The sequence below is a fragment of the Trichlorobacter sp. genome (genome assembly GCF_034008105.1).
Taxonomy (GTDB): Bacteria; Desulfobacterota; Desulfuromonadia; order Geobacterales; family Pseudopelobacteraceae; genus Trichlorobacter.
On the sequence record NZ_JAVEPN010000012.1, the window covers coordinates 1 to 102,079 of the forward strand.

Genomic DNA, 102,079 nt, shown 5'->3' on the forward strand with positions numbered 1-102,079 from the left:
GGCGAGATCGCTTCGGAATTATAAACATGAGTAAAGATGTCTGCTTGCGGAAACAGTTCACATACAGCCTCTAAGACTTTTTCTCCACCTCTCATGCCAACTAACCAATAATGAATTATTGCAACTTTCATTTAATGCTCCCAGTACACGTCGCATCTACAAGCACATGTTTAACCTTATCGACAACATCATCCCATGTGAACTGACGAGCACGCGCAAGCCCTTTTTCCGTCAATTCTGCACGCAAAGCAGCATCGTTAACAATGCGCTCAAGTGCTTGTGTTATTTCATCTGTGTTTAGCGGATCAACGAGTAGTGCAGCATCACCAGCAACCTCAGGCAAAGAGGTTGTTTTTGACGTAACAACTGGCGTGCCACATGCCATTGCCTCTACGACAGGTAACCCAAACCCCTCATACAACGACGGAAAAAGTAGCGCCAAAGCACCTCGATAAAGGCCCGGCAAACAACTGTCTGGAATAAACCCCAAAAATACAACTCGATCCTTGATCTGTAGATTTTCACATAACTGCAGCAAGGACTCGGTAGCTTTTCCCGTAAAAACAATACGAATTGTCACATCAATGCTGGCTTGCGAAAAAGCCACCAGCAAGCGTTTCTCATTCTTGTGTGGCTTCCTATTGCTAACACACAACAAATATTCATAGCCTGGCGAAAACGGTGGTGTCGTAGGACTAAAACTATCATCAACCCCATTACCAATATTAACTACGTGGGACTCAGGAACATCAGCCCAATCAATAATTCGCTGTCTTGAAAATTCGGAAACAGTAAGAACTTTAAATGCACTTTTACAGGCTCTACGCATTACCAGACGATAATACAACTTTTTCAGAAAGTTACTGTTTTCTGGCCTGTCAATATGATTTAGATCATGGATTATAAAGATATACGGACGAACTAAAAAAAACGGCGCATTATATCCGGGGTTAAAGACTAGACATTTGCTTGGCAACTTGAGCATTGCGAGTAGTAGCCGCATGGGGTCGAACGGAGACGCTGGATTCCCGGAGACTTCAAGATACTCCAATTTTAGTCGCTCTTCGAGCACTCTGCTAACTCGTCCTATCCCGTGGTTTCCAGACCATCGGATGTCAAAATATATTTTCAAGCTGGCACCTGGCTTTTATGGTATGACTGAGCTACAGCATAGGTACAACAGAGTACCGCTATATGCATCCACAAGTATGGCCTTAGAATGTTCTGATTGAACTGAAGTATCAGTAATTCAAACCCAAGGGAAATTACCAGTGCTTTGACTAGCGGACGGAACACAGAATCGGCCGATTTCCTGACAAACTTGATCGGCAGGTAAAATAGTAAGGCGACGTAGGCCGCAAAAACCAGGCCCCCAATTATGCCGCTGGCGGCAAGCACTTCTGCAAAAACATTCATGCCTTCATGGCCCTTTGCGGTTTCAAGATCCGTGATATGAACTCCACGCAATGCACCGATTGCAGATGAAACACCTCCAAGGCTATATCCTATGAATGGGCTCTCAGCAAACACGGTCAAAGTATCGAGAAGTTCATTTATTCGTGTTGAAGAGGAATGACTTGATCCACCTAAAATCCCGAGCCCTTCGATTAGAAATTTAATCGCATCGATTCCTACGACGGACACAAAAATGTAACAAATAACGCAGATCACGATTAATAGCAGGGTTTTTCCAAGCAGCCTCCTATCAATACCACTGCAGAATAGTTTGAAAAGAAACTGAACTGGAAATTGAAGATACCACAGGATCATGACAAGCCAGCCCATGCGCGATGATGACAGAATCATGGCGACGGTAAGCAGTAAATATATGTTGAACAGGCTGCGTTTCGCAATGATGGTGGCTTTGTCCTTGTGGAGGCTGGCGACCATCACCCACCCTATGGTGAGATAGGTTGCAAAATAGGATGGCTCATAGGAAAACCCATTTATCCTTGCCAGCATTCCGGGTATCCACCACTGCTCCACCAACGGTGCCTCGAGCCCAAACAGCGGCAGAATAAATTGGGCCAGGCCAAAGGTCGCTACAAAGCTGAAGGAATAAATGTAGTAGCGGATCAGCTGGTTGATGCGCTGAGCTGTTCGGAATAATTGAACAAAAATGAATATAGTTGCAATATTGAACAGCAGCCAGAAAACATAGCCTGCGCTGCGAACCGGAAGCGATGTATTTGGCACGAACAAAAGAATAAAGGTTGACCAGACAAGCAAATAGCAGAATCCAACTGGTACTACGGTATGCTTAGACGTTAGCCGTGTCAGCGCAACATACAGCATAACCGGTATAAGAACTAGCTGAGAAATTCTGAAATTAAAGCCAATGTTAACAACTAGAAAAATGTCAAACGAAACCGTTGCTACAGAGACGTACAGCATCCAGTGCATAAGCTGGACGGTTGTATTAGGTCGAAGTTTGATAGTTCTTGACTTTTCCACAGCAGGTATGCACGTAAAATTGAACATATCTTAAACTATTTGACTGGGAAAATGTTCTTCTGATTACGAAGTACCGATATGTAGGAAAGATATTTCATTAACAATGTGTACCTGTTAGCTCCAAATATGCCCAGTAACAATTTCAAGCAATAATTAATAGCTCGCACTCTATAATCGTTCTTGTCATATGTCAGAGCATTGTATACGCCGCTTTGATCCTCTTTGCTGAAGAAGCCGTTGCGATTACACCATGCATAAACCTCTCCGTCAGAAGAAAATGGGTCTGCGTTACCTAGGGAATCTTTGTTGGCTGCATAGAGCCTTCGCGCAACATGCGTTATCCTCTTCCCGTTAGAAAATGTACCATAGCCGTATGCACATGTACGATAGTCTTCGTAACCGTTATTAAGCAGTAATGTCCTGTACTCGTCAAATATTTGCTTGAGGTCTGGCCGTATCTGAAGGTCATAACGGTTTTGATGCTTTGAAATCTGCTGCTGATTGTACACATCAATGCCGCTAAAATGGTAAAATACAAGTGGATAGCCGTTCACCGTCCAGTGTTCTTCCTGCTGATCTAGTATGCGCTCGTGCAAATTCCAATATGCCATATTATATCCGGGATGTTTTAGAATCAGCACCCTGTCAAAAAAACACGGAGCGAAATTTACCCATTTCTGGTCTACAAAAAGTCCTGTGCGTGTTTCTGAAAAACCTAACATCAAACAACGATTCCCCCACCAATCCAAGAATTTAAAAGCCTCATTCCCATTGCTAACGGCAATAAATCCAAGATTGAAGACGCCGTTTTGTAAAAAATCCTGTTCCGACGGTCGTAGGTTATCGTCTATTCGGCTATTGCAGTGCGGGGTAAGAATTATTTCATAGGAGTCAAGCAGTTCGATTAGGTGCTCCATGGAGCGGTAAACTAGGATGTCAGGATCTAGGTATATTAACTTTGAAATGTTACGTTCTTTTAAAATAAACTCCATGAAAGCTGGTTTTACGTTAGTGTTCAGTTCGACAATGTCAAATTGAAATGCCATTTGGGCAAAACTATCAATGGCAAGATCGGAAATCTCAATTACCTCAAATGGCTCAGAGGAAAATTCAACGTCAACTGGCTTTTTATCGACGAGCAGAACAAAAAACATCGCTCCAGGGTTATGCTGGTTGAATGAGGCATAAAGCGTCCTCGCATACGAATAATAATTCATTGAAACTATTGTGCAGGCGGCTACATCTGAATTGTTCATACTGCTTCCCATTTCTTTGTTATGGAATTGTACTGCTTCACAACTTTTGCGGGGGCGCCTACGGCAATCGAACGGGGGGGGATGCTTCGTGAAACTACTGAGTTGCTGCCAATGATAGTCCCCTTGCCAATCGTTACACCTGGTAGTACCGCCACAAATTCACCTAACCAAACATTGTCTTCGATGACTACTCGCTGATCGGAACTTACGGGACGCATATTAGGCGGCATCTCAGGGGCAGAATGCAGTTCACCGGAGTAGGAACCGTGGTTATGATCGGAAATATATATTTTGCTTGCCATTAGAACGTTATTACCGATCTCGATATAGTTGGTTGCGGCAATGTGCACAGAATCATTAACAGCGACATTATCCCCGATAATAATTCTTGGAGTATACGAAAGCGTGCCATGTGTGTAGACTGCCTCAAGCCAAAAATCCTTTCCTGCATAAAAGTTTGCGCCTATTGCAATGCCCGGCGTACCGATGATTTTAGCGGAAGGATGAACCCGCAAACGCTTTGCGCCAAGTACCCCTGATAGAATTAGACTGAACAGCCGCTGGTGTGTTTTCCGAAATACAACGACACATTTGAACAATAACGTAAAAAAAAGTTTCATAGATTTGCTCATCCGGTGGGGATCTTGGATTGTAAAACATCTATGCGTATTTTCTGCTTGAACTGTCGGTACAGCACAGCAGGATTTATCCAGACAGCAGTAAGCAGGAACGAAATGCCTATGCCGACAATGATTCCGTCAAGCCCATATCTGCTGCCGAGATAATATTGAAGCCCCAGACTGATCAAAGCCTGAAACGGCATATACATCCAGAAAATCTTCACGTTGTTGACACTCGCTAATACCACTGCAAACGCATCTCCCCACACGCGAAGCAGATAGTAACTCCCGAAACAGATGATTGTCTGTGTGGAAATCACAATTTTGTTATCCGACAGTACACCGGAGATGAAACTTCGAAAACAGAGGAACATAGCGGTGCTGAAAGATATAATCACGACACCCAGCAAAATCGATTTATAAATTCTAATTTTGACGGCTTGGTATTGTTCCCTGGTCATCAATTCCGTGAAAACAGGCCACATGGCAGTAAGTATCGAGTAGTATAAAAAATATATGAAGATAAATACCCGGCTGACTACATTATATGCCGCTATGTTATGCTGTTCCAGTATACGGGCCATAATCAGGTAATCAAAACCGGTAACGCAGGCGACTAACAGCGCAAACCCCAGAAAGCTCCAGGCACGTCTCATGACAATGTGCATCTGGGGCCAATCCAGACCTTTTACAGTCCACCTTAAATCTGTATTTATATGCATATTTGCGGCAAGTGAAACTAGTAACGGTGGAACACTGTAAGCTATGACCGCACCCAGCAATTTGTTGTCAAACCGGTTTAAGCCCGTAAGTGTAATGACTGCAAGCAAGGACAATATACTCCCAATTGCCGGATAAACATTTGCGAGATACCCTTTATGCATGGCGTACAATAACTTGTATGAAATACCGGCGACGGCGCTTGTCATCCAGATAACCATACCAGTAATCACCGTTGATACTATCGCCTTCGAAGCTGAATACATTTCCGGAAAAAGATATGCACAAAGTGGAAAGCTGAGCGCGCATACGATAGGTATCCATAACAGAGTCAGGCCGTATTGCACAAACCGTATCTGAGACACCAGTATTTCCGTGCTGACCGATTTTGCCCTGTTTTCTGAAAATGTATTCTGAAAGGCAGTACTGAATCCACAATCAGAAAGTGCGACCCATCCGGCCAGCGACAGGAGAATTGCAAAAGCACCGTACCCATCTACACCGAGATAAATTATCAGATAGCGCATGACAATCACCTGCGTTACAGCATTTATGATCTTGGAAAGCCAAGCAGTGATGGTCACTAAAAAGTGGGGTTTTGAAACGAAATTACGCAATTTTCATTTAACCGCTTCAGCATAAAGTGACAGTTCAGGGCATGTCGAGTCAAATAAATCGGTGTTTCTTAGGCGAGGATCTGCAGATTGTCCATAACCTGATTGATACACCGCCGCAAAGCCAGATTTTTTTAGCATCATCAAAACCTTTGATGGCGTAAACCAATTACAGTGCCCCTCGGGAAACCATGAGTTAGAGTCCGGGGGAATCCTCGAGATTATTGTATCAAAAAAATCTTCCATGGAATGTGTACTGAAAAGAGCTTCCAGTTCTTGAGGTGAAATCGGCGCAAACGGTGTCCCTTTAATTTTTACACAATGATGTGCCGTTAAAGCCGTAGCAAAGTGTTCTATGAACCGGTTTTCCAGTGCAGACAAATTTGTCAACCAAGGTGATGGTTGGGACCAGAAGTGCTCATCTCTGTTTTGGTATGCGCGATACTGAATTTCCATATCAGGGCAGGTTACGCGGAATATGCCTCCCACTTTCAGGCATCGGTGAATTTCAGCAAATAGATGTCTCACCTTGTCGTTAGGAAGATGCTCGATAGTATGCGACGTATAGAATATGGCAACACTTCCTGATTCAAATGGCAACGGTTGCAGGCTGCATAAATCATAAACCACATGAACGTTACCTTTTTGTAATTTTTGGTAGAATTCATTCGGCATATCCACATTGGTCCACATCGGATGATAGAATCCTCCCGCTCCTATGTTAACATACAAAGGATGTATCGTATGGTTCGACTTCGGATAGAGATACTGTTGCCAGTCTCGCGATTTATCCCTGCATACTTTGATGCCAAAACATACTAAATATCTTCTTATTAATTTAATAATATTCGTTATCATTCGTTCTAGCACCTTATATATAAGTTGTCCTGTTCCTGCTGTAGTAGAGCGTTCATTACCCCTGCATTTCAATCAGCGAGTGGTCGCCGATGTTCATCTTACGCGGTGAGCCGATCAGTTGCACCGCATCGCCCAGGATGGTGTCGGTCAGCAGCATGCTAGTTACCGTAGAGTCGCTATTAATAATGCTGTTGCGGATGATGCTGCGTTCAATGACGCTACCCTTGGCCACGGAGATGTTGGGGCCGAGAATGCTGTCTCGCACAAAAACTGAGCGACATCTCTCGTATTTCCAATTTGCTTTCTGTTTTCGCCTGCTCGTGCTGCACACAAACCGATGTGCCATGCGCTGCGATAAGGCTACAATTTGCTGCAGTAGTCAGTGGTGAGAGAGACGCTTTTAAGCAGTGTCGGCGTCAGTTCCATCACTTTTTTGAAAATATCCCGGATCGCTTCAGGTAGATATTCATGGGCGATGTCATTCCTTACAATACGGATTGCGACAAAATCTTCAGCTGTCTCGATCAGGTTCCACTTTTCAGCCCGGTTGATCCGGTCTCGTACGGTACCGGGCTGCTCAAGGGCTATCTCGGCCAGCAGCCTGAATATCTTTTGCGTCATGATGTCGCTCAGACGGGCGAAACGGCTGCAAAGTGATTCGAAACTCTCTAATTCTTCCGGCGTGTAGTCTGTTTTGATGCCGATTTTACTGCATTTGGCAAAGGAATACGCCAATATCTGGCGAGCATCTTCAAGCAGCTGCAGCTCTTTCTGCACTAGTTTATTCAGATATTCTGTCACGAAAGAAGCTCTCCGGTTTTATAGGCAAGCGCCACAAACGGATCCGCGGTATCCTTTGCAATAAGGATATCGATCTTCTGTTCGCCAAGCCTGCCACACAGTTCCCAGCTAATTTTGCCGCGATCTCCAAGTGACAGACTGTCTGACATGATGAGCAGGTCGATGTCGCCACCACGCTTGGTGTCGTCAACCCGTGAGCCGAACAGGTACACCCTGGCCTGCGGATCGAATATGGCGATTACTGAGGTGATGGCATCTTTTTCATATTTAGTCAGACGCATGCGATGTACCTGGTAGCTAACAGCTTTTAACCGCCGATAACGGCACGAAACACGCCTATAACGTCAATGGCCTGTTATTAGGATATCCCAGCAACCCAAAGGCTTTTGGTGTTTTTTGCTTTTTCTGCATTGCTCGGCGCCCATCTGCGGTTCCTCTGGGTTAACGGCTTTGTTTACCCCTGCATTTCAATCAGCGAGTGATCACCGATGTTCATCTTGCGGGGTGAGCCGATCAGCTGCACGGCATCACCCAGGATGGTGTCGGTCAGCAGCATGTCGCTGACGGTGCTATCGCTGTTGATAATGCTGTCGCGGATGATGCTGCGCTCGATGACGCTGCCCTTGGCCACCGAGACGTTGGGGCCGAGGATGCTGTCTCGCACCACAACACCCTTCTCAAGGTGCACCGGCTCGATGAAGACACAATTAACGGCCTCGCCGTGGATATGGTGGCGGCCCTTGAGCAGGTAGGCGTTGGTTGCCAGGATGGTCTCGGGCTTGCCGCAATCGAGCCAGGCGTCGATCTCGGGGGCTTTCAGCTTGCAGCCGTCGGCGATCATCCGCATGAAGACCGCCGGCAGGTAGTACTCGCCCTTGACCAGGTCGCCGGCCTCGATGGTGGCGGCCAGATAGGCCATGAAGCGCGGGGCGTCCTTCAGGTAATAGAGCCCGACCTGAGCCAGCCTGGAGACCGGTGTGTCCGGTTTCTCGACCATGGTGGTGATCAGGCCGTCGGTGACGACGTTGACCCCGAAGCGCTGGTAATCTTCGACCTCTTTGGAGTAGATCAGGCCATCGCAGTCGCTGCAGAGTTGTGGGATACGGGTCAGGTCGGTGTCGAAGATGGTGTCGTTGAAGACGATCAGCAGATCATCGCCGGGGTTGATGCGGGGGGCGGCCAGCCAGACCGCATGGGCCGGTCCTTTGCGTTCCTGCTGGGTGATGTAGCTGCAGCTGAGCTCAGGAAACTTCTTCTGCATGAACTCCTGAATCTGACTGCCGTTTTCATCGATGATGAAGATTAACTCCTGGGCTTTGAGCGGCAGCAGGCGGCTGATGATATGTTCCAGCACGGTCTTGCCGGCCACATGCACCAGGGATTTGGCCTTGGTATGGGTATGGGGTCGTAGTCGGGTGCCTTTGCCGGCCACCGGCAGGATGATCTTCATTGTTTTGGAACTCCTAGCTGGAATTCTTACAAAAAATTAAAGTTTTTATATACACCCCCCCCTTCGTTGTATACAAGACTATTTTTTGGGCAGGGCAAAAAAGGGAATCACGCGGCGGCGCAACGACGCGACGAAGATCAGTAGAAACAAAGTGGCACAGAGAACACAGGGAAAATCATATTTTCAGGGTTACTGCTTTACCCCTTACAATCCTACAGCATTCTTGGCGATCTTAGCGGCTTTGCGAGAGACAAAAGACTTCTGGTTTCTCGCCCGTTCGCTTCGCTCACTTAAGGCGCGGAGCACGCGAAGAAAGTCTACAGCACTTGAAACACAGAGGGCACAGGGAAAATCATATTTTCAGGGTTACTGCTTTACCCCTTACAATCCTACAGCATTCTTGGCGATCTTAGCGGCTTTGCGAGAGACAAAAGACTTCTGGTTTCTCGCCCGTTCGCTTCGCTCACTTAAGGCGCGGAGCACGCGAAGAAAGTCTACAGCACTTGAAACACAGAGGGCACAGGGAAAATCATATTTTCAGGGTTACTGCTTTACCCCTTACAATCCTACAGCATTCTTGGCGATCTTAGCGGCTTTGCGAGAGATAAAAGACTTCTGGTTTCTCGCCCGTTCGCTACGCTCACTCAAGGCGCGGAGTACGCGAAGAAATTCTACAGCATGTGAAACACGGAGCAACTGAGAAAATCAGGTCTAGCCGCCGATAAAGGCGGATGCACGCCGAGTAAACATACAACCTGTTTTTAGTGGTGCGGCTGTACCATCATCTTTCAGCAGCTATCTGTCTATTGGATGGTTGTTTCAGAGGATATGATTACCTCTTAATTCGATTTCGGCGAGCAGTCGTTGTTCTTTTTCAAGTTCCGCTCTCAGTTCATCCTCGGTTGGCAGAATCAGTTTGTATTTGCTGGCAAAGAGCTGTTGATTTTCGTGCAGTACGGAGTAGCGCACCACCGAATGATCTTTGGCTGCGCAGAGGATGATGCCAACCGTAGGGTTATCGTCAGGAGAACGCTTTAGGTCGTCGACCATGCGGACATACATGTCCATCTGGCCAATGTCCTGGTGAGCGAGTTCGCCGGTTTTGAGGTCAAACAGCACGAAACACTTGAGCAGGTAGTTATAGAAAACGAGATCTATATAGAAATCCTTGTTTTCCGTACTGATGCGCATTTGCCTGGCGACAAAGGCAAAACCCTTGCCGAGCTCAAGCAGAAAGGATTGCAGTTTGTCGATAAGTGCTTGTTCGAGGTCTGCCTCGAGCAGGCGTCCTGTTTCCGGCAGACCGAGAAATTCCAAAATCACCGGGTCGCGTACGAACTCACGAGGGTTGTGGTTTAAGGCGGCAATCTGATTGGCCGCCTCTTGGCGAACAGGGTCGCGATTTTTGCTGGCCAGCAAGCGCTCGTAATAGAGTGTGTTGATCTGCCGATCCAGTGCGCGGGTACTCCAGTTCTGCTCGGCAGCTTCGTTCATGTACCACTGTCGGGCCCGCTCGTCCTCCACCCGAAGCAGTGTGCGATAATGTGTCCAGCTCAATTCGTGACGCAGTGCGTCACGTTTCGGAAAGGCTTGATAAAATAGGCGCATGTAGCGAAGATTTGACGCATCAAATCCCCGACCGAATTCAGATGTCAGTGATTCGGCCAGCCTGGGAATCAAACGGCTCCCATATTCCGCACGGTCAAGCCCTTGTTGCTCAAACTCGACGATGTGGCGACCGATTTCCCAACAGGTGCGAACCTGTATAGTATCTACAGCGCGCAACGCCTGACGGCGCGCGGATTGGATCAACTCGCGAAGCTGATGTACCAGTGAAGGGAACTCGTCTCGCACTGGTGTTTGGTGGTGGCGTCCAGAGGACATCTACGTTCCTTAATTCAGGTTTCACGCTACGCTACGACGCGACGGAATTCTTTATAAACACAGAGGCCACAGAGAAAATCAGATGTGACCGCCGATACAGGCGGATGCACGCAGATAACTTCAAAGTCGCTTTTCAGGGGTACAACCAGGCGCCACCAAATCTTTTAAGCCTTTTGCTTGCTCTGCGTTGATCGGCGTCCATCTGCGGTTTCCGATAGATGTAGCATTTCTTGGCGATCTTAGCGGCTTTGCGAGAGATAATGTTTTCTGTTTCTCGTCCGTTCGCTACGCTTCATTTAGCGGTGTCATCAGGAAATCAGTGACGAATCGGTATTGTTTTTTGCCTACTAACTCAAGAACCCGCTGCATATCGATATTCATGTAGTCATGAACAATCCGGTTTCGGAGGCCAATGGCAGCATTCCACGCCTGCAAATCCTGTTCGTTAATATACCCGAGCTCTGACAGCCCCACAAAGCTGTCATATGCCGATAGCGGCACCTGTTTTTCTGCTGCCTTGATCAGTTGCTTTGATTTGCCGACCGCATTCTCAACCAGCACCTGAATGGCATGCAGTACTCCATTCTGCTCAAGCCGGGACAGGCTGCCGCCGGATTGTAGCCGTTCTGCGGCCTCATCAAGCAGTGAGGTCTGCTGTTGCGCAATCAGAGCTGTTTCGGTCTGGTAGAGATCAAGCCGCATAAAGTTGCTCCCAATACTGTTCTTCGAGTTCCCGCCAGGTCCTTTGCAGAAAGCGATGCCATGCCAGACTTTCTCCACCTTTGAGGACTATCCCTTCTTCAGCTACAACAGCGCGCATAGCCAGACGGGCGGTCGGCAGATCAATCAGATCAATTGACTGCTGCGGGGCCTGTAACTGCTTTGCCACCAGATTCCGGAGGCGTTCTGTTGCAGCAAGTTGCTCCGTAAATGTCAGGCTTCGTGACCACTGAAGAGCAATATCCCAATCACTGTCCGGACGGGCGGTGCCGTTTGTCTGGCTCCCGATGATGACAGCCAGCTCAAGATCGGCGAAGGTGGCTAGTATGGCGGCCAGCTGGTCTGTTGTCATGTTTTGTCTCTCGCCCGTTTGTGGCAAAATTGTTAATTAACCGCCGAGAAAGGCGGATGCACGCCGAGTAAATCTAACAACTGGTTTGGGGTAAACCTCTTAAATCAAGGAGCTTTTATTCGGTTTTCACGTTCTCCGTGTAACTCAGCGTCTCTGGGAGAGATAGTGCTCGCTTATTCGTTGTAATCAAAGGCCTGATAACCGTGTTTCTTGATCAACTCATCCCGTTCAGCGGCTTTTAAATCCTCCCGCACCATCTCGGTCACCAGTTCCTTGAAGGTGATCCTGGGTTTCCAACCCAGTTTCTGGTGTGCCTTGCTGGGGTCGCCCAGCAGGGTCTCTACCTCGGTGGGCCTGAAGTAGCGCGTGTCAACCCTGACGATCACCTTGCCGCTCTGGTCGCTGCCGGTTTCGTCAACACCGTTGCCCTGCCAGCTGATCTTCATGCCCAGCTCTTCGGCGGCGGCATTCACAAAATCGCGCACGCTGTGCTGGTGACCGGTAGCGATCACATAATCCTCCGGCTCCGGCTGCTGCAGCATCAGCCACTGCATCTCGACATAGTCCTTGGCATGCCCCCACCAGTCCCGTAAGGCAGAAAGATTGCCTAGGGCTTAAAGGGGACAGGCTACTTTACCGTTTTGTCCCATGGTCGCCCTCTCCGGCGCACTGTTGATTCCAAACCAAGTCGTACAATTGTCTGTTGTTGCCATTCATCACTGTGAAGACCATTGCCAATTGGCAGCACTTTCTACAAGCCCAGCTCTTACAGGGTTGCCCTCTATGTGCCTGATGACCGTAAACAGGTGTTCATTTGATTGAACGATGAAACTTTTGTATCTTCCTTACCAGATGTGGCCGCTTGTACCGTAATGGCGGTGATAACGTCGTACATGGCTTATCATTACCCATTGCATCCACTGGCTGAGAAGTTCGGTTTGAGCCGCCTGGGCGAGAAGATGAAAATGATTCGGCATCAGGCAATACGACAGCATACTTACATCAAAACGCTTCCCTGCATCGGCAAGTAATTCTGTAAAAGTCTGGTAATCAGCATCCTTATGAAATACCTTCTGCCGACCGTTACCACGGTTGATGACATGATAGGTTAATCCTTCTCCGGAGCCTCGCGCAATTTTGGGCATAGGCTTTAGCACCTCAAGACAGGGGCAGACACCTGCAGAACCAGTCCCTGGTGCTGCCTGCCACTACAATCTGCTGCAGTAGTTCTTGGTGAGATCGACGGCTTTCAGCAGGGCCGGGGTCAACCCCATAACTTTTTTAAAAATATCCCGGATCGCTTCCGGCAGGTATTCATGCGCAATGTCATTCCTGACAATGCGAATGGCGACAAACTCTTCAGCACTCTCGATCAGGTTCCATTTTTCGGCCCTGTTGATCCGGTCACGCACGGTACCAGGCTGTTCAAGGGCGATCTCGGCCAACAACCTGAATATCTTTTGCGTCATGATGTCGCTCAGACGGGCGAAACGACTGCACAGTGACTCGAAACTTTCCAGTTCTTCGGGTGTGTAGTCAGGTTTGAGGCCGATTTTGCTGCATTTTGCAAAGGAATACGCCAATATCTGACGAGCATCGTCAAGCAGCTGCAGCTCCTTCTGTAGCAGTTTTTTCAGATCGTCGGTCATGAAAGAAGCTCTCCGGTTTTGTAGGCAAGCGCCACAAAAGGATCCGTGATATCGTGTGCAATAAGGATATCAATCTTCTGTTCGCCAAGCCTGCCACACAGCTCCCAACGGATTTTGCCGCGATCACCAATTGACAGGCTGTCTGACATGATCAGCAGGTCGATATCACCGCCGAGCTTGGTGTCATCAACCCGTGAGCCGAACAGGTACACCCTGGCCTGCGGGTCATGGTCGGCAATGACGGATTTGATTGCTGCTTTTTCAGTTTCGGTCAGGCGCATGGCGGTGACCACTCACCCTTGCATCTCGATCAGTGAGTGATCGCCGATGTTCATCTTGCGGGGTGAACCAACCAGCTGCACCGCATCCCCCAGGATGGTGTCGGTCAGCAGCATATCGCTGACGGTGCTATCGCTATTGATGATGCTGTTGCGGATGATACTGCGCTCGATGACGCTGCCCTTGGCCACGGAGACGTTGGGGCCGATGATGCTGTCACGCACCACCACACCTTTTTCAAGGTGTACCGGCTCTATGAAGACACAATTAACGGCCTCACCATGGATGTGGTGACGGCCCCGTAACAGACAGGCGTTGGTTGACAGGATGGTCTCGGGTTTGCCGCAGTCCAGCCAGGCGTCGATCTCGGGGGCTTTCAGCTTGCAGCCATCGGCGATCATCCGCATGAAGACCGCCGGCAAGTAGTATTCGCCCTTGACCAGGTCGCCAGCCTCGATGGTGGCGGTGAGATAGGCCATGAAACGCTGGGCGTCCTTCAGGTAGTAGAGGCCGACCTGAGCCAGCCTGGAGACCGGTGTATCAGGTTTTTCCACCATGGTGGTGATCAGGCCGTCGGTGACGACGTTGACCCCGAAGCGTTGGTAGTCTTCGACCTCTTTGGAGTAGATCAGGCCATCGCAGTCGCTGCAGAGTTGTGGGATACGGGTCAGGTCGGTGTCGAAGATGGTGTCGTTGAAGACGATCAGCAGATCATCGCCGGGGTTGATGCGGGGGGCGGCCAGCCAGACCGCATGGGCCGGTCCTTTGCGTTCCTGCTGGGTGATGTAGCTGCAGCTGAGCTCAGGAAACTTCTTCTGCATGAACTCCTGAATCTGACTGCCGTTTTCATCGATGATGAAGATCAGCTCCTGGGCTTTAAGCGGCAGCAGGCGGCTGATGATATGTTCCAGCACGGTCTTGCCAGCCACATGCACCAGGGATTTGGCCTTGGTGTGGGTATGGGGTCGTAGTCGGGTGCCTTTGCCGGCCACCGGCAGGATGATCTTCATCGCTCTGGAACTCCTACGTGGAATTCTTACAAAAATCTAAAGTTTCTTATATACACCCCCCCCCCCGCTGTATACAAGACTAATTTTTGGGCAGGGCAAAACTGGGGTCTCTCGCCCGTTCGCTGTGCTCACTCAAGACGCGGAGCACGCGGAGAGAGATAACCTTTACTACACTTTCTTTTACCCCTTACTTCCTGTTTTTCCTTGCGTTGCGACGCTGCGGCGTTGGGTTAGGCGGTTTTAGTTTATGGTAAAGCAAAAGCCAGCTATTAACCGCTGGTAAAGGCCAATAAAGGCAAGCAGAGAAAGTTATTCCCCTCGGAATGTTTTAATCTGCAGGCGCTTTAACTGCTGACAAAGCCTTGTGTAACGTGCGTATCCTCTGCCAGACCAGTGCCTTGGGACTAGTCATGGCCATTGCCTGCATGCAGCGTTCAAGCCAGCCGTGGCGTGTTTGAATATGCTGAATGGCTTTTTCAAGATCACTGCGGATGGTATCTCCATACGCGCCTTCTGCTTTGGCAAGTGCCTTGCGCAGCAGTGGCAACCCTGGCTGCATCATTGCCAGATCAATCAGGTCACGGCTGAAGACACCGTCATCGGCCCATCGGTCAGAGTTTGCCAGGAGCTTGCTGGTTGCCATATCGAGCGTCGTGAGGGTAGCAATGCCGCACAGGCTGTCTTGTGCCGATGGAGCTGCAAGGTTTATCCGCCCCTCGAGCACGATCTCAAATTTTATCAGCTGGTCATCTACCGAGAGCATTGTCCGGATTCCATATTGATCGGCCCGTATGCCGCGTGCCTGCAACAGATCCGTCTTTCCGGGCAGCATGATGGCGGAGATACCATCTGCTGTCATCCGTTGACGCACGTTTCGGTAGCCGTTCAGATCAGAAACCAGAAAATCAATATCGACAGACTCGCGATACTCACCGAAACGCAGTGCAATGACGGTCCCTCCCCCAAACAGGCAATGGCGACTTTTCAGCAAGTCGCCATCCAGAGAGGTGAGTACCCGAGCAATACGCTGGTGGAACGGGCGTTTAAACATGGCGGCTTTCACCACCGAAGGCTAGCTGCAACGCATTGATCAAGTGTCGCTCATGCTCTGTCAGACCCTGCTCATCCAGATGGCGCCTATTGCGGTCATAGATGTTCCATGCCTCCAGAGGCGACAGGCTTTCAACCCCCTGCAACTGCCAGGCAAGCAGCTTGAGCTGCGGGTACTCTTGCAGGCGGATGCGTGCCGGGATCCACTCCCCCCGGTTCAGTACAGGTGGGGGGGGTGACTGCTCGGCCTGTGGTAGCAGTCCGAAGTTAAGACCCAGCACAACCATGGCATTTGCATACGCCCCCATGGTTACGGCCGGTTCACCTTTTTCTATCCGGTGCAGCGTAACTCTCGACATCGCTGCTGCTTCTGCTGCCGCTATGGCGCTGATCCGCTGCGATTTTCGGCAGGCGCGGATCTGTCCGCCAAGGACTTTCAGCCGCGCTGCGGCAGTGCAGGTTATGTTGGGGGACTTTGCTGGCATAGTGTTTCTTATTTTATGCAATACTGCAAAATTGTCAATAACGAGAAGCTGATCGGGGCTAGGTATGTTTTTTGTAGTGGTTAACCGCCGATACAGGCGGGATGCACGCCGAATAAAAAGCTTTGGTGTCACGCGGCGGCGCAACGACGCGACGAGAACCAAAATCAATACGGTTTTAGGGGTACGGCATTATACCTTTAGATTCTTATCTGCCGTGCGTTGCGACGCTGCTTTATTCGTTGTAATCAAAGGCCTGATAGCCATGTTTCTTGACCAGTTCATCCCGTTCGGCGGCTTTCAGATCTTCCCGTACCATCTCGGCCACCAGCTCTTTGAAGCTGATCTTTGGTGTCCAGCCCAGTTTCTCCCGCGCCTTGGTGGGGTCGCCCAGCAGGGTCTCTACCTCGGTGGGGCGGAAGTAGCGTGGGTCAACCCTTACGATGACCTTGCCGCTTTGGTCGCAGCCGGTTTCATCCAGGCCGTTACCCTGCCAGCTGACCTTCATGCCTAATTCATCTGCGGCGGCATTGATGAAGTCGCGCACACTGTGCTGATGCCCGGTGGCGATCACATAATCCTCCGGCTCCGGCTGTTGTAGCATCAGCCACTGCATCTCGACGTAATCCTTGGCATGCCCCCAATCCCGCAGGGCCGAAAGGTTGCCCAAGTAGAGGCAGTCCTGAAGCCCCAGTTTGATGCGGGCCAGGGCGCGAGTGATTTTACGGGTGACAAAGGTCTCACCCCGCACCGGTGATTCATGGTTAAAGAGGATGCCGTTGCAGCCGTAGATGCCGTAGGCCTCGCGGTAGTTGACGGTGATCCAGTAGGCGTAGAGTTTGGCCACTGCATAGGGCGAACGGGGGTAGAAGGGGGTGGTCTCTTTCTGGGGGATTTCCTGCACCAGGCCGTACAACTCGGAGGTGGAGGCCTGGTAGAAGCGGGTTTTCTTCTCCAGCCCAAGGATGCGGATCGCCTCGAGGATACGCAACGGGCCGATGGCGTCGGCATTGGCGGTGTATTCCGGGGTCTCAAAGGAGACCTGTACGTGGGATTGGGCCGCCAGGTTGTAGATCTCATCAGGCTGTACCGACTGGATGATCCGGATCAGGTTGGTGGAGTCGGTCATGTCGCCGTAGTGCAGCACCAGGCGACGGTTGTCCACATGGGGGTCCTGGTAGAGGTGATCGATCCGGTCGGTGTTGAACAGGGAGGCTCGGCGCTTGATGCCGTGCACCTCGTAGCCTTTTTCAAGCAACAGTTCGGCCAGGTAGGCGCCGTCCTGGCCGGTGATACCGGTGATTAAAGCTCGTTTCATAAAGAAGTCTCCTTCATAAAGGTGTCTCTCGCCCGTTCGCTACGCTCACTCAAGACGCGGAGTACGCGAAGAAAGACGATAATCTTTGTTATTCTTTTGTGGGGTACATCTAACCCCTTTGACTACGGTTTGTCTTCCTTTGCGTCTTTGCGTGAGGCAAAAGATTTGTTGTGTCTCGCCCGTTCGCTACGCTCACTCAAGACGCGGAGTACGCGAAGAGAATCATAATCCGTTCGCTATTCGCGTGATACCATCTTTTATAAGATTTGAACCAAAATTAACGAGAAAACCAAGCCGTTTATCTGCAAGCTTCAAATAGGTCAGTAGCTGCTTTTTATGAACGGACGATACTTGCTCGACTGATTTCAGTTCAATAATAATTTTGTCCTCTACAATCAGATCAGCTCGAAAGCCTTCATCAAATGTTATGCCGTCATAAGTGATCGGTATGGATTGTTGCCGTGTGATCGTAAGTCCTCGTTTCTGAAGTTCACAGGCCAGGACAGCTTCATACACAGACTCCAATAAACCCGGTCCTAATGATGTGTGGACTTTAAAGCAGGAATCAACGATTACTTCAGCAATGTTGTTTTCATGCATTCAGATTTTCCTTCGCGGCCTTTGCGTCTTAGCGAGAGACAAAAGCTGTGGTTTCTCGCCCGTTCGCCTGAGCTCACTCAAGGCGCGGAGTGCACGAAGAAGGACGATAACCTATATGATTCTCTTGGTGGTACAGCTTTAACCCCTCAGGTTACGGTTTTGCCTTTCTTCGCGGCCTTTGCGTCTTAGCGAGAGGCAACGTTGTGGTTGTGTTGTGCGAGAAACCAGGCATAGGTCCGTCGAATGCCTTCTTCCAGCCCTATCGTATGTCGCCAACCCAGGTTGTGCATCCGTGTCACATCCTGCAGTTTGCGCGGCGTGCCGTCTGGTTTGCTGGTGTCGAACACAAGCCTGCCAGTATAGCCGACCACCCGTTGCACCGTTTCCGCCAGTTCGCGGATGGTGACATCTTCGCCCGTGCCAAGATTGACAAAACAGGGCTTCGGGTAGCTGAGCAGCTCGGACTTGATCTGGTTAGCGGGCAGCTGCATCAGGTGCAGGCAGCCTGCGGCCATATCATCCACATAGAGCAGTTCGCGGCGAGGGGTGCCGCTGCCCCAGATAACAACTTCAGGGGCATTGCTTTGTTGTGCTTCATGGAAGCGGCGGATCAGGCCCGGCAGCACATGGCTGTTTTCAGGATGGAAGTTATCACCCGGGCCGTAGAGGTTGGTGGGCATGACTGCAATGAATTGTGTGCCATATTGCCGGTTGTAGGCCTCACACAGCTTGATACCGGCGATCTTGGCGATGGCGTAGGGTTCGTTGGTCGATTCCAGTGGGCCACTGAGCAGGTACTCTTCTTTCATCGGTTGGGGGGCCAGCTTGGGGTAGATGCAGGAGGACCCAAGGAACAGCAGCCGTTTCACACCCTGTAGATAAGCTTGATGAATGACGTTGGTCTGGATGGCGAGGTTGCTGTAGATGAACTCGGCCGGATAGCTGTTATTGGCGTGAATGCCGCCCACCTTGGCCGCAGCAAGGAAGACGTAGTCAGGCTTGTGTTGCAGAAAAAAGCTGGCGACGGCCTGCTGGTCGGTCAGGTCGAGCCCGGAGCGGGCGGGCGTCAGCAGGTTGGTGAAGCCGTGGGCCTGCAGGTTGCGCACCAGGGCAGAACCAACCAGGCCGCCTGCGCCGGCCACGAAGATGCGGGATTGCACGTCCATGCGGCTAGTTGCCCCCGTTTCTCAGGGCGCGCTGGGCCGATTCCAGGGTGTTCTGCAGCAGCATGGCGATGGTCATCGGGCCGACGCCGCCCGGCACCGGGGTGATGGCAGAGGCCCGTTCGGCAGCTGCGGCATATTCCACATCGCCTACCAGTTTCTTCTCTCCCACCCGGTTGATGCCGACATCGATCACCACTGCACCGGGCTTGATCCAGTCGCCCTTGACCATCTCGGGCTTGCCCACGGCGGCGATCACCACATCGGCCCGGCGGACCACCTCGGCCAGGTCCTTGGTGCGGGAATGGCAGATGGTGACGGTGGCATGCTTGGCCAGGCACATCAAGGCCACCGGCTTGCCGACGATGTTGGAGCGGCCCACCACCACCACTTCTTTGCCGGTCAGGTCATAGCCGATCTCCTCCAGCATGACCATCACACCGTAGGGGGTGCAGGGCTGGAAGGTGGGCTTGCCGATGGCCAGGCGGCCGACGTTGTAGGGGTGGAAGCCGTCGGCGTCCTTCAGCGGTGAGATCGCCTCCAGCACCTTGTCGGTATCGATCTGGGCCGGCAGCGGCAGCTGCACCAGGATGCCGTGGATCTTGTCATCGTTATTGAGCTGGTCGATCAGGGCCAGCAGTTGGGTCTCGCTGGTGTCGGCCGGCAGTTCATGGTCGGAGGAGTGCATGCCCAGCTCGATGCAGAGCTTTTTCTTCATGCCGACGTAGACCCGGCTGGCCGGGTCATCACCCACCAGCACCACCGCCAGGCCGGGGGTGACCCCTAGGGTCTTGAGCTGTTCAACCTGTCCTGCAATCCGGCCGCGTACCTTGACGGCGATCGCCTTGCCGTCTATCACCTGAGCTGCCATGTTGATTTCCTCCCAGAGACACGTAAAAAGTGGCCCTATGATACGTGTCAATCCGCTGCTTGTAAAGGTCTTGGGCTGGACGATGGTGTATTCAAAACGCAAACATCCCCTGGCAGGGGCTGCCAGGGGATGGGGGAAGCAGGGTTCCGACGCACGGCCGGAAAGCTTAGATGCCTCAGCCGCCGGCCGAGCAGGCAGCTGGTTTGGCGCCGCCACTCTTGGCGCAGTAGCCGCTGTCGTACCAGCCGTCGCCTTTCAGACTGAAGGCGGTCTGGGAGATCATCTTCTCCACCGGGCCGCCGCACTGGGGACACTCGCTGGCCGGGGCGTCGGAAAATTTCTGGCGCAGTTCAAAACGGTGATTACAACTGGTGCATTGGTATTCGTACATCGGCATGGAAAATCGCCTCCTTTGTGTATATCCTTTTTTGAATATAGTTATTCGTTCACCGCTTTGTCAAGGGGGCGCAGGAAGACCACCAGAGCGCCGCCACCGCCCAGCTCCCGAGGGGCCGGGGCGTACTCCAGCACCAGTCCGCGTCCCTGATCCCGCAGCCAGCCGGCCACCGCCTGCTGCAGCACCGGCCCATCAACCGAGTGCAGACCCTGGCCGGTGATCACCAACACCGCCTTTTCAGCCGCCTGGCGCGCGGAGGCGAGAAAGGCCGCCAGGGCTTCTAGAGCCTCTTCGCGGGTCAGTCCGTGCAGATCAAGCTGACGGTCCAGCCGGATGATGCCCCGTTTGACCTGCCGCAGCCGGTTGCCGGCCAGCGGGCGCAGTTCATCATCCTCCGGCAGACGGTCCTCGAAGCGGACGTCCAGTTTGAGCTTGTCCAGCTCCTGCAGAAAGGCCCTGCGTCCGATGACTTCGTCACGGGGTAAGGCCGGAGTGCTCTTGGAGACATCACTGCGTGGCCTGCTCGGGGGGGCGGCTGTTTTTTTCTGCTTGGGCTGGGGCTGACCGTCCAGCGGCCGTACCCCGGCCATGGCCTGGCGGAACAGGTGGTCTGCCGTCTCTTCTGATCGCGGTGGCGGGGGTGCCACCGGCTTGGCCGGCTCGGGCCTGGCCGGTTCATCTATGGTCAGCCGTTTCAACGCCTCGAAGGCGTTGGTGCTGAACGGCTTTTCTTTTACAGCCGGTTGGTCCTTTGTTTTTTTGCGGGCCATAGTCTCTGGTGCTCCGTTGCTCTGTGTTTCAGTCAGTTGTCAGCGATAGATCAGCCAGGGGACCAGCGCCGCAGCCAGCACCAAGAGTGACGGCGCCACCAGCCGGTGGTAGACCTGGACAGTGTCAGCGCCGAAGAATTCGCGGGTCAGCACAAAGCAGAGATGCACCGGCGAGAGCATCACCCCGGCAAAACCGCTGGCAAAGGCCAACGCCTCCAGCCAGAGTGAGGGGGTTGGTGTGCCCATCAACGGCAAGAGCAGTGGGAAGGTGATCCCCACGTAGCCCACGGTCAGGCCGGTCATCAGGCCGGCGATGAACGGGATCAGCGCCACCAGCAGCGGTATCGGCAGCTGTGAGGCAACAAAGAAGGACGAGATACCGGCCAGGGCGCCGGTGGCCCGCAGCACCTCCTGAAAGATCATGATCCCTGCCACCAGCAGCAGCGCCTTGGCTGAGAGGCTGGCTGCCAGCGTCGTGAGTATCTGGCCGGGCCTGTAGCGGTGGGCCAGAAAGAGGGTGACGATGCCGCCGCCTAAGGCCACCACCGGGCTGACCTTGAAGGCAACCACCAGCCCCAGTGAGATCAGGATCGGGGCGGCCATCAGCAGGAAGGTGCCGAATTGGCGCAGGCGGCCGCCTGCTGGTTCGTCCAGCGCGGTCTGTTGGGCTGCCGGGATGTCCCGGAAGCAGAACCAGGCCCCGCCCAGGGTGACCGTGAGGGCGAAGGGTAGATGGGCCACAAACAACTGTTGGGTGCTGAGGCCGGTCAGGCCGGCCGCCAGGATGATGCCGGGGTAGAGCGGCGAGATATATTCCCAGATATGGCGGTACCAGTAGTTGATCAGTGCTTTCTGTTCGGGGCTGATCGTGGTCCCTTTTGCCGCTTCACCCACCATCGGTGCCGAAAAGACGGCACCGCCCGGTGAAGGCAACATGCCGATCATGGCCGGCAGCGCGGCCATCACCACCCGTTGGTCGGTGAGTGCCGTCGACAGTGAGGAGACCATCCGTTTGAGCATGCCGGTGGTGCGCAGGATATGTTCCATCACCATGGTCAGGGCCAGGGTGGCGGTCATCTCCAGCGACTTGGGCGCGGCCAGCGCCTGCCAGACTGCCTGGCCCAGTCGGGGCAGCGGCAGCAGGTAGAGTAGCGCCAACAGGCCGGCGCCGATCGGCATTACGGCGGTCATCGAGACCTTGCGCCGCAGCAGCCAGACGATGAAGGCCAGCACCAGGCCGGTTGTCAGCAGATCACGCATGGTGCCGGGTCACTCGCCTGGGGTCGCTTTTTGACTGACGGAGGTGAACAGCATATCCAGCACCGCCTTCTGGCGGGCTTCGTGCTTGTTGAGTACCGCCAGGCAGCTGCCCATCGGGCAGTGCTCCCGCAGGTAATCGGGGTCGCGGCTGGAGAGGATCACGATCCGGTTTTTGTCGATGCCGGCCTGCACGGCAAAGGTCAGCAGCTTGCGGCCATCCATGTTGGGCATCTCGAAGTCGATCAGGATCAGGTCATAGGCCTGCTGGGTCAGGCAGGACAGGGCCTTGAGCGGATTATTACAGACCGCGACCTGCAGGCGGGGGTAGTTTTCAGCGATATAGCCTTCCAGGATCCGGGTAAAGACCGGATCATCGTCGATCAGCAACAGATTGCCAGTTCCAGTGTTCATTTGAGTACCCTCGTGACCATGCCCAATACCTGAAACGGTACCGTTAATTCAAGTTCATGGGCCACCTTCAGATTCAGCACCAGCTCGATCTTGCGAGGCTGGCTGATGCCCAGCTGTTCGGGGCGGGCCCCTTGCAGCAGCCGCACTGCCATCTGTCCGCCAACCTGACCCTGTTCAGCCGGACTGACCTCCAATGAAACCAGCGCTCCCCGTGCGGCCCCGTCAGGCAGGGTGGTGGCGGCGGCCACCCGGGCGCTGTGGCAGCGGGCTACAATCCGGTCAAATTGTTTGCAGACCACACTGCTGTCGGTGATGATTAGGCTGTCTACCTTGGTCAGCAGGGCGTTGGTGGCGCTCTCCACCGTTGCCGGCGAGCCGGCATTGCCCTCCAGCAGGCTGATATCCATCTGGCGTGCGGTCCGGCGCAGCTCCTCCAGTTGCAGCACTGAACCAACCTCTCGGCTGTTGTAGAGGACCCCTACCCGTTGTTGGGGGCGGATCTCCTGCAGTACCCGCAGCAGGGTCACCATCGGCACCCGGGCCGTGATGCCGCACAGATCGGTGGATGATGCGCCTTCAGCCAGCACCGCATCGACCGCCACCACCGGCAGCCCATCGCCTTCTTTAAGGGCGGTGGCCACGGCCGAGGCGCCGTAGGCCACAACCAGGTCGGCGCCATAGGCGGTCAGCTTACGCATCGCGTTACCCCAGGACTGCGGGTCCGGGTTGGGGGTCTGCACGATGATCTCACTGGAGGCGTTGATGCCGTGGGCGGCAAGCACCTTGATCAGCTGGCGGTGGGTCTCGCGGTAGCGCGGCAGGTCGCTGGACAGCAAGGCGCCGATCACCCTGCCGCTGGCCGGCGTTGAGGAGGGCAGCAGCATCAGCAGCAGGAGCAGCAGGGCTATGGAACGGAGCAGGGCGGTCATGGCAGCGGCGTCACCAACGGGCCTTCAGTGACAGCAGGGTCTGGTGCAGGTCGGCGTCGTAGCGGCGGTCCTGGCCGCGGTAGGCGCTGAAGCGGTACTCCAGCAGGCAGCCCAGGTGGGGGGTAAGGCGCCAGTCCAGCCGGCCCGAAGCGGCTGTCTCGGTGGTGTCCAGCCTGCTGTCGGTGCCAATGCCGGCGGCCGAGGACCAGGAAGGAACCTGAAAACGAGCCTGGGAACGGGTCTGATGCAGGCCGAGGCCGATGTCCAGCCGGTCGTTGGCGGCGTAGGCACCTTCCAGGCCGTAGACGTGGGCCTGGGAGGTGTAGCTGGTGGCCGTGCGTGTTGTGGCATCGGCGGGATTGAAGAGGGACGTCTGGCGGGCATCGAGCCCAAGCCAGCCGTAGGTAACGGTCAGCACCAGCCGGGACTGGGGGCTGAACCAGACACTGCCGCCGGCGGATTGGTGCAGGCTGTCCCGCGGGGTGGCAATCTCGCGTATCGTTGGTGCAGTAACGGTACTGCGTTCGTCGTTGCGGTCGGCTATGGCACGGTAGTGGGCCGAGACCCCCCAACGTCCGGTGCTGCTCCAGTCCAGCAGCAGATTGCCGGTGTGGCGATCGTCAAAACCATAGAGCGGGGTGGGCTGACTGTTGGCGGTGTAGCGATAGCTGGCATGGAATCGGGTGGTGCGCAGGGGGCGCCAGAGGACCGCCAGCGTGCCGCTGTGCAGCTGGTTTGCGTCACTGCCCAGCGAGGACGTCGCCGCGTCCCAGACCTGGTCACGGGAGATCAGTTCCGCACAGTATTCGCCGCGGAGCATCAGGCGGGAAACAGGTCGCCAGGCAGCGGAGAGGCTGACCGCATCCTTGGTGGTGCTGGTTGCTGGCTGTACCGCAATGATGCCGGCGCTGTAGACGGAGCCGACCAGCCCGGGGGTGTCCCGGTCGACCTCGCGGTGGCGGTAGCGCAGGGCCATCGACAGCTGTGGCAACGGTGTGTAGGAAAGGTCGCCTGAGATCTGCTGGATGGTGTCGCGGGGCTGGCTGGAGCGGTAGAGGTCGCTGCGCTGGCTGGTGTTTTCCCGCTGGCTGATGCTGTAGGCAGCAGTGGCGGTCAGCCCGCCGCTGAGATTGGAAAAGGCCTTGGCGCTGTGGGTAGTGACGCGGCCCTCGGCCGGTACCATGACCGCGGCCGGCAAGCTGCTGATGGTGAGTGGCGTCGCCTGATTGTTGAAGTCGCGGATGCGGAAGCTGTAGGCCAGATTCACGGGCCCGAGGTTGGCATCGACTCCGACACGGGCCTCGTTGGTGGCCTGATCAATCCGACGGGCAACGCTATAGAAGGTGTTATTGGGGAAGGTAACATCGCTGACCACCCGCTGTTCGCTGCCGGAGCGGTCAAAGCGCCAGTAGCCCAGCGAGAGGTGGGCCGGCAGGTGTCCCAAGCGGACCCGGGTATCGACCCGGCTCTGACGGGTAACCAGTTCCGGTTCACCAGGGGTGCTGTCGGGCACGGCGGTATAGGTCATAAAGGGCGCTGTGGTACTGGTAAAACTCTGGAAGAGCGGTTCCCTGATCAGATTGTGACGGAGGCTGCGGCTCTCCAGGTCGACCCGTACCATGCCGGCGTAGTCAAAGAACAGCTCTCCCAGGTAGTCGTCCGGGTGCAGGAACTGGCCGGCGGCACGTAGCTTCTGCTCTGGGCCCAGCAGTCCCAGGGTGAACGCGGCGGCTGCGCCGGAGCGGTTGACCCCGTAGGGGTTGACCAGGGCCGCCGAGCCGCTTGAGCTGGCCATGCGGTAGCCGCCGCTGAGGGAGCCGGTGAACTGCTGCTCTGCCGCAACCTCGGGGTGCTCTGCTGCTGGTGGTGGCTCTTCGGCTGCCAGGCGACGGGTACCGGCCAGGCAGAGCAGGATGACCAGAACGGTGATACAGGTGGTAGCTTGAGGCACAGTCCCTCCTTTCCTAGCGTCGCAGGCCGCTCGGCGTGTCACTGCCATGGATCATGCTGTGACAGTCGGTACAGCGTCGGGCAAACACCGCCTTTTCACGGGGATCGCTGCTGAGCAGTCCTTGATGGCTGCTGGGATGGCACTGCAGGCATAAAAACGGCATGGCGGTCGTCAAAAGGGGTCTGCTGACCGAGCCATGGGGGCTGTGGCAGGCGGTGCACTCCTCGGTCACGTCACCATGCTCAAAGATAAAGGGGCCGCTCTTGTCCATGTGACAGCGGGTACACATATCGCGGATGGTTTCGCCCCGCAGCATCTTCGGCTGGGTCGAGCCGTGGGGGTCGTGACAGTCAAAGCAGTCCATCCGCTTTTCGCGGACCGGGTGGCGGGAGGAGAGGTTGAACTGAGTCCTGACATCGGGGTGGCACTGGTAGCAGAGCTCGGCCATCTGGTCGTGGCTGACCTTCTGATTGGGGCCTTCGTGCAGGCGGTGGCAGGAAAAACAGCTGACATCATGCTGGGCGTGGATGCTGGTGGGCCAGTGGGCCAGTCCGGGACTGGAGGCGCTGCTGTGGCAGCGCAGGCAGACCAGCGATTGGGCCTGGGTTGGCAGTTTTTTCAGGTCCAGCAGGGTGCTGCTTTCGCATTTGGCCTTGTCGCCATGCAGTCGCTTGGCCTCGGCAACGTTGGCAAGGGCCAGACTGCCCGGTCCATGGCACGATTCGCAGTTGACCAGCGGCAGTCCGGTTTCGGGTTTGATCTGTTCGCCGTGCACGCTGTGCCGGAAGTCGTTGGTCAGCTTGTCATGGCGGTGGCACTGGGCAACGCAGTTGTCGGTGCCAACGTAGTCCGCATCAATCCGGCCGACGATCAGCTTTTCGTACTCGGCCACCGGCAGCAGCGGCCGCGAGACCTTGCCGTTGCAGGCGACCAGCGTCATCAGGGTCAGCAGAGAGAGGAGGGCCAGCTGTCGGCCAGGAAAACGATGCACGCGAAACTCCTTAACCGTTGAAAAACAGGTAGGGTGAACGGTTGGTGAACAGCTCCCGTCGTCGATAAATCAGGTGGCTGACCCAGGCGATGGCCGCTACCGTGGCCAGGTTGGTGATCACCAGCGAGAGCTGATCCACCGGTGCCCCTTGCACCCGTTCCAGCTCCTGGCGAGGAAGCCACACCAGGGTCACCAGGGTGTTGGCGATCTCAAACAGGTTGTAGCTTAAGAGCAGGTACCAGGTCAGCAGCTGACGCTGCCATAGGCCCAGGAACAGGTACAGGCAGCAGAGCGAGTTGGCTGCGATGAAGATCCGGGCAGCGGTATCTTCCAGCATCAGGCCGAACAGGGCGATCGGCTGGCCGTAGCTGCCGATGCTGACCAGCAGCAGAAACAGGTACAGACCGGTCAGCATGATCAGCGCCTGGGGACGGGCCTGCTCGTCTTCGGGTAACTGGTCAGTTGCCAACAAAGTGCTCAGGCCTTTTTCTTGTGCATGTCGCTCAGCGCCACACAGAGCACGATCACCAGCAGGATGAAACCGACAAACAGCCAGTCAGCCAAGCTGAATCCGAACATATCAACACCTCCCGCCAGCCGGAGCTGTCACCAGCAGCTCCCGCTGAAACTGTTCCAGCAACCCGGCGACTTCCGCCATCGGAAACTGGTCGCAGAAAACCTGATCGGCAAGCACGTCTTCGATGATCGCAACGGTTTCAAGGAGATTGTCTTGACGCAGTTCCAAGGCCACCGCCAGGGCGGTCAGGTAATCCACCGGCGGTACCTTGGGCAGCTCCGCCCGACGGATCGCCTCGATCCGTGCCTTGAGCCGCAGCTTTTCCGGCTCGCCGCAGCGGGGCAACAGCGGTTCCCAGACCGCCAACGCCTGCTGGTAGTGGCCCAGCACGTAGTGGGCCTCGCCGAACTGGTAGGCGGTAGCCAGATCCTCCGGTTCGAGTTCCAGTGAGCGGCTCAGGTGTTTCTCGGCTCCGTACCAGGCCTGCACCGCCAGGTGCAGGGCATCCAGCCGGGTACCCTTTTCCATCAGGGTGCGGCCGATCTCGCGCCACAGGCCGGCATTGGCCGGCTCCATCAGGGCCATGATCTTGAGCAGGGTTATCTTGCGATCCAGGTAGGGGGTATCCACCTGCTTGGCATCCAGCATGATCGCCTCGCCGCCGATCTCGGCGATGATATGGGGATAGGCCTGCTGCAGCACGGCGGCGTAGCGGGCGGCGAAGGTGCAGTCCGGGTTGATGCGCAGTGCCTGGAAGATGCCGCGTCCCACCTGGTCGTAGTCCGGTGTGCCGGACTCCACCACAGCGCGGTAATCTTCATCCAAAAGCGGCAGCGGCAGGTCGTCCCAGGCCAGGTCCACGGCGCCGTCGCGGCCGGTCAGCCGGTAGCCGGCCGCTGGTTGGAAATAGCTGATCCCCGCCAGGGGGGTCGGTTCGAGAGTGGTATCTGCTGCGGCTGTCACTGCGCCTCCTGTTCACGTCCGGGGAAGGTGTTAATCCCGGCGTCGGTCCCGATCATCTTGTAAATCTGCACGCCGTCCCACGGCTCATCCAGGATGCCGTCGTGGATGGCCCAACTGCGGCCCCGCACGGTACGCTCCATGCCCGGCATCCGGAAGGGGCTGGAGCCGTCCAGCCGTTTGAACAGCCGACCACCGGGCTGGAATGCACGGTCGATCTCCAGCATTAGCCGTTTGCCGGTCAGATAGTCAAAGCCGTAGCGCTCGTAGCGGATGGCGTTGTCGTAGGAGAGCGGCTCGGCAATGATCATCTCCATCCCCAGGCGGTCGGTGAACCGCTCCAGTCGTGGGAAAAAATCACCGAACAGGCGCAGGCCCCGTCGGGTCTGGTTGGGATAGAGGCCAGCGGCCATCGCCCGCAACTCCTCCGGCAGGTTGCGGCCGTGGGAAGTGAAGTAGTTTAACGTCCCGGCTTCGGTCACGTCAACCGCAAAGCGCGGCGCCGTGGGGTCGGCTATGATGCAGAAGGCGAACTCCATCTGGTGGTACTGGCTGTCGGCCAGCTCCACAAAGAAGGTGGTGTCGGGCGCCTCCGGCCGGTGGCGCACCTCGATCCGCACCAGACCGAGACCATCCGGCGCGATGACCTGCACCAGTCGCTGACCGTCCAGGTTGCAGAGGGTCTGCGGGTCGATCTGCAGCAGGCTCAGCAGACGGGGTGGCAGCAGGCCGGCATAGACCGCCTCTTTCTCTGCTACCGGCAGGCGGTTGATGGCGGCCAGGGTAGTCAACAGCTGGCCGTCATGATCCTGCAGTGGTTGGTTAGCGGGTAGCTTGGCCATGGTCAGAGCTTCCGCGCCAGGTCGCCACCGATCAGGACCGGGAAGACGGTCTTCCTGATGGCGGCGATACTTTTTTCAAGCGCGTCCAGGGCCAGCAGCCGATCATGGGGATCGGCCCAGTGCAGGGCGTCCAGCAGCATACGGTGGGGGTAGCCCCGCTCATGGATCTTGGTGACAAAGGAGGCCGGCAGGCGAGGGGGCAGTTCCACGCCGTTCATCGCTGCCCAGGCGATGGTCCAGGCCCGGGCGGTGTTCATTAGGTCGTAACCGCCGCCCCCCAGCGCCACCCAGGGGATCTTGAGCGCCTGCAGCTTGCGCATGATGTAGGCGTAGCTGTGGGTGGTGATCTCAAGGCGGGTCAGGGGGTCGGTGCGGAAGGTGTCGGCCCCGATCTGGGCCACGATGATATCAGGGTTGAAGGCAGCCAGCAGCGGGTAGACCACCTCGTCGAAGGCCCGCATGTAGAGCGGGTCGTCGGTGTGGGCCAACAGCGGCAGGTTCACCGTGTAGCCCTGACCCCGGTCACTGCCGGTCTCGTCCTCGAAGCCGGTGCCGGGAAAGAAGTAGATGCCGCTCTCATGCAGCGAGATGGTCAGCACCTGGTCGCTGTCGTAGAACGCCTCCTGCACGCCGTCGCCGTGGTGGGCGTCCAGGTCAAGGTAGGCTACCCGTCTACCCTGGGTAAGCAGCCAGTTGATGGCGATCACCGCGTCGTTGAGGTAACAGAAGCCGGAGGCACGCGAGGCGTGGGCGTGGTGCCAGCCGCCGGCCAGCGAGAGTACCGCGCCGAACCCTTCCTCGGCCACCAGGCGGCAGGCCTCCAAGGTGGCCCCGGCTCCCAGGGCGGCGTAGTCGTAGAGCCCCTTGAAGACCGGACATTCGGCATCACCCAGGCCGAACAGAAAGTCGGCCCGCGGCTGGTCAGAGGCGCTGAACTCCTTGAGGCGGGCCAGATAGGCCGGGCTGTGGAAGGTGAGTATCTGCTGGTCGCTGACCGGGCGGCAGTCGCAGCGCCGGGCGTTGGGTAGCTTAAGCAGGCCGTAGGCCTCCATCAGCTCCAGGGCCAGACCATAGCGGTGGAGTTTGAATGGATGGTCATCACCGTAGCTGTAGGCATCGAAGGCAGAAGAATAAACCAGGGCGGTGGGGTGGACAGCAGACACGGCAACTCCGGGCGGGAGGTGTCCCGCAGCAGTCAGTCTAGATCATTTGGCGGATTTTACAAGGCTTAGGCGTAGGCGGAGAGGGCCGCAGCCGCATCGGGTCGGCTGGTGGCTGACGGCTGCAGGGATGTGTAGCTGGTGGTGCCGGAAGCGGTGGTGCCGTTGGCTTGGACGGCCGGGTCGGCATAGGCCTGTCGGGCTTGGGTCTGCTGCTGGGGTGATGCCGCATCGTCTTCGGCCAGTGGTGATGCGGCCTGCAGTTTCTGCTGTTGGGCCTGGGCCATCTGGCTGGCGGCCTGGGCTGCCACGGCCCGGTCCTGGCCTGAGGGGTCGGCCGGTGCCAAGGCGGCCCGGATCACCTGCTGCATCTTGCTGATGGTCTCCTGAGGGGTCTTGCCGGGCGACATATCAATCTGCACCTCGCCGCCGGTGATGTAGCTGCGGCCGTCCGGTCCCTGGGTGTAGCTGTAGGAGGCGGAGCTGGCCAGATTGCCGCCGGCAGCCTTGTGGGCCGCCTCGTGGGCCTTGACCTTCTCCTCAGTCTGTTTCAGCCTGGCAACGACCTGTTTGACCTGGGGATCTTCAACGCTCTTGCCGTCGGGGGTGGTTGGTTCCCCCGGTTTGGGCTCTTTGGCGGCAGGCTCGCTGGTGGAGGGCTTTTCTGTGGTGCTCGGCTGGCCTTGCTGGTTCGTATCAGGGCGTTGGCCGGACAGGCTGACCCGGTCTTCGGGCAGCCTGATCGCTTGGCGTTCGGCGGGCGTTCCCGTAGTCTCCACAGCAGCTGCTGGTGGTGTCTGGCCGGTTGGGTTTGGCGGCAGTGCGGAAGATTGGTGCGCCCTGCCGTATCCCTGACCACTACTGACGATGCTGAGGGGGTCCATCGTTACCCGCTCCTTGCCTCACGGTTAGATTCTCATAGTAAAACTATACAGAATCCTGGCTGTTGGCCGCAACAAGTTTAGAGGCCGTTCTTGGCCAGTTCCTCCACCAGCTTCTTCTGGCTGCTGTTTAAGCCCTCCGGCACATGAATGCCGATCTTGATGTACAGATCGCCCTTGGCGTTGGAGCCCAGGGCCTTGACTCCGCAACCCTTTAGCCGAATCTTGGTGCCCGGCTGGATGCCGGCCGGTACCTTGATCCGTTTGTCTCCTTCCAGGGTCGGCACCTCGATGCTGATTCCCAGGCAGGCCTCGCTGAAACGGATGGTCCGTTCCACGAACAGATCGCCGCCGTCACGGGTAAAGACCGGGTCGCGGGCCAGCTTAACCTCCAGGTACAGGTCGCCGTTGGGACCGCCGTTCTCGCCGGCCGAACCCTTGCCGGCTATCCTGATCCGGCTGCCGTTGTCCACCCCGGCCGGTATCTTGACCTTCAGTTCTTCGCGGCTGCCGTTGCGGCGGAAGGCCACCTGTTTTTCGCAGCCATTGGCCGCCTCGCGGAAGCCGACCTCCACCGCCAACGACAGGTCAGCCCCTGGTCGCGGGCCACGGCTGAAACCCCGTGCACCGCCGCGGCTGAAGGCGCCGCCGAACAGGCGCGAGAAGATATCCTCACCGCCCCCCATGCCCATATCCTTGAAGGTGCCGGAGAAGTCGAAGTTGCGGAAGATATCTTCCTGGCTGTACTGCTGGTGAAAGCCGCTGGAGCCGAAGGCGTCGTATTGCTGACGTTTTTCCGGGTCGGAGAGTACGGCGTAGGCCTCGTTGATCTCCTTGAACTTTTCCTCGGCCGCCGCATCGCCGGCATTGCGGTCGGGGTGGTACTTGACCGCCAACTTGCGGAAGGCCTTCTTGATCTCGTCGGCCGGGGCCTTTTTGTCTACCCCCAGAATCTCGTAATAATCACGCTGTGCCATGTGTTGCTCCTTCCTGCCGTCTATTCAACACATTAAGCATGATCCGGCCTGCTGTCAACGTTCCTTGACAGGCCTGGGGGCCGGCCGTAGTATGACCGCATTGCACCTTAGAGGAGGCGCCATGAAACAGGCGATCATCATCGGCGGCGGTATCTCGGGACTCTCCACCGCCTGGCTGTTGCGCAGGCAGGCGGTGGCAGATGGCGTACCGCTGCAGATCACGCTGCTGGAGAAAGAGACCCAGGTAGGCGGCAAGATCCGCAGTATCCGCGATAACGGCTTTACCTGCGAGTGGGGTCCCAACGGCTTTCTGGACAACAAGCCCCAGACCCTGGAGCTGTGCCGTGCCTTGGGCATCGCCGATCGTCTGCACCGCAGCAACGACAACGCCCGCAAGCGGTTCATCTACAGCCAGGGGGTGCTGCATCGCCTGCCGGAGAACGGCCCTTCTTTTCTTAAGAGCAAGTTGCTTTCCTGGCCTGGCAAGCTGCGTCTCTTGGGTGAGCCGTTTGCCCCGCCGTCACCGGCCGGGGTCGACGAAACGCTGGCCGATTTCGCCCGTCGCCGGCTGGGGCAGGAGGCGCTGGACAAGCTGATCGGGCCGATGGTCTCCGGCATCTTTGCCGGCAATCCGGAAACCATGTCGCTCAAATCCTGTTTTCCCCGTATCGCTGAGTTGGAGCGGGAGTACGGCGGTCTGTTCAAGGCGATGCTCAAGCTGGCCAAAAAGAAACGTCAACAGCGGGCCGCAGGCCAGGTGACCGCCTCGGCCGCCGGGCCGGGCGGCACCCTGACCTCCTTTCGGGAGGGGATCCAGTTCCTGACCGACGCTCTGCGGGACCAGTTGCCTGATGTGGTCCGTTCGGGGTGCGAGGCCCGTTCGGTCGGCGTCGAAGACGGGCGCTACCGCGTGACAACCGAGGGCTGCGGTGAGCTGCAGGCCGATCTGGTGATCATGGCCGCGCCGGCCTATGCGACCGCCGCCCTGCTGGCTCCGCTCAACCCCGCCATGGCCAGCCTGCTGGAGCAGATCCCCTATGCCTCGCTTTCGGTGATCTGCTGCGGCTACGAGCGGCAGCGGATCAGCCATCCGCTGGACGGCTTCGGCTACCTGATCGCCCGCAAGGAAGGGCGTAGCACCCTGGGTACGCTGTGGGACTCCAGCATGTTCGACAACCGGGCTCCCGACGATATGGTGCTGCTGCGCAGCATGGCCGGCGGCGCCTGCCTGCCGGAACTGGTCAACCTGCCGGACGGGCTACTGCTCTCACGGGTTCAGGACGACCTGCGGCTGATCATGGGGATTGAGGCCGAACCATCCTTTGTGCGTATCTTCAAGCACCAGCAGGCCATCCCGCAGTATGTTGCCGGTCACGGGAAAAAGCTGGCCGAGCTGGAAGGACTGGCAGCCAGCCATCCCGGCCTGTTCCTGACCGGTAACGCCTTCCGCGGGGTGGGACTTAATGATTGCGTGGCCTCGTCCCAACTGACCGTGGAACGGGCGATGAGATTTTTGCAGGGGGGGACGTCATGAAGATCCGCAAGAAGCTGTTTGCCGATTTTGAGTACGAAGAGGTGCTGGACACCCGGACCCGTGAGTTGATCCGGGTGGGTTGCGCCGTGGCGGTGGGATGCCCCACCTGACTGAAGAAACACTACGCCTTGGCAAAGGCGGCCGGCGCCGGGAGCGCCGAACTGAAGGAGGCCATGGCCTACGGGGTGATCGCCCCGGCAGGTCGGGCCAAGAATTTTTCCCTGGAGTTGATGGAGGAGTTAGAGACTCCCTGACTCCACAAAGCTGTAGTAGCCGCCATCCCCGATGATGACGTGGTCCAGTACCCGGATGCCCAGCAGGTCGCCGGCCTCTTTCAGGCGCCGGGTGATCTCGCGATCCTCACGGCTGGGGGCCGGATCGCCGGAGGGGTGGTTGTGGACAAAGATGACTGCCGCGGCCGATTCCCGCACCGCCGGGGCAAATACCTCCCGCGGATGGACGATGCTCTGATTCAGCGAGCCGTGGGAGATGGTCACCCGGCGGGTGATCCGGTTCTTGCCGTCCAGCAGCAGTACCAGAAACAGTTCGGTGCGGGCATCCCGCAGCTCATGGTGAAAGTAGTCGAAGATCTGGGCCGGTGAGGTGAAGCGGTCCAGCGTTACCAGCGGGCGGGCCTGAAAGCGGGCCGCCAGGGTGAAGGCTGCCTTGAGCGAGGCCGCTTTTGCCAGCCCCAGCCCCTTGATCTGTTGCAGTTCGTTCAGCTCGGCCTGGGCCAGGCTGCGCAGGTTGCCGTCATAGCGGGAAAGCAACTCCCGTCCCAGATCGATGGCGCTCTTGCCGGCTGCGGCATCGCCGGTGCGCAGTAACAAGGCCAGCAGTTCGGCATCGGAGAGGGCCGCCGTCCCGCGCTTGAGCAGTTTCTCCCGGGGCCGTTCATCTTCGGGCCACTGTTTGATCCCCCCGTCGCTCACCGCAGCCACCCCGCCCCCAGCCCGGCCAGCAGCAGGCCGCCTGCGGCCAGGCGATACCAGACAAAGGGCCAGACCGTGCGGCTTTGTACAAAGCGCAGCAGGAAGGCCACGCTGATATAACCCGATACGGCTGCCACGACGATCCCCACCAGCATCGGGGCCAGCATGCCCGGTTCAAGGCCGCTTTTGAACAGCTCCAGCCCTTCCTTGAGGGCTGCCCCGAAGACGATCGGCAGCGACAGCAGGAACGAGAAGCGGGCTGCCTCGAAGCGGGCCAGTCCCACCAGCAGGGCAGCGGTGATGGTGATGCCGGAGCGGGAGACACCGGGCAGCAGGGCCAGGGCCTGGAAGCTGCCGATGATCAGCGCCATTCGCAGGGTGACATTGTGTACGCCGTGGTGCTGGCGGCCGTAGCGGTCGGCCAGCCCAAGTGCTAGGCCGAACAGAATCAGCAGCAGGCCGATCAGCAGAGGATTGTCGCGGAAGACCTGCTCAATCTGCTGCTCGAACAACAACGCCACCATCACCGCCGGCAGGGTACCCGCCAGCAGCAGCCAGGGAAGCCGCAGCGTGCCGGGCTGTCGGTCTTGGAACAGACCACTTGAGGCCTCCCGCACAAGCGGCAGCAGGTCGCGCCGGAAGTAGGCGAACAGGGCCAACAGGGTGCCGAAGTGCAGGGCCACGTCAAAGGTGAGCCCCGACGGGGGCCAGCCCAGCAGGCGTGGTAGCAGGATCAGGTGGGCCGAGCTGCTGATCGGCAGGACTTCGGTAGTGCCCTGAATCAGTCCCAGCAGGGCGGCGTGCAGCAGGTTCATGCTGTGCTCCGGTGTCAGTTAAAAGAGTCGCCAGCTTAGCCTAAAGCCGCTCTGATTGCAAACAACGCCTGGCGTACGATCGGCATACCGGACAGTAAATTACTGTGGGCAGTGGCGGGATGCTGTGCTATCTTGGCTCGCTTTGTGAGCAGCCCCAGCGGGGGCATCTACAGGATGGAGGAAGATGCAATGTTCGGCCTGATCCCCAAAGAGGAACGGTTTTTCAAGCTCTACAAGGAGATGACTGCCAATATTATCGAAGGGGCGGTCCTGTTGAAGGATATGCTGGACAACTTCGCCGATCCCCAGGAAAGTCAGCGCCGGATCAAGGAGGTTGAGCATCGGGGCGATGCCATCACCCACAGCATCATCCAGCGGCTGAACAAGACCTTTATCACCCCGATGGATCGCGAGGATATCTACGCCCTGGCCGCCAAGCTGGATGACATCCTTGACCTGATCGACGCCTCGGCCCAGCGTTTCATCATGTACAACGTGGAATGTGCCACGCCGGAGGCCAAGACGTTGGCCTTTCTGATCCTGCAGGGCTGCCAGTCGGTGGACAAGGCCGTAGACAAACTGAGCAACAAATCCAACGAGCAGATATACGAGCACTGTGTGGAGATCAACGCCATTGAGAATGAGGCCGACCGTGTCTCGCGGGAGGCGATTGGCCGCCTGTTTGATGAGGAGAAAAATCCGATCGAACTACTCAAGTGGAAAGAGATCTACGAGACCCTGGAAACGGCCACCGATAAGTGTGAAGAGGTGGCGAATATTCTGGAGAGTGTGATGGTCAAAAACGCCTGATGTCGCTTCCAGCTCAAGGCGTTACCTGCGTTGGCTTCGTCGGTTGCTCCTCGCCGCCTTGGTACCATCCTTGATCTGAAACCGGCATACGCAGCTGCAGATAGATGACAGAGAAACGCCCCCTGCCGGTTACCGGCAGGGGGCGTTTTAGTTGTGGATCAGCGGCTGCTAAGGCCGGGCAGGAGCGGTTCAGATTCTGGTGCCGTCTCAGGCCGTAGCTGCAAGGCGGCGCCGTCGCTCCTGCCCTGCTGGAAGGCCGCCGACAGCACGGTGGAACGGCGGCTGCGCTGCACCCTGATGGCTCCGATCTGCTGCTCGCGGTACTGTTTGATCAGGGCATCCTTGACCGGCACCAGGGCGGTGCTAGTGGTGGGGGTCTGGGCCTTTTGGGCAGCCAGGGCCTGACGCACCCCCTGCGCACCCCCCAGCAGGTACGAGCTGCGGACCCGCTGGCGGTCAGCGGCCGACAGCCGGCCCTGGGTCTCCTCGCTGGCGCGCAGATAGGCGCTGGCCAGCCGCCGCAGCTCCTGCATCAGGTACTGCAGCGTACAGCAGGCCACGGCCGGGTCTTCCCCCACGCCGATGAACCGCAGGCGGCTGCAGCGTGCGGTGGTGGTGACGATCGGAAAGCAGTCGAAGCCGTTGGCCACCGTGGCAAACAGTGCCGAGAGCCACTTGGGCACGGTTTTGGCCACCTCGATTGCCACCTCGCCGGCCCCCTCCTCGCGTACCTCCAGCTCGGACATGGCCAGATTGTGCTCAGCCAGCAACCGTTGGGCATGGGCGGCAGCCAGGGCCGCCTCGTGCTGGTTGCTGCTGTTGGACAGGGCCAGCAGTTTGCGTACCTTCTCGATCACCCGTTCCCGGGTCATGGCTGTCCCTTGTCGGTTTGCTCCAGGGCCTGTTCCAGATCCTGACCGGTCAGCTCCGATTCGCGGGTCAGTTCGGCAAGGCCGGGGTCCTTACGCCGGAAACGGACCACCAGCCAGTAGCAGAGGAAATAGCCGGCCACCGCCGCCAGCAGGCCGATTACCGAGCTGCCCAGCAGGATCGCCGTGGCATAGGGTTTGATGGCGCTCCAGTCCAGGCTGGCGACGCTGAACGGCTGGGGCTGGTTGCCCAGCAGCCATTCACCCAGCTTGTAACTGGCCACCAGCATCGGCACCACCGTCAGGGGGGTGTTGACCCAGGCCCCGGTGATGGTGGTCAGCTTGTTGAGCCGGAACAGGAAGGCCGCTGCGATGGCCAGGGGCGTGTGGATACCGAAAAAGGGGGTGAGACTGATGAAGACTCCCACGGCAAAGCCAGCCGCAATATGGGCCGGGTGGCTGTCCAGGGCCAGAATGGCGGTCAGGCGTTGTCTGAGCTCGTGCTTGTTCATGATGTCAGCCACTCTAAAGAGCCAGGCCCCGCTTTGTCAACGCCAAGACCAAAAACCGTTGCAGAACAGGGGCTAGTAGTGGTACCTCAGTGCTCATCAACCACCATCACAGGGAGCCCGCCATGACCCCCAGCAATGAACGCAGCTATTACGCCGTTTCCGTTGTCGGCCCTGACCGTCCCGGCATCGTGGCCGGCATCAGCGAATCCCTCTATCGTCTGGGCTGCAATATCGCCGATTCCAGCTGTGCCATGCTGGCCAGCGAATTCGCCATGATCCTGATCATCTCCCACCCCAAGCCGTTCACCAAGACCCAGCTGGCCGAGGAACTGAAGCCGGCCTGCGACCGGCTGGGGATGACCCTCTCGATCCGCCACCTGCAGTCAGGCGAAGAACAGCGTCGCGAACCGCTGGGTGAGATCTGTCAGATCACGGTCTACGGCGCTGATCAGCCGGGCATTGTGTATCGGGTCACCAACGCCCTGGCGGCTCGCCAGATCAACATTCTCGACCTGAACACCAAACTGGTGGGCAGCGACGAACAGCCGGTCTACGTGATGCTGTTGGAGGCCACCCTGCCTGAGGGGGTCGTGCCGGAGGATGTGGAACAGCTGCTGGCCAGCCTGCGGGCCGAACTGCAGGTGGAGATCGGCATCCGGATCGTGACCCCGGTGGAGTTGTAGATGGCGGTGCAGCCGATCCTGAAATACCCACACCCGTTGCTCAAGAAGATGGCCCATCCGGTCCCTCGTCTGGATGTCGAGATCAAGGCCCTGATCCAGGATCTGATCGACACCATGCGGGCCGGCCCCGGTTCGGTGGGGGTGGCAGCGCCCCAGATCGGCGCGGGTTTACGGGTCTGCGTGGTGGATGTCTCCAAGAACCGCCACGGCAAGGATAACCACCACGGCCTGCTCTGCATGGTCAACCCGGAGATTATCACCCGCAGCGGCGCAGCGGTGATGCGGGAGGGCTGCATGAGCGTGCCGGACTATACCGGCGACGTGGAGCGGGCCACCGAGATCACGGTCCGATTTCTGGATGGTGAGAGTGGTGAGCAGCGTGAGGTTGCGGCCAGCGGCTTCGAGGCGGTGGCGATCCAGCACGAGATGGACCACCTGGACGGCATGCTGTTCCTGGACCGGGTAGTCAGCATCAGTACCGGGCTGTTCCGACGCAAAAATTACGCCTAGCCGCTTTCGGATCACGGACCTATCGGCGTCCGTCCAAGGAGGAATTTAGCCATGACCGCCAAGGAAAAGTCTGCACTGTTGGCCCTGGCGCGGGCCACCATCGTAGCCCGGGTCAATGGTCAGCCGCTACCGGAAGTGGCCAGGCCAAGCAAGGCGCTGGAGAGCCAGTCGGGCTGTTTTGTGACCATCAAACAGCAGGGGCAGTTGCGGGGCTGTATCGGTAGCTTTGTCGCCACCCGCCCGCTCTGGCAGACCGTGCAGGAGATGGCTGTTTCAGCCGCCACCCGCGACCCGCGTTTTTACCCGATGAAGCCGGCCGACCTGGTAGACTTTCAACTTGAAATATCCGTACTCTCCCCATTGCGCCAGATCCAGTCGGTGGAAGAGATCAAGGTCGGCACCCACGGCATCTACCTGATCAAGGGGACCGCCCATGGTGTGCTGCTGCCCCAGGTGGCCACCGAATACGGCTGGGATCGGGAGACCTTCCTGCGGCACACCTGTCTCAAGGCGGGGCTCCCTGAAAACGCCTGGCAGAAGGAATGCGAACTCTACATCTTCTCGGCCGAGGTGTTCGGGGAGTAGGTTTCGCTGGTTTTTAAAAAAAGCGGTGGTTGGCAGTTTGCCAGCCACCGCTTTTGCGTTGGTAGCGACCTAGCGGATACGGTTCAGCCGGTGCTGATAGAGGTAATCGGCCCCCTGGTAGTAGGCCAGCATCTCGTTCAGCAATCCTTGATCAACGGCAACCGCTGCAGTCTCGCCGCTTGTACGGTCCAGCCGGTACTGGCGGACCTGTTGTTGCGGTTCAAGCACCAGCAGCCGGTCGTTGGTCAGGTAGCCCAGTTTCTGGTAGGTGGAGACGAAGGCCCGCGGTGCGGCCTGGTCGGCCTTGAGGATGTCGCGCCCCAGAAAGTCGCTGTCGTAACTCTGGTTCAGCAGACCCAGGATGGTGGGGGCCACGTCGATCTGGCTCATCAGGCGGTCCACAATGCCCGGCCTGATATGCTGCGGGGCATAGACCAGCAGTGGTATCTCGTATTTTTTGACCGGGATGCCGGTCTTGCCGGCGCTGGATGCGCAGTGGTCGGCCACAAAGACAAACAGGGTGTCCTTGAACCAGGCTTCCTGACGGGCCTCGGCCAGGAAGCGGCCAATGGCGTAGTCGGCATACTTCACGCCCCCCTTGCGGCCGGTCTTGCTGGGGATGTCGATCCGTCCGGAGGGATAGGTGTAGGGGCGATGGTTGGAGGTGGTCATGACCATCGAGAAGAACGGCTTGCCAGCGGCGTGGGAGGCGTCGGCCTCACGGATCACCTTGCGGAACAGGTCTTCGTCGCTGACCCCCCAGACATTGGCAAAGCTGATCTCATGCTTGGCAAAGTCGGCCCGGTCCACCACCTTAAAGCCGTTAGCGCTGAAGAAGGCGTTCATGTTGTCGAAATAGCCGTAGCCGGCATAGATGTACTTGTTGTCATAGCCCTTGGCAGCCATGATCTCGCCCCAGGAACGGAAACCGCCGTTGTTGGGGCGTTTGACGATCGAGGTGCCGGGCAGGGGCGGCATGGAGAGGGTCAGCGCCTCCAGGCCCCGTACGGTACGGGTGCCAGTGGCGTACAGGTTGGTGAAGCGTAGCGACTGGGCGGCCAGTCGGTCCAGGTTGGGGGTCAGGCCCTCTTGGTTGCCGTAGCTGCCAAGGTAGCTGGCGCTTAAGCTCTCCTCCACCACCACGATCAGGTTTAAGCGACGCTGCGGCCCTTCGGCGGTGATCTGGCGGGTGAAACGCTGGCTGTCCGGGGCCACAAAACGGTTGTTGCGCTCGGCCACCAGCGTGCGCAGGTTTGCCAGCACCTGTCCTTGCGGTGCGGTGCGGTAAAAGCGGGAAAAGCTCAGCTCGTTATTGCGGAAGGCCGCCACCAGGTTGTAGATGCCGTTGCCGGCCAGCTCATTAGCGTAGTTGTTGGCGGATATGGAGCTTTGGGCAACATTGACACCGACCAGTGCCACCAGGGCCGGCAGCAAAAGCAGGGCGCCGGTTAGACGGAAGCGGCCGCCGAAGGTGACGCTGGCGGCCTGCTGCAGCCGTTGACGCAGCAGCCAGGTGGCCAGCAGCGCTCCGCTACCGATGGCGGTGAAGATCGGGGTCAGGGGATAGGATTCGCGGATGTTGCCGATCACCTCGGTGGTGTAGATCAGGTAGTCGACGGCGATAAAGTTGAAGCGGGTGCCGAACTCGTCGAAGAAGAAATATTCGGCGGCAGCGTCAAACAACAGCACGGCAGCAAAAACGAAAAACAGGCAGCGTACCAGCCAGTCATGCCACCGGGCCTCCACCAGCCGACGCGGCGTCAGCAGCAGGTACAGGGCCACTGGCAATAGGGCGTAGCTTAAGGTGGCCAGGTCGAAGAGCAGGCCGGTGGCCGCGGCCTTGAACAGCAGCGACAGGCTTAAGGCCGCCTCAGGCGGGGTCATGGCCCACAGCAGCAGGCGGATGGCGAACATGACCAGTAAAAAGGTGAGCGAAACCAGTGGTATCAGTCCCAGACGGCGATTAGGCATACAGCGGCTCCTTGGGGAGATCATGGTGCGACAGTAACCATGATGCCCAGGAGTGCCTTGCCGAAGCATGACAGCCGGATGACAATTTTGTCATCCGGCCCAAGGAGGGGACTAGGATGGAGGGAAGTGCAGCGTGACGGTGGTGCCGAGGCCTGGCTGGCTTGCCAAGGTAACGCTGCCAGCGTGCAGCTCCATGATCGAGCGGACAATGGCCAGGCCGAGGCCGCTGCCATCGCGATGCAGCTGCCGTGCCTGGGCGCTGCGGTAGAAACGGTCGAACACCAGCGGTAGTTCGTCACTGGGGATGCCGTTGCCGTTGTCCTTGACAACAATGGCCGCCTCACCTGCAGTACCGGACTGGATGCTGACGGCCACCGCTCCGCCGCTGGGGGTATAGTGCAGGGCATTGGCCAGCAGGTTGCCGACAGCACGCTGGAACAGGCGCGGGTCGGCAGAGATGCTGCCGTTGCCGTCAACGCTCAGGGCGATGTCACGTTCTTCTGCCAGGGTGCGGTAGTAGTCGGCCAGGCGATCCAGTTCGGTCCGCGCATCCAGGTTGTGCCGTTCGACCCCTTGTTCCGGCCGGGCCAGGAACAGGATGTCGCCGATCATGCGGGAGAGTCGCTCATACTCCTCGATGCTGGATTCGATGGTCTGGCGGTATTCCGTTGCCGTGCGGGGTCGGGACAGGGCCACTTCCGATTCCACCCGCAGATTGTTGAGCGGCGTGCGCAGTTCGTGGGCCAGGTTGGCCGAAAAGGCGCTCAGCCGCTCGAAGGATTGTTCCAGTTGCCCGAGCATGGTGTCCAGTGCGCCGGTCAGCGGGGCGAATTCCTTTGGCCAGCGCCGGTTGCCGACCCGTTGGTGCAGGTCGCTGGCGGTGATGGTTCCGATTTGGGCGGCCATCTCGCGCAGCGGCCGCAACTCTCTGCGGCTGATGATAAAGGCCAGGCCGCCGGCCAGGCAGAGTCCCGCCAAGAGGGCGCTACCCATCTTCAGGCGGTAGTTGGCCATCAAGGCCTCTTCTTCGGTCACGTCCAAGGCTACCTGCAGCAAGCGAAACTGTGGGTCGTCTCCTGCGGCGGCCCAGGCCGCGTTCAGCAGATAGTACTGCCCGTCGCTGGTTTTGTGTTTTTTTGCTCTCCCGATCGGTTCGCTGCTGATTATGGGCGGCGGAAACAGCAGTGGCGGCAGCGAAGCCATGGCGGGGGATTCCAGGACGGTGCTGCCGGATGCATCCTGAAGGCGTACCTGATAGCGGACATGCCGGTTGGCATCCCGTGGCAGCAGATGTTCTTTGAGGTGCTCGAGGTCCTGCGGATAGCGGTTGATTACGGAGCGGATGCTGCTGATCCGTTCAATCAGGAAGTCGTTGTCTTCAAACTCCAGGTCTTTCACCACGGTGTGCAGCAGGAAGCCGATCACACTGGCCAGGATGGCCAGCATGCTGACCGTGTACAGTACCGTCAGGCGGGTGGCGATGGAGCTGGAGGAGTCAGTGGCGTTCTTCGAGCACATAGCCCACCCCGCGAATGGTATGGATCAGTTTGGTGGGGAACGGGTCGTCCACCTTCTTGCGCAGCCGGCGGATGGCCACATCAACGATGTTGGTGTCGCTGTCGAAGTTGATCCCCCAGACCTGCTCCGAGATAAAGGTCCGACTGAGCACCTCACCGCTGCGGCGCAGCAAAAGCGCCAGCAACTGGAACTCCTTGGCGGTCAGGTCGAGGGTCAGGCCACCGCGGCGGGCCCTGTGGCGCAGCAGGTCCAGTTCCAGGTCGTTGACCTGCAGTTGGTCGGTCTGGCGTTGCGGCTGGCGGCGCAGCAGGGTTCTGATACGGGCCAGCAGTTCTGAAAAGGCGAACGGCTTGACCAGGTAGTCATCGGCCCCCAGTTCGAGGCCATAGACCCGGTCGTGGACCGCATCGCGGGCCGAGAGGAACAGTATCGGCAGGTCGTACCCCTCGGCCCGCAGTTCCTGTACCACACTCCAGCCCTGGCGATCGGGCAGCATCACGTCCAGCACGATCAGGTCATAGCCTTCGCTGCGGGCCAGGTGCAGGCCGTCTTCGCAGCTGGTGGCGATATCGACGCTGAAGCCGTGCTCGCTGAGCCCCTTTTTGAGGTAGCTGGCAGCCTTGATCTCGTCTTCCACAATCAGAATACGCATCGCTTGGTCCCTGTTCAGTTGGTTGCGGCTCAAAACTATACACCGCTGCGGTCTGAGCACAAGCAAAAGCTATCTGGCTTGACAGGGGCGAAGCGGCACCACTATGGTGCGGTCTACAAAGGAGAACGGTATGCTGCAGATCGCCCACGTTGTCTTTAATCCCGCCTCAGGCAGCTATTCTCCGGCCCGTGCCGAGCGGATTCTGGCCGGCCTGCGCAGGGCCGGCATGGATCCGCAGCCGCTGTTGCCGGGGAGCGAAGCCGCGGCGATCGGGGCGGTGCGCGCCCTGTGCGATCCCGCACGGCCGCCGCTGATCATCGCGGTGGGGGGCGACGGCACCATCAACACCGTCATTAACGGCATGACGCCTAAAGGCGCAACGTTAGGGGTGATACCGCTTGGCACCGCCAACGTGCTGGCCTGGGAACTGGGCATCCGTTCGATTGAGGCTGCGCTGCAGCGGATCGCACACGGGCGTTTGCGGCCGTTTACCGTCGGTGAGGCAACTTCGGCTGAGGGGACCAGACGTTTTTTGTTGATGGCCGGCATCGGTCTGGATGCGGCGGCGGTGGCCGGGGTGCGGCCGGCTGAAAAGGCCCGGCTGGGCAAGCTGGCCTATCTGTTTGCCGGTTTGCGACAACTGCGGGATTGGGATCGCAGCCTGATCACCATCAGCGACGGCCAGCGCAGTGAGCGCTGTCATGCAGTGATTATCAGCAACGCCTGCCATTATGGCGGCCCCTATCGGCTGGCCCCAGGGGCGGAGATCTTCACGCCACAGCTGGAGGTGCTGCCGTTTCAGTTTCCCACCCGGCGTAGCTTTTTCCGGGCCGCCCTGCCGCTGGTGCTGGCCGGCCGTGCCCCGGCCTCGGCTGGCTGGCAGCTGCGGGAAGGTTCGTTAACCATTACGGGGGCCAAGCCGGTGCAGCTGGATGGCGACAGCTTCGGCAGCACGCCGCTCACCATCCGGCTGATGCCCGATTTCAACAAATTGCTGTGCTGAAGAGCCGGGGCACACGGTGCCCCGGCTCTGTTTTACTCACCGTTCCCCAGCAGCCCCTGCAGGTCTCTCCCCGTAGCGCAGATACAGTGTCGGCAGCACCAGCATGTTGAGGATGGTGGCGCTGACCAGTCCACCCAGGATCACCACCGCCAGGGGCGAGAGGATCTCGTTGCCCGGTTTGTGTGCTGCCACGGCAAACGGCACCAAGGCCAGGCCGGCCGCCAGGGCGGTCATTACCACCGGCCGCAGCCGTTCCAGCGAGCCTTTTATCACCGCCTCGCGCAGCGCCAATCCTTCGGTCTCCATCAGGTAGCGGTAGTGGGAGACCAGCAGGATGCCATTACGGGTGGCGATGCCGAACAGGGTGATGAAGCCCACCAGCGAGGCCACACTGATGGTCCGGTCGCTCAGCACCACCGCCACGATGCCGCCGATGAAGGCCAGCGGCAGGTTGACCATCACCAGCAGGGCCGGCCTGAATGAGCGGAACTCCAGGTACAGGATCAGCAGGATCAGGCTGACCGAAACCAGGCTCAACAGGCCGATGGTGCGGGTGGCACTGGCCTCGCTCTCGAACTGGCCGCCATACTCCACAAAATAGCCGGGCGGCAGCTTGAGTCCGTCGATCCGGCTGCGCACATCCTGATAGACTGCCCGCAGGTCGCGACCGGCCACGTTGGCCTGCACCACCACCTTGCGCTGCACATTCTCGCGGCTGATGCTGGTGGGGCCCTTGGCCGAGATCAGCTCAGCCACCGCCGCCAGCGGCACCTTCTGACCGGATGGCGTATCCAGCAGAATCTGGCCGACGGCGTCGCCATCCTGTCGGGCCGTGGCCGGGAAGCGGGCCACGATGTCAAAGCCGCGGTCGCCTTCCAGGGTGCGTGAGACCACCATCCCGCTGGTGGCCACCTCCACCCCTGCCGCCACATCGGCGATGTTCAGGCCGTAGCGTGACAGTTCGTCCCGACGCGGCAGGATCCGCAGTTGGGGGATGTCGGCCTGCTGATCCACCGAAAGGTCGGCCAGGCCTGGCACCTCGACGATCTCGGCCTTGATCTGCTCAGCCACCTGTTTCAAACGGGAAAGCTCGGCGCCGTAGACCTTGATGGCCAGATTGGCCATGGTGCCGGAGAGCATATGGTCGATGCGATGGCCGATCGGCTGGCCGAAGGTGATCGTTACCCCGGGCACCACCGCCGTCAGATGGCGCAGCTCGTCCATCACCTGCGCCATTCGCCGTCCGTCCAGATCAAGGCTGACCTCGATCTCGCTGGCGTTGGGAAACTTGCCGTGTTCGTCCTGTTCGCCCCGTCCGGTGCGGCGTGAGGTGGTTTTCACCGCCGGATGGGTCAGCATCAGTTTTTCTATCTTCAGCGCCACCTCGGACGACTTCTCCAGGCTGGTGCCGGGGCCGGTCACCAGCATGACGGTCAGGGCCCCTTCGTTAAAGGCTGGCAGAAACGAGCGGCCGGTCAGGCCAAGCAGCCCCAGGGCCAGTACAAAGGCCAGCGCAGCCCCTGCCAGCACCCGGCGCGGGTGGGCCAGCATCTGCGCCAGTAGTGGCCGGTAGCGGGCCAGCAGCCACTGCATGGTCCTGCTGTCACCATGGTCGGCTATGCAGCGCGCCTTGGGCAGCAGATAGGAACAGAGCGCCGGGGTGACGGTCAGGGCCACCAGCAGCGAGGCGCCGATGGCCACCATGTAGGAGATCCCCAGCGGCTGTAGCAGTCGTCCCTCCACGCCGGACAGAAAGAATAGCGGCAGGAACACCACCAGAATGATCAGGGTGGCATTGACGATGGAGGAGCGGATCTCGCGGGATGCCTCAAAGATCACCTCGCGGGCTGGCCTGCGTTTTGCTTCAGGCAAGGCATTGTTTTCCTGCAACCGGCGGTAGACGTTCTCCACGTCGATGATGGCGTCGTCCACGATCACCCCGATGGCGATGGCCATGCCGCCCAGGGTCATGGTGTTGATCGAGCTGTCGAACAGTTTGAGGGCGAAGATGGCAGACAAGAGCGAGACCGGCATCGCCACCAGCGAGATCAGGGTGGTGCGCAGATTACCCAGGAACAGGAACAGGATCACCACCACCAGCAAGGCCCCCTCCACCAGCACCCGCTTGATGTTGGCGATCGCCCGCTTGATGAAGTCGGCCTGCTGGAACAGATCGCCCTCGATCCGCATCCCTTGGGGCAGGCTGCGCTGGATCTCCTTCAGTTGCTGACTGATCCGCCTGGTCAGCTCCAGGGTGTTGGCATCGGGGTGCTTCTGCAGCGAGATCACCACGGCCGGTTTGCCGTTGGCCGAGGCATCACCCACCCGGAAGGCCGGCCCGATGGTGACGGTGGCCAGATCGCGCACCAGCACCGGCAGGCCGTCCCGCGACTGCACCACCACCTGTTCCAGGTCGGCGGCCGAACGGACTCGTCCCACGCCGCGCAGCAGATAGTCATGGTCCTGCTGTTTGATCACCCCGGCCGCAAAGTTCTCGTTGCTGCCTTTGAGCGCATCGGTCACCTGGCTGACGCTGACCCCATAGGCCTGCAGCCGCAGCGGGTCGATCTCCACCTGGTATTGCTTGGTCTCGCCCCCCACCGTCACCACCTGGGCCACGCCGGAGGTTGCCATCAGCCGTTTCTTGACCACGAACTCGGCCTGCTCCTTCACCTCCAGCAGGCTGTGGCTGTCGCTGGCCACGGCGATATACATGATCTCCCCCATGATGGAGGAGATCGGCGCCAGGGCCGGCACGGTCTTGGGCGGCAGGCTGCCCGCCACCAGTTGCAGTTTTTCATTGACCACTTGGCGGGCGCGGTAGATGTCGGTGCCCCAGGTGAACTCCACCCAGACGGTGGAGAGGCCGGGAATGGAGACCGAACGGACCCGCCGCACACCGGTGGCACCGTTTAAATTGCTCTCGATCGGATAGGTGATTAGCGCCTCCACCTCCTCCGGGGCCATCCCTTTGGCCTCGGTCAGGATGGTCACGGTGGGGGCGGTCAGGTCCGGCAGCACATCCACCGGCATCCGGACAGCCGTGAAGGTGCCGATCAGCAGCACCAGACCCATGGCGATGACCACAACCAGCCGGTTTTCCAGACTGCGCCGGATCAGGCGGTCCAGCAGAGTAGTGCTAGTGGGCATGTCCGGCATGGGGGTCCTCCTTGGTGGCGGTTGTGGTGGCCTGTTTGACGTAGTAGGCGCCCTGCACCACCACCCGTTCGTGGTCGTCAAGCCCTTTCAGTATCTGCACCAGGCCGCCCTGCTTCTGGCCGATCTGTACCTCGCGCCGGGTAAACCGCTCGCCCGAGGTCTGCACGAACACGAAGAAGCGGCCTTCGTCCTCGGCCAGTGCCTCGGCCGGCAGCACCAGTCCTTCCTGTGCTTCGCCGGTTGCCACTGACACCGTGGCGAACATACCCACCTTCAGCCGGGCATCCCGGTTGGGCACACTGAAGAGTACGGCTAAGGTACGGCTCTGGGGGTCGAGCATATCCCCAACTGAGATCAGCCGCCCGGCTCTAAAGCTGCCCTGCTGGCCGGTAACGGTAAACTGGGCTGTAGGCTGGCGCGGTAGCTTGCCGGCCTCGAGGGCCGGCAGGTTTGCTTTCAGCCAGAGCGTGCCGGTATTGACAATCCGCACCATCGGCTGGCCGGCCTCGATCCCCCGGCCGGTGCCGGAGAAGACCTCCACCACAGTGCCGCTGAGCGGGGCGCGTACCGTAAGCCGGCCGCCGCCGTCACCGCCCAGCGCGAGCGCCGATTTCTCCAACGGCGCCAACGCAGCCCGTGCGCTGTCCAGTGCGGCGACAGCCTCCTCCACCCGCTTGCGGGGGGCGATCTTGGCCTCGTACAGGCGTTGGGCCCGCTCATGTTCCTGACGGGCCAGAGTAGTCCGGCTGCGCGCCTCGGCCAGGGCGGCCGAGAACTGGCCGGCACCGCCGTCGGGACGGATCGGCGGTTCGATCAGGGCGATCAGCTCACCTTTGGCCACCCGCTTGCCCAGGTAGGGCAACGGTCTGGATACGGAGACAATGCCGGACAGCGGTGCCGCCACGGTGGCCTCGGCGTCACTGGCTGCGATCAGCTCGCCGCTGGCGGTGATCTGCCCGCTCAGTCGCCTGCGTTCAGGGTGCTTGATCAGGATGTCGAGGGCCCACTGCTGTTCTTTCAGCAGGGCGATGGTGCCGCCGCCATCGCCAGCTACCACCGGATTTTCATCGTGCCCATCGCCATGCGGTTCTGCCCCGTGGTCATGGCCTTCGTGGTCATCATGTTCGGCATGCCCGTCGCTCTTCTGGCCGGTTTCCTTTTTGTCTGGCGGTGCGGCCGGCGGAGCGGTTCCAACCCGGATGCCGGACAGTTCGATCCGGTCGGTGAATCCTTTTCCTTGCGGCAGCAGTTCCAGGGTGTAGTGGCCTGCCGCCGGGGCGGTTAGTTCAACCTGATAGACACCCGGCCGGATCGGGGCAGGGGCCGTAACGGTTAGCGGCTGACCCGCTGCCGGCTTCAGGACCAGCTTGAGCGACCCCTCGGCTACCGGTTTGCCGTCGGCAGTGCGGGTCAGGTGAATCAAAAAACTCCCCTTTTTGCCTGGCTTAAGCGGCTCATACTCCATAAACAGCTCGCTTTTTTCGCTCCAGGCCGTAACCTGTACAGCCGCTTCATCGGTATGGTCTTGCTCGTGCTGCTTGGTGGAGCAGCCGCTGGCTACTGCCAGCAGCAGTGCCAACAGTAGCCCAGAGATGCGTATCTTCATGGTTTGCCTCGTTCTGTTGTATGGGTGTCAAGTAGGCTTTGCAGACGGCTGTAGCTGTCGTAGGCCGTTTTTATGGCGTTTAATTCCGCCTCCTGTTGTTCGGTAAAGCGCCGCTTCTCATCCAGCACGGTCTGCATACCTACTTCGCCCTGCTTGAAGGCCTCCTGCTGAATCTGCAGGTTTTCCCGGCCCACCGGCCCCAGGGTGGTGCGGTGCAGCTCCAGGGCTGTCAATGCCAGCCGGTAGTGTGCCAGCAGGTCCCGCAGCTCTGCAGCGGCGGCACGCCGGGCGGACTCGACGCGATGGCGGCTGGCGTTGGCCAGTCCGTGTACCTTGGAGATCTCGGCCTGGTTGCGGGAAAACAGCGGTAATGGGATCGAGAGCTTCAGGCCGAGGATATGGTCCGTGGTTCGTTCCGTGCCGGGGGTCAGCAGGCCTCCGTTCAGCTGGTAGCTGTTCTGGGAGGACCGTTCGTTACGGTAGGCAAGGCCCACCGTCAGGCTTGGAATCGCCTCGGCCCGGACCAGGGCCAGGGCTGCTTCGTCACGCTGCTGCTCTTGACGCCTGAGTGCCAGGTCAGGGTGGTGTGCGAGGCCATCGCTCAGTAGGTGCTCATCGGACGGCAACGGTTGTTGCGGCATGGCCAGCGGGGCCAGGGGCGGCAGGGGTTGGCCGTCGGCCAGCCCCATCAGCAGGGCCAGCTGTCGCTGGGCACGGATCAGCTCGGCCTGTTGTTCGGCCTGTCGCAGCAGTTGTCGCTGCCGGTCCAGGTCGGCCAGCTGTACCTCGAACTCAGGCAGATCGCCGGCGGCGAAACGTTCCCGGGCAATGACCAGTAATGTCTCGGCCAGCATGGTCTGGCTGCGGAGCAGTTCAAGGCGGTGGCTGGCCAGGACAGCCGCGCCCCAGGCCCGGCGAACCTGGTCGGCCAGGCTGCGTTTGCGGGCTTCGAGCTGCAGGCGAGCCGCCTCGGCCTCGGCGCGGGCAACGGCCTTGCGTCGGCTGACAATGGCGGCCAGTGGCAGTTCCTGGTTGAGCGCGATACCGACGCTGCGCTCGTCGGGACTGCCGGTCAGGCTGCCGGTGGCCCCTTCCAGCTCCAGTACCGGATTGGCCAATAGGGGCAGGTGCTCAGCTGCCTGTTCAAGCCCGGTGATCTCTTCTTTATCGGCCGACAACTCGGGGCTGTGCGCCCATGCCTGTGCAACCGCCATATCGGCAGTCAGCGCGGATTCCGCTGCCCGGCTAAGGACGGGAACGGTGGCTAGGCAGGCACACAGGGCGAGTGTCGGCGCATAACGGATAATGCGCATGGACAGACTCCTCGGTAAGGTGATGAATCAGTGCGGCAGTGGTGCGTCAGGCTTAGGCTGTGGTTCGGGGGGGGATGAACGGGATGCGCGAAAAATCCTGCGGGACCAGATGGGGGACAATCGCGGTGAACTGCTTTTCGTGCACAGGCGGAGAAAAAGAGACGGTGTGTACGCTGATCGCCTGCTGGTGCCCGTGTGAGCCGCAGCAGTGATCGTCATGGCTGGTGCCCTGATCATGGCAGGGGTGGTCAGGCGTAGCGCAGGCTGCGGTCTGCGAGCAGCCATCGCCGTGGCACGCATCACTGCTTGCCGGATCATGCCCGGCGTGCAGGCTGCCGGTCAGCAGGCTGATCAGCAGTATCAGGGTGGTAACCATGCGTAGCATTGAGAAACCTTAGGGTTGTTGACTGATAAAGTAAAGCAAAAAACTTGACAAGCAGGGACGGTTCGTCTTGAGTAACTGACGGTTTGTGCCCCAGCCAGTCCACCAGTTTGCAGCGACAAGGAGCTACGCGTCCATCATGCACCAGTATACCCAGCATCAGTTGCACCGCTACGCCAATGCCCTGGCACTGTTCACCATTTTTTACAACCTGCTGGAAGGCCTGGTCTCGGTCGGGATGGGGATCAACGACGAGACCCTAGCCCTGTTCGGTTTTGGCGTCGATTCCTTTATCGAAGTGATCTCGGCCGTAGGGGTCTGGCATATGTTGCGCCGGATCCGTGCCAACGGCGGCGAGACCCGCGACGAGTTCGAGCAGCGCGCCCTGCGGATCACCGGCAGCGCTTTTTACCTGCTGACCCTTGGCCTGGTGGTCACCGCCGGTCTCAACCTGTATCAGCAGCATCGACCCGAGACCACCCTGTGGGGGATCGTGATCGCGCTGGTCTCGATCTCCTTCATGTGGCTGTTGATCCACTACAAGGTCAAGGTGGGCACGACCCTCAATTCACCGGCCATCCTGGCCGATGCGGCCTGTTCCCGGGCCTGTCTGCACCTCTCCTTGGTGCTGTTGGCCTCGAGCCTCGGCTACCGTCTGACTGGCATCGGCAGCCTGGATGCCATCGGCGCCCTGCTGATCGCCTGGCTCTCCTTCAAGGAAGGGCGGGAGGCCTTTGACAAAGCCAAGGGCCTCTCCTGCTCCTGTAGCTGCCCGTCTAGCTGACCGCCAGGCCGTCCTTGAGCCGGATAGTGCGCTGGGCGTAGCGTCCGTTGTCCGGGTTGTGGGTGACCATTACGATGGTCTGTCCGGCCCGGTGCAGCTCGGCAAACAACGCCATCACCTGGTCGCTGGTGGCACTGTCCAGGTTGCCGGTCGGTTCGTCGGCAAACAGGATCGTTGGCCGGTTGACCACCGCCCGGGCGATGGCTACCCGCTCCTGCTCGCCGCCGGACAGCTTGTTCGGCAGGCGTCCCTCTTTACCCGCCAACCCCACCCGTGCCAGCGCCTCTACCGCCATGCGCCGTTTTTCCGTAGCTGCCATTTTTAAAGGAGCCAGCGGTAGCATCACATTTTCCAGGGCGGTCAGGTACGGCACCAGGTGGAACGACTGGAACACAAAGCCGAAGGTGCGGGCCCGGAAATCGGCCAGGCCGTTGTCGTTCAGGTCGTAGAGGGGCGTGCCGTTCACCGCCACCGTGCCGCTACTGGGGTGGCACATACCGCCCAGGATGGTCAAAAGGGTGCTCTTGCCCGAGCCGGACTGCCCCATGATGCAGACGAATTCGCCGGTTGCCACGGTCAGGTCGATCCCGCGCAGCGCCCGTACTTCACCCTCGCCGGAGGGGTAGCTTTTCGTCAGATTGGTTACGGTAATCATAGTGTTGGTTCCTTATATCGGCGGCGCGAGGCGCCTTCCGTTCAGAAGTCGCGCTTCTGCTGCGCTAGGCTTATTCCGTTATCGTCGCTGAACTCGCCCTGCGGGCTCAAACAGCAGCGACGCTTGCACTGCATGTCGCCAAGCGTAGCAACGAAGCGCTCCCATTCACTCGAGGCGCCTTGCGCCATCGCTGATCAATCAGGTTGCTACAGGCTGCGGAGCGCATCGGCCGGGTCCATCTTCCCCGCCCTGCGTGCCGGATACCAGGCCGCCAGCAGGCTGACCAGCGCCACCGACAGTACCGCCGGCAGGGCCACCTGCCACTGCACCAGCAGGTGCGGGTGGTCGGAGCTGGCCATAAGCGGTAGCGTCACGGCGGCCGTGCCGATACCCAGGCCGTAGCCGATCAAGCCGGCCGCCAGCCCTACCAGGCCAGCCTCCAGCAGGATAATCCCCATCACATGGCCGGTGCGGTAGCCGATGGCCCGGAAGATGCCGATCTCCACCTTCCGTTCGTTGACGCTGCCCATCATGGTCACAAAGACCAGCGCCAGGGAGATCAGGGCGATTACGCCACCCATGCCCAGCGAGAAACGCTTCAGCTGGCCGATGGTCTGCAGTCTGCCCTCCACCACCTGCTTGATGGCGCTGACCTTGGCGTCCGGCAGCACGCCGCTGATCTGTTCCACCATCTCGCCGATCGGGCAGCCGGTGCAGAGCGCCGCCACCTCGATCAGGGTGATCTGGCCCTGCTTGCCGGTGATGGCCTGGGCAGCGGCCAACGGCACGAACAGCAGGCCGTCGTCCTGGGAACCGGTCTCCTGCAGGGTGGCGGTTATGGTAAAGGTCCGGTTGCCGACCTGTAGCTGCTCGCCAGGCTTGACCCCCAGGGCCAGGGCGGCAGCGTTACCCAGCAGGGCGTCCTGTTCACCGACGGGCTCAGTGCCGTTTAAGCGCCACCAGGGCTTCAGCCGTAGTTCCGCGGTAAAGTCCACCCCCACCAGCAGCAGCTCACGTCCCTTGAGCGTCACCGTCCCCAGCACCTTGGGGGCCACCACGGCGATGTTCTGCCGGTTTTTGATGGTGCGGATCCGCTCCAGCACCGAGGGGTCCAACTCACGCTGGTCGAAGGCGACTCTGCCCAGGCTGATGCCGCCATAGGAGAGGGCCAGGTCGTTACTCTTGGGGGTGATCAGGATGTTGGCGCCGAACTGGTCCATGGTGTGTTCGATGTCGGCGGTCATGGAGTTGGCCAGGGTTACCAGTGCCACCACCGCAGCCAATCCCACGGCCAGGGCCACGGTCAGGAAGAACATCCGGGCTGGCCGGCGCAGCAGGTTCTTCAGTGCAATATGGTAAGGTTTCATGGGAAGTACCGTGTTCCGTTCTGCAACTGCTCCACGTCGATCACCAAGCGGTCACCCTCGATCCGAGACGGCAGGAAGTGGGGGTTGCAGCCGCCCACCGAGGAAGGACCGATCCGGTCGATCGGGAAGATCAGGTTGCAGTTGCGGCAGAGCATCACGTCGCCCTGCTGCTGATAGCCCTTGCGCTCTTTGTAGCAGACGTCGCAGGCATCCAGGGCGGTGCGCACACGGCCGTCGTTGCCTTTGACGGCGAAGAAGCGCACCTCGCCGTTAGGCAGGTTGACCTTGTAGAAGCCGGCCTGCATCGGCTGCAGCTCGGCCAGCGGGATCTGTACCGCGCTGCCCTGGGGCTCCAGCTGCTTGTGGGAGCCGTTTGTGCAGCCTGCCATCAGCGTCAGCGAAGCGAATAGTAGCAGTATGAGCAGTCGTTGCATGGCTTACAGCCCTCCGTAACTGTGTAAACCTGACAAGAACAGATTCACCCCCAGGTAACAGAAGATGGTAGCGGCAAAGCCGATGATCGACAGCCAGGCCGCCCGGCGGCCCACCCAGCCCTTGGTGAAGCGGGCATGCAGAAAGGCGGCGTAGACGAACCAGACGATCAGGGACCAGGTCTCTTTGGGGTCCCAGCTCCAGTAGGTGCCCCAGGCGTAGTTGGCCCAGGCCGCGCCGGTGATGATCCCCAGGGTGAGGAGCGGAAAGCCGACCATGATCGCCTTGTAGTTCAGGTCATCCAGCACCTTGGTGGGCGGGAAGACGGACAGCAGGCCGCCGGCGGCATCAGTCGCCTTCTCTTCGCTCTTGGCCTTGATCAGGTACATGATCGAGACCCCGCAGGCCACGGCAAAGGCGGCGTAGCCCAGGAAGCAGGTCAGTACGTGGTAGGTCAGCCAGTTGCTCTGTAGGGCAGGCATCAGCGGGTTGATGTCACTGGGCAGGTAGAGCTGCCCCCAGGTCATGGCCAGCAGGGCAAAGGGCATCACAAAGGCGCCGATCACCCGGTATTTGTATTTGGCGTCGATGATGCCGAAGACCAGCACGATGCTCCAGGCAAAAAAGACCACCGATTCGTAGAGGTTGGAGAGCGGGGCGTGGCCCATGCCCAGGTCGTAGGATTCCTTCCAGCGCAGGCCGGTGGCAACAGTATGAACCGCGAAGCCGATCCAGGCCAGGGCTGAGCCGGACAGGCCGACCTTCTGGTTGCGGCCGGCCAGGTAGCCGAAAAAGGCCAGGGTGGAGGCCATGTAGAAGATGGTGGTGATGTTGAACAGTGATCCGCTGGTCATTGGTTGTCCTCCTGCGTATCGGTAGGTTGAAGATCGGCGATCAGGGCGTTGAACCACTGTCGGAATTGCTCGTGGCCGCGGGTGGTGTGGCCGGCAATGGTCAGCTGGTGGTTGTCAATCCGCATCCAGACACGCTGGTGCGGCATGAAGAAGGCGACATACAGGGCGACGCACAGCAGCAGGCAGCCGGCCCAAACCACCCAGACGCCGGGGTCCTTGTTGACCTGCAGGCCGGTGTAGAAACGTTCAGTGCCCCCCAGGTAGCTGATGACCGGTAGTCCCAGGCGGGCCGCTTCGGCCCGGTTGTCGTCCGGGTGGTTGGCGAAGACAATCAGGTCAAGGGGCGCGCCACCGCTGGCCGGATGGATGTCGATGCGGGCCGCCGGGCCGGTCTTGCCGGCCAGGAAAGGGGACACGTCCTGCACCGCCTCCACCACATGCATGCTGCTGCCGTCCGGCAGGTGGGCGGTGCCGTCGCTGGCCAGCTGCAGGGTCTGCCCCTGAGGGCCTTCACCGATCCGGAGCTGGTGAGAGCCGGTGGTGCCGTAGCTGGACTGGTAGAAGGTGATCCCCCGGTAGGTCAGCGGCTCGTTGACGATCAAGCGGGCATGCTTGTAGCCGGGGACCTCCCGGCCGTTCTCGGTCAGGGTCAGGATGCTCTTGAACTCCTTGGGCATCGGGTTGTGGCCGCCCTGGGCCGGATAGTAGCTGACCGTGAACTGGTCGCAGCGCAGCTCAAAGCCCAGCGGCCGCACGTTGCCCTGGCGGTCGGTAAAGCTGGTGACGGTCTCGCCTTCCGGGATGGCCACGAAGCCCTTGAAGCCGAACAGGTTGCCGATGATGGCGCCGATAAAGATCAGGATGATGCTGAAGTGCACCAGGTAGGCCGCCAGCCGGGCCCAGGGACGACGCTGGGCAAACAGGTGGGTCTGGCCGTCCTGTTGGTTGATGACCGGCCGGCCCAGCTTTGTTGCCAGCAACCCGGCCAGACGGTCAGGATCGGTGGTGCTGCCGAGCGGCAGGGTCTGGCAGCAGGTGGCGCTGCGCTCTACCCCGGCGGTCAGCAGCGGCTCGGGCCGGAAGGCGATCCGCCAGACCTGGGGCAGCCGTTTCAGCGAGCAGGCCAGCAGGTTGGCCGACAAGAGCCCCAAGAGGCCCAGGAACCACCAGGAATGGTACATGTTGAAAAAGCCCAACAGCGAGTAGAGCTTGAAGCGGTTGCCCTGCTCGCCGCCGATGGCGGCGATGTACTGCGGGTCCAGGGCCCCTTGGGGGATGACGGTGCCGATGATCGACACCAGGGCCAAGGCGATCAGCAGAAACATGGTCAGGCGTAGAGAGGCCAGGGCATCCCAGATCCTGGTGGGGATGTCGCGTTGCGGTTCAGACATGGTATGACGCTCCTTGACGCTGCGCAGGAAAGGCGCAGCCGGCAGACAGGTCCGTTGCGGCGGACAGGCGCGGGAACGATGGCGTTCCCCAACACTATGCCGGTGTCAGGGGCGGTTTTGGGGAGGGACGAAGATGGTCAGGTACACGACCGGCAGGCGGTGGGTGACCTCTCTGAACGGTTCGAAGCTGGACAGCGGTGTGGGGGGAAACATCACCGTTGACGTAAGTGGTGCGTGGCAGGCACATGAGCAGGCCGAAGAACTGCAGCAACCATCGTCATCAGGCTGGCTCTGGTGATCATCGCAGTCGTCGCAGCCGCCAGGCTGCTGGTCTGCCATGGCCGCCGGCGCCGTGGCCTGGCCAGTGTGGCAGACTGCGGCAACCGGCGCCAGCAGGACGCTCAGCAGGGCCAGCAGCACCAGGGTGCTGCCCAGCCAGTTGATCTGATGACGAGATTGCATACTGAAACGATACACAATTGGTTTGGCGGTTGTCAACCGGCCTTTATCAGCTGTGGCCGCCAGGGCCAGCAATAGCCAGCGGCGTGTCATGCGGTCACGCTCTTCAGGCTACGCTCGGCACTGTGGGTACGACGTCGGCTTGGCGCCGGCTGGTTGTCGATCACCAGCTTGAGCAGTTGGCGCAGCACGGTGGACAGCTTGGTGCTACGGTCGCCCCGCAGCTGCTCCAGCAGGTCCAGTTCCTGGTCGCTGACCCGGAACGAGATGATGTTGCGCAGGTGCTGCGCGCTCTTGGTTTTGTCTTTGTTCGGCATGGGGCTGCGCTGTCCTTTCATGGTTTTTGTTTAAATGGTCTCCAGGACTTCGTCATCCTTGGGTTTGCTGAACAGGAGCGACAGCACCACCGAGGCGGTCAGGGTGGTGGCGATCACGGCCAGCGACAGGGCGATCGGAATATGGACCCCCTGCATCATCAGAATCATCTTGGTCCCCACAAAGGCCAGGATCAGGGAGATGCCGTATTTCAGCCAGGCAAACATCCCCATCAGGTTTGATAGCAGGAAGAACAACGAACGAAGGCCCATGATGGCGAACAGGTTGGAGGTGATCACGATGAACGGATCCAGGGTGATGGCGAAGATGGCCGGGATCGAATCCATGGCAAAGACCAGGTCGCTGCTCTCGATCACCAGCAGCACCATGAACAGAGGGCTGGCCACCAGCATCCCCAGGCGACGGGTGAAGAACCAGTCACCCCGAATTCGCTTGGTCATCGGTATGATGCGGCGGGTCAGCCGCACCAGCGGATTTTTGTCCGGCTCCATCTCCTCGTCACCGCCAAAGGCCATCTTCCAGGCGGTGTAGAGCAGGATGACGCCGAAGACGTAGAACAGCCACTGGAATTCCTTAAACAGTGCAGTTCCAAGGAAGATGAATACCAACCGCATCACCACCGCCCCCAGGATGCCCCACTTCAGCACCCGGGCCTGCAGTTCACCCCGTACGCCGAAGACGGTGAAGATCATGATGAACACGAACAGGTTGTCCACGGAGAGCGACTGCTCGATCAGGTAACCGGTCATGAACTCCAGCGCCTTCTGGGAGCCCATGGTCCACCAGATCCCCAGCCCAAACAGCAGCGCCAGGGTCACCCAGAGCGTGCTCCAGCCGGCGGCCTCCTTGAAGCTGACCACGTGGCTCTTGCGGTTCAACCCCAGGTCCACCACCAGCATCACCAGCATCAACAGGCCAAAGGCCACCCAGAGACCATGTGTGGCGGTCATCAGAGCTTCACCGTGGGGGCGTGCTGTGAGCCGTGTTCGGCCTTAAACGACTTCATTTTTTGCTGCAGCAAACGCAACGTTGCCATCAAGCGTACTCCTTTGGGTCTCGGGTAACGGTCAGGTTGCGGCTAGCGCATGGCCTGCAGCCGGGCGATCCGTTCTTCCATCGGCGGATGGGTGGAGAAGAGCGACAGCAGGCTGCCGCCAGTCAGCGGGTTGACGATAAACATATGGGCTGTGGCCGGCCGGGCCTCCTGCATCGGCAGCATGCGCGACCCGTTCTGCAGCTTGGCCAGCGCATTGGCCAGGGCTTGAGGTCTGCCGCAGATATGGGCGCCGGTGGCGTCGGCCAGGTACTCGCGGGAACGGGAAACTGCCATCTGGATCAGCATGGCCGCCAGCGGGGCCAGGATAGCCATGGCCAGCGAGCCCACCAGGCCGCCGATGCCGCTCCCCTCTTCATCATCACCCCGGCCGGCCCCCAGCATGGCGCCCCACTGCAGCATGCTGCCGATCATGGAGATGGCGCCGGCAAAGGTGGCCGCAATGGTGGAGATCAGGATGTCGCGGTTCTTGACGTGGCCCAGTTCGTGGGCCATCACCCCCTCCAGTTCTTCCGGTGTCAGGATCCGCATGATCCCTTCGGTGGCGGCAACGGCGGCATGCTGCGGGTTACGGCCGGTGGCGAAGGCGTTGGGCGACTGGTCCGGGATGATATAGACCTTGGGCATCGGCAGCCCGGCCCGCTGGGCCAGGCGCTCCACCATGCCGTAAAAGGCCGGGTTCTCGTTGCGGGTGATCTCCTGGGCTCCGTACATCCGAAGCACGATTTTGTCCGAGAACCAATAGGAGCCGAAGTTCATCACGGCTGCCATCACAAAGGCGATCAGCATGCCGCCCTTACCGCCGATGGCGCCGCCCATGAACACCAGCAGTACGGTGAGCAGTGAGAGCAGCAGCGTGGTCTTCACGTGGTTCATCATGGTGGCAATACCTCCTGTGGTGTCTGTGTAGGATACGAAAAAAGACCTTTACCCGTGGCGCAGTACTACTGCGCTGGGTAAAGGTCTTGCTGTCGATCGAATCGTCCCTTGCCCGGGCCTGAAGGCCGTATTGACGGGTCAAGGGCCAGCCATGTCTCCGGCTGGTAGCTACTCCCCTTTAGTCAGATTACGCTAGCCGAAACCGGTTTCGGCTGTCAACAATTTTTTGTTACCCCTGCCGGGCCTTCAGTTCGCGTGATGTGGCCAGCAGCGCCTGCCGGGTCTGTTCCCGGAACTGCTCCAGCCTTTCGGCCAGTTCGGGGCGCTTGATGGAGAGGATCGAGCAGGCCAGGTAGGCGGCGTTTTTGCCGCCATCCACCGCCACAGTGGCCACCGGAATGCCGGGGGGCATCTGTACGGTGGAGTAGAGTGCGTCCACGCCGTTCAGCGCACCGGATTTGAGCGGCACGCCGATCACCGGCAGGGTGGTGTGGGAAGCCACCACACCGGCCAGGTGGGCGGCCATGCCGGCACCGCAGATCAGTACCTCAATGCCCCGCTCCCGGGCGGTGCGGGCATACTCGGCGGTCTTTTCAGGCAGGCGGTGCGCCGAACTGATATCCATCTCCCAGGGGATGCCCAACTCGCTCAGTACCTGGGCCCCTTTTTCCATTACCGGCAGATCGCTTTCGCTGCCCATCAGAATGCCAACCAGCGGTTTGTTCATGGTGTGTCGCGCTCCTTGTGTGCTGTGTGTAAGCTGCTGGGATTCCTAGCCGAAAGGGCATTGGCTGTCAACAGCTTTTCGCGCAGCACGAGCTGGTCGAATTTGATTAGCAGCGGCCTTGCAGTTGATTTTGAGTATGTTACACTGCGTGTGCTTTCAATCTGTTTCGAGGGCCTACCTGTGATCAGGTAGCCGTCGGCAAGGGGCTGCTGTCATGGCCGTTCTGAACCATTTCGTTGGGGGATACACAGTGTGGATGACGCGGTGAAACAGGCAGAGGAGCAGCTGTTGGGGGCAGAGGCGCAGCAGGACGAGTCGGCTGACGAACAGGTCGACCAGCAGGAGCTGTTGCCGATTATCGACCTGTTGCGCAACGGCCTGGGGATTGACTTTGCCGCCTATAAGATAGGCACCGTCGGGCGACGTATCCTGCGGCGGATGGAGTTTTGTCAGGAGACGTCGTTGGCTGACTACGCCACGCGCCTGTCTGCGGACCCGGACGAGCTGGAGGCATTGGGCCATGACCTGCTGATCGGGGTGACCGAGTTTTTTCGCGATCCGGTCATGTTCCAGCGCCTCGAAGAGCTGCTGCGTGACCTGCTGCGCGACCGCCCGGCCGTCGAGGGCTTAAGGATCTGGTCCGCCGGCTGCGCCAGTGGCGAAGAGGCCTATTCACTGGCCATGCTGGCCCATCTGGCGGCCGAAGCCGTCGGATTCAGGGGCGAGATCAAGGTCTTTGCCACCGATGTGCACAAGGGGGCCCTGACCACCGCCTCCACCGGCATCTACTCCCGTGACCTGCTGGAGGGGGTGCCGGAACCGTACCGTGGCCGGTTTCTGCGTTGCGAGGCCGACGACCGGTGTCGGGTCGAACCGGCGCTGCGGCGCAGCGTGGTGTTTGCCCACCATAACCTGCTGGCCGACCCTCCCTTTACGCGGATCGACCTGGCCGTATGCCGCAATCTGCTGATCTACCTTAAACCCACAGCCCAGATTCGTGCCCTGTCGGCCCTTTATTTCTCTCTCAATCCCGATGGCATCCTGTTTCTGGGGCCCAGCGAAGGGGTGGCCGCGCTGGAGAGTTCCTTCAGTCCGCTGGATACCAGCTGCAAGCTGTACCGCAAGATTCCTCACCCCCAGCAGCGTTACGCCGGTGCTGCGTCGACGGTGCCCTGGGTGGCGCGGCCGCTGTTGGGGAGCGCCTTGCAGCAGAGCCTGCGCCACGCCATTACCCTTGATCGTCAGCTGGTGCATGACTACGACCAGCTGCTGCGGCGCTACATGCCGCCCGGGTTCCTGGTCAACGAGCAGCATCAGATTCTGCACTTCTTCGGCGATCTGTCGCCGTACCTGCGGACCCCGGAGGGGCGGGCCGAAGGTGATATGCTGCGGCTGGTGCACGAAGAGTTGCGGCCGGCGCTGACCACCGCCCTGCATCGGGCCGCCAGCACCCAGTCCGATATCCGCATGGAGCGGCAGCGGTATAGCCTTCACAACACGCTGCAGCAGGTGGATCTGTCTGTCAGCTGTATCAAGCATGATCCGGCCACGCGTCCCCACTACCTGGTCTCCTTTCAGCCTTCCGAACTGCAGCCGGGCCCGGCAGAGGTGGTGGAGACGACCTTCGGCAGTTGTGACCCCCTGCTGTCGCAGCGGGTCAACGACCTGGAGGAGGAGCTGCAGTTTACCCGCCACAGCCTGCAGCTGACCATCGAAGAGTTACAGGCCAGCAACGAAAAACTGGACCTGGCCAATGAAGAGCTGGTCTCCTCCAACGAGGAGCTGCAGAGCACCAATGAAGAGCTTAAGTCGGTTAACGAGGATATCTACGCCGTTAATGCCGAGCTGGAGGCCCGCAACACCCAGCTGGCCCAGCTGAACCGGGATCACGACAACCTGTTGGCCAGCACCGAGGTGGGCACCGTTTTTCTGGATGCCGAACTGCGGGTACGCAAGTTCAGCCCGGCCATCATCAGTTTCCTCAAGCTGTTGCCTCAGGATATCGGTCGACCGATTGACCATATCGCCTACACCCTGACCCTCCAGTCTGAATTCCTGCAGCACCTGCAGGATGTGCTGCAAAATGGCAGCAAGCTGGAAAAAGAGATCCAGGTTGGTCCGGACGAGTGGGTGCTGAAGCGGATTTTGCCGTTCCGCACCGAGCGCGGAACCGTGGACGGTGTGGTGCTGACCTTCACCGATATCTCGACCATCAAGCTGGCCCAGCGCTCGATTGAGCAGATCAATGCCGAACTGGAACGCAAGGTTGAGGAGCGGACCAGGGCGCTGGCCGACAATGAAGCACGGGTGCGGGCCTATATCGAAAATGCCGGCCAGGGTTTCTGGCAGATTGGGGCTGATCGGCATACGCAGGATGTCAATCCAGCGCTCTGCGCCATGCTGGGCTACAGCCGCGATGAGATGCTGGGTCGTTCGCCGCTGGAGTTTGCCGATGAGGCGAATCAAGCCATCTTCAAGATCCAGATGGCCCGGATTGAGCTCGTGCCCCACCGTAACTACGAGATCACGCTGCGCCACAAGGACGGCCATCCGGTGCCGGTGGTGTTTCACGCCACCACCCATCGTACTGAGGACGGACAGTTCGCCTATGGTTTCGCCTTTGTCACCGACCTCAGTGAGCAGAAACGGGGCGAGGCGGAGCGGATGCGCCTGCAGCAGATGCTTGAGGCCAGCCTGCACGAGATCTATGTCTTTACCTGCGATACCCTGCAGTTTGTCTATGCCAGCCCGTCGGCCCTGCGTAATCTGGGCTACAGCATGGAGCAGATGCGTTCGATGACGCCGGTGGACATCAAGCCTGCTCTGGACGAACAGACCTTCCGGGCCACGGTTTCGCCGCTTTTGTCCGGCATGCAGGGGCAGCTGGTCTTTCAGACCACCCATCAGCGGGCCGATGGCAGTTGCTATCCGGTTGAGATCCAGCTGCAGCTGGTAGAGCGTGACGGAGAACAGCTGTTCCTGGCTATGATCAACGATATCACTGAGCGCCAGGCCACCGAACAGGCGCTGGATATGGCGCGACGGGTGCTGGACATGACCTCTGACGCCATCTTCTGGTCTGATGAGCAGGGTCGCTTCATCTACGTCAACGATGCGGCCTGTCGCGCCCTGGGCTACAGCAGTGCAGAACTGCATGCGATGGCGGTGATGGATATCGACTGTAACCATGACGCCAGCAATTTTGACGGTTTTGTCCAGGCCCTGCGGCGGGAACAGGTGATGACCTTCGAGAGCCGCCACCGCCGCAAGGATGGTTCGACCTTTCCGGTGGAGATGGTGGTCAACCTGCTCAGCTATGGTGGCCAGACCTATCTGTGCGGTTTTGCCCGCGACATCTCGCTGCGTCGTCAGGCCGAAGAGGTTCTGGTGCAGGCCAAGGAGGCGGCCGAGGCCACCACCCGGGCCAAGAATCAGTTTCTGGCCAACATCAGTCACGAGGTGCGCACACCGCTGACCGGCATCATGGGCATGAGCCAGTTGCTGCACCTGACACCGCTCTCCGAGGAGCAGCGGGAGTACCTGTACAACCTGGACTCATCGTCACAGAGCCTGCTGGTAATCATCAACGATCTGCTGGACCTGACCAGGATTGAGGCAGGACGGATCCAACTGGAGCAGGACCCCTTTCAACCGGCCCAGATCGCCGCCGAGGTGGTGCGGGTGCATGAACCGGTGGCCCGGCGCAAGGGGATCAGTCTCTATCTCGAACTGGACCCGGAGCTGCCCTGTCAGTTGCGGGGAGTGCCGCAGCGGGTTAAGCAGATCCTGCATAACCTGGTGGGTAATGCGGTCAAGTTCACTGATCAGGGGAGTGTCACCCTCACCATCGCCCCTGATCGCCAGGAGGGCGAGACCTTCTGGCTGTCGTGCCGGGTGAGCGACACCGGCATCGGCATGAGCGACGAGACCCTGGCGCGGCTGTTCAGCCCCTTCAGCCAGGGCGACAGCTCCATAGCCCGGCGCTACGGCGGCACCGGCCTGGGGTTGGCCATCTGTCGCCGTCTGACCGAACTGATGGGGGGCAGCATTACGGTGGAGAGCACCCCCGGCCTTGGCAGTTGCTTCCAGGTGCTGCTGCCGCTACAGCTTGACAGCGATCAGCAGCCGGCGCTGTCTCAGCCGTCAGCCAGCGCAGCCGGCTGGAGCGGAGAGCCGTTGCAGATCCTGTTGGCAGAAGACCAGGTTGTCAGCCGTGTTTTCGCCACACGGCTGCTGGAACGGCTGGGGCACTCGGTGGTTGCGGTGGAGGACGGTGCCGCTGCGCTGGAGGCTTGGCAGCAGCAGCCGTTCAATATCATCCTGATGGATGTCCAGATGCCCGGTATGGACGGTCTGGCAGCCACCCAGGCCATCCGGGCCGAGGAGCAGCAACGCCAGTCTCCGCCAACAGCCATTATCGCGCTGACCGCCCATGCCCTGACCGGTGATCGGGAACAGCTGTTGGAGGCCGGCTTTGATGGCTATGTGCCCAAGCCGATCGACCTGACCCTGCTGCTGGCCGAGGTTAACCGGTTGCTGGGGCCACCAACTGAAGGGGCGACAATACACTGACGCTTCAGATTCGTGCTGCGCGTCTGGTTACCTTGTTTTTCTGTGGTATAGTTGAACCAAATGACAGTGGTGGGCGAGGTAGGTTTGGACGTGCCATCCCTGTTTCTTCTGGAGGTAGTTATGACACCGGCTGAGCATTTAAAGGGTATGACACTGCTCTATGTCGAGGATGAGGATGTAGCCAGGATGGCGGTGGGTGCCTTTCTGAAGCGTCAGGTGGGGACATTGCTGCTGGCCAAGGACGGCCAGGATGGTCTGGAGCAGTTTCAGATGCACCATCCCGATATCGTGGTCAGCGACCTGGAGATGCCGGTTATGAACGGCATGCAGATGGTGCATAAGATGCGGGAGCTGGACAATGGCACCCCGATCATCATCACCACCGCCTATGACGATGAGGCCCATGCCTGCCCTGAGGCCGACCGGGTGATTATCAAGCCGATCATGTTCAATGACCTGTTGGCCAGTATTCTTGACTGTATTGCCGAGCGCGCCGCACGGGCGAACTGAGCGGTTACGCAGCGCACAAAAAGCGCCCGCTTCCGGCATCGTCTCCGGAAGCGGGCGTTTTTTGTTTCCCGTTAGCGTAGTGCCGCTTCGGCAAGCACCTCGGCAATATCCTTCACCTGTACCTTGTCCGCCTGCAGGTCCTTCAGACCATCATCCAGCATGGTCAGGCAGTAGGGGCAGGCCACGCAGACCGTATCCGGCTGTTGTTCCAAGGTCTCCTTGGCCCGGTTCAGGTTGATCCGCTCGCCGGTAAACTCCTCCATCCACATCCGGCCGCCGCCGGCCCCGCAGCAGAAGCCGTCTTCGCGGTTGCGTGGCAGCTCGGTCGGGGCAACCCCGGTGGCCAGCTCCAGCGCCTCTCTGGGTTCGTCGTAGATGCCGTTGTGACGGCCCAGGTAGCAGGAATCGTGGTAGACCAGCCTGCCCAGCTCGGCCACCTGGCGGTTCAGTTTCAGGCGGCCATCCTGCACCAGGTGGAGCAGCAGCTGGCTGTGGTGGATCACCTCCAGCTCGATGCCGTACTGACGGTAGTCGTTCTTGAGGGTAGTCAGGCAGTGGGGGCACTGCGCGATCACTTTTTTGATTCCCTTTTCCTTAAACAGGGCGACATTTTCCTTGGCCAGCTTGTCGAAGACAAACTCGTTGCCCAGTCGCCGCAGCGAATCGCCACAGCATTTCTCGTCTTTGCCCAGGATGCCCCAGGAGACGCCGGCCTTGTCCAACAGCTGCGCCAGGGCCAAGGTCACCTGCTTGGCCCGGGCATCGAAGGAGCCGGCGCAGCCGACGTAGAACAGGTACTCGGTCTGTCCCGGCTCGAAGCTGCGTTCCCCCAGCAGGGTGGCCCACTTGCCCCGCTCCGAAGGGGCGATGCCCCAGGGGTTGCTGCGGCCTTCCATGTTTTCGAACAGGTTGAGCAGCTCTTCCGGGAATTTGGCCTCCATCTCCACCAGGTGCCGCCGCAGCGGGATCAGCTTGGGCATCTGCTCGATGAACACCGGGCAGGACTCCAGGCAGGCGCCGCAGGTGGTGCAGGACCAGATCGTTTCTTCGCTGATGCTGCCGTCGCCGGCCTCGCCGATCAGCGGCATGACCGGTTGTTGCCCGTTCTTGAGGGCTGCTCCGTTGGCCAGCAGGTTCAGTTTCAGGTCGTGGATCACCCGCCGCGGGTTGAGTGGTTTGTTGGTGGCGCTGGCCGGGCAGGCCAACTGACAGCGGCCGCACTCGGTGCAGGAAAAGGCGTCCAAGAGTTCCTTCCAACTGTAGCCGGTGACGTTGTCCAGGCCGAATTGGCCGTCTTTGACAAACTGCTCACGCTCAGGCAGCACCGGCTGCTGGTGGCGCCGCAGGAAGATGTTGGGGATGGCGGTGATAATGTGGAAGTGCTTGCTTAACGGCAACAGGTTCATGAACAACAGCAGTGCGCCGGCATGGGTCCACCAGGAGAGGTCGTGTACCAGTTTGGCCTGCTCGGGCTTGATCAGCGGCAGGAACCAGCTTGAGATCGGCATGATCCCCTTGGCCAGCTCCAGCACCGAACCCTGCATGCGGGAGAGTTTGGCAGCGTTGATGCCGAAGGTGGCCAGCATCAGGATGGCGATCAGGCTCAGGATGAAGAACGCCTCGAAGGTGCGGGCCTCCGGGTAGGGCGGCGCGACAGCCCGGCGGATGGCGGCTGCGGTCACCGCCAGCAGGGTTATCAGCGAGACCACGTCGATCATCTGCATCAGCGGCACAAAGATGCTGTCCGGCAGCTTGGAGAAGTTGATCTGCGGGAATAGGCCGTGCAGCAGAAACTCAGTGTTGGCGATCATCAAGACCAGGAAACACCAGAAGATCACCAGGTGCACCAGGCCGTAGGGCTTTCTGACCACCCGCAACTGGGCAAAGGCATAGCGCAGGGTGTCGCCGATCCGCTGGCCGATGTCGTCCAGGCGGTTATCGGGCCTGCCCAAGGCGGTCAGCGAGAGTCGCTTCCAGCAGCTGTAGCAGAAGAGGGCAACGGCGGCGATCAGGATCGGGGCAAAGATGGTCGGGGTCGGTGTCATTGTTTCGTGCCCCTCGCTTTCAGTTCACGGATTTTTTGGGTCAGCAGCGGCACCACCTGGAACAGGTCGCCGACGATGCCGTAGTGGGCCACCTCGAAGATCGGCGCGTCCTTGTCGCGGTTGATGGCGATGATCAGGTCCGAGTCCTGCATCCCCACCAGGTGTTGGATGGCGCCGGAGATGCCGCAGGCGATGTAGATCTTGGGGCGGACCGTCTTGCCGGTCTGGCCCACCTGGCGGTCGTGGCCCAGCCAGCCGGCATCCACTGCGCTGCGGGAGCCGCCCACCACGCCGTGCAGCTCGTCGGCCAGTTCCTTCAGGATGCCGAAGTTTTCCGGTCCCATCATGCCGCGGCCGCCGGAAACGATGAACTCGGCCCCGCCGATGTCGATATGGTGACTGGCATCGCTGTCTTTGAGGATCTCCAGTACCTTGACCAGCACACTCTCTTCCGGGATGGCGAAGTTGCTACGGATGATCTCGCCTTTAAAGCCGGCCTGCGGTTCCGGCATCTGCATCACATGGGGCCGTACCGTGGCCATCTGGGGGCGGTACTTGTCGCACATGATGGTGGCCATGATGTTGCCGCCAAAGGCGGGCCGGGTCTGCATCAGGTTGCGTTTGTCGTCGATGTCCAGCCCGGTGCAGTCGGCAGTGAGGCCGGTACCAACCCGGGTGGCTACCGCGCCGGCCAGGTCGCGGCCCATGCCGGTGGCCCCCATCAGGATCACCTCCGGCTTGTACTGCTCGATCAGGTGGCAGCAGGCCTCCAGGTACGGCTGGGTGCGGTAGTCGCGGTACAACGGGTGGTCCAGCAGATAGGCCTTGCTGGCGCCGTAGCTAAAGGCCTCGTTACAGAGGGCTTCTACCTGGTGTCCGATCACCAGGGCGCACAGTTCAACGCCCAGCTTGTCGGCCAGTTCACGCCCCTTGCCCAGCAGCTCCCAGGAAACCTTGGCTGCCTCGCCATCGGCCTGCTCGATGAAGACCCAGACGCCGCGGTATTGGGCCTGCAGCTTGGCCAGGGCCGCCGCCTCTTCATCAATCTCTTCCACCGGGGCAGCGCCGGACTTGTCCAGCTCGGCCAGGATCGCCAGTTCCTCTGGAGTAAAGGTCATCTCCAGTGCCTGGGCCGGACAGACCTTGACGCACTTCAGGCAGCCGATACACTTGTCTGCCTGCACCAGCGGCTCGCCGGCCTCGTTCATGGTGATGCAGTTGACCGGGCAGGAACTCTCGCAGCGAGCGCCGCAGGCGATGCACTTGCCGGCCAGCAACTGGGCGCGGCCGCGGGGACGTTTCGGTTTAGGCGTGGTCTCACTCATAGCGGTAGCAGGTCCTTGGCAAGTAGTTTTTCCAGCAACAGATCAACAGCACCTTGCGGGTCGGCGTAGCCATCGCCGATGATCTCGCCCTTGGCCCGTTCCGGTGAGAAGATCTTGGAAACCCAGGTGGGTGAGCCTTTCAGGCCCACGGTCTGGGTGTCCAGCGTGAGCACCTGGTTATCCCAGGTTTCCACGGTGGCATCCACCGCTGCCAGACGCATCGGTACCGTCGGGTAGCGGGGACGGTTGATCTCCCGCACCACCGTCAGCAGGGCCGGCAGGGGGGCCTGCACCCGCTCGTGCCGTCCCTCCAGCTTGCGGCTGACCACCAGTGAGCGATTGCCGATATCCAGTTGTTCCACCTTGTCCACCAGGGTCAGCTGTTGGTAGCCCAGGCGCACCGCAATGCCGGGACCCACCTGGGCGGTGTCGCCGTCGATGGTCTGCTTGCCGCACAGCACCAGTCCCACCGGCTCCACTTCGTCATTGAGCTTTTTGATGGCCGCTGCCAGCACCTTGCTGGTGGCCAGGGTGTCGGCACCGCCAAAGCAGCGGTCCGACAGCAGGATGGCGCGATCGACTCCCACCGCTAACGCCTTGCGCAGGGTGGCCTCGGCGTTGGGCGGGCCCATGGAAAGTACCGCCACCTTGCAGCCGAAGCGGTCTTTCAGCTGTAGGGCCGTCTCCAGGGCGTGGGTGTCGTAGGGGTTCATGATGAAGGGGATCCCTTCCCGCACCAGGGTATTGGTGACCGGGTCGATCTTGACCTGGGTGGTGTCGGGGACCTGTTTGATGCAGGCGACGATCAGCATGCAAAACCTCTCTGCACGTTTTGTGTGCATGTTATTGGCTTGAACCGGAAACTTTACAAAACAAACCTTATACGTGAAGCGTAATCAAGATGCAAGCTGCTCATTTAGTTATGGTTTGTATTGATTGTGGCTTTTTATTCTCGTTAAAATGAGTAACTCAGTTTTTGGTGGTAGTGTTTTTTGTGTACTCGTTGGCTTGGTGTGTTGTTGCTGCACTGCCCACGTGCAAGGCAGTAGCTGCACCGCCTAATGCCTTTGTTTTTGGCAGCCTGCAGGTAGTTGCATATTTTTTGGTCCGGTTGTCCTTGGATTGGCACAGCAGTTGCTGTAAGAACGAGCACTGCCCGACGGGGTAGCCATCCTTTTCATTCCATCAGGAGGCAACACATGGCACAGCTGGACGAAAAACTTGAAAGCATCTACCAGGATGTACTGAAGCGTAACCCCGGTGAAGCCGAATTTCACCAGGCGGTACTGGAGGTGCTGGAGTCTCTGGGGCCAGTGGTCAGCAAACACCCCGAATATCTTGAGCGCAAGATCATTGAGCGGATCTGCGAGCCGGAGCGTCAGATCATCTTCCGGGTGCCCTGGCAGGATGACAACGGTAATGTCCATATCAATCGTGGTTTCCGGGTTGAGTTCAACAGTGCCCTGGGTCCCTACAAGGGCGGCCTCCGTTTTCACCCCTCGGTCTACCTGGGTATCATCAAGTTTCTCGGTTTCGAGCAGATCTTCAAGAACTCCCTGACCGGCATGCCGATTGGTGGCGGCAAGGGTGGCTCCGACTTCGACCCCAAGGGCAAGTCCGATGACGAGATCATGCGCTTCTGCCAGTCCTTCATGACCGAGCTGTACCGCCACATCGGCGAGCACACCGACGTACCGGCCGGCGACATCGGCGTGGGCGGCCGCGAGATCGGCTACATGTTCGGCCAGTACAAGCGGATCACCAATCGCTGGGAGGCCGGCGTACTGACCGGCAAGGGCCTTAAGTGGGGCGGCTCACTGGTGCGTCCCGAGGCCACCGGCTACGGCGCCACCTTCTTCATCAACGAGGCCCTCAAGGTGCGCAAGGAGTCCTTCGACGGCAAAACCTGTCTGGTGTCCGGCTCCGGCAACGTGGCCATCTACACCATCGAGAAGATCCACCAGCTGGGCGGCAAGTGCGTGGCCTGCTCCGATAGTAATGGCGTGATCTACCATGAGAAAGGTCTCGATCTGGATCTGATCAAGCAGCTGAAAGAGGTGGAGCGTCGCCGCATCTCCGATTACGCCACGTACCATAAGGATGCCAAGTACATTGCTAACGGCAACATCTGGGAAATTCCCTGCCAGGTGGCCATGCCGTCCGCAACCCAGAATGAGATCAACGGCAAGGATGCCGCCACCCTGGTCAAGAACGGGTGTATCGCCGTGGGTGAAGGGGCCAACATGCCCACCACTCCCGAAGGGGTCAAGGTGTTCCTGGATGCCAAGATCGCCTACGGCCCCGGCAAGGCTGCCAATGCCGGCGGCGTGGCCACCTCGGCCCTGGAGATGCAGCAAAACGCCCAGCGTGACTCCTGGTCCTTCGAGGATACCGAGGTCAAGCTGGAAAACATTATGAAGGGCATCCACAAGCGCTGCTACCGTATCTCCGATGAATACGGCGATCCGGGCAACTACGTGCTGGGAGCCAACATCGGCGGTTTCATCAAGGTAGCCGACGCGATGGTCGCCCACGGCTTAGTGTAGGAAACGGTCTTTTTCCGCGATCTCGGCGTCAGGTTTCGCGTTTGCTTGTGCGACGTACTGCACAGTACGTCTCCGCGCAAACGCTCACCTTCCTGGACCTCGCGAAAAAATCCTCGTTTCTGTAGCCGTACCTAGTTATTGTATCTCCAACGTGAGCCCGGCCCTGTGCCGGGCTCTTCTGTTTTTCTGGCGCATTCGGTTGGTGATAGTGTACCCTGTCACTCCTGTTTCCCTGTGTTGAGATGCATCACATGCGGAGACACGCGCTCAACTCACATATCAAAGGATACCCCGATGAGCACATTACCCGTCTGCCCAGCCTGCAAATCCAGCTACACCTACGAAGATGGCACTAACTACATCTGCCCGGAATGCGCACACGAATGGCCGCTGGTTGTAACCGAGGAAGCCGTTAGCGTGCGGGTGGTGCGCGACGCCTACGGCACCGAGCTTAAAGACGGCGATAGCGTGACCGTGATCAAGGATCTGAAGGTCAAAGGGGCGTCATCGTCAGTTAAAGTCGGAACCAAGGTGAAAAACATCCGCATTGTGGATGGCGACCACGATATTGACTGCAAGATCGACGGGTTTGGTGCCATGGGGCTGAAGTCTGAGTTTGTGAAAAAGGCCTGATCACTCCGCACGACCTCCTTTCCTGTCTGGAACATTCATTTCTGCTTCGTGCTGCAAAAATTCAGAGCTCTGGTATAGTTTCCGAAAAGCTCTGCACCTGTTGCCGATGTTAGGGGATGGCTGATGTTCTACCTCTCGCTGATCCAGAATATAGCCCTGCTGGTGGCCTTAACCTTTGTCCACAGCCTGTTGGTGCGGCGCCTTAATCGCAGCGGGTTGCTCTTTCCGCTGGTGACCGGGGCGCTGTTTGGCGGGGTTGTGCTGCTAGTGATGCTGACCCCGGTGGTCTTTCAGCCCGGCCTGATCTTCGATGGCCGTTCGATCATTCTGGCGGTGGCTGGTCTGTTTGGCGGCCCGGTGGTGGCTGTCCTGGCTGCGCTGCCGGCCGTTGTCTATCGCTGGTGGCTGGGGGGGTGGGCGCTGCGGTGGGGGTGGCGGTAATCATCGGTTCAGTCGGTATCGGCATCGGCTGGCACTATCTGCGTAACCGCCGGCCATGGGCTGCCGAGCCGCTGGGTTTATTGCTCTTCGGCCTGTTGGTGCATCTCTGGATGATGGGCTGTATGACCTTCCTGCCGCCAGAGCTTGCCGCGGTGGTGCTGGCCAAGATCACCGTGCCGGTGCTGCTGCTCTATCCGCCGGCCACCCTGCTGGTCTGTCTGCTGTTCCGGCAGATGGAACAGCATATCGCCACCGAACTGGCCCTGGATCAGGAACGCCTGAACCTGAACTCCCTGTTGCAGGCGGTGCCGGACCTGCTGTTCGAGATGGGCATCGATGGCCGGCATTATGCCTGCTATGCCCGCCATACCGAGCAGTTATCGGCTCCGGTGGAGGAGCTGCTGGGCAGGACCGTCAGCGAGGTGATGTCGTCCGAGGCGGCAACGGTCTGTCTGGAGGCCCTGCAGGAGGCCCAGACCACCGGCCATTCCCACGGGCGGCAGCTGTGTCTCACCGTGCCCAGCGGCACCTACTGGTTTGAGTTGGCCGTGGCCCACAAGACGGACTCCCATGCCACTGAACCCCGTTTTGTCGTGTTGTCGCGCGACATCACCGCGCGCAAGCAGGCCGCAGGCGAGTTGCAGCAGGCCAAGGAGACGGCCGAGGCGGCCAATCAGGCAAAAAGCGAGTTTTTGGCCAACATGAGCCATGAGATCCGCACCCCCATGAACGGTGTGATCGGCATGGCCCACCTGCTGCGCAACACCGAGCTTTCTCCCGAGCAACAGCAGTATCTTGACAACATCGAGCTTTCAGCCAATTCGCTGGTGGCCTTGATCAGCGATATTCTCGACCTGTCCAAGATCGAGGCCGGCAAAATGGAGCTGGTTTCGTCTGATTTTTCACTCAGGCATTGCCTGCAGGATATGGTTGAAAGCCAGCAGTTCCTGATCCGTCAAAAGCGGCTGAACGTCAGCATCGACCTGCCCGACCAGCTGCCGGACCCGTTGCATGGCGACCGTTTGCGCGCCTGTCAGATCGTACTCAACCTGCTGGGTAACGCCATCAAGTTCACCGGCGAAGAGGGCCGGATCACGCTTGCCGGTCAAGAGCTCCAACGTCATGGCCGACAGGTGCTGCTGCGCCTCAGTGTGGCCGACAACGGTGTCGGCATCCCGCCGGAGAAACTGGAGGCCATCTTTGCCCCCTTTGAACAGGGCGACAATACCACCACCCGCCGTTATGGCGGCACCGGTCTGGGGCTGACCATCTGCCGCCGGCTGGCCGAGCTGATGGGGGGGCGCATCTGGGCCGAGGCCAATCCCGGGGGGGGCAGCGTTTTTACGGTGGAGCTGCCCTTTGAGTTGGCGGTTGATGCACCAAAACACGAGGCTGCGCAGCCACCACCGCTTTCGCTTGATTCGGCCCTCTTCACCCGACCGCTGGAGATCCTGCTGGCCGAGGATAACCGGGTGAATGCCGAATTCATTGTGAAGGTGTTGAGCCGGATGGGACACCGGATAACCGCTGTCGAAGACGGTCAGCTGGCGCTGGATCAGCTGGAACGGCAGCGTTTTGATTGCATCTTGATGGATGTGCAGATGCCGGTTCTGGGAGGCGATGAGGCCACGCGCCGGATTCGTGAGCGCGAGCTGCAGACCGGCGGCCATCTGCCGATTATCGCGCTGACCGCCCACGCCATGCGTGAGGAACGTGAGCGTCTGTTGGCAGCCGGGTTCGACGCCCATGTTGCCAAGCCGGTAGACCTGGCGGTGTTGTGCGCTGAAATGGCACGGCTGATCAAGACATGAACGCGCCAGTGGCGGTGGTCTGCATTGGCTGAGTAAGGTCTGGCTACTACAACGGCAGGAAAGGTTGCAACGGATGGTTCGTTTTTCGGGGCTTACACGGTTCAGGCTCAGTTGGTTGGTCTGCGCTCTGCTTGCGGTGGTTACAGTGGCTGCACTGCTGGGCGCAACCCGTCAGAAACCGCCTGCCTTTACGCCGGCTGAGCAGGCTTGGCTTGCCAGCCATCCTCAGATCCGGGTCGGCGTTATGGCCGACTGGCCGCCGATTAGCTTTGTCGATCGGCATGGGGTGCCGCAAGGGATTGGTCCTGATGTTGTCAGGGCGCTGAACCAGCGGTTGGGGGGGGCGTTGGTGCTGGTGCCGGGGCCCTTCAGCCACAATTATGAGCTGCTGCTGGAGGGCAAGCTGGATGCCCTGATGGATATCAGTCTGCGTCCGGAACGTGAGTCGCAGCTCAATTTTACCCGTAGCTACATCACGATTCCCCATCTGCTGGTCGGTCGCAAGGGTGGCCCCCCCTTCCGCTCGGAGCACGATCTGGCCGGCAAGACCGTGGCCCTGGAAGAGGGGTTTTACAACGTCACCCATTTTGCCAAAAACTACCCCACTGTCATGGTACGGCAGTACCCCTCGAGCCTGGACGCACTGTATGCCGTAGCCCGGGGCGAGGCCGACGCCTATGCCGGTAACCGGGCCGTGGCGATTCATCTGATCGAACGGGAGTTGTTGACCGAGTTGCGGCTGATGGCGGCCATCAAGGGTCCCAGGTCGGAGCTCCGTCTGGCGACGGCCAGGGATCAGGCCACATTGGCCAGCCTGCTGGACAAGACGTTGGGTGCCCTGCCAACCTCAGAACGAGCGGCTATTGGCGACAAGTGGCTTGCCCACCAGTACGAGAAGACCACCGATTATCGCTTGCTGCTGATGTTGGCCCTGGCGGCTTCGGTAACCATTATTGCCCTGCTTACCGCATTGATGCTGATTTCGCGGCGACTCAACAACCGCCTGCACCAACAGCAGAAATTCTTGCAGGACCTGTTTGAGTACAACGGCACCGGCAACCTGATCGTCTCCTCGGAGCGGATCATCCGTCGGGTGAACCAGCAGTTTTGCGAGATGTTCGGCTACCACAACGATGAGCTGATCGGTCAGTCGGTGCGTCTGCTGCATCTGGACCAGCAGCACCACGATGATTGGGCGCCCACCTTCCTGCAGGCCAGGGATGGCAAGACTCAGCTGCACGCCGAATATCCGCTGCGCCGCAAGGATGGCCGCCCCTTCTGGTGTGTCCTGACCGGGGTCAGGATGCCACTGGATGACGGCGAGGTCGGCGTGGTCTGGAGTCTGTTTGATATCAGCGAGCGCAAGCAGGCCGAACAAAGCCTGCAGCAGGCCAAACAGGAACTGCAGGACTCCCACCAGCGGCTGCTGACCGTGTTGAACGCCCTGGATGCGATCGTCTATGTGGCGGACATGCAGACCTACGAGCTGCTGTACATCAACAAGCAGGTCCAGGAAACCCACGGCGACATCGTTGGTCAGCCCTGCTGGCAGAAGATGCAGGTCGGTCAGAGCGGCCCCTGCGGTTTCTGCAGCAACCAGTATCTGCTGGACGAGCAGGGGGAGCCGCGAGGCGTGTATGTCTGGGAGTTTCAGAACACGCTCACCGGGCACTGGTACGCCATCCGCGACCGGGCCATCCGCTGGGTGGATGGCCGGATCGTGCGGCTGGAGATCGCCACCGACATCACCGAGCGCAAACAGGCAGAAGAGCGTACATTGCAGGCCAAGGAGGCGGCCGAGGCGGCCAACCGGGCCAAGAGCGAGTTTCTGGCCAACATGAGCCACGAGATCCGCACCCCGATGAACGGGGTGATCGGTATGACCCACCTGCTGCGGACCACAACGCTCAACGAGGAGCAACAGCAGTATCTGGAGAGCATCGAGAGCTCGGCCACCAGCCTGGTGTCGTTGATCAGCGATATTCTCGATCTCTCACGGATCGAGGCGGGTAAAATGTCGCTGGAATCCACGGATTTTTCACTGCGTAGTTGTATTCAGGAGCTGCTGGACAGCCAGCGCTACCATCTCCAGATGAAGGATGTACGGGTGGAGACGGCCTTTGCCGATGATCTGCCGGTGCTGCTGCGCGGCGATCAGCTGCGCACCCGGCAGATACTGCTGAACCTTGTGGGTAATGCCATCAAGTTCACCGAGCAGGGCCTGATCACCATCGCCGCAGATCAGGTTTCCCGCACGGGTGATCAGCTGCTGATCCGGCTGACCGTCAGCGACACCGGCATCGGCATGACCCCGGAGGCGATGGAGGGCATCTTCGCCCCCTTTACGCAGGCCGACAGTTCAACCACCCGCAAGTACGGCGGCAGCGGTCTGGGGTTGGCCATCTGTCGCAGGCTGGCTGAACTGATGGGCGGCCGGATTTGGGTTGAGAGTCGGCTTGGCGTTGGCAGCAGCTTCTTTGTGGAACTGCCGTTCCAGGTGCCTGAGCAGTCGCTCGCCACGCGCAGGCAACCGCTGCACACCCAGTTTCCGCTCCGTCCGCTGTCGATTCTGCTGGCTGAAGACAACCAGATCAACGCCCAGTTCATCACCAAAGTGCTGGAGCGCCAGGGGCACCGTGTCACCCTGGCGGAGACTGGTCAGCAGGCATTGGATCTGCTGGCCGGGCAGTCGTTCGATTGTATCCTGATGGATGTGCAGATGCCGGTCATGGGTGGCGATCAGGCCACGCTGATCATTCGTGAGCAGGAGCGCCAGACAGGCGGTCATATCCCGATCATCGCCTTGACGGCCCATGCCATGGATGATGAACGCCAGCGTCTGCTGCAGCAGGGCTTTGATGCCCATGTGGCCAAACCGGTCGATATCGCGTTGCTTGGTGCCGAGTTGCAGCGGCTGACGGCGTAAGATAGCTGACGGCGCAGGTGAGGTTGAATAATGGGGATTGGGCTGACATCGCGACGTGATTTTCTGACCGGCCTGGCGGCCGTGGCGCTTTTACCGCTGCTGCCCGGCTGTGTGCAACGGCCTCCTTTGCGGATTGCGGCCCATCCCTGGCCCGGTTATGAACTGCTCTTTCTGGCCCGGCGCGAGGGTTGGCTCAGCGAAGAGCAGGTGCGGCTGGTGGAGACCAGTTCGGCCACCGTATCGCTGGAAACGCTGGAGCGAGGCACGGCGGATGGCGCCTGTCTCACCCTGGATGAGCTGCTGCGGGCCCGCGACAGCGGCTTGCAGCTGACCGCCGTGCTGGTGTTTGATGTCTCGGCCGGGGCGGATCACATCCTGGCCCGGCCCGGTATCAGCTCCGTCAGGCAGTTGGCCGGCAAGCGGATCGGGGTGGAACAGTCGGCGCTGGGTAGCCTGATGCTGCACCTGAGCTTGCAGACCGCTGGCATGGACTGCTCGCAGTTGACGGTGGTGCCGATGACGCCGGATAACCACCATCAGGTCTGGCAGGCTGGCCACGTGGACGCCATGGTCTGCTATGAGCCGATCGCCAGCCAGATGCAGGCCATGGGCGCCCACAGCATCTTCGACAGCCGCAGTCTGCCGGGGATGATCGTTGATCTGCTGGCGGTGAGGACCGATCTGCTGGATCAGTACACGGAGCAGTTACGCAGCCTGACCAATGCCCATTTCAGGGCGTATCATCATCTGGTGCACAATCCGCAGGATGCCGCCTACAAGCTGGCCGGGCGTCTCACCCTGTCTGCAGACCGCGTGCTTGATGCCTACCGTGGTCTGCAGCTGCCGGTTGCCGGCGCCAACCGGCGCTACCTTCAAGGGAGCAAGGCCCAGTTATTGACCACGGTTCAGACCTTGTCGCCGATCATGGTGCAGCATGGCCTGCTGCAGCAGCCGGCCAGCCTGAAAGGCCTGTTTGATGGCCGTTTCCTTCCCATAGAGGACTTTTGATATGGTCGCAGGTTCGTTTTCGATCCGTATAGCGTTGACGCTGGTCTGTCTGTTGCTCTGCCTGCCGTTACCGGCTCGGGCCGACCGTACCCTGACCCTGGGGGTGCTGGCGATCCAGCCCAAGCCGGCCGCCCTGGCTCGTTGGCAGCCGCTGGCCGACTATCTCAGCCGCAGCCTGGATGGCTACCGCATCGAGTTGTTGGCCCTTGACCAGCAGGAACTGCAGCAGGCCCTGGATAGAAACCAGCTGGACCTGGTGTTCAGCAATGCCTCACACCTGGTGCAACTGCGCCAGAAAAACGCCCTGACCGGCGCCCTGGCCACCTTGGTTGATCTGCAGGAGGGGGTGCCGGTATCCAGTCTGGGGGGGGTAATCTTTACCCGCGCCGACCGCACGGACCTGCAGACTCTGCAGGACCTGAAGGGGAAAAAGGTAGCCGCCTTCAGCGCCAGCGGCAGCCTCGGTTCCTATCCGGTGCCGATCTACGAACTGCGCAAGGCCGACGTCAGGGCAGATCAGCTGAAGATGCTGTTTACCGGCGCCCCGCAGGACCTGGTGGTGCAGGCGGTGCTGGAGGGTAGGGCTGATGCCGGCTTTGTGCGCACCGGGCTGTTGGAGCGGATGGCCGCCAGAAGCGACTTTGATATGGCGCAGATCAAGGTGATCAACCGTCAGCAACTGCCTGGTTTTCCTTTTTTGCTCTCAACGCACCTCTATCCGGAGTGGTCCTTTGTGGCGCTGCCCCAGCTGCCCCACGATGTCGGCCGCAGATTGGCAGCGGCGCTCTTGACCCTTGAGCCGAACAGCACCACGGCCCGCGCCGCAAAAATCTATGGTTTCACCATTCCGGCCGACTACCTGCCGGTGGAGGAGCTGTTGCGGCAGCTACGACTGCCTCCCTTTGAAGAGGCCCCCAACTTTACCCTGCGGGACATCTGGCAGCGTTATCAGGTGCAGTTGCTGCTGATGCTGCTGGCGGTCTGCTGCATTGTCGGACTGAGCGTGATGCTGAGCATCGGTAACCGGCGGCTGGCCGAGGCCCGGCGCGAATCGGAACAGGCAGCCGGCCAGTTACAGACCCTGCTGCAGACCATTCCCGACCTGATCTGGCTCAAGGATGTCGATGGGGTCTACCTGTCCTGTAACCGTCGCTTTGAGCAGTTTTTTGGCGCCACCGAGGCTGAGATCGTCGGCAAGACCGATTACGACTTTGTGGACAAAGAGCTGGCTGACTTTTTCCGGGAGCATGACCGCAAGGCCATGGCCGCCAGTGGCCCCAGCATTAACGAAGAACAGTTGACCTTTGCCAACGATGGTCATAAGGAGCTGATTGAAACCGTCAAGTGTCCCATGTATGGCAAGCGCGGTCAGTTGATCGGCGTGTTGGGCATCGGGCGCAACATCACCGAGCGCAAACAGGCCGAAGAGCGGTTATGGGAATCGAACCAACTGCTCAACGACGCAACCGAACGGGCCACCCAGCTGGCCCGGCAGGCCGAGGCGGCTAACCAGGCCAAGAGTGAATTCTTGGCCAACATGAGCCATGAGATCCGCACCCCGTTGAACGGGGTGATCGGCATGGCCCAATTGCTGGAACTGACCAATCCAACCCCGGAACAGCGCGAATATCTGGGCTATCTGGACATCGCCGCTAACAACCTGCTGGCCCTGATCAGCGACGTGTTGGACCTGTCCAAGATCGAGGCCGGCAAGATTGAACTGGAGTTGGCTGATTTTTCCCTGGCCAAGGCCATCGACGAGGTGGTGGCCACCCAGATCGGACGGATACGACAAAAGAAGCTGGAGCTGGTCACGAACATTGCACAGGACGGCCCGGTTATGGTGCATGGCGACCTGTTGCGCTTCAAGCAGATCGTGCTGAACCTGCTGGGCAACGCCATCAAGTTTACCGAGCAGGGCAGCATCACCATTACCGCACAGGTGGTAGCGCAACAGGATCAGCACGGAACGCTGCGGCTTGATGTCCGGGATACCGGTATCGGCATGTCACCCGACGTACTGGATCGGATTTTTGATAATTTTACCCAGGCTGACAGCTCAACCACCCGCAAGTACGGCGGTAGTGGTCTCGGACTCACCATCTGTCGCCGTCTGGTCAAGTTGATGGGCGGCAGGATTTGGGCCCAATCGATGCCTGACGTCGGTAGCTGTTTCCATGTTGAGTTGCCCTGCACCATCAGTCAGCAGCACGATGGGACCTCCGGCCAGACAACGCCGGAACAGGTCGTCGCCCAGGACGGCAGGTCGCTGTCGGTGCTGGTGGCGGAGGACAATCCCTTGAACGCCACCACCCTGCTGGCTATGCTGCAGCGGATGGGGCACCGGCCTCAGTTGGCCGAGGACGGCCAGAAGGCCCTGGAGGCGTGGCGCCAGGCTGCTTATGACTGCATCCTGATGGATATCCAGATGCCGGTGCTGGATGGCATCCAGGCCGCTGCGGCCATCCGGCAGCAGGAGTACGCCAAGGGCGGTCACATCCCGATCATCGCCCTGACGGCCCATGCCCTGCGTGGCGACCGGCAACGGCTGTTGGCTGAAGGCTTTGACGGCTACCTGCCCAAACCGTTGGAGATGGGGGAGCTGGCCAGGGAGCTGCAGCGTCTGACCATGCAGGAGGCGTTGTGAGCGCCGGTTTTGTCGATCACTTTGCCGGTGTGGCGACGCACTACGCCAGCCACCGTTGTTTTGCTTGACGCTCCACCCTGATCAGCACTACAAACGATGTATGGATCTGCTTTCCCACCTGAACAAACCCCAAAAACAGGCGGTGCTGCACGGCGCAGGACCGCTTTTGATTCTGGCCGGAGCCGGCTCCGGTAAGACCCGCGTCATCACCCACCGCATCGGCCACCTGATCCGGGAACGGGGCGTTCGCCCGGTCAACATCCTGGCGGTGACCTTCACCAACAAGGCAGCCAAGGAGATGGCCGAGCGGGTGCGCAGCCTTTTGGGCAGCGATGATATTCCCCTAGTGGCCACCTTCCACGCCACCTGTGGCCGGATCCTGCGCAAAGAGATCCACCAGCTGGGGTTTGATCAGAACTTCGTGATCTATGACGACAAGGACAGCGAACGGCTGTTGAAGGAGCTGTTGCGCGAGCTGGACCTGGATGAAAAGCGCTTTCCGCCCAAAACCGTGGGGGCCCGGATCGACGATTGCAAGAACCGTGGCCTGTGGCCCGATGAGCTGCCGCTGGGCGATCTCTGGGACCAGCGCTTTAGCCAGATCTACGCCGCCTATCAGGATCGGCTCAAACGCTGCAACGCGCTGGATTTCGGTGATCTGCTGCTGCTGACGGTGCGGCTGTTCGAACAGCAGCCGGCGGTGCTGGCCCGCTGGCAGGAACGGTTCCAGTGGCTGCTGGTGGACGAGTACCAGGACACCAACCCGGTGCAGTACCGCCTGATCCGTCTGCTGGCCGGCGAACGTAAAAATCTGTGCGTGGTGGGGGATGACGACCAGTCGATCTATTCCTGGCGTGGGGCCGACATCCGCAATATCCTGGAGTTTGAGAAGGATTTTCCTGCTGTGACCGTGATCCGGCTGGAGCAGAACTACCGTTCTTCCAGCACGATCCTTAAGGCGGCCGGCGCGGTGGTGGCCAAGAACTTCGGTCGCAAGGGCAAGACCCTCTGGACCGAGAATCCCGACGGTGAGCCGATCCGGGTGCTGCGGCAGGAGAGCGACCGCGACGAGGCCCGTTTTGTGGCCAGCGAGATCAGAAGCCTGCAGCGCCATGGTCTGCCCCTGACCGAGATGGCGGTCTTCTACCGCACCAACGCCCAGTCGCGGCTGGTGGAAGAGGCGCTGGTGGCCGATGGCCTACCGTACCACATCGTGGGTGGCGTCCGGTTTTATGCCCGTCTGGAGGTCAAGGATATCCTGGCCTACCTGCGGCTGCTGGAGAACCCGGCCGATGAACTGTCGCTGAAGCGGATCGTCAACGTGCCGCCGCGCGGCATCGGCGCCGCCACGGTGGACAAGATCGCCGATCTGGCCAGCCGACAGGAGATCTCGCTGCTGGCCGCCCTGCAGCAGGCAGGCCAGGGCAGCCTGCTGGCCAGCGGTCCCCGCAGTAAGGTGGCGGCCTTCAGCGGCCTGCTGCAGCGTTTCAGCAGTTTGGCGACGAACAGTACCCTGCCGGAACTGGTGCGGGCGGTGATGGAGGAGAGCGGCTACCTGGAGCGGCTGCGCCAGAGCCGCGACGAGGATGACAGCGAGCGGCTGGAGAACCTGGAACAGCTGCAGGCGGCGGTGGAGGAGTTCTGTGAAGCCAACCCGGAGGCCGGTCTGTCCGGCTTTCTGGAGCAGGTAGCGCTGGTGGCCGATCTGGAGCGGGGAGAGGCCGGGTCACCGTCGGTAACTCTGATGACCCTGCATGCCGCCAAGGGGCTTGAGTTCAAGGCGGTCTTCATGATCGGCATGGAAGAACGGCTGTTTCCCCATGTGCGTGCCCTGGACGACCTGGACGGCATGGAGGAGGAACGTCGCCTCTGTTACGTGGGGATGACCCGCGCCCGGGAACGGCTGTACCTGCTGCATACCCGGCGTCGACACCTGTTCGGCCAGGAACAGGCCAACCTGCCCTCACGCTTCCTGAAGGATATCCCGGCCGAGCTGCTGGAGGATCAGGGCCAAGGGGCGTGGCAGAGGCACGGGGCAGCGGTCAGGGGGTATGAGACGGCGACCAAAGCTGCTCCTGTCTCGCACAACCTGTCGGCAGTGGCAAGCGCCATCGACGAGGTGGAGCTGGTGCCGGAACCGAGCGAGGAGTACGGCGGCGTCTTTGTGGGGATGCGGGTGCGGCATGCCAAATTCGGCACCGGCACCATCCGCAAGATCGAAGGCCAGGGGGATGACCAGAAGCTGGTGGTCTGGTTCACCACGGTGGGTCCCAAAAAGTTGATGGCCCGCTTTGCCGGGCTGGAGCGGGTATGAAGAAAGAGCCACAGCTGTTGAGCTATCAGTTGATCCAGGAGGCGGAGGACCGCCTGCGCAAGCGGGTGCGGCAGACCGAACTGATCGCCTCGCCCCATTTCAGCGAAAAGGTGGGGCACCCGGTCTTTCTCAAGTGTGAAAACCTGCAGAAGACCGGTGCCTTCAAGCTGCGCGGGGCGATGAACTTCATGACCGCCCGCGATCGTTCAGAGCTGAAGCAGGGGGTAACCGCCGCTTCGGCCGGCAATCACGCCCAGGGGGTGGCCTACGGCGCCGACCTGCTGGGCATCCCGGCCCGCATCTTTATGCCGGAAACCACGCCGCCCCAGAAGGTGCAGGCCACCCGTGACCTGGGGGCCCAGGTGGTGCTGACCGGCGCCAACTTCGACGAATCGTTCGCTGCGGCCCAGGCCGACAGCCAGCAGTGCGGTACGGTCTTCATCCACCCCTTTGACGATCCGCTGGTGATGGCCGGCCAGGGCACCATCGGCCTGGAGATTCTGAAGGAGCTGCCTGATGTCGAAACGGTGATCGTGCCGGTGGGGGGCGGCGGACTGCTGGCCGGCGTGGTTACCGCCATCAAGGAGACCCATCCCCAGGTGCGGGTGGTGGGGGTCGAATCGGCGGCCGCCCCCTGCATGTATCGGGCGGTGCGTGACAACCGGATCAGCGAGGTGCCGCTCAAGCTGACCATCGCCGATGGTATCGCCGTCAAAAAGGCCGGTCAGCTGACCACGCCGATTATTAGGCGGCTGGTCGATGAGATCGTGCTGGTGGAGGAGGAGGAGATCGCCTTGGCGATCGTGGCACTGCTGGAACGCAGCAAGCTGCTGGTGGAGGGGGCAGGCGCGGTGACCCTGGCCGCCCTTTTGAACGGCAAGCTGGCCGGGCCGCTGGGTAAGACGGTCTGTCTGTTGTCAGGCGGCAATATCGATGTGCGCACCCTGGCGCTGGTGGTGGAACGGGGCCTGTTGGCGGCCGGTCGCTACCTCAAGCTGCGGATCGAGATGCAGGATGCCCCCGGCGCGTTGGCCCAGTTGGCCACCGATCTGGCCACGGTGCGGGCCAATATCCACGACATCACCCACGACCGGCGTACCAGGGGGGTGGTGATGGGTAGCACGGCGGTGCAGTTGCTCCTGGAGACCCGTGGCCAGGACCATGCTGACGAGATTGTGGCGGCCCTGCAACAGCGCGGGTATTGTTTGGAACTGTCTGAGGACTAGCGGGCTGTTTCGGCCAGCTGCTTTTTGACCAGGCCTTCGATGACCCGCTCGGCGCCGGCGGCGAAGCCCATGATCTGCTCTCGTACGACACCGTTCTGGTCGATCAGGTAGAGCACCGGCAGGGCACGCACGCCGTAGTCGGCGGTCACCTTGCTGCTGGCCATGACGATCGGGTAGGGGATTTTGTGCTGCTGTACGTACTCCTTGACGATCCGTTCGCCGCCTTCATCGACGCTCATGCCGATCACCTGCAGCCCCTGTTTGGCGTACTTGCGGTGCAGTTCAGCCAGAAAAGGGATCGATTCACGGCAGGGGGGACACCAGGTGGCCCAGAAATCAAGGATCACCACCGAGCCTTTCAGGCCATCACTGGAGATCGGCTGACCCGAGATGGCAAAGGCCTTGAAGGCCGGCGCCGGTTGACCGCGCCGCGGAGCGGCATCGGCGCTGACGACACAAAACAACAGGGCTGCAGCGCAGAACGCTGCAGCCCGTTTTAACGTAGCTACCGAATGGCGCATGGTGTTAGAGCGCCTTGGCAATCAGGGCGTCCAGCTGCGACTTGGGTACGGCGCCCACTACCTGGTCAACGATGGCGCCGCCCTTGAACAGGATCAGGGTCGGGATGCCGCGCACGCCGTATTTGCCGGGGGTGGCCGGGTTGTCGTCCACGTTGACCTTGCCGACCTTGACCTTGCCGTTGTAGTCATCGGCCACGGCGTCAATCAGAGGGGCAATCGCCTTGCAGGGAGCGCACCAGGTGGCCCAGAAATCCACCAGCACCGGAATGTCGGATTGCAGTACCTCGCGGTCAAAATTGGCATCGGTAAAGGTCATCACGTTGTCGCTAGCCATGGATGCAGGCCTCCTTTAGGCAATGTATTCAACTTTTTGAATAATACTGCGGATCGGAAAATTTGCAAGCAAAAACGTCCGGCAGCAGAGCCGTACAAACGTCTGAAGCGGCTTGAGAGCTGATGCGGCAGCGTTGCGAAAAGTCATTGACGCTGGGTTGCGCTCACACGTAGAATACCAACCCTCATTAAAAAGCTGCTACTTCAAGCCGGGCGGGATCGCCTGTTAGGTCCGCGCCCCTGGATGCCGTGCCCATGACCGATATATCATTCTACCTGACCCTGGCCTTGTACGGTGTTACCACCCTGCTCTACCTGGCCTGCCTGTTGCGTTCAACCCCCTGCCTGTCCGGTTTGGCCCGCAAGCTGCTGGTGGCCGGCTTTCTGGCCCACTGTCTGGCGGTGATCCATCGCGCCATCGCCGCCGGCCATCTGCCGATCACCAACATGCACGAATCGCTCTCCTTCTTTGCGCTGTCGATCGTGGCGGCCTACCTGTACTTCGAGTTCCGTTTCAAGGTGACCAGCCTGGGCTCCTTTGTGCTGCCGCTGGTGCTGGTGCTGATGATCGGCTCCAGCGTCTTTCCCGGAGAGCTGCGCCCCTTGAATCCGGCGCTCAAATCCGCCTGGATCTACTCCCATACCCTGCTGGCCTTCGGCGCCTACGCCTTCTTCACCATCGCCGGCGGCGTGGCCGGCATGTACCTGCTGCAATCCCATTTCCTGAAAAAGAAGCAGTTGGGCACCCTGTTTCAGAAACTGCCCTCCCTGGATACCCTGGATGAGATCGGCTACCGCTGCCTGACCTTCGGCTTTCCGATGCTGACCGTGGCGATCATCACCGGCGCCATCTGGGCCGCCCAGGCCTGGGGCAGCTACTGGAGCTGGGACCCCAAGGAAACCTGGTCGCTGATCACCTGGTTTGTATTTGCCGCCCTGCTGCACGGGCGCCTGACCACCGGCTGGCGCGGCCGGCGTGCCGCCTGGCTGACCGTGGCCGGCTTTCTGATCATGCTGTTTACCTTCATCGGGGTCAATCTCTTGATCCCCGGTCTGCACAGTTACAACTAAGGGGCGCTGACGGATGAATATCATTGTTGTCGGCCTGTCCCACAAAACCGCCTCGGTGGAGATCCGCGAGAAGGTGGCCTTCTCCCCCAACAGCATCGAGCAGCCGCTCAAGGCCCTGCTGGCGCTGGAGGGGATCGTTGAGGGGGTGATCGTTTCCACCTGCAACCGGGTGGAGATCTACGCCACCACCCGTGACATTGCCGGCGGTGTCGGCCGTCTGCGTCGTTTCCTGGCCGACTGGCACCACCTGCCCTACGACACGATTGAGCCCCATCTCTACAGCTATCATGGTGAGGCGGCCATCCGACACGTCTTCCGGGTGGCCTCGTCGCTGGATTCGATGGTGGTGGGGGAACCGCAGATCCTGGGGCAGATCAAGACCTCCTACGGCTATGCCGCTGAATACGGCAGTTCCGGCATCATCCTCAACCGTTTCCTGCACAAGGCCTTTTCGGTGGCCAAACGGGTGCGCACCGAGACCAGGATCGCCTCGTCGGCGGTATCGGTCTCCTTTGCCGCTGTGGAGCTGGCCCGCAAGATCTTCGACAGCCTGTCCGACAAGACGGTCCTGCTGATCGGGGCCGGCGAGATGTGCGAGCTGGCAGCCCGCCATTTTCTGACCAACGGCGCCAAAGGGGTGCTGGTCACCAACCGGACCTATGAGAAGGCCCAGCGGCTGGCCGAAGAGTTCGAGGGGCAGGCGCTGCCCTTTGAGGAGCTGTTCGACCATCTGCACAAGGCCGACATCATCCTGACCTCCACCGGCGCACCGCACTTCATCGTGACCCCCAAGGACCTGAAAGAGGTGATCCAGCGGCGGCGGATGAAACCGATGTTCTTCATCGACATTGCGGTGCCGCGGGATATCGATCCGGCGGTCAACGAGCTGGACTCGATCTACCTGTACGACATGGACGACCTGCAGCAGGTGGTGGCCGCCAACCTGGAAAACCGGATGCAGGAGGCCGAAAAGGCCGAGGCGATCATCGCTGAGGAGATCGTCCAGTTTGCCAAGTGGATCGCCACCCTGGAGGTGACCCCCACCATTGTGGCCCTGCGCCGGCGGCTGGATGATCTGCGGCGCGCCGAGTTGGCCCGCACCCTGGTGGCCTGGAAGGATGCGCCCCCCGATGTGGAGAAGCGTCTGGACGCCCTGACCACGGCCCTGATCAACAAGATCCTGCACCAGCCGACCATTGTCCTGAAACGTACCGGCCAGGGCAATCGCACCGATCTGTACCTGGATGCGCTGCGGGCCCTGTTTGATCTTGAGCTGGGCGTTGATGAAGCGGACAGCCCGCTGGAACTGGAAGAACCACCCACTACCCCTTAAGGAGTTAGCAATATGGCACCCTCACGTTTGCGTATCGGCACCCGCGCCAGTCAACTGGCCCTCTGGCAGGCCAATTGGACCAAGTCGCAGCTGGAACAACGTTACCCCGGCATTGTGGTGGAACTGGTCAAGATCAAGACCATGGGCGACAAGATCCTGGATGTGCCGCTGGCCCAGGTGGGCGGCAAGGGGCTGTTCGTCAAGGAGATTGAAGAGGCGATGCTGCGGGGCGAGATCGACCTGGCGGTACACAGCATGAAGGACGTGCCCACCGAGTTTCCCGATGGCCTGGGGCTGGTGGTGACCACCGAGCGTGAAGATCCCCGCGACGCCTTTATCGCTGACGGCATTACCTTCAGCCAGCTGCGCCAGGGTGCCCGCATCGGCACCAGCGCCCTGCGGCGTCAGGCACAGTTGCTGAAAGCCCGGCCTGACCTGGAGATGGTCATCATCCGTGGCAATGTGGAGACCCGTATCCGCAAGCTGAAAGAAGACAACCTGGATGCGGTGATCCTGGCTGCCGCCGGTCTGAACCGGCTGGGCTTCACCGACGTGATCAGCGAGCTGCTGGATACCGATTTCTCGATCCCGGCCATCGGCCAGGGGGCGCTGGGTCTGGAGTGCCGGCTGGATGACGCCGCCACCATCGAGGCGCTGGCATTCCTGAACCATGCCGATACCGCCGCTGCAGTGGCGGCCGAGCGCGCCCTGCTCAAGCGCTGCGAAGGCGGCTGCCAGGTGCCGATCGCGGCCCACGGCACCGTCAGCGACGCAACCCTGACCCTGGTTGGCTTCATCGCCTCGGTGGATGGCAGCCAGACCGTGCGCGACAGCATCAGCGGACCGGCCACTGACGCCGTGCGCCTGGGCAGCGAACTGGCCGACCGGCTGTTGGCCAGCGGTGGCAAGCAGATCCTTGAGGAGGTCTACCAGCGGGAACTGGGCCACTGAGCCGATGGCCTCCCTTGCTGGCAAACGGGTGCTGGTGACCCGTGCCGTTGAACAGGCCGGTGCTTTTGTGATGCAACTACAGGAGCTCGGGGCACGGGTGGTGGAATGCCCCACCATCCAGCTGGCACCCCCCGAACAGTGGGAACCGGTGGATGCCGCCCTGCGACAGCTGTCCGACGTTGACTGGCTGATCCTGACCTCGGCTAACGGGGTCAGGTTTTTTTTCGAGCGTCTCGTAGAGCTGGGGCTCTCGGCAGCTGCGCTGCAGGGCTGCAAGATCTGTGTGGTGGGTCCCAAGACGGCTGAGGCGCTGACGCTGCGAGGCGTCACGGCCGATCTGGTGCCGGAGCAGTTTACCGGCGAAGGGGTGGTGGCCGCCTTTGCCGTACACGATCTGCGGTGCAAGCGGGTGCTGTTTCCCAAGGCGGCCGGTGCCCGCGACGTGATACCCCGTCTGTTGGCGGCGCAGGGGGCCGAGGTGCTGGATCCGGTGCTGTACCGCACCTTGCTGCCGGAACAGTTGCCGGAGGCGGCGCGTAACGCATTGGAACGGCACGAACTGGACCTGGCGATCTTCAGCTCGCCCTCCACGGTACAGAACCTGGCGCTGTTGGTGGGGGGCGCCGATCGGCTGGTGCAGCTGCTGCAGGGGGTGGCGGTGGCCTCCATCGGGCCGATTACCAGCCGGGCCTGTCGGGAACTGGGTCTGACGGTGGCGGTGGAGCCGACCCAGGCGACCTTGCCCGATCTGCTTGCCGCCCTGGAAGCTTCCGTCATCACCTGATAAATGAGTACTGACGTGCTGAGACGTAAGAAACCCCTGCCGGTGCCCCGGCAGGGGTTTCTTGGTGTCGCACTATGGGTGCTGGCCTTAGTCGTTGATCAGTTGCAGCATCTTGGCCGCCACATCCTGGCCACTGATGTTGTAGCTACCCTGGGCCAGCTGCTCTTTGATCTGGTTGACCTTCTCCCAGCGCACCTCACCGTTGGACGGCTGGACCTCGGCCACCTTGGCCATCAGGTCGGACAGCTGCACCTGGAACGGCTTCTCAGCGCCCTGGGCGGCGTTGGCGTAACGGCTTTTGGTCGTCTCGTTGTTACGCATGACCGGCTGTACGCCAAAAACCATGGCCTGTGAACTGGTATCAATCCTCATGGTTGCATCCTCCATTGCTACTATCATCGGCGGGGTGCTTAAAAAACTTAAGCACCTTCATTGCAATACCAGCTGCTGCACCGTGCCGATGCTTGATAATGGCCGATCGAACGCCTTTGCATCGCCCACCACCACCAGCTTGAAGGTCTCTGGCCGCAGGTGTCTGCGGGCGGCCCTGAGCAGGTCCTCGCGGGTGACGGCGGCAATCCGTTCGCGGTAGCGATCAAGGTAGTCGGGCTGGTAGCCGTAAAACTCCAGCCGGGCCTGCTGCAGCACGATGCTGGCCGGCGAGGTGAAGCCGAACAGGAACGAGTTGATGATCGACTCCTTGGCCAGCTTGAGCTCTTGCTCACTGACCGGCTCGCTGCGGATCCCTTTGATGATCCCGGTCATCAGGTCAATTACCTTGAGAGTGGCATCGGCCCGGGTCTCGGTCTCAGCCATGAAGCTGCCGGTGAAGCGGCGGCCCACATCGAAATGGCTGCCGACGTTGTAGGCCAAACCACGGTTGGTGCGGATCTCCATCATCAGTCGTGAGGTGAAGCTGCCCCCCAGGATGAAATCCAGCACCCGTATCGCGTACAGATCGGGATCATCCTTGGTGATGCCCAGGTGTCCCAGCCGGATCACCGACTGGTTGACCTGTTTGGCGGCATACAGCACCGCTGGTTTATCGTTGGTTGGCACCGCAGGGATGGTTGGCAGAGCCAGCGCGCCGACCGGGCGCACGGAGCCGACGCTCCGGTTGAGCTGGTGGATGATCTGGCTGCGGTCGAAATCACCGGACACCGTGATGATCAGGTTGTCGGGCCGGACAAAGCGTCGGTGGAAGGCCTGCAGGTCACTGCGCTTGATGGCCTGCAAGGTGGCGGCCGTGGGGATCTGGCCCAGCGGGTGGCCGGCATACAGCGCCTTGGTCAGCTCGCGGTCTCCCACCTCCTTGGGGTCATCGTTCTGGCGGCGAAGTGCCTCCAGGGCCTGACGACGAGCGATCTCGAACCGTTGCTCGTCGAAGCGGGGGCTGAACAGCACATCGCTGAACAGTTCCAAGGTGCGGGGCAGGTTTCTGGTCAGGCTGGTCATGGTGACCATGCCGTTGTCGCTGCCAAAGGTACTCTCTACCCCTGAGGCCATGAACTCAAGCTCTTCGTCCAGCTGGCGCGGTTGCAGGGCCGTGGTGCCGCCGCCCCGCAGCTGCGAGCCGGTCAGTTGGGCCAGACCGCTTTGAGCGGCCGGATCATAGACCGAACCGGTGCGGATCAGGGCGCTTACGGTTACGATCGGCAGTTCGCGATCCTGCAGCAGGTAGGCCGGGGTTCCGTTCTTCAGCAACACCCGTTCCGTCTTGGGGATGGTGAAGCTGAGTGGCGGAAAGTTCATGCTGCGCGGATTGGCCCGTTCGGCCCCCCACGCGCAGCCCAGGTTCAGCAGTCCCAGCAGGAGGGCATAGATCACGATTCTCATGGTGCTGCCCTCCCTGTGCCTTTTTTAACCAGGGTGCCGACGATCCGGTTTTCGCGGGTAAAGTAGTTGCGGGCCACCCGTTGCAGGTCGGCCGGGGTGACTTTTTCGATCTTGGCGCGGTAACTGGTCAGAAAACGCCAGGAGCCGGTCACTGCCTCGTACTCGGTCAGATTGCGGGCCAGGCCGCCGTTGGTGCCCATGCGGCGGGCCTCCTCGTATTCTAGTCGGTTCAGAATCTGCTGCAGCTCCCGTTGAGTGACCGGTTCGGTCTTGAGTCGTTCCAGTTCTGCCAGCAGCGCCTGCTCCACCTCGGCGGTGGTGTGGGGCGCCCGCGGTGTGGCGTGCAGCACAAACAGGTTGGGATAGCGGCTGCCCGGTGCATCAAAGACCGCAACGTCGGTGGCCAGCTGTTTCTCCAGCACCAGCGAGCGGTAGAGCCGCGAGGTGCGGCCCTGGCCCAGGATGGCGGCCAGCACGTCGAACAGTTCGTCGTCCGTGGCGCCTAAGGCAGTCTTGTGGAAGCCGATCACCACCTCCGGCTCGGCATCGCCGATCACCTCCACCCGGCGTTCACCCCGCTGTCGTTCCTCCTGCACCGCCACCTCCGGCACCGGTGTGCCGGGGGGCAGATCGCCAAAGTAGCGTCTCACCAGGGCGATCACCGCTGTGGGATCGATATCGCCCACCACGGCGATGATGGCGTTGTTGGGGGCGTAGAACCGTTTCAGGAAGTTCTCGGCCTTGGTGCGGGAAAGCTGCTCAATATCCGGCATCCAGCCGATGATCGGCTGGCCGTAGGGATGGGCGTTGTAGGCGCTGGCGATGAAGGTTTCCCACAGCTTGGCCCCTGGCTCGGCATCGTAGGAGCGGCGGCGCTCCTCCATCACCACCGAACGTTCGCTGTAGAATTCGCGCAGCACCGGGTTGCGCATCCGGTCCGATTCGATGGCGGCCCACAGCTCAAGCTTGTTGGCCGGCAGCGAGATCAGGTAGGTGGTGCCGTCCTTGCTGGTGAAGGCGTTGTAGCCGGAGCCGCCGTTGCGGGCGTACAGGTCGAAGAATTCATCCTTGACCACGTACTGTTGGGCCTGTTTTTCAAGGTCGGCCAGCTGCTGTTCGAGGCGCTTGATCAGTGCGGTGTCGGCCTTGATCCCCTTAGCGCGCTCGGCCAGCAGCCGCTGGGCTGTGGCTTCAATCGACTCCAGCAGTGGTTTTTCCGCAGCGTAATCCCTGGTGCCCAGGCTGGTGGTACCCTTGAACAGCATATGCTCCAGCAGGTGGGCGATGCCTCGCTCATCGCTGCGTTCGTCCACGCTGCCCACCTTGAAGCGTATCCAGGCCGATACGGTGGGAGACGTGTGCCGTTCCACCATCAGCAGTTTGAGTCCATTGGCAAAGGTGTGTTCAATCACTTTTTCGTCAAGTCCGGCGGCCTGCAGCGGCACAGCTGCGGCCAGCCAGAGGCCGATCAGTACTCCATACAGCAGACGTTTCATCGTTGGTCGTTCCTCCTAAAACAGCGACAGCTTTACATAGCGGCCGGGGTTCTGCCTGATGTCGGCCACCAGTGCGTCCAGCGCCTCCACGGTTGTGTTCAGCTTGTCGTACAGTTCCTTGTCACTGATCAGCTTGCCCACGGTGCCGTCACCGGCTTTCAGCTGTGCCGTCATAACCTCCAGGTCCTGCATCGAGCGGTCGGCCCGGGTGATCAGCGAAAGGCTCTTGTCATAGAGCTGCCGGTCGTTGAGCAGCATGCCGAGGGTGGAATCTTTCGAGGTCAGTTTGCGGTTCAGCTCCCGTACGTCGTCAGCGGCTTGAATGCTCTTGTCCGCCAGGGCGGTCAGCTTGGTGTAGAGGCTTTTGTCGTAGATCAGACGGCTTAAGGTTCCTTCCGAGTTCTGGATATCCTGCAGGGTCTGGTCAGCCCGGCTGAGGATGCTCATCAGTTTGTCGTAGGGTTCGCTGCTGCGGGTAAAACGTCCCAGGCTGCCCTGGCCGCGGTTGATGGCGGCGGTCAGTTCACGCAACTCGGCCGAGAGCTGCACCGTGTTGGTGTAGAGCGTGGTGTCGGTGGCCAGTTTGCCCAAGGTGCCCTTGCCCTGGCGGATGTCGTCCACGATCCCGTTCAGCCGGTCGAAGGTGACCCCGGCCTTCTGAGCAACATCGTCCAGGGTGTGCACCGTCTGGCCGCTGAAGTTGTCCCCCGGCTGTTCGTAATAGTGCTGCGAAGGGACGATATCCACATATTTTTCACCCATCAGGCCGCGGGTCTTGATGGTGATCCGCGAGTCGGGTCCCACCTTTTTCAGGGCCTCCCGTTCTACCTCCATGGTGATCTTGACCTCGTTGCTGCGGCGCGGGTCCTTGAAGCGGATGTCCTGCACCACCCCCACATCCACCCCAGCCAGCCAGACCGGCGCCCCCACCTTGAGTCCGATTACATTGGACATGGTGATGCTGAGGGTGTTGGTAGGGGTGAACAGCTTGGTCTTCTGGCCCATCAACAGGATCGCCCCGGCCAGCACCAGCAGGGTCACCAGGATAAAGATACCGGCCCGTACCTGGGCCCAACCGATCTGATTACTCCGTTCCATAGGTCACCGTCTCAGACAAAAAGTGATGCATCAGTTGGCTGCAGAAACTCGCGCACATTGGGTAACGGGCAGGCCTTCAACGCTTCTTCGTCGCCGTCAAAGGCCAGCCGGCTTTCGTGCAGCAAGGAAAAACGCTGCGAAGTGGCAAAGGCGGTCGCCAGGTCGTGGGTCACCATCAGGGTGGTCTTGCCGTCCTCCTGCAAGCGCCGCATCAGGCTGACGATGTTGTAGACCCCGATCGGGTCCAGGCCGGTGGTCGGTTCATCAAAAAAGATGTACTCCGGGTCGGCCGCCAGGGCACGGGCAATGGCCACCCGCTTCTTCATGCCGCCCGACAACTCGGCCGGGTAGAGGTTTAAGGCAGGTTCCACCCCCACGAAGCGCAGCTTCTCCCGCACGATCTCTTCGATCTCGCGCTCGGAGAGCCGACCTTCCTCGAACAGACGGTAGCCCACGTTCTCCCCCACGGTCATCGAGTCGAACAGGGCGCCGCCCTGAAAGACGATGGCAATCTTTTTACGCTGCTCGCGGTACTCAGCCTCGGGCCGGCCGGTGATCTCCATGCCGTTGATCAGGATCCGGCCCGATTGGGGATGGATCAGCCCCAGCAGCAGCTTGAGGATGGTGGTCTTGCCGGAACCGCTCACCCCCAGGATGGTGCGGTTGACTCCCCGTTCCAGCAGCAGATCGAAGTCGGTCAGGATGGTGCGGCCGCCCACCGTGTAGCAGACCTGTTCCATCCGTATGCACTGGTCGTCAGTTGCCATGTTATCTGAACACCACAATCAGTTTAGCCAGGAAGAAGTCCACCATCAGCACCGTCACCGAGGCGACCACCACCGCCCGTTTGGCCGCTGCCCCCACCCCTTCGGCGCCGCCGCCGGTATTCAGGCCGGTGTGGCAGGCGATCATGGTGATCAGCCCGCCGAAGGCCAACGGTTTGATCAGTCCTTCAAAGTAGTCGATCGGGAACAGAAACTGGGTGAAGGATGAGAGGTACATGGTGGGGCTGATGCCGTAGCCGGCGGCGATCAGGTAGCCCCCCAGGAGCGACACGCCGTCGGTCATGATCGCCAACAGCGGCATGGCCAGCAGCATCGCCTTCAGCCGCGGGGTCACCAGTCTCTGGACGATGTCGGTCCCCTCCACCCGCATGGCGTCCACCTGCTCGGTCACCACCATCGTGCCCAGTTCGGCGGTGATGGCTGACCCGACCCGACCGGCCACCATCAGGGCCGACAGCACCGGCCCCAGCTCCTTGATCATGGTCACCGCCACCATGCCGCCGATGTAGCTGGTGGCGGCAAACGGTTTCAGCTGGATCATGAACTGTAGTGCCATCACCATGCCGGTGAACAGGCCGGTCAGGAAGCAGATCACGATCGAACCGAAGCCCAGCTTGTCGAACTGGATCGCAAAGTCGCGGTAGTACCAGGGACGTTGGAAGATGCGCTGCAGGGCCTGGCCGCTTAAGGCGAAGAACCCCTGCAGTTCCGCCAGAAAGCGGATCGCGGCGCGGTCGATCGAGGCCAGTTGCATCGCTTACAGTACCGCCGCCACGGCCTCGGCCGCCTCGTCGATGAAGCGGAACTCCAGCTCTTGCCGCACGTTGTCCGGCAGGTCCTCCAGGTCATCACGGTTGCGTGAGGGGGCCAGCACGGTCTTGACCCCGGCCCGGTGGGCCGCCAGCACTTTTTCCTTCAGGCCGCCGATGGCCAGTACCCGGCCGGTGAGGGTGATCTCGCCGGTCATGGCCACGTTGCGGCGGGCCGGTTTGCCGGTCAACAGCGATACCAGCGCGGTGACGATGGTCACCCCGGCCGAGGGGCCGTCCTTGGGGATCGCCCCGGAGGGGACGTGGATATGGATCTGGCGGCCCTCGAAGGCGCCGTGGGGGATGCCTAGCTGGCCGGCGTGGGCCTGCACGTAGGACAGGGCCGCCCGGGCCGACTCCTTCATCACGTCCCCCAGCGAGCCGGTCAGGATCAGTTCCGGCTTGCCCGGCATGGCGGTGGCCTCAACGAAGAGAATATCGCCGCCGGTCTCGGTCCAGGCCAGGCCGGTCACCACCCCCACCCGGTCCAGCTCGGCCGCCACCTCGTTGTGGAACTTCTTGGGCCCCAGCAGCTCGGCCACCACCTCGGGGGTGATCTCCTTGCGCAGCGGCTTGGTCTGGGTGATCTCCTTGGCGATCTTGCGCAGCACCTGGCCGATGGTGCGCTGCAGGTTGCGCACCCCGGCCTCGCGGGTGTACTCGCGGATGATGCGGGTCAGCGCTTCTTCGGTAAAGGTCGGCGGCGTTTTGGCTAGGCCGTTTTCCTCCAGCTCGCGGGGGATAATGAAGCTGCGGGCGATATGCAGCTTCTCCTCGGTGGAGTAGCCGGCCAGCCGGATTACCTCCATCCGGTCCTTCAACGGGCCCGGGATCGGGTCCAGCTGGTTGGCCGTGGTGATAAACATCACCTTGGACAGGTCGAAGGGCACATCCAGGTAGTGGTCCTGGAAGGAGAAGTTCTGCTCCGGGTCCAGCACCTCCAGCAGGGCGGAGGAGGGGTCGCCGCGGAAGTCCTGGCCCAGCTTGTCGATCTCGTCCAGCATGAAGACCGGGTTGTTGGCCCCGCAGCGGAACAGCTCCTTGATGATCCGGCCCGGCAGGGCGCCGATGTAGGTGCGGCGGTGGCCGCGGATCTCGGCCTCGTCCCGCACCCCGCCCAGGGAGACCCGCACGAACTTGCGGCCCATGGCTCGGGCAATGGAGCGGCCCAGAGAGGTCTTGCCGACGCCGGGTGGTCCGACAAAGCAGAGCACCGGTCCCTTCATCGATTCCTTCAGGGAACGTACCGCCAGGAACTCCAGGATCCGTTCCTTGACCTTTTTCAGGTTGTAGTGGTCTTCGTCCAGCACTCCTTCCGCCTTGACGATGTCCAACAGGTCCTGGGTGGAGACGTTCCAGGGCATGCCGGCCAGGTAGTCCAGATAGGTACGGGAGACGGTGTATTCCGGCGATGAGGCGTTGATCCGTTCCAGCCGTTTCAGTTCCTTGTCGGCGATCTTCTTGACTTCGTCCGGCAGGCCGGCCTCCTCGATCTTCTTGCGCAGCTCGTTGATGTCGGCCGACCGGGGGTCCTCATCCCCCAGTTCCTCCTGGATCTGCTTCATCTGTTCCCGTAGCAGGTATTCCTTCTGGTTCTTGCCCACACGCCGGTTGACCTCGGTCTTCAGTTCCGCGTTGACCTGCAGCTTCTGCACCTCGTTGGTCAGATGGATGTAGACCTTTTTCAGTCGTTCCAGCGGATCGATGGTCTCCAGCAGTTCCTGCAGGTCGGCCAGCGGCAGGTTGACGTAGAGTGCCACCAGGTCTGACAGGCGGGCCGGGTTGTCGATGTAGTCGATCATCTTCATCACGTCATCCGGCAGCGGCTTGCCATAGGAGAGTGAGATCTTCAGCAGGCCGATCAGCGACTGCACCAGTGCCTCGGAAACCAGCCCCTTTTCGGCAAATTCCCGTAGCACCTCCACCTGGATCAGGGGGAAGGGCGAGCTTTGCTCCAGTTCTCCCAGCTGGATCCGATTGACCCCTTCCAGGGTGATCTTGTGGCGCCCGCCGCTGACCTTCTTGATCTGGGTGACCCGGCAGACCGTGCCGATGTCGTGTAGACGTGCGCGCAACTCGGCATCATCGTGATCGGCCCGTTGCAGGGTGACTGCCATGAAGCCGTCATAGTGTTCCTGGGCCTCTTTAAAGGGCAGCGCGCCCGCTTCATCCTGATAGACCGGAAAGATCATATAGGGGAAGGCCACCATGTCCTTCAGCAAGTACAGTGGCAGGCTGTCCGGTATGTTCAGTTCGCTGTGTGGCATGGTTGGGGTACAACTCCTCTGTGGTGGTGCGTGTTCGGAACAATACTAGCGTGTTATGGTAGCACAGCGGGGCTGTTATCGCAATCTCAGGTCCGCCGGCCGTCTCGCACCGCCACCGCCACGGTGCGGACACAGGCTGCGGGGCCGGCCAGTCGCCGATACAGTCGGGCCAGGAAGCGGATGGTCACCAGACGATGGAGGGCGGCCTGGGTCAGCCGGTAGAGCCAGCGCCGCAGCCAGGAGGGGCGCGGTGATCCCAAGAGCAGCGGACAATAGTCGGCAAGCCGCAGGGTGATCCGTTGGCCGTTGTCCGGCAGCGACGCGGTCAATAGCAGCAGTTCGCCCCGCTCGCAGTGGGCCGGCTGCACCAGCCAACCACCGCAGATCCGCAGGGCCAGACCGTCCCCCTCGGGGAGTGTAACCGGTTCTGGTGGCAGGAAGGTCAAGAGCGGCAGACAACCTGCCAGGGTGAAGGCAAGACCCTGCTCGGTGGCTTGCGGACGCACCAATCCCCAGGTCTGTCTGGTGATGTCATGCAGGTAGTGCTGCAGCAACTCCTGCCCATCCAGCCGGGGCAGGCCGGGGGGCAGGTCGGTCCACTGGATAGAGAAGACCGAGTTGTCTTCCTGCAGCACCTGCTGGCAGGCGATCTGCTGTGCCGGACGGTTGTTCATATCTGCTAGTGTGCCATAAAATAGTGTGCTTGCCAGCCACTGATTTTATGGCACACTACTGACCACTATGACGACACAGACAAGCAAGGCGATACTGGTTACCGGGGCAGGCGGTTTTATCGGCCGGCGCCTGGTGCGTGAACTGCTGCAACGGGGCCATCGGGTGCGCTGCATGGACCGGCGTCCCACCGGTCATCCCACCGGTCATCCCACCGGTCATCCCACCGGTCATCCCACCGGCTGCGAGCAGGTGCAGGCCGACCTGCTTGATCCGGACAGTCTGACGGCGGCCCTGGCCGATGTGGACAGCGCTTACTATCTGGTGCACTCCATGGGACGTGGCAACGGCGATTTTGCCGATCAGGACCGTCAGGCAGCCCGTAATTTTGTGGCAGCCGCCGAGGCGGCCGGCGTCAGACGGGTGATCTATCTGGGCGGGCTGGGGGAGACCGGCGACAATCTGTCCCACCACCTGGCCAGCCGGTTGGAGGTGGCTCACATCCTGCAATCGGGCCGTTTCAGCACCACCTTTCTGCGGGCCGCGGTGATCATCGGTTACGGCGGCGCCTCCTACGAGATGGTACACAGCCTGGTGCGGCGTCTGCCGATCATGATCACCCCCCGTTGGGTGACCACCCGCAATCAGCCGATCGCCGTTGCCGATGTGATCGCCTATCTGGCCGGTTGCCTGGAGGAACCCGGGACCTCCGGCCAGACCTTCGACATCGGCGGCCCGGATGTCTTGACCTACAAGGAGATGATGGAGCGCTTTGCCCGGATCGAGGGGCGGCGGATCTGGATTGTCCCGGTGCCGGTGCTGACCCCCAAACTGTCCGCCTACTGGGTCGGCCTGGTGACCCCGGTCAAGGCGGCCATCGCCATCGCCCTGATTGAAGGGCTCAAAAACGAGGTGATCTGTCGCGACAACCGGATCCGGGAGCTGATCCCGATTCCGTTGACCAGTTTTGACGATGCGTTACGAACGGCTCTGGCCGAACAACAACAGGCAGGAGGATGAAACCATGAGCAAAAAGATCGGTGTGGTGCTGTCGGGCTGCGGCGTGCGGGACGGCAGCGAGATCCATGAGGCGGTGCTGACCCTGTTGGCCATTGACCAGGCCGGCGCTGAGGTGGTCTGTATGGCCCCTGACACGGAACTGGCCGAGGTGAACCACTGCAGCATGGAGGCCACCGGCGCCAGGCGCAGGGTGCTGGTGGAATCGGCCCGTATCGCCCGGGGCAACATCAAGGATATTGCAACGGTCACGGCTGCCGATCTGGATGCCCTGATCTTCCCCGGCGGTTTTGGTGCTGCACTGAACCTGTGCGACTTTGGCCAGAAGGGGGCCGCCGCCAGTGTAAACCCGGAAGTGGCCAGGCTGGTACGGGAGGTGCACGCTGCCAAAAAGCCGATCGGCGCCATCTGCATCGCCCCGGCCCTGATCGCCGCTATCCTGGGTGAGGGCGCTGCGCCGACCCTGACCATCGGCTCTGATGCCGGCACCGCCGCCGAGATCGAGAAGACCGGTTCACGGCATCAGACCTGTGGCGTGACCGAGTTTGTGGTGGACAACGCCAATAAGATCGTCACCACCCCGGCCTACATGCTGGGCACCCGCATCAGCGAGGTGGCCCAGGGTATCACCAAGTGCGTCAATGAGGTGATCAAGCTGGCCTGACGGGACAGCAGTTTGCAGAACAGCCATGTAAAACAGCGGGCGCCCCGATCGGGGCGCCCGCTTTCGTGTGGGTATAAGCTAGTCGATTGGAACAGGGTGTCGCGACTCATACCTCTTTTTGGCACTGTTTTACGAGTGCTTTGTCAAAGGTCATCAGCCTGTGTTGCCCCTGCCGGACCGTGGCAGCCAGCAGGCAGTCCACCGGGTCAAGGGTTGTTTTCATAAAGATGCCCAGAGCAGAGGCCAAACGATCTCGGTCAGGGTTGCTGATCCCTTTGTAGGTAAGCATGCCAAGCAGGCTTTCGGCGGCGGCAGCCCGTGGCACCTGGTAGTGTTTGGTCAGCACATAGAGGCATTCGGTGATTACGGATTCTAGCACCAGCGCTCGTTCTTTGCCGGTGCGCACCTGTTCGAAAAAGGCGTTGGTTTCCAGAAACTGTTTGGCATCGTCCCGCAACAGATACCGCAGGATGTAGTTGGTGTCAGGCAGCGCGACCGGCTTTTTCATCAGCCACCTCCTGCCAGACCTTGTCTCTGATGGTGCTGAAATCTTCTTTCCTTTGCGTTGCATACTGGGCCAAAGAGCCGGCAACACTCTGTACCGGCCGTAAGATTACCTCTTCACCTTGTATCTCAATCTCAATCGTGGTGGTTTTTAACGCCTGCCGCGCCAGCCGGGGTATGGTGATCTGCCCTTTTGAGGTTATGGTTGCGGTGTAGGTCATATAATGCCTCCGGATGATTTGTGCATTACTTTTGCTTAGTGTAATGTAAAAGCAGAAAAGCATAAAGTTTTTTATGCATCTGCCCGGCACAGTCTTTAATACAAAGCGGGCGCCCTTTTTGGGGCGCCCGCTGCTGTCAGCAGTGTCGACGTGCAAGCCGTTGCAGTATTACGCCGCTTCCCTGAACGGAATAACCTCGTCTTCAATCCGTCCATCCAGTTGCAGCTCCAAACACTCCAGATCATACTGCGTTTGAAGATTCAGCCAGCTTTGGGGGTCAGTGCCGAAGAAGCGGGCCAGCCGCAGCGCGGTTTCTGCAGTGATGGCCCGCTTGCCGGCGCAGATTTCATCAATGCGGCGCTGCGGCACGCCAAGGGACTTGGCCAAACGGTAGCGGGTGATATTGAGCGGTTTCAAAAAATCCTCCAGGAGAATTTCGCCGGGGTGGACCGGTGGCAGATCACGCGGTCCCATGGTCTCTTCCTCGTTAATGGTAATCGACGATTTCACAGTCATAGACATTTCCTTCCTGCCAGCGGAAACAGATCCGCCACTGGTCGTTGATACGGACGCTCCATTGCCCGGCCCGGTCGCCGGAAAGCTGTTCTAGGCGATTGCCCGGCGGCACGCGCAAGAAATCCAGGTTAGCGGCAGCGTGGAGCTGTTTCAGCTTGCGTTGGGCAGTGCGTTGCATGTCCTGCGGCAAGCGCACAGAAAATCTGCCATGAAAGAGCTTTTCGGTTTCCTTGCTGGCAAATGAAACAATCATAGAAGAATAGTAACGGGCATCGGTAGTATTGTCAAGCGATAGTACTGTGAAAACATACAGGTTCAAAACATCAACATTCCGGAAATGTTTCTAAAAAGCGTTTTAGACCTGTGCATGCTACATTTACATCAACCTTAAAGGAGGTGCGTCATGGAACTATTCGTTGTCTGCAGTGTCGGCGTGGTTGTGGCTGCTCTGTTGTTCAGGGAATTTGGCGGCAAAAGGGGTACTGCTTCCGCCATCAGATCGCAGGATGCTGCATCAGCCGGTTTGACAAACACGCCTCCTCCCGACTGGATGACCGATCCGGCTTATTTCTGGATGATGGGCAATATCTACTACAGCCAGCACCAGGAGCAGGCCGATGGGAACAGCAGTGACTGGATGACCGATCCCTCCCGTTCTTATCTGCCCGGCAACAGCTACTATCAGGATGACTCGACACCGTCATCCTGCTCCTGCACGGGTAGCGATTGGATGACGGACCCCTGCTGTTCCTACCTGCCCGGTAATATTCACCATGATGCTCATTTCGGTTCGAGCAGCTGGTCGAACAGCGGCAGCTCCTTTCGTGATGACTGAACACGTTATGAGTTGGCTACGCTCTGCAACGGGCTGCTTGGAACGCTAGTGTTGAGGTGAAAAGGAGTATGTTAATGATGAAACGGCTCATAACCTGTGCTGCCCTGCTTGTTCTGGCAGGTACACAAACAGGCTGCAGCAGTACGCTGACGGTGCGCGATGTCGGGATTGGCATGCAGCTCGGCGGTGTCAGCGGCCATGGGGGCATTATTGCACCCTTTGTCTGGGGGACTGGCGTCATTCTTGAAGGTTCCTCGTCGTTTCAAGTGGGTTGAGGGTATAGCGAGTTGAATCTGAGCTTGCCTGCAATGATGTAGGCCATGGTAATCAGATTCTTGGGGTTGCGATATCCTCGTGCCCGCGCCTTGGCTGC

Annotated in this window: 100 protein-coding genes and 3 pseudogenes; 27 read left to right on the forward strand and 76 right to left on the reverse strand. The window is 60.1% G+C overall.

Translation table 11 applies throughout. The features are described from left to right. From RBQ93_RS12445 to RBQ93_RS08575, 38 genes and pseudogenes are all read right to left on the reverse strand, one after another. Positions 1 to 131 (reverse strand): annotated as a pseudogene (locus RBQ93_RS12445) (glycosyltransferase family 4 protein); the annotation flags it as partial. Next, complete coding sequence (locus RBQ93_RS08395) at positions 128 to 1,072, reverse strand: glycosyltransferase family 1 protein (protein ID WP_320371658.1); 945 nt, start codon at positions 1,070 to 1,072, stop codon at positions 128 to 130. The pseudogene RBQ93_RS12445 and the gene RBQ93_RS08395, both read right to left, overlap by 4 nt. Before the next feature lie 56 nt (positions 1,073 to 1,128). Beyond that, entirely contained in the window at positions 1,129 to 2,481 is a 1,353-nt protein-coding gene (locus RBQ93_RS08400; protein WP_320371659.1) for an O-antigen ligase family protein, read from the reverse strand. 8 nt (positions 2,482 to 2,489) lie between these two features. Continuing rightward, a complete protein-coding gene (locus RBQ93_RS08405; RefSeq protein WP_320371660.1) occupies positions 2,490 to 3,710 on the reverse strand; it encodes a hypothetical protein in 1,221 nt (406 codons plus the stop codon). Further along, positions 3,707 to 4,330: a hypothetical protein gene (locus RBQ93_RS08410; protein WP_320371661.1), complete on the reverse strand. Its 624-nt coding sequence runs from the start codon at positions 4,328 to 4,330 to the stop codon at positions 3,707 to 3,709. The genes RBQ93_RS08405 and RBQ93_RS08410 overlap by 4 nt, the downstream gene beginning before the upstream one ends. An 8-nt stretch (positions 4,331 to 4,338) precedes the next feature. After that, positions 4,339 to 5,577, reverse strand: coding sequence for an MATE family efflux transporter (locus RBQ93_RS08415; RefSeq protein WP_320371662.1), 1,239 nt, complete (start codon positions 5,575 to 5,577; stop codon positions 4,339 to 4,341). Between the two features lie 93 nt (positions 5,578 to 5,670). Next, positions 5,671 to 6,339, reverse strand: a complete 669-nt coding sequence (locus RBQ93_RS08420; RefSeq protein WP_320371663.1) for a class I SAM-dependent methyltransferase — start codon at positions 6,337 to 6,339, stop codon at positions 5,671 to 5,673. A 238-nt stretch (positions 6,340 to 6,577) separates the two neighbouring features. Next, positions 6,578 to 6,787 (reverse strand): hypothetical protein, encoded by a 210-nt coding sequence (locus RBQ93_RS08425; protein ID WP_320371664.1) that lies wholly within the window; start codon positions 6,785 to 6,787, stop codon positions 6,578 to 6,580. A 95-nt stretch (positions 6,788 to 6,882) separates the two neighbouring features. Beyond that, positions 6,883 to 7,323: a hypothetical protein gene (locus RBQ93_RS08430; RefSeq protein WP_320371665.1), complete on the reverse strand. Its 441-nt coding sequence runs from the start codon at positions 7,321 to 7,323 to the stop codon at positions 6,883 to 6,885. After that, positions 7,320 to 7,604, reverse strand: coding sequence for a nucleotidyltransferase domain-containing protein (locus RBQ93_RS08435; RefSeq protein ID WP_320371666.1), 285 nt, complete (start codon positions 7,602 to 7,604; stop codon positions 7,320 to 7,322). The genes RBQ93_RS08430 and RBQ93_RS08435 overlap by 4 nt, the downstream gene beginning before the upstream one ends. 173 nt (positions 7,605 to 7,777) lie before the next feature. Beyond that, on the reverse strand, positions 7,778 to 8,773 hold the full coding sequence (locus tag RBQ93_RS08440; RefSeq protein ID WP_320371667.1) for a sugar phosphate nucleotidyltransferase: 996 nt from the start codon (positions 8,771 to 8,773) through the stop codon (positions 7,778 to 7,780). Positions 8,774 to 9,592: 819 nt separating this feature from the next. After that, the gene (locus RBQ93_RS08445; protein WP_320371668.1) at positions 9,593 to 10,657 is read right to left on the reverse strand and encodes a PDDEXK nuclease domain-containing protein; all 1,065 of its coding nucleotides are present in this window, start codon (positions 10,655 to 10,657) and stop codon (positions 9,593 to 9,595) included. Between the two features lie 285 nt (positions 10,658 to 10,942). Further along, a complete protein-coding gene (gene hepT, locus RBQ93_RS08450) occupies positions 10,943 to 11,359 on the reverse strand; it encodes a type VII toxin-antitoxin system HepT family RNase toxin (protein WP_320371669.1) in 417 nt (138 codons plus the stop codon). Then, positions 11,349 to 11,729, reverse strand: a complete 381-nt coding sequence (gene mntA, locus RBQ93_RS08455; RefSeq protein ID WP_320371670.1) for a type VII toxin-antitoxin system MntA family adenylyltransferase antitoxin — start codon at positions 11,727 to 11,729, stop codon at positions 11,349 to 11,351. Before mntA ends, hepT begins: the two co-directional genes overlap by 11 nt. Positions 11,730 to 11,902: 173 nt before the next feature. After that, positions 11,903 to 12,340: pseudogene (locus RBQ93_RS08460) on the reverse strand (GDP-mannose 4,6-dehydratase); the annotation flags it as partial. A gap of 234 nt (positions 12,341 to 12,574) precedes the next feature. Continuing rightward, positions 12,575 to 12,874 (reverse strand): transposase, encoded by a 300-nt coding sequence (locus tag RBQ93_RS08465; RefSeq protein ID WP_320371671.1) that lies wholly within the window; start codon positions 12,872 to 12,874, stop codon positions 12,575 to 12,577. 63 nt (positions 12,875 to 12,937) lie between these two features. Then, the gene (locus RBQ93_RS08470; RefSeq protein WP_320371672.1) at positions 12,938 to 13,378 is read right to left on the reverse strand and encodes a hypothetical protein; all 441 of its coding nucleotides are present in this window, start codon (positions 13,376 to 13,378) and stop codon (positions 12,938 to 12,940) included. Further along, entirely contained in the window at positions 13,375 to 13,659 is a 285-nt protein-coding gene (locus RBQ93_RS08475) for a nucleotidyltransferase domain-containing protein (protein WP_320371673.1), read from the reverse strand. The genes RBQ93_RS08470 and RBQ93_RS08475 overlap by 4 nt, the downstream gene beginning before the upstream one ends. 12 nt (positions 13,660 to 13,671) lie before the next feature. After that, a complete protein-coding gene (locus RBQ93_RS08480) occupies positions 13,672 to 14,667 on the reverse strand; it encodes a sugar phosphate nucleotidyltransferase (RefSeq protein ID WP_320371674.1) in 996 nt (331 codons plus the stop codon). A 328-nt stretch (positions 14,668 to 14,995) separates the two neighbouring features. Further along, positions 14,996 to 15,718 (reverse strand): nucleotidyl transferase AbiEii/AbiGii toxin family protein, encoded by a 723-nt coding sequence (locus tag RBQ93_RS08485; RefSeq protein WP_320371675.1) that lies wholly within the window; start codon positions 15,716 to 15,718, stop codon positions 14,996 to 14,998. Further along, positions 15,711 to 16,334: a helix-turn-helix domain-containing protein gene (locus RBQ93_RS08490; protein ID WP_320371676.1), complete on the reverse strand. Its 624-nt coding sequence runs from the start codon at positions 16,332 to 16,334 to the stop codon at positions 15,711 to 15,713. The genes RBQ93_RS08485 and RBQ93_RS08490 overlap by 8 nt, the downstream gene beginning before the upstream one ends. Positions 16,335 to 16,434: 100 nt before the next feature. Then, positions 16,435 to 17,517 carry a GDP-mannose 4,6-dehydratase gene (gene gmd, locus RBQ93_RS08495; protein ID WP_320371677.1) on the reverse strand — a complete coding sequence of 361 codons (1,083 nt, stop codon included), beginning with the start codon at positions 17,515 to 17,517 and terminating at the stop codon, positions 16,435 to 16,437. Between the two features lie 222 nt (positions 17,518 to 17,739). Beyond that, positions 17,740 to 18,117, reverse strand: coding sequence for a GxxExxY protein (locus RBQ93_RS08500; RefSeq protein WP_320371678.1), 378 nt, complete (start codon positions 18,115 to 18,117; stop codon positions 17,740 to 17,742). A 185-nt stretch (positions 18,118 to 18,302) separates the two neighbouring features. Next, positions 18,303 to 19,283, reverse strand: coding sequence for a GDP-L-fucose synthase (locus RBQ93_RS08505; protein WP_320371679.1), 981 nt, complete (start codon positions 19,281 to 19,283; stop codon positions 18,303 to 18,305). 4 nt (positions 19,284 to 19,287) lie between these two features. Further along, a complete protein-coding gene (gene folD, locus RBQ93_RS08510) occupies positions 19,288 to 20,151 on the reverse strand; it encodes a bifunctional methylenetetrahydrofolate dehydrogenase/methenyltetrahydrofolate cyclohydrolase FolD (RefSeq protein WP_320371680.1) in 864 nt (287 codons plus the stop codon). 175 nt (positions 20,152 to 20,326) lie between these two features. After that, positions 20,327 to 20,548, reverse strand: a complete 222-nt coding sequence (locus RBQ93_RS08515) for a zinc ribbon domain-containing protein (RefSeq protein ID WP_320371681.1) — start codon at positions 20,546 to 20,548, stop codon at positions 20,327 to 20,329. Between the two features lie 41 nt (positions 20,549 to 20,589). Continuing rightward, positions 20,590 to 21,318: a Smr/MutS family protein gene (locus RBQ93_RS08520; protein WP_320371682.1), complete on the reverse strand. Its 729-nt coding sequence runs from the start codon at positions 21,316 to 21,318 to the stop codon at positions 20,590 to 20,592. A gap of 39 nt (positions 21,319 to 21,357) precedes the next feature. Then, positions 21,358 to 22,578 (reverse strand): DUF401 family protein, encoded by a 1,221-nt coding sequence (locus tag RBQ93_RS08525; protein ID WP_320371683.1) that lies wholly within the window; start codon positions 22,576 to 22,578, stop codon positions 21,358 to 21,360. Positions 22,579 to 22,587: 9 nt separating this feature from the next. After that, on the reverse strand, positions 22,588 to 22,989 hold the full coding sequence (locus RBQ93_RS08530; protein WP_320371684.1) for a response regulator: 402 nt from the start codon (positions 22,987 to 22,989) through the stop codon (positions 22,588 to 22,590). Further along, positions 22,986 to 23,918 (reverse strand): ABC transporter substrate-binding protein, encoded by a 933-nt coding sequence (locus RBQ93_RS08535; protein WP_320371685.1) that lies wholly within the window; start codon positions 23,916 to 23,918, stop codon positions 22,986 to 22,988. The genes RBQ93_RS08530 and RBQ93_RS08535 overlap by 4 nt, the downstream gene beginning before the upstream one ends. A gap of 10 nt (positions 23,919 to 23,928) precedes the next feature. Then, entirely contained in the window at positions 23,929 to 25,869 is a 1,941-nt protein-coding gene (locus RBQ93_RS08540; RefSeq protein WP_320371686.1) for a hypothetical protein, read from the reverse strand. A 13-nt stretch (positions 25,870 to 25,882) separates the two neighbouring features. Further along, positions 25,883 to 26,809, reverse strand: a complete 927-nt coding sequence (locus tag RBQ93_RS08545) for a DmsE family decaheme c-type cytochrome (RefSeq protein WP_320371756.1) — start codon at positions 26,807 to 26,809, stop codon at positions 25,883 to 25,885. Positions 26,810 to 26,870: 61 nt separating this feature from the next. Next, positions 26,871 to 27,329, reverse strand: coding sequence for a hypothetical protein (locus RBQ93_RS08550; protein WP_320371687.1), 459 nt, complete (start codon positions 27,327 to 27,329; stop codon positions 26,871 to 26,873). A gap of 111 nt (positions 27,330 to 27,440) precedes the next feature. Continuing rightward, on the reverse strand, positions 27,441 to 28,340 hold the full coding sequence (locus RBQ93_RS08555) for a hypothetical protein (protein WP_320371688.1): 900 nt from the start codon (positions 28,338 to 28,340) through the stop codon (positions 27,441 to 27,443). Then, positions 28,337 to 29,179: a hypothetical protein gene (locus RBQ93_RS08560; protein WP_320371689.1), complete on the reverse strand. Its 843-nt coding sequence runs from the start codon at positions 29,177 to 29,179 to the stop codon at positions 28,337 to 28,339. Before RBQ93_RS08560 ends, RBQ93_RS08555 begins: the two co-directional genes overlap by 4 nt. 2 nt (positions 29,180 to 29,181) lie before the next feature. After that, on the reverse strand, positions 29,182 to 30,342 hold the full coding sequence (locus RBQ93_RS08565) for an acetoin utilization protein AcuC (RefSeq protein ID WP_320371690.1): 1,161 nt from the start codon (positions 30,340 to 30,342) through the stop codon (positions 29,182 to 29,184). A 65-nt stretch (positions 30,343 to 30,407) separates the two neighbouring features. After that, complete coding sequence (locus RBQ93_RS08570; protein ID WP_320371691.1) at positions 30,408 to 31,223, reverse strand: putative metalloprotease CJM1_0395 family protein; 816 nt, start codon at positions 31,221 to 31,223, stop codon at positions 30,408 to 30,410. Positions 31,224 to 31,300: 77 nt separating this feature from the next. Continuing rightward, positions 31,301 to 32,197, reverse strand: a complete 897-nt coding sequence (locus RBQ93_RS08575) for a DnaJ C-terminal domain-containing protein (RefSeq protein WP_320371692.1) — start codon at positions 32,195 to 32,197, stop codon at positions 31,301 to 31,303. A gap of 121 nt (positions 32,198 to 32,318) precedes the next feature. Between RBQ93_RS08575 and hemG the strand changes: the two genes are divergently transcribed. Both hemG and RBQ93_RS08585 read left to right on the forward strand, forming a co-directional pair. Further along, positions 32,319 to 33,731: a protoporphyrinogen oxidase gene (hemG, locus tag RBQ93_RS08580; RefSeq protein ID WP_320371693.1), complete on the forward strand. Its 1,413-nt coding sequence runs from the start codon at positions 32,319 to 32,321 to the stop codon at positions 33,729 to 33,731. Beyond that, complete coding sequence (locus RBQ93_RS08585) at positions 33,728 to 33,985, forward strand: GSU3128 family (seleno)protein (RefSeq protein WP_320371694.1); 258 nt, start codon at positions 33,728 to 33,730, stop codon at positions 33,983 to 33,985. Before hemG ends, RBQ93_RS08585 begins: the two co-directional genes overlap by 4 nt. Here RBQ93_RS08585 and radC read toward each other — a convergent pair. After that, positions 33,971 to 34,663, reverse strand: coding sequence for a RadC family protein (gene radC, locus RBQ93_RS08590; RefSeq protein WP_320371695.1), 693 nt, complete (start codon positions 34,661 to 34,663; stop codon positions 33,971 to 33,973). The two genes, RBQ93_RS08585 and radC, sit on opposite strands and share 15 nt — an antisense overlap. Beyond that, entirely contained in the window at positions 34,660 to 35,478 is an 819-nt protein-coding gene (uppP, locus tag RBQ93_RS08595) for an undecaprenyl-diphosphatase UppP (protein WP_320371696.1), read from the reverse strand. The genes radC and uppP overlap by 4 nt, the downstream gene beginning before the upstream one ends. 189 nt (positions 35,479 to 35,667) lie before the next feature. On the opposite strand from uppP, the gene RBQ93_RS08600 reads away from it, so the two are divergent. Beyond that, positions 35,668 to 36,288: a DUF47 domain-containing protein gene (locus tag RBQ93_RS08600; RefSeq protein WP_320371697.1), complete on the forward strand. Its 621-nt coding sequence runs from the start codon at positions 35,668 to 35,670 to the stop codon at positions 36,286 to 36,288. 158 nt (positions 36,289 to 36,446) lie between these two features. On the opposite strand, the gene RBQ93_RS08605 is transcribed toward RBQ93_RS08600, so the two are convergent. Next, the gene (locus tag RBQ93_RS08605; protein WP_320371698.1) at positions 36,447 to 37,160 is read right to left on the reverse strand and encodes a DUF2786 domain-containing protein; all 714 of its coding nucleotides are present in this window, start codon (positions 37,158 to 37,160) and stop codon (positions 36,447 to 36,449) included. Next, a complete protein-coding gene (locus tag RBQ93_RS08610; RefSeq protein ID WP_320371699.1) occupies positions 37,157 to 37,669 on the reverse strand; it encodes a DUF2062 domain-containing protein in 513 nt (170 codons plus the stop codon). The genes RBQ93_RS08605 and RBQ93_RS08610 overlap by 4 nt, the downstream gene beginning before the upstream one ends. Positions 37,670 to 37,791: 122 nt before the next feature. Here RBQ93_RS08610 and RBQ93_RS08615 point away from each other — a divergent pair, with 122 nt between their 5' ends. Genes RBQ93_RS08615 through amrA form a run of 3 tightly spaced genes read left to right on the forward strand, consistent with a single transcriptional unit; the run spans position 37,792 to position 39,447 of the window. Then, entirely contained in the window at positions 37,792 to 38,352 is a 561-nt protein-coding gene (locus RBQ93_RS08615; RefSeq protein WP_320371700.1) for a glycine cleavage system protein R, read from the forward strand. Further along, positions 38,353 to 38,862, forward strand: a complete 510-nt coding sequence (gene def / locus RBQ93_RS08620; RefSeq protein WP_320371701.1) for a peptide deformylase — start codon at positions 38,353 to 38,355, stop codon at positions 38,860 to 38,862. Between the two features lie 51 nt (positions 38,863 to 38,913). After that, on the forward strand, positions 38,914 to 39,447 hold the full coding sequence (gene amrA / locus RBQ93_RS08625; RefSeq protein ID WP_320371702.1) for an AmmeMemoRadiSam system protein A: 534 nt from the start codon (positions 38,914 to 38,916) through the stop codon (positions 39,445 to 39,447). Between the two features lie 69 nt (positions 39,448 to 39,516). Here the strand turns inward: amrA and RBQ93_RS08630 are convergent, their stop codons facing one another. The 3 genes from RBQ93_RS08630 to RBQ93_RS08640 form a co-directional block, all read right to left on the reverse strand. After that, positions 39,517 to 41,418: an LTA synthase family protein gene (locus RBQ93_RS08630; protein ID WP_320371703.1), complete on the reverse strand. Its 1,902-nt coding sequence runs from the start codon at positions 41,416 to 41,418 to the stop codon at positions 39,517 to 39,519. Between the two features lie 111 nt (positions 41,419 to 41,529). Beyond that, on the reverse strand, positions 41,530 to 42,936 hold the full coding sequence (locus RBQ93_RS08635; RefSeq protein ID WP_320371704.1) for a heavy metal sensor histidine kinase: 1,407 nt from the start codon (positions 42,934 to 42,936) through the stop codon (positions 41,530 to 41,532). Continuing rightward, positions 42,914 to 43,588: a heavy metal response regulator transcription factor gene (locus tag RBQ93_RS08640; RefSeq protein ID WP_320371705.1), complete on the reverse strand. Its 675-nt coding sequence runs from the start codon at positions 43,586 to 43,588 to the stop codon at positions 42,914 to 42,916. The genes RBQ93_RS08635 and RBQ93_RS08640 overlap by 23 nt, the downstream gene beginning before the upstream one ends. Positions 43,589 to 43,718: 130 nt before the next feature. On the opposite strand from RBQ93_RS08640, the gene RBQ93_RS08645 reads away from it, so the two are divergent. Continuing rightward, positions 43,719 to 44,591, forward strand: coding sequence for a diacylglycerol/lipid kinase family protein (locus RBQ93_RS08645; protein ID WP_320371706.1), 873 nt, complete (start codon positions 43,719 to 43,721; stop codon positions 44,589 to 44,591). 36 nt (positions 44,592 to 44,627) lie between these two features. On the opposite strand, the gene RBQ93_RS08650 is transcribed toward RBQ93_RS08645, so the two are convergent. Genes RBQ93_RS08650 through RBQ93_RS08665 form a run of 4 tightly spaced genes read right to left on the reverse strand, consistent with a single transcriptional unit; the run spans position 44,628 to position 51,054 of the window. After that, the gene (locus RBQ93_RS08650) at positions 44,628 to 47,750 is read right to left on the reverse strand and encodes an efflux RND transporter permease subunit (RefSeq protein WP_320371707.1); all 3,123 of its coding nucleotides are present in this window, start codon (positions 47,748 to 47,750) and stop codon (positions 44,628 to 44,630) included. Next, positions 47,731 to 49,356, reverse strand: coding sequence for an efflux RND transporter periplasmic adaptor subunit (locus RBQ93_RS08655; RefSeq protein ID WP_320371708.1), 1,626 nt, complete (start codon positions 49,354 to 49,356; stop codon positions 47,731 to 47,733). Before RBQ93_RS08655 ends, RBQ93_RS08650 begins: the two co-directional genes overlap by 20 nt. Continuing rightward, positions 49,353 to 50,669 carry a TolC family protein gene (locus RBQ93_RS08660; RefSeq protein ID WP_320371709.1) on the reverse strand — a complete coding sequence of 439 codons (1,317 nt, stop codon included), beginning with the start codon at positions 50,667 to 50,669 and terminating at the stop codon, positions 49,353 to 49,355. The genes RBQ93_RS08655 and RBQ93_RS08660 overlap by 4 nt, the downstream gene beginning before the upstream one ends. A gap of 52 nt (positions 50,670 to 50,721) precedes the next feature. Continuing rightward, complete coding sequence (locus RBQ93_RS08665; protein WP_320371710.1) at positions 50,722 to 51,054, reverse strand: hypothetical protein; 333 nt, start codon at positions 51,052 to 51,054, stop codon at positions 50,722 to 50,724. A gap of 136 nt (positions 51,055 to 51,190) precedes the next feature. Here RBQ93_RS08665 and RBQ93_RS08670 point away from each other — a divergent pair, with 136 nt between their 5' ends. Beyond that, positions 51,191 to 51,835 (forward strand): cation transporter, encoded by a 645-nt coding sequence (locus RBQ93_RS08670; protein ID WP_320371711.1) that lies wholly within the window; start codon positions 51,191 to 51,193, stop codon positions 51,833 to 51,835. Here the strand turns inward: RBQ93_RS08670 and RBQ93_RS08675 are convergent. The 10 genes from RBQ93_RS08675 to purE form a co-directional block, all read right to left on the reverse strand. After that, positions 51,828 to 52,490, reverse strand: coding sequence for an ABC transporter ATP-binding protein (locus tag RBQ93_RS08675; protein ID WP_320371712.1), 663 nt, complete (start codon positions 52,488 to 52,490; stop codon positions 51,828 to 51,830). The genes RBQ93_RS08670 and RBQ93_RS08675 overlap by 8 nt on opposite strands. 206 nt (positions 52,491 to 52,696) lie before the next feature. Further along, entirely contained in the window at positions 52,697 to 53,857 is a 1,161-nt protein-coding gene (locus RBQ93_RS08680; RefSeq protein WP_320371713.1) for an ABC transporter permease, read from the reverse strand. Beyond that, complete coding sequence (locus RBQ93_RS08685) at positions 53,854 to 54,291, reverse strand: DUF2318 domain-containing protein (RefSeq protein ID WP_320371714.1); 438 nt, start codon at positions 54,289 to 54,291, stop codon at positions 53,854 to 53,856. The genes RBQ93_RS08680 and RBQ93_RS08685 overlap by 4 nt, the downstream gene beginning before the upstream one ends. Before the next feature lie 3 nt (positions 54,292 to 54,294). Next, entirely contained in the window at positions 54,295 to 55,143 is an 849-nt protein-coding gene (ccsB, locus tag RBQ93_RS08690; RefSeq protein ID WP_320371715.1) for a c-type cytochrome biogenesis protein CcsB, read from the reverse strand. Continuing rightward, on the reverse strand, positions 55,140 to 56,534 hold the full coding sequence (locus RBQ93_RS08695; protein WP_320371716.1) for a cytochrome c biogenesis protein ResB: 1,395 nt from the start codon (positions 56,532 to 56,534) through the stop codon (positions 55,140 to 55,142). The genes ccsB (RBQ93_RS08690) and RBQ93_RS08695 overlap by 4 nt, the downstream gene beginning before the upstream one ends. Before the next feature lie 105 nt (positions 56,535 to 56,639). Further along, the gene (locus tag RBQ93_RS08700; protein ID WP_320371717.1) at positions 56,640 to 57,086 is read right to left on the reverse strand and encodes a hypothetical protein; all 447 of its coding nucleotides are present in this window, start codon (positions 57,084 to 57,086) and stop codon (positions 56,640 to 56,642) included. Beyond that, positions 57,083 to 57,310 carry a hypothetical protein gene (locus RBQ93_RS08705; protein WP_320371718.1) on the reverse strand — a complete coding sequence of 76 codons (228 nt, stop codon included), beginning with the start codon at positions 57,308 to 57,310 and terminating at the stop codon, positions 57,083 to 57,085. The genes RBQ93_RS08700 and RBQ93_RS08705 overlap by 4 nt, the downstream gene beginning before the upstream one ends. 30 nt (positions 57,311 to 57,340) lie before the next feature. Next, positions 57,341 to 58,279, reverse strand: a complete 939-nt coding sequence (locus tag RBQ93_RS08710) for a TerC family protein (protein WP_320371719.1) — start codon at positions 58,277 to 58,279, stop codon at positions 57,341 to 57,343. A 128-nt stretch (positions 58,280 to 58,407) separates the two neighbouring features. Next, a complete protein-coding gene (gene htpX, locus RBQ93_RS08715; RefSeq protein ID WP_320371757.1) occupies positions 58,408 to 59,259 on the reverse strand; it encodes a zinc metalloprotease HtpX in 852 nt (283 codons plus the stop codon). Between the two features lie 232 nt (positions 59,260 to 59,491). Next, positions 59,492 to 59,989, reverse strand: coding sequence for a 5-(carboxyamino)imidazole ribonucleotide mutase (purE, locus tag RBQ93_RS08720; protein ID WP_320371720.1), 498 nt, complete (start codon positions 59,987 to 59,989; stop codon positions 59,492 to 59,494). A 264-nt stretch (positions 59,990 to 60,253) separates the two neighbouring features. Here purE and RBQ93_RS08725 point away from each other — a divergent pair, with 264 nt between their 5' ends. Together RBQ93_RS08725 and RBQ93_RS08730 are read left to right on the forward strand one after the other, a co-directional pair. Next, on the forward strand, positions 60,254 to 64,561 hold the full coding sequence (locus RBQ93_RS08725) for a PAS domain S-box protein (protein WP_320371721.1): 4,308 nt from the start codon (positions 60,254 to 60,256) through the stop codon (positions 64,559 to 64,561). Between the two features lie 147 nt (positions 64,562 to 64,708). Beyond that, on the forward strand, positions 64,709 to 65,071 hold the full coding sequence (locus RBQ93_RS08730; protein ID WP_320371722.1) for a response regulator: 363 nt from the start codon (positions 64,709 to 64,711) through the stop codon (positions 65,069 to 65,071). Positions 65,072 to 65,142: 71 nt separating this feature from the next. On the opposite strand, the gene RBQ93_RS08735 is transcribed toward RBQ93_RS08730, so the two are convergent. From RBQ93_RS08735 to RBQ93_RS08745, 3 genes are read right to left on the reverse strand one after another with little or no spacing between them, the layout of a single operon-like run. Continuing rightward, positions 65,143 to 67,116 carry a (Fe-S)-binding protein gene (locus tag RBQ93_RS08735; RefSeq protein ID WP_320371723.1) on the reverse strand — a complete coding sequence of 658 codons (1,974 nt, stop codon included), beginning with the start codon at positions 67,114 to 67,116 and terminating at the stop codon, positions 65,143 to 65,145. Beyond that, complete coding sequence (locus tag RBQ93_RS08740; protein ID WP_320371724.1) at positions 67,113 to 68,441, reverse strand: electron transfer flavoprotein subunit alpha; 1,329 nt, start codon at positions 68,439 to 68,441, stop codon at positions 67,113 to 67,115. The genes RBQ93_RS08735 and RBQ93_RS08740 overlap by 4 nt, the downstream gene beginning before the upstream one ends. Continuing rightward, positions 68,438 to 69,253 carry an electron transfer flavoprotein subunit beta/FixA family protein gene (locus RBQ93_RS08745; protein WP_320371725.1) on the reverse strand — a complete coding sequence of 272 codons (816 nt, stop codon included), beginning with the start codon at positions 69,251 to 69,253 and terminating at the stop codon, positions 68,438 to 68,440. The genes RBQ93_RS08740 and RBQ93_RS08745 overlap by 4 nt, the downstream gene beginning before the upstream one ends. Positions 69,254 to 69,640: 387 nt before the next feature. On the opposite strand from RBQ93_RS08745, the gene gdhA reads away from it, so the two are divergent. The 9 genes and pseudogenes from gdhA to ilvA all read left to right on the forward strand — a co-directional run bounded on the left by gdhA (position 69,641) and on the right by ilvA (position 83,993). Further along, positions 69,641 to 70,987, forward strand: coding sequence for an NADP-specific glutamate dehydrogenase (gdhA, locus tag RBQ93_RS08750; protein WP_320371726.1), 1,347 nt, complete (start codon positions 69,641 to 69,643; stop codon positions 70,985 to 70,987). Between the two features lie 294 nt (positions 70,988 to 71,281). After that, a complete protein-coding gene (locus tag RBQ93_RS08755) occupies positions 71,282 to 71,620 on the forward strand; it encodes a zinc ribbon domain-containing protein YjdM (RefSeq protein ID WP_320371727.1) in 339 nt (112 codons plus the stop codon). A 270-nt stretch (positions 71,621 to 71,890) separates the two neighbouring features. Next, positions 71,891 to 72,228 (forward strand): annotated as a pseudogene (locus RBQ93_RS12450) (LytS/YhcK type 5TM receptor domain-containing protein); the annotation flags it as partial. 66 nt (positions 72,229 to 72,294) lie between these two features. Then, complete coding sequence (locus RBQ93_RS08765) at positions 72,295 to 73,872, forward strand: ATP-binding protein (protein WP_413818371.1); 1,578 nt, start codon at positions 72,295 to 72,297, stop codon at positions 73,870 to 73,872. A gap of 145 nt (positions 73,873 to 74,017) precedes the next feature. Beyond that, on the forward strand, positions 74,018 to 76,798 hold the full coding sequence (locus RBQ93_RS08770) for an ATP-binding protein (protein ID WP_320371730.1): 2,781 nt from the start codon (positions 74,018 to 74,020) through the stop codon (positions 76,796 to 76,798). Positions 76,799 to 76,828: 30 nt separating this feature from the next. Continuing rightward, positions 76,829 to 77,806: an ABC transporter substrate-binding protein gene (locus tag RBQ93_RS08775; protein ID WP_320371731.1), complete on the forward strand. Its 978-nt coding sequence runs from the start codon at positions 76,829 to 76,831 to the stop codon at positions 77,804 to 77,806. Position 77,807: 1 nt separating this feature from the next. Next, positions 77,808 to 80,453, forward strand: coding sequence for a PhnD/SsuA/transferrin family substrate-binding protein (locus RBQ93_RS08780; RefSeq protein ID WP_320371732.1), 2,646 nt, complete (start codon positions 77,808 to 77,810; stop codon positions 80,451 to 80,453). Positions 80,454 to 80,553: 100 nt separating this feature from the next. Next, positions 80,554 to 82,767: an ATP-dependent helicase gene (locus RBQ93_RS08785; protein ID WP_320371733.1), complete on the forward strand. Its 2,214-nt coding sequence runs from the start codon at positions 80,554 to 80,556 to the stop codon at positions 82,765 to 82,767. A gap of 14 nt (positions 82,768 to 82,781) precedes the next feature. Beyond that, positions 82,782 to 83,993, forward strand: coding sequence for a threonine ammonia-lyase (gene ilvA, locus RBQ93_RS08790; protein WP_320371758.1), 1,212 nt, complete (start codon positions 82,782 to 82,784; stop codon positions 83,991 to 83,993). Here the strand turns inward: ilvA and RBQ93_RS08795 are convergent. Beyond that, positions 83,990 to 84,514, reverse strand: a complete 525-nt coding sequence (locus tag RBQ93_RS08795) for a TlpA disulfide reductase family protein (protein ID WP_320371734.1) — start codon at positions 84,512 to 84,514, stop codon at positions 83,990 to 83,992. The genes ilvA and RBQ93_RS08795 overlap by 4 nt on opposite strands. Before the next feature lie 4 nt (positions 84,515 to 84,518). Beyond that, positions 84,519 to 84,848: a thioredoxin gene (trxA, locus tag RBQ93_RS08800; RefSeq protein WP_320371735.1), complete on the reverse strand. Its 330-nt coding sequence runs from the start codon at positions 84,846 to 84,848 to the stop codon at positions 84,519 to 84,521. Between the two features lie 254 nt (positions 84,849 to 85,102). Between trxA and ccsB (RBQ93_RS08805) the strand changes: the two genes are divergently transcribed. From ccsB (RBQ93_RS08805) to RBQ93_RS08820, 4 genes are read left to right on the forward strand one after another with little or no spacing between them, the layout of a single operon-like run. Continuing rightward, positions 85,103 to 85,918 (forward strand): c-type cytochrome biogenesis protein CcsB, encoded by an 816-nt coding sequence (gene ccsB / locus RBQ93_RS08805; RefSeq protein ID WP_320371736.1) that lies wholly within the window; start codon positions 85,103 to 85,105, stop codon positions 85,916 to 85,918. A 13-nt stretch (positions 85,919 to 85,931) separates the two neighbouring features. Next, positions 85,932 to 87,251, forward strand: a complete 1,320-nt coding sequence (gene hemA, locus RBQ93_RS08810) for a glutamyl-tRNA reductase (protein ID WP_320371737.1) — start codon at positions 85,932 to 85,934, stop codon at positions 87,249 to 87,251. A 12-nt stretch (positions 87,252 to 87,263) separates the two neighbouring features. Continuing rightward, a complete protein-coding gene (gene hemC / locus RBQ93_RS08815; protein WP_320371738.1) occupies positions 87,264 to 88,202 on the forward strand; it encodes a hydroxymethylbilane synthase in 939 nt (312 codons plus the stop codon). Positions 88,203 to 88,206: 4 nt separating this feature from the next. After that, positions 88,207 to 88,986, forward strand: coding sequence for a uroporphyrinogen-III synthase (locus RBQ93_RS08820; RefSeq protein ID WP_320371739.1), 780 nt, complete (start codon positions 88,207 to 88,209; stop codon positions 88,984 to 88,986). 87 nt (positions 88,987 to 89,073) lie between these two features. On the opposite strand, the gene flgM is transcribed toward RBQ93_RS08820, so the two are convergent. From flgM to RBQ93_RS08860, 8 genes are all read right to left on the reverse strand, one after another. Continuing rightward, positions 89,074 to 89,358: a flagellar biosynthesis anti-sigma factor FlgM gene (flgM, locus tag RBQ93_RS08825; protein WP_320371740.1), complete on the reverse strand. Its 285-nt coding sequence runs from the start codon at positions 89,356 to 89,358 to the stop codon at positions 89,074 to 89,076. A 57-nt stretch (positions 89,359 to 89,415) separates the two neighbouring features. Next, complete coding sequence (locus RBQ93_RS08830; protein ID WP_320371741.1) at positions 89,416 to 90,822, reverse strand: pitrilysin family protein; 1,407 nt, start codon at positions 90,820 to 90,822, stop codon at positions 89,416 to 89,418. Next, a complete protein-coding gene (locus RBQ93_RS08835) occupies positions 90,819 to 92,318 on the reverse strand; it encodes a pitrilysin family protein (RefSeq protein ID WP_320371742.1) in 1,500 nt (499 codons plus the stop codon). Before RBQ93_RS08835 ends, RBQ93_RS08830 begins: the two co-directional genes overlap by 4 nt. 15 nt (positions 92,319 to 92,333) lie before the next feature. Continuing rightward, positions 92,334 to 93,416, reverse strand: coding sequence for an MlaD family protein (locus tag RBQ93_RS08840; protein WP_320371743.1), 1,083 nt, complete (start codon positions 93,414 to 93,416; stop codon positions 92,334 to 92,336). Positions 93,417 to 93,427: 11 nt separating this feature from the next. After that, positions 93,428 to 94,183, reverse strand: a complete 756-nt coding sequence (locus RBQ93_RS08845; protein ID WP_320371744.1) for an ABC transporter ATP-binding protein — start codon at positions 94,181 to 94,183, stop codon at positions 93,428 to 93,430. 1 nt (position 94,184) lies between these two features. After that, positions 94,185 to 94,955 carry an ABC transporter permease gene (locus RBQ93_RS08850; protein WP_320371745.1) on the reverse strand — a complete coding sequence of 257 codons (771 nt, stop codon included), beginning with the start codon at positions 94,953 to 94,955 and terminating at the stop codon, positions 94,185 to 94,187. A 3-nt stretch (positions 94,956 to 94,958) separates the two neighbouring features. Next, a complete protein-coding gene (gene lon / locus RBQ93_RS08855; RefSeq protein ID WP_320371746.1) occupies positions 94,959 to 97,277 on the reverse strand; it encodes an endopeptidase La in 2,319 nt (772 codons plus the stop codon). Positions 97,278 to 97,363: 86 nt separating this feature from the next. Continuing rightward, positions 97,364 to 97,951 (reverse strand): hypothetical protein, encoded by a 588-nt coding sequence (locus RBQ93_RS08860; protein WP_320371747.1) that lies wholly within the window; start codon positions 97,949 to 97,951, stop codon positions 97,364 to 97,366. Positions 97,952 to 98,018: 67 nt separating this feature from the next. On the opposite strand from RBQ93_RS08860, the gene RBQ93_RS08865 reads away from it, so the two are divergent. After that, on the forward strand, positions 98,019 to 98,969 hold the full coding sequence (locus RBQ93_RS08865; protein WP_320371748.1) for an NAD(P)H-binding protein: 951 nt from the start codon (positions 98,019 to 98,021) through the stop codon (positions 98,967 to 98,969). Positions 98,970 to 98,973: 4 nt separating this feature from the next. Next, positions 98,974 to 99,630 (forward strand): isoprenoid biosynthesis glyoxalase ElbB, encoded by a 657-nt coding sequence (elbB, locus tag RBQ93_RS08870; RefSeq protein ID WP_320371749.1) that lies wholly within the window; start codon positions 98,974 to 98,976, stop codon positions 99,628 to 99,630. A 106-nt stretch (positions 99,631 to 99,736) separates the two neighbouring features. On the opposite strand, the gene RBQ93_RS08875 is transcribed toward elbB, so the two are convergent. From RBQ93_RS08875 to RBQ93_RS08890, 4 genes are all read right to left on the reverse strand, one after another. Continuing rightward, positions 99,737 to 100,138 (reverse strand): PIN domain-containing protein, encoded by a 402-nt coding sequence (locus RBQ93_RS08875; protein ID WP_320371750.1) that lies wholly within the window; start codon positions 100,136 to 100,138, stop codon positions 99,737 to 99,739. Beyond that, the gene (locus RBQ93_RS08880; protein WP_320371751.1) at positions 100,113 to 100,355 is read right to left on the reverse strand and encodes an AbrB/MazE/SpoVT family DNA-binding domain-containing protein; all 243 of its coding nucleotides are present in this window, start codon (positions 100,353 to 100,355) and stop codon (positions 100,113 to 100,115) included. Before RBQ93_RS08880 ends, RBQ93_RS08875 begins: the two co-directional genes overlap by 26 nt. A 168-nt stretch (positions 100,356 to 100,523) precedes the next feature. Then, the gene (locus RBQ93_RS08885) at positions 100,524 to 100,829 is read right to left on the reverse strand and encodes a HigA family addiction module antitoxin (RefSeq protein WP_413818372.1); all 306 of its coding nucleotides are present in this window, start codon (positions 100,827 to 100,829) and stop codon (positions 100,524 to 100,526) included. Between the two features lie 13 nt (positions 100,830 to 100,842). After that, the gene (locus RBQ93_RS08890; RefSeq protein WP_413818373.1) at positions 100,843 to 101,124 is read right to left on the reverse strand and encodes a type II toxin-antitoxin system RelE/ParE family toxin; all 282 of its coding nucleotides are present in this window, start codon (positions 101,122 to 101,124) and stop codon (positions 100,843 to 100,845) included. Positions 101,125 to 101,274: 150 nt separating this feature from the next. On the opposite strand from RBQ93_RS08890, the gene RBQ93_RS08895 reads away from it, so the two are divergent. Both RBQ93_RS08895 and RBQ93_RS08900 read left to right on the forward strand, forming a co-directional pair. Next, on the forward strand, positions 101,275 to 101,706 hold the full coding sequence (locus RBQ93_RS08895) for a hypothetical protein (RefSeq protein ID WP_320371754.1): 432 nt from the start codon (positions 101,275 to 101,277) through the stop codon (positions 101,704 to 101,706). Between the two features lie 74 nt (positions 101,707 to 101,780). Next, the gene (locus RBQ93_RS08900) at positions 101,781 to 101,981 is read left to right on the forward strand and encodes a hypothetical protein (RefSeq protein ID WP_320371755.1); all 201 of its coding nucleotides are present in this window, start codon (positions 101,781 to 101,783) and stop codon (positions 101,979 to 101,981) included. Positions 101,982 to 102,079: the final 98 nt, after the last annotated feature.

Bases quoted from the DNA above. Each gene is read 5' to 3' on its own strand.
- RBQ93_RS08400 (WP_320371659.1), bottom strand. From the start codon at position 2,481: ATGTTCAATTTTACGTGCATACCTGCTGTGGAAAAGTCAAGAACTATC.
- RBQ93_RS08405 (WP_320371660.1), bottom strand. From the start codon at position 3,710: ATGAACAATTCAGATGTAGCCGCCTGCACAATAGTTTCAATGAATTAT.
- RBQ93_RS08410 (WP_320371661.1), bottom strand. From the start codon at position 4,330: ATGAAACTTTTTTTTACGTTATTGTTCAAATGTGTCGTTGTATTTCGG.
- RBQ93_RS08415 (WP_320371662.1), bottom strand. From the start codon at position 5,577: ATGCGCTATCTGATAATTTATCTCGGTGTAGATGGGTACGGTGCTTTT.
- RBQ93_RS08420 (WP_320371663.1), bottom strand. From the start codon at position 6,339: ATGCCGAATGAATTCTACCAAAAATTACAAAAAGGTAACGTTCATGTG.
- RBQ93_RS08435 (WP_320371666.1), bottom strand. From the start codon at position 7,604: ATGCGTCTGACTAAATATGAAAAAGATGCCATCACCTCAGTAATCGCC.
- RBQ93_RS08440 (WP_320371667.1), bottom strand. From the start codon at position 8,773: ATGAAGATCATCCTGCCGGTGGCCGGCAAAGGCACCCGACTACGACCC.
- RBQ93_RS08445 (WP_320371668.1), bottom strand. From the start codon at position 10,657: ATGTCCTCTGGACGCCACCACCAAACACCAGTGCGAGACGAGTTCCCT.
- hepT (WP_320371669.1), bottom strand. From the start codon at position 11,359: ATGCGGCTTGATCTCTACCAGACCGAAACAGCTCTGATTGCGCAACAG.
- mntA (WP_320371670.1), bottom strand. From the start codon at position 11,729: ATGACAACAGACCAGCTGGCCGCCATACTAGCCACCTTCGCCGATCTT.
- RBQ93_RS08465 (WP_320371671.1), bottom strand. From the start codon at position 12,874: ATGCCCAAAATTGCGCGAGGCTCCGGAGAAGGATTAACCTATCATGTC.
- RBQ93_RS08470 (WP_320371672.1), bottom strand. From the start codon at position 13,378: ATGACCGACGATCTGAAAAAACTGCTACAGAAGGAGCTGCAGCTGCTT.
- RBQ93_RS08475 (WP_320371673.1), bottom strand. From the start codon at position 13,659: ATGCGCCTGACCGAAACTGAAAAAGCAGCAATCAAATCCGTCATTGCC.
- RBQ93_RS08480 (WP_320371674.1), bottom strand. From the start codon at position 14,667: ATGAAGATCATCCTGCCGGTGGCCGGCAAAGGCACCCGACTACGACCC.
- RBQ93_RS08485 (WP_320371675.1), bottom strand. From the start codon at position 15,718: ATGTTTAAACGCCCGTTCCACCAGCGTATTGCTCGGGTACTCACCTCT.
- gmd (WP_320371677.1), bottom strand. From the start codon at position 17,517: ATGAAACGAGCTTTAATCACCGGTATCACCGGCCAGGACGGCGCCTAC.
- RBQ93_RS08500 (WP_320371678.1), bottom strand. From the start codon at position 18,117: ATGCATGAAAACAACATTGCTGAAGTAATCGTTGATTCCTGCTTTAAA.
- RBQ93_RS08505 (WP_320371679.1), bottom strand. From the start codon at position 19,283: ATGGACGTGCAATCCCGCATCTTCGTGGCCGGCGCAGGCGGCCTGGTT.
- folD (WP_320371680.1), bottom strand. From the start codon at position 20,151: ATGGCAGCTCAGGTGATAGACGGCAAGGCGATCGCCGTCAAGGTACGC.
- RBQ93_RS08515 (WP_320371681.1), bottom strand. From the start codon at position 20,548: ATGCCGATGTACGAATACCAATGCACCAGTTGTAATCACCGTTTTGAA.
- RBQ93_RS08520 (WP_320371682.1), bottom strand. From the start codon at position 21,318: ATGGCCCGCAAAAAAACAAAGGACCAACCGGCTGTAAAAGAAAAGCCG.
- RBQ93_RS08525 (WP_320371683.1), bottom strand. From the start codon at position 22,578: ATGCGTGATCTGCTGACAACCGGCCTGGTGCTGGCCTTCATCGTCTGG.
- RBQ93_RS08530 (WP_320371684.1), bottom strand. From the start codon at position 22,989: ATGAACACTGGAACTGGCAATCTGTTGCTGATCGACGATGATCCGGTC.
- RBQ93_RS08535 (WP_320371685.1), bottom strand. From the start codon at position 23,918: ATGACCGCCCTGCTCCGTTCCATAGCCCTGCTGCTCCTGCTGCTGATG.
- RBQ93_RS08545 (WP_320371756.1), bottom strand. From the start codon at position 26,809: ATGACGCTGGTCGCCTGCAACGGCAAGGTCTCGCGGCCGCTGCTGCCG.
- RBQ93_RS08560 (WP_320371689.1), bottom strand. From the start codon at position 29,179: ATGGCCAAGCTACCCGCTAACCAACCACTGCAGGATCATGACGGCCAG.
- RBQ93_RS08570 (WP_320371691.1), bottom strand. From the start codon at position 31,223: ATGGACCCCCTCAGCATCGTCAGTAGTGGTCAGGGATACGGCAGGGCG.
- RBQ93_RS08575 (WP_320371692.1), bottom strand. From the start codon at position 32,197: ATGGCACAGCGTGATTATTACGAGATTCTGGGGGTAGACAAAAAGGCC.
- hemG (WP_320371693.1), top strand. From the start codon at position 32,319: ATGAAACAGGCGATCATCATCGGCGGCGGTATCTCGGGACTCTCCACC.
- uppP (WP_320371696.1), bottom strand. From the start codon at position 35,478: ATGAACCTGCTGCACGCCGCCCTGCTGGGACTGATTCAGGGCACTACC.
- RBQ93_RS08600 (WP_320371697.1), top strand. From the start codon at position 35,668: ATGTTCGGCCTGATCCCCAAAGAGGAACGGTTTTTCAAGCTCTACAAG.
- RBQ93_RS08605 (WP_320371698.1), bottom strand. From the start codon at position 37,160: ATGACCCGGGAACGGGTGATCGAGAAGGTACGCAAACTGCTGGCCCTG.
- RBQ93_RS08610 (WP_320371699.1), bottom strand. From the start codon at position 37,669: ATGAACAAGCACGAGCTCAGACAACGCCTGACCGCCATTCTGGCCCTG.
- RBQ93_RS08615 (WP_320371700.1), top strand. From the start codon at position 37,792: ATGACCCCCAGCAATGAACGCAGCTATTACGCCGTTTCCGTTGTCGGC.
- def (WP_320371701.1), top strand. From the start codon at position 38,353: ATGGCGGTGCAGCCGATCCTGAAATACCCACACCCGTTGCTCAAGAAG.
- amrA (WP_320371702.1), top strand. From the start codon at position 38,914: ATGACCGCCAAGGAAAAGTCTGCACTGTTGGCCCTGGCGCGGGCCACC.
- RBQ93_RS08630 (WP_320371703.1), bottom strand. From the start codon at position 41,418: ATGCCTAATCGCCGTCTGGGACTGATACCACTGGTTTCGCTCACCTTT.
- RBQ93_RS08635 (WP_320371704.1), bottom strand. From the start codon at position 42,936: ATGTGCTCGAAGAACGCCACTGACTCCTCCAGCTCCATCGCCACCCGC.
- RBQ93_RS08640 (WP_320371705.1), bottom strand. From the start codon at position 43,588: ATGCGTATTCTGATTGTGGAAGACGAGATCAAGGCTGCCAGCTACCTC.
- RBQ93_RS08645 (WP_320371706.1), top strand. From the start codon at position 43,719: ATGCTGCAGATCGCCCACGTTGTCTTTAATCCCGCCTCAGGCAGCTAT.
- RBQ93_RS08650 (WP_320371707.1), bottom strand. From the start codon at position 47,750: ATGCCGGACATGCCCACTAGCACTACTCTGCTGGACCGCCTGATCCGG.
- RBQ93_RS08655 (WP_320371708.1), bottom strand. From the start codon at position 49,356: ATGAAGATACGCATCTCTGGGCTACTGTTGGCACTGCTGCTGGCAGTA.
- RBQ93_RS08660 (WP_320371709.1), bottom strand. From the start codon at position 50,669: ATGCGCATTATCCGTTATGCGCCGACACTCGCCCTGTGTGCCTGCCTA.
- RBQ93_RS08665 (WP_320371710.1), bottom strand. From the start codon at position 51,054: ATGCTACGCATGGTTACCACCCTGATACTGCTGATCAGCCTGCTGACC.
- RBQ93_RS08670 (WP_320371711.1), top strand. From the start codon at position 51,191: ATGCACCAGTATACCCAGCATCAGTTGCACCGCTACGCCAATGCCCTG.
- RBQ93_RS08675 (WP_320371712.1), bottom strand. From the start codon at position 52,490: ATGATTACCGTAACCAATCTGACGAAAAGCTACCCCTCCGGCGAGGGT.
- RBQ93_RS08680 (WP_320371713.1), bottom strand. From the start codon at position 53,857: ATGAAACCTTACCATATTGCACTGAAGAACCTGCTGCGCCGGCCAGCC.
- RBQ93_RS08685 (WP_320371714.1), bottom strand. From the start codon at position 54,291: ATGCAACGACTGCTCATACTGCTACTATTCGCTTCGCTGACGCTGATG.
- ccsB (WP_320371715.1), bottom strand. From the start codon at position 55,143: ATGACCAGCGGATCACTGTTCAACATCACCACCATCTTCTACATGGCC.
- RBQ93_RS08695 (WP_320371716.1), bottom strand. From the start codon at position 56,534: ATGTCTGAACCGCAACGCGACATCCCCACCAGGATCTGGGATGCCCTG.
- RBQ93_RS08700 (WP_320371717.1), bottom strand. From the start codon at position 57,086: ATGACACGCCGCTGGCTATTGCTGGCCCTGGCGGCCACAGCTGATAAA.
- RBQ93_RS08705 (WP_320371718.1), bottom strand. From the start codon at position 57,310: ATGCCGAACAAAGACAAAACCAAGAGCGCGCAGCACCTGCGCAACATC.
- RBQ93_RS08710 (WP_320371719.1), bottom strand. From the start codon at position 58,279: ATGACCGCCACACATGGTCTCTGGGTGGCCTTTGGCCTGTTGATGCTG.
- htpX (WP_320371757.1), bottom strand. From the start codon at position 59,259: ATGAACCACGTGAAGACCACGCTGCTGCTCTCACTGCTCACCGTACTG.
- purE (WP_320371720.1), bottom strand. From the start codon at position 59,989: ATGAACAAACCGCTGGTTGGCATTCTGATGGGCAGCGAAAGCGATCTG.
- RBQ93_RS08730 (WP_320371722.1), top strand. From the start codon at position 64,709: ATGACACTGCTCTATGTCGAGGATGAGGATGTAGCCAGGATGGCGGTG.
- RBQ93_RS08735 (WP_320371723.1), bottom strand. From the start codon at position 67,116: ATGACACCGACCCCGACCATCTTTGCCCCGATCCTGATCGCCGCCGTT.
- RBQ93_RS08740 (WP_320371724.1), bottom strand. From the start codon at position 68,441: ATGAGTGAGACCACGCCTAAACCGAAACGTCCCCGCGGCCGCGCCCAG.
- RBQ93_RS08745 (WP_320371725.1), bottom strand. From the start codon at position 69,253: ATGCTGATCGTCGCCTGCATCAAACAGGTCCCCGACACCACCCAGGTC.
- gdhA (WP_320371726.1), top strand. From the start codon at position 69,641: ATGGCACAGCTGGACGAAAAACTTGAAAGCATCTACCAGGATGTACTG.
- RBQ93_RS08755 (WP_320371727.1), top strand. From the start codon at position 71,282: ATGAGCACATTACCCGTCTGCCCAGCCTGCAAATCCAGCTACACCTAC.
- RBQ93_RS08765 (WP_413818371.1), top strand. From the start codon at position 72,295: ATGGAACAGCATATCGCCACCGAACTGGCCCTGGATCAGGAACGCCTG.
- RBQ93_RS08775 (WP_320371731.1), top strand. From the start codon at position 76,829: ATGGGGATTGGGCTGACATCGCGACGTGATTTTCTGACCGGCCTGGCG.
- RBQ93_RS08780 (WP_320371732.1), top strand. From the start codon at position 77,808: ATGGTCGCAGGTTCGTTTTCGATCCGTATAGCGTTGACGCTGGTCTGT.
- RBQ93_RS08785 (WP_320371733.1), top strand. From the start codon at position 80,554: ATGGATCTGCTTTCCCACCTGAACAAACCCCAAAAACAGGCGGTGCTG.
- RBQ93_RS08795 (WP_320371734.1), bottom strand. From the start codon at position 84,514: ATGCGCCATTCGGTAGCTACGTTAAAACGGGCTGCAGCGTTCTGCGCT.
- trxA (WP_320371735.1), bottom strand. From the start codon at position 84,848: ATGGCTAGCGACAACGTGATGACCTTTACCGATGCCAATTTTGACCGC.
- ccsB (WP_320371736.1), top strand. From the start codon at position 85,103: ATGACCGATATATCATTCTACCTGACCCTGGCCTTGTACGGTGTTACC.
- hemA (WP_320371737.1), top strand. From the start codon at position 85,932: ATGAATATCATTGTTGTCGGCCTGTCCCACAAAACCGCCTCGGTGGAG.
- hemC (WP_320371738.1), top strand. From the start codon at position 87,264: ATGGCACCCTCACGTTTGCGTATCGGCACCCGCGCCAGTCAACTGGCC.
- RBQ93_RS08820 (WP_320371739.1), top strand. From the start codon at position 88,207: ATGGCCTCCCTTGCTGGCAAACGGGTGCTGGTGACCCGTGCCGTTGAA.
- flgM (WP_320371740.1), bottom strand. From the start codon at position 89,358: ATGAGGATTGATACCAGTTCACAGGCCATGGTTTTTGGCGTACAGCCG.
- RBQ93_RS08830 (WP_320371741.1), bottom strand. From the start codon at position 90,822: ATGAGAATCGTGATCTATGCCCTCCTGCTGGGACTGCTGAACCTGGGC.
- RBQ93_RS08835 (WP_320371742.1), bottom strand. From the start codon at position 92,318: ATGAAACGTCTGCTGTATGGAGTACTGATCGGCCTCTGGCTGGCCGCA.
- RBQ93_RS08840 (WP_320371743.1), bottom strand. From the start codon at position 93,416: ATGGAACGGAGTAATCAGATCGGTTGGGCCCAGGTACGGGCCGGTATC.
- RBQ93_RS08845 (WP_320371744.1), bottom strand. From the start codon at position 94,183: ATGGCAACTGACGACCAGTGCATACGGATGGAACAGGTCTGCTACACG.
- RBQ93_RS08850 (WP_320371745.1), bottom strand. From the start codon at position 94,955: ATGCAACTGGCCTCGATCGACCGCGCCGCGATCCGCTTTCTGGCGGAA.
- lon (WP_320371746.1), bottom strand. From the start codon at position 97,277: ATGCCACACAGCGAACTGAACATACCGGACAGCCTGCCACTGTACTTG.
- RBQ93_RS08860 (WP_320371747.1), bottom strand. From the start codon at position 97,951: ATGAACAACCGTCCGGCACAGCAGATCGCCTGCCAGCAGGTGCTGCAG.
- RBQ93_RS08865 (WP_320371748.1), top strand. From the start codon at position 98,019: ATGACGACACAGACAAGCAAGGCGATACTGGTTACCGGGGCAGGCGGT.
- elbB (WP_320371749.1), top strand. From the start codon at position 98,974: ATGAGCAAAAAGATCGGTGTGGTGCTGTCGGGCTGCGGCGTGCGGGAC.
- RBQ93_RS08875 (WP_320371750.1), bottom strand. From the start codon at position 100,138: ATGAAAAAGCCGGTCGCGCTGCCTGACACCAACTACATCCTGCGGTAT.
- RBQ93_RS08880 (WP_320371751.1), bottom strand. From the start codon at position 100,355: ATGACCTACACCGCAACCATAACCTCAAAAGGGCAGATCACCATACCC.
- RBQ93_RS08885 (WP_413818372.1), bottom strand. From the start codon at position 100,829: ATGGGACCGCGTGATCTGCCACCGGTCCACCCCGGCGAAATTCTCCTG.
- RBQ93_RS08890 (WP_413818373.1), bottom strand. From the start codon at position 101,124: ATGATTGTTTCATTTGCCAGCAAGGAAACCGAAAAGCTCTTTCATGGC.
- RBQ93_RS08895 (WP_320371754.1), top strand. From the start codon at position 101,275: ATGGAACTATTCGTTGTCTGCAGTGTCGGCGTGGTTGTGGCTGCTCTG.
- RBQ93_RS08900 (WP_320371755.1), top strand. From the start codon at position 101,781: ATGATGAAACGGCTCATAACCTGTGCTGCCCTGCTTGTTCTGGCAGGT.